We start from the raw sequence: 113183 nt of genomic DNA on the forward strand, positions 1-113183 counted from the left end.
GTCATCCTGGCGACGGGATCCGAGCCGGTCGAACTGCCCTTCCTGCCGTTCGGCGGCGACGTCATCTCCTCGACCGAGGCCCTGAGCCTGTCGGAGGTTCCCAAGAAGATGGTCGTCGTGGGCGGCGGCTATATCGGGCTGGAACTGGGCATCGCCTATCGCAAGCTGGGCGCCGAAGTAGCCATCGTCGAAATGGCCGACCGTATCCTGCCGCTCTACGACAAGGCTCTGACCGATCCGGTCGCCAAGTGGCTGGAGAAGCATGGCGTCGAGCTGCATCTGGGGGCGCGCGCCGGGGGCTTCGGCGACGGGAAGCTGTCGATCACGACCAAGGACGGCGAGCCGCTGCAACTGGACGCCGACAAGGTGCTGGTCACGGTCGGTCGGCGTCCGCGTACGCAAGGCTGGGGCCTGGAAAACATGGGCGTGGCCATGGCCGGGCCGTTCGTGACGATCGACCAGCGCTGCGCCACCAGCATGAAGAACGTCTGGGCGGTCGGCGACCTGACCGGCGAACCCATGCTGGCGCATAAGGGTTCGACCCAGGGCGAGGTGGTCGCCGAAATCATCGCCGGCCATGACCGTATCTTCGATCCCGTCACCATCGCCGCCGTCTGCTTCACCGAGCCGGAAATCGTCTCGGCCGGTCTGGGCCCGAACGAGGTCGCGGGCCGCGACGATGTGATTCAGTCAGTCTTCCCTTTCGCCGCGATCGGTCGCGCCCTGGCCATCGAGGCGGGCGAGGACGGCGGCTTCGTGCGGGTGATCGCGAACAAGGGCGATCATCGCATCCTGGGTATCCAGGCGGTGGGCCAGCATGTGTCGGAACTGTCCAACAGCTTCGCCCAGATGCTGGAGATGGGGGCGGTTCTGGAAGACGTCGCCGGGACGATTCACGTCCACCCGACGCTGGGCGAGGCCTTCCACGAGGCCAGCCTGCGCGCCCTCGGGCACGCCATCCACATCTGATCAGATCCGGTCCAGCCGCTTCGCATGGTTCGCCACCATGCGGAGCGCCAGGCCGTCGGGCAGAAAGCGGGCCAGTCCGGCCATGACGTTGTTCATGACGCCGGGGGTGACGCTGGCACGGTTGGCCTCGCAGGCGTCATAGCCGATGCGCGCCACGCGCGCGGCGTCCATCCACATCCAGGCCGGATAGGCGCTGGACACCTGCTCGCGCGAGCCGTTGACGTCGTGGAACTCGGTCAGGGTGTAGCCGGGGTTCAGCACCGTTACGTGAACGCCGGTCCTCTGCGTCTCAAGGTGCAGGCCCTGCGACGCCTTGATCAGAAAGCTCTTGATCGGCCCGTACAGGGTGTCGCCGCCGGTCGCGGGCATCTGGCCAGCCAGCGAGGCGACGTTCAGCACTCGGCCGAAGCCGCGCTGGATCATGCCGGGCAGCAACAGGCGCGACAGCTCGACCGGCGCGGTCAGCATGACCTGGATCATGGCGCGGTGGGCGCTCAGGTCGGTGTCCATAAAGCCGGTGACCCGGCTAAATCCGGCATTGTTGACCAGCCCGTCGACGGTCAGGCCGCGGGCTGCGATGGTCGCGACCAGCCGCTCGGGCGCCGCGGGGTCGGACAGGTCTTCGGGGATCACGGTCGCGGTCACGCCGTGGGCGGCGGTCAGTTCGTCAGCCAGAGCCTGCAGCGGGGCTTGGCGACGCGCTGTCAGGATCACATTCCAGCCCTCGGCCGCATAGGTCCGGGCCAGGGCCGCGCCGATGCCGGCCGAGGCGCCGGTGATCAGAACGGTTCGGCTCACAGATCGATCAGGCCGCGACGGGGCAGGACTTGTGCGGCGCAAAGGCCGCCAGCGCGATCGGATTGTCGGCCAGAAGGTCGGCGATGGTGATCTTGGACAGGGCTTCCGTCGCGGCCTCGTCGGCGGCGGTCAGGGCCTTGGCCACCTGGCGCGGGATATGTTCGCTGATCGGACAACCCTTGGCGCCGGCGGGGGGCGAGCCGATGTGGGCGCATCCGTTCACCGCCTTCAGCACCTGATCCAGCCGGATGTCCTCGGGCTGACGCAATAGCCAGGAGCCGCCGGTCGCGCCCGGTCGGGTGGCGATCAGCCCGGCCTTGGCCAGCAGTGCGGTCACGCGGCGCACCACGACGGGATTGGTCGGGATCGAGGACGCCAGCACGCCGCTGGGCATCGCCTGCGCAGGCCCGAACGCGCCCTTGTGGGCCATATAGGCCAGGGCGTGGGCGGCGACGGGAAAGCGTTGGCTGTCTGACATGGTTCTGTTCCTGATGCGAAAATAGGCGTTCAGGGGCCGAATCACAAATCGCGCCGCAGAACGCCGAAACCGAATCCGCTGCGGCGCGATTGAAGACCGCGTGGAATGAGCCTAAAGGCTCGCCGCTTTGAAGGGACCGACGCCGCGTCGGAGACCCGGAGGATACGCATGGCCGGGGACACTCCCCACGACGCGAGCGCTCCCTCGCCCGCGTCGAACACGCCGGACAAGCCCACCCACGCCACGGGTCCGGACTCCCACATTCCGGGCGGCCAGGCCGCCAAGCACGGCGGCTTCTGGGCCCTGACCATCGGCGCGATCGGCGTGGTGTTCGGGGACATCGGCACCAGCCCGCTCTACGCCCTGCGCGAGGCGATCGACCATGCGCGCTCCGGCGTCGGCGGCGACCTGGCCGTGATCGGCGTCGTCTCGCTGGCGTTTTGGGCGCTGATGGTCGTGGTGACGTTCAAATACGTCTTCTTCCTGATGCGCGCCGACAACAAGGGCGAGGGCGGCACCCTATCGCTGATGGCGCTGGCGCAGTTCGCGGTCGGTCGGCGCAGCGCCTGGATCTTCATACTCGGCGTCTGCGGGGCGGCCCTGTTCTATGGCGACGGCATCATCACGCCCGCCATCTCGGTCCTTTCCGCCGTCGAAGGCCTGCAGGACGCGCCGGGTCTGGCCGGGCGGCTGGACTCCTTCATCGTGCCGATCTCGGCCGGCATCCTGATCGCCTTGTTCCTGGTCCAGTCGCGCGGTACGGCCAGCCTGGCCAAGTATTTCGGCCCCATCACCGCCGTCTGGTTCCTGAGCTTGGGGGCGCTTGGCCTCTATCATATCTTCGACGACGTCAGCGTGCTGCGGGCCCTGTCGCCTCACTATGGCGTCATGCTTCTGCTCAACGACGGCTTCCTGGGCTTCGTGATCCTGGGCAGCGTCTTCCTGGCCGTCACGGGGGCCGAGGCCCTGTATGCCGACATGGGCCATTTCGGAAAGGCGCCGATCCGCATGGGCTGGCTGGCCTTCGTCCTGCCGTGCCTGACGCTGAACTATCTGGGCCAGGGCGCCCTGATCCTGGACAATCCGGCCGCGTCCGAGAACCCGTTCTGGAACATGGTGCCGCAGTTCGCCTATTGGCCGATGCTGATCCTGGCGACCGCCGCTACCGTCATCGCCTCGCAGGCGGTGATCACCGGCGCCTTCTCGGTGACGCAACAGGCGGTTCAGCTGGGCCTTCTGCCGCGCATCGACATCAAGAACACCTCAGAGACCCAGGCCGGCCAGATCTTCGTGCCGGCGGTCAACACCTTCCTGATGGTCGGGGTGCTGGTGCTGCTGGTCGTGTTCCAGAGCTCGCATAACCTGACCGCGGCCTATGGCGTGGCGGTGACGGGCACCATGCTGGTCAACACGCTGATGGCCTATTCGGTCATTCGCAAGGGCTGGAAGTGGCCGATGTGGGCGGTGGTCGGAACATTGCTTCCGTTCGCCTTCATCGACAGCGTCTTCCTGACGTCCAACCTGCTGAAGATTCCCGACGGCGCATGGATGCCGCTGGTGCTGGGCGCCCTGCTGGTCGTGGTGATGTGGACCTGGGTGCGGGGGACGCAGATTCTGACGGCCAAGACGCGCAAGGACAGCCTGCCGCTGAACGATCTGATCGAGATGCTTCAGGCCCGTCCGCCGCACCGTGCGCCGGGTATGGCCATCTTCCTGACCTCGGATCCCGACGTCGCGCCGGTCGCCCTGATGCACAATCTCAAGCACAACAAGGTGCTGCACGAGAAGAACGTCATCCTGACCGTGCGCACCTCCGAGCGCCCGCGCGTCAAGGAGGCTGACCGGGTGCGGATGGAGCCGATCAACGACGACTTCAAGAAGGTCACGGTCACCTACGGCTTCATGGAGACGCCGAACGTGCCGCGCGCTCTAGGCCTGTGCCGCAAGCAGGGTCTGAAGTTCGACATCATGTCGACCAGCTTCTTCCTGGGTCGCCGTTCGCTGATCCCGTCGGCGCGTCAAGGCATGCCGCTTTGGCAGGACAAGCTGTTCATCTTCCTGATGCGCAACGCCGCCAATCCGACCGACTTCTTCCACATCCCGCCCGGCCGCGTGGTCGAACTGGGCGCGCAGGTGGCGGTATGAGCACCGAGGGACGGGGCGGGCAGAGCTCGCAGGCGCGCGGCCGTCGCATGGCCACCAAGAGCCGCCCGCGCGCGGCCTCGGCCGAGGCCGCTCAAGATCCGTCGCAGGACGATATCGGCGTCGAAGCCCGCGTCGTCGCCGGCATCCTGCTGAACGCCGCGCTGGAGAAGCGCAACGGACTGGACGAAGCCCTGTCTCAGCCCGCCGCCCGCGCGCTGGAGCCGGTGGATCGCGCCTTTGCCCGCGCCGTCGCCATGGCGGCCCTGCGTCGTTTGGGCGAGATCGATCAGATCCTGGATCGCCGCCTGAAGAAGTCGCCGCCCGAGGCTGTGCGCACCCTGATGCGCATCGCTCTAGCTCAGACCCTGGTGCTGGAAACGCCTGCCTTCGCCGCCGTCTCGACGGCGGTTAAACTGGCCGAGCGCGATCCCAAGACCCGGCCCTATAAGAACCTGGTCAATGCGGTGCTGCGCGGAGTTGGGCGTGAAGGTCCCGGCCTGACGACGGCCGAGAGCAATCTGCCGGACTGGATCGCGGCGCGCTGGAAGGCGACCTATGGCGAAGCCGCCTTGGCGGGTCTGGCCCTGGCCGCGCGCGAAGAACCCGCGACCGATCTCAGCCTGAAGCCAGGCGTGGATCCTGCGGTCGTGGCTGCGGCTGTCGAGGGCGAAGCCTTGCCCGGGGGCACGGTTCGCACCGGCCGTCGCGGCGATGTTGCCGGCTGGCCCGGTTTCGAAGACGGCGACTGGTGGGTCCAGGACGCGGCCGCCGCCGTGCCCGGCCGGCTGCTGGATGTGAAACCGGGCGAGACGGCGCTCGACATGTGCGCCGCGCCTGGAGGCAAGACGCTGCAACTGGCGGCCGCCGGCGCCTCGGTCGTTGCGCTCGATCGTTCGGCCCCGCGTCTGAAACGCCTGACGCAAAACCTTGAGCGGACCGGCCTGACCGCCGAAGTCGTCGCCGTCCCGGCAGAGGACTGGGAGGACGCCCGCAACTTCGACGCGGTTCTGCTGGATGCCCCCTGCACTGCGACGGGCACCTTCCGCCGCAATCCGGAGGTCTTGCGCGCCACCAAACCGGCAGAGGTCGCCAAGCTGGCCGACGTCCAGCACCGCCTGCTCGACGCCGCCGCCGAGCGCGTGAAGCCGGGCGGCCGTCTAGTCTATTGCACCTGCTCGCTGGAGCGCGAGGAGGGCGAGACCCAGATCATCGCCTTCCTGCGTCGCAACCCCGTCTTCCGCACCGTCGCCGCCGATCCGGCCGCCGTCGGCGCCCCATCCGAGGCGCTGACGCCCGAAGGCTGGCTGCGCATCCTGCCTTCCATGTGGGCCGAACACGGCGGACTGGACGGCTTCTTCGCGGCCAGGCTGGAACGGGTGTCCTGATCGGGAGCGCCTTGCTCCTGCCCGCAACCCGCCTTATCCGGGAGGCCATGGCCGTTACCCCTCTGATCTGCCCGTCGATCCTCGCCAGCGATTTCGCGCGGCTGGGTGAAGAAGTCCGCGCGCTGGAGGCGGCGGGCGCCGACTGGATCCATGTCGATGTGATGGACGGGCATTTCGTGCCGAACATCACGCTTGGCCCCGACGTCGTGAAGGCGATCCGGCCGCACACGACCCTGCCCTTCGACGTGCACCTGATGGTCGCGCCGGTGGATCCTTGGCTGGAGGCGTTCCGCGAGGCGGGCGCCGACGTCCTGACCGTTCACCCGGAAAGCGGGCCGCACCTGCACCGGACCCTGGGTCGCATTCGCCAGCTGGGCGCCAAGGCCGGCGTCGTGTTCAATCCGGCGACGCCGCTGTCGATCCTGGAAGAGGTGGTCGATCTGGTCGATCTGGTGCTGATCATGTCGGTCAATCCGGGCTTCGGCGGTCAGAAGTTCATCGACAGTTCGCTGAAGAAGATTGCGGGCGCGCGGGCCATTCTCGACCGCGCCGGTTCGTCGGCTCACCTCCAGGTGGACGGCGGCGTGACCTCCGCCAACGCCGCAGCCTGCGTCGCCGCCGGCGCCGATGCTCTGGTCGCTGGGTCGTTCGTGTTCAAGGGCGATTATGCGACCAATATCGCCGCCCTGAAGGCTGCGCCGGCTGCTCAGAGCTTCGCGTGAGCCCGCTCGGCCCCTTCGCCCCGCGGGGCCAGGAAACGACGCTGGACGTCGCCTCGGGTCAGATCCCCGGCCTGCCTGGCGCGCCGGTGCGCACGCCGGTGCGGTCGGGCGACACGATCGCCGGACCCGGCCTGTGGCCCGCCATCGCCGGACGGCTGGCGACGCGGCAGCTGTGGATCGAGCTTTACGGCCTGCCCGGCTACGGCTTGACGCTGGGGTCGCCGTTGGGCGGGGGCAAGGTGACCGCATTCGCCGCTACGCCGCGCGACTTCCGCCCGCATGATCCGGCGCCGGGGCGCAATGTCCTGGCCGGGCGTTTCATGTTGGCCGGCGCCGCGATGGAGGTCGAACCCCCGTCCGATCCGTGGAACAGGCCCAGCCCCTCGCGGCCCTTTGCGGTCGAGCTTCATGCCTTCGCCTGGCTGCCGGGGCTGATGGCCCAAGCCGACCGTGGCGCGCGCGAGGCGCTGCGTCTGACCCTGGCCTGGGCCGACGCCTTCGCACGATGGTCGCCCTTCGCCTGGGGACCGGAAATCCTGGCGCGGCGGGTCGTCAATCTGGCGTGCGGCGCACGGCGGATGGGCGCGGTGGCGACGGAGGCCGAGCGGCTGAAACTGGCCGATAGTCTGGCGCGCCAGACCCGGCAACTGCTGCGTCCGCCCGGCGGTCTGGCCAGCCGGGCCGAGCGGTTGACGGCGGCGGCCATCGGCGGCTGCGTGCTGGCGGGGGCGCCAGGGCAGGCTTTGCGTCGCCGCGCGCTGTCGCGGCTGGACGGCGCCCTGAAGACGACGGTGCGGGCCGACGGCGGCCACGCCTCGCGCAGTCCCGAGGCGGCTCTCGAGCTGCTGCTCGACCTGCTGACGCTGGACGACGCCCTGTCACAACTGTCCGAACCGACGCCTGAGAGCGTCTCGGCCGCCATCGCCCGGCTGACGCAGGGCCTGCGCCTGCTGACCTTGCCCGACGGTCGTCTGGCCAGTTTCCAAGGCGGCGGCCCCTCCACCATTGAACGCGTCGCGGCCGCCCGCGCTCACGACGACGAAGCGGCGGCCAGGAGCGACGATGCGCCTCCAGCGACCGGTGCGGTCGCCGGCCTGACGCGCATCGCCAGCCCCCTGCTGACCATCATCGCCGACAACGCCCCGCCGGCTCGCGACGCCTGGGGGGCGGCCGCCTGCGCCCAGCCGCTGGCGCTGGAGATCGCCTGCGGCAAGGACCGTCTGGTGACCGGCTCAGGGTGGACGTCGGCCTCAACCGACCGCCAGGCGCTGCGCCTGACGCCGGCCCATTCGACCCTGACCCTGGGCGAACGGTCGCTGAACGAACCGCTGGGCGGCTGGAAGGGCGACCTATTGGGCCCGCGCTTGGTCGGACCGCCGATCCATGTGACCACCGACCTGCGCGACGGCGACGGCGCCGTCTGGCTGGCGATGGAACACGACGGCTGGAATGAGTTGTTCGGCCTGAACCATCAACGCCGGCTGTATCTGGACCAACGGCTGGACGAGCTGCGGGCCGAAGAAAAGCTGTTCCCCACGCCCGGCCGCAAGGAGATGGTGCGCCAGATCGCGGCCCCCTACGCCATCCGCTTCCATCTCGAGCCAGGGGTTCAGGCCTCTCTGGCGCGCGACCGGCGGTCGATCCTGCTGCGCGGCGCGTCGGGCCGGGGCTGGTGGTTCAGGACCGACGGACCGGACGTGGCCATCGAGCCCAGCGTCCATATCGACGCCGGCCTGACCCGCCGCTCCCTTCAGATCGTGGTGCGCGGCTCGGCCCGCACCGACAGCGAGACAAAGATTCGCTGGAAGCTAAGCCCGGCCGGCGCGAGCGGCGAACCGACCTGATGCAAGAGCCTGATTCACGGCGTCGATAAAATCGCGCTGCGATTTGATCTCTGCCGATCAGGCTCTGAAACCGTCCGTGGGGTGACGGCGAAGCGGTTTGGGTCTAGACGGCGCGCCATCCTCCCCTGCCATCACGGACGCCGCCCATGCCCGCCGCTCCCGACTTTCCGCCCGCCCCAGACCGGGTCAAGCCGCAACGCGCCCTGATCTCGCTGTCCGACAAGGCCGGGCTGGAGGACGCGGCCCGCGCCCTGCACGATCAGGGCGTCGAACTGGTCTCAACCGGCGGGACGCGGGCGGCGATCGAGAAGCTGGGCCTGCCGGTCAAGGACGTGGCTGACCTGACCAGCTTCCCCGAGATGATGGACGGCCGGGTCAAGACCCTGCACCCCATCGTTCACGGCGGCCTCTTGGGCGTGCGTGACGCGGCCGACCATGCCCAGGCCATGACCGATCACGGCATCGGCGCCATCGATATCGTCTGGATCGACCTTTATCCGTTCGAGAGCACCGTCGCGGCCGGCGGCGCGTTCGAGGCGGCGGTCGAGAACATCGACATCGGCGGCCCGGCCATGATCCGCTCGGGCTCCAAGAACCACGGCTATGTCGCCGTCGCCGTCGACGGCGAGAGCATCGGCCTGATCCTTGAGGCGCTGAAGGCCGAAGGCTCCACAGATCTGGCCCTGCGCAAGCGCTTGGCCGCCCGCGCCTTCGCCCGCACCGCCGCCTATGACGCCGCCGTCTCCGGCTGGTTCGCCCAGCAGGTCGAGGACGCCGCCCCGGCCCGCAAGTCCATCGCGGGCGCCCTGGCCCAGACCCTGCGCTACGGCGAGAACCCGCACCAGACGGGCGCCTTCTACCGCACCGGCGAGCGTCGCCCCGGCGTGGCCTATGCCGAACAGGTTCAGGGCAAGGAGCTGGGTTACAACAACATCGCGGACGCCGACGCCGCCTATGAACTGGTCGCGGAGTTCGAACAGCCGGCCGTGGTCATCGTCAAACACGCCAATCCGTGCGGCGTGGCGATCGGCAAGGACTTGTCAGAGGCCTACGCTCGCGCGCTGGAATGCGACGCCGTCTCGGCCTTCGGCGGCGTGATCGCGGTCAACCGCCCGCTTACGGCTGAGGACGCCCGCGCCATCACCGGCATCTTCACTGAGGTCGTCATCGCCCCCGGCGCCGACGACGAAGCCAAGGCCGTCTTCGCGGCCAAGAAGAATCTGCGTCTGCTGATCACCGACGGCCTGCCGGATCCGCAAGGGCCGGGCGAGGTCTTCCGCTCGGTCGCCGGCGGCTTCCTGGTCCAGAGCCGCGACCGGTCGCTGATCAAGCCGTCGGACCTGAAGATCGTGACGAAGCGCCAGCCGACGCCGACTGAGATCCAGGACATGCTGTTCGCCTTCACCGTGGCCAAACACGTCAAGTCCAACGCCATCGTCTACGCCAAGGACGGCCAGACCGCCGGCATCGGCGCCGGCCAGATGAACCGCCGCGACAGCGCCCGCATCGCCGCCATCCGCGCCAAGGAGGCTGGAGAGGCCAAGGGTCTGACCCAGTCGCTCGCCGAGGGTTCGGCCTGCGCCTCCGAAGCCTTCTTCCCCTTCGCCGATGGTCTCTTGGAAGCCGTCGCGGCCGGGGCCACGGCGGTGATCCAGCCGGGCGGCTCCATGCGCGACGCCGAAGTCATCGCCGCCGCCGACGAAAAGGGCATCGCCATGGCCTTCACCGGGGTGCGGGTCTTCAGGCATTGATGAAGGGAAGAAGGGCGCTAACGCGCGCGACGCGGTCGCTCGCTGCTTGAGCCCCCTTCTTCCCGTTTTGTAGCGCGCCTTATCGTGACTGGACGACTGCCGTCAGCCGTGATGCTCTGACGCCTTTCCCGCGTTGGAGCGTCCTATGACCGTGCTGATCCGCCCCGAAGGCCAGACTGCCGACGACCTGAAACTGAGCCGTCGAACTTTGGGTGCCTTGGGGGGCTTGCTGTTTTCCGGCTATGCGGTCGCGGCCCTGGCCAAGGAAGCCAAGCCCATCACGACCGACGCCGAGGGCCTCTCCACCGAGACCGTGACCTATGCCGCGCCGGATGGGTTCCAGCTTCCGGCCTATGTCGCCCGGCCGGCGGGCGGCGGCCCGTTCCCGGTCGTGGTGGTTGTGTCCGAAATCTTCGGCGTCCACGAATATATCCGCGACATCTGCCGCCGTCTGGCCAAGCAGGGATACGCCGCCATTGCGCCGGCCTTCTTCGTCCGGGTCGAGGATCCCGCGCCGCTGTCCGACATGCAGCGGATCATGCAGATCGTCGGGGCGGCGAGCTACGAACAGGTGATGGGTGACCTGTCGGCGACGCTGGAATGGGCCAGTCAGCAGTCGTGGTCCAAGGACGGCAAGGTCGGCATCACCGGCTACTGCTGGGGCGGCAAGGTGGTGTGGCAGGCGGCGGCGCGGTTCGCCGCCATCGGCGCGGGCGTGGCCTGGTACGGCCGCCTGGCCCCCGCCGCAGACGCCACGCCGGTTCAGACCTCATCGGGCCAACCCTGGCCGGTCGACATCGCCGACGATCTGAAGGCGCCCGTGCTCGGCCTGTATGGCGGGAAGGATCAGGGCATTCCATTGGCCAGCGTCGAACGGATGCGCGAAGCCTTGGCCCGCGCCGGCCAGACCGGCAGCCAGATCGTCGTCTATCCCGACGCCCAGCACGGCTTCCACGCCGACTACCGCGCCAGCTACGCGGAGGCTGACGCGAAGGACGGCTGGTCCAAGCTGCTGGCGACGTTCGATAAAGCGTTAAAGAATTAGGCCGTTACTGATGCCAAGGTTGCGGGAAGCAGCCTTGAGTGTGGGAGGGTTAGGGCGTGAACGGATTGCGACTTCGCGGGGCGATCGTCCTGGGTATCGGCCTGCTGTTTCTGCCTCTCGCAGCGTGCGGAGGCGGTGGTGGAGGCGGTGGCGGCGGCGGCACGATCACGCCCCCTGTTCCTCCGCCCCCACCGCCCCCGCCTCCTCCCCCCCCACCACCGCCTCCGCCGCCTCCGCCTCCCTCGGTCACGTCGAGCGAGTATCTGCGGAACTACGGCCTGGCCAATATGAAGGTCCAATCCGCCTGGCAGGCCGGGGCGACTGGAGCGGGCGTCACCGTCGCCGTCGTTGACTCCGGCATCGCCAATACCTTGCCCGAGTTGGAGGGGCGTATCTCCAGCGCCTCGACCGACGTCGTCGTGGGGCGCAATACGCCCTATGTGGCGTCAAGCAGCCACGGCACGCGCGTGTCGGGCGTGATCGCCTCGAACTTCAACGGGTTCGGTACGATCGGGGTGGCGTACAATTCGACCATCCTGTCGATCCGCACCGATATCTCTGACTGCACGGACAAGAATACCGAGGTCTGTTTCAGCAGTTCGGATCTGGTGCGGGCGCTGGACTACGCCGTCTCCAATGGCGTCAAGATCATCAACATGTCGCTGGGCGGCGATGGGCGGCTGGGCTCGGCGTTCGAGGCGGCGCTGTTGCGCGCCGTCAACTCGGGCGCCGTGATCGTGGCTTCGTCAGGCAACGACGGAAACGCCAATCCGGGCTGGCCCGCGCGTTACGCCATCGACCCCCGGTTCGCCGGCAGCGTCATCGCGGTCGGATCGCACGGCGCGACCGATGCGATGTCCAGCTTCTCGAACCGGGCAGGGGATACGGCGGCCGGGTATATTTCAGCGCCGGGCGAGGATGTGATCACTGGGTGCGAGGGCACGTCATGTTGGCGCGTCAACGGCACATCCTTCTCGGCGCCGCATGTCTCCGGCGCGCTCGCTTTGCTAATGCAGGCCTTCCCCAATCTGACGGCCCGTGCGGCTCTGGATGTCTTGCTGACGACCGCCCGCGACGCCGGCGATCCGGGCACTGACATCGTCTATGGGCGCGGCCTGCTGGACATGGCCCGCGCTTTCCGGCCGGCCGGCACGACCTCGACGCCGCTGGCTGATGGAAGCTCCATCGTCAGCATGAGTGAACCGGGCAGTTTCGTCGGCGCGGCGTTCGGGGACGCTTTCGGTCGGCAGACGGCGCTGAATACGGTGCTCTACGACGCTTACGATCGCATGTTCGCCGTCCAACTGGGGGGCGCCTATCCGACTGCGCCAAGCCGGTCCTATCAGGCGGCGCCGTTCGAGCAGAACACCACGGCGACAACGACCCTGGCCCTGCCGGGCGGCGGTCGATTGAACCTGATTGCGGCGCAACCCAGCGTGCGACCTGACCCGATTGCGCCTCGTCACGATCTGTATGATGCGCCTTGGATGGGGGACGAGCCGCGTCAGGAGGCGATGCTTGACGTCGCCACGGGCCGGATGAACTTCTCGGTCTGGCAAGGCAAGGGCGGGGCGACATCGCCGTTCAACGGCGCGGCGGGCGACGGTTTCGCCGCCCTGGCCCAGGCCGACCACGCCGTGCGCGGCGCCATGCGGTTCGGCGCGGTGACGGTTTCTGGCGAAAGCGGGGGCGGCGATCGCCGGATGCCGCTGCGTCGTGTCGAGCAGGATGCCTCGACCTATAGTCGCGCGGCGATTGGATGGCGCGGAGCGGACGGCGGTCTGTCGTTCAGCGTGGGCGCCTTGGATGAGCGTCTCGGGCCCTTGGGCGCCTTCCTGCCGGGCGGGTCCGACTTCGCCCTGCCGTCACGGACCAGCTTCTATGCGCTTGGCGGCGACTGGACCCTGCGGCCGGGCCTGCGCCTGATCGGCGAGGCGGGGATGGGGTCGACCCGGATCGAGGGCCGGTTCCTGTCGATGGATCAGGCGGCGATCAGTTCGAACTGGCGGCTGGGCTTGTTGACGGGCTGTTCGATGATCTGCGACCGGATCAGCTTCACCCTGGCTCAACCGCTCAGGATCGAGCGCGGAACCTTCTCGGCCATGCTGGCGGATGTTCCGGTTGAATATTTCGATCCGCTGACCTATTCGCGCCGCAGCTTCTCGGCGACGCCCAGCGGCCGCCAGATCGACTTCATCCTCGGTGGCGAACGTCGGCTGTGGGATGGGTCCAGCATGACGCTGCAAGCGGTCGCCAGCCGCGAGCCGCGCCATGTCGCAGACGCGCCGCCGGAGTTCGCCTTGATCGGAGCCTGGCGGCGTCAGTTCTGACCGACGCCGCCTGAAGACTGCGGATCAGGCCTTGCCGTCGAAGGCCTGACCGTCGGCGGCGGGGGCGGCGCCATAGGGGTTCGGAGCCTGGGCGCCGGATCCCTTGGCGGCGACGACCACCATGGCGGGGCGGACGGTGCGGCCGAACAGTTCGAAACCGGACTGCATGGTCTGGATCACCGACCCGCCGGGCACGGTCTCGGACGGCTGTTCCATCATCGCCTGATGCAGATGCGGGTTGAAGGCCTCGCCCGCCTCCGGCGCGACGCGCTTCAGGCCGTTGGCGTCGAAGGCTTGCAGCAAGGCCTTTTGCGTCAGTTCCAGCCCGGTCACCAGACCGGCCGTTGCGCCCTCGGCGTCCTTGGGCGCAGCCATCAGGGCGCGTTCAAGATTGTCGGCGACGCCCAGCAGGTCCTTGGCGAAGCGCTGGATCGCGAAGGCGCGCGCGTCGTTCTGCTGCGTCTCCGAACGGCGCTTCAGATTCTCCATCTCGGCGGCGACGCGTAGGGCGCGGTCCTTCCACTCGTCACGCTCCGCGATCACGGCGTCCAGCGGCGCCAGATCGTCGGACGGATGGGCGTCCAGCCCGTGTTCGGCATTGGTTTCGGCCATGTCGGCGTCCACGGCGTTCAGTTCGTCGTTAAGGGGCTTGTCGCTCACTTGTCGTTCCCGTCCAGCATCCGGCCCAGCACCCGGGCGGTATAGTCCACCAACGGAATGACACGGGCGTAGTTCAGTCTTGCGGGGCCTATGACGCCGATGGCGCCCAGAACCCGCTGTCGGCCGCTCATATAGGGCGCCGCGATCACGGCGGAACCCGAAAGTGAAAACAACCGTGTCTCGGCGCCGATGAAAATGCGTACGCCTTGGGCCGCATCGACGCCGTCCAGCAGGCCGATCAGCTGTTCCTTCTGCTCCAGATCATCGAACAAGACGCGGACCCGCTCCAGATCGGCCAGGCCTTCCCGGTCTTGAAGCAGGTTGGCGCGACCGCGGACGATCAGGGCGCGCTCCCGGTCGGCGCCGCCGGACCAGGCGGCGAATCCGTCCTCGACCAGGCGGGCGGCGGTCTGGTCCAGTTCGCGTCGCGCGATTTCCAGCTCTTGCGTCATCTCGCGCCGGGCGTCGGCGAACGGTCGGCCGCGCAGGCGGGCGTTCAGGAAGTTGGAGGCCTCGACCAGGGTCGACGGCGTGACGCCGGCCGACAGGGTCATGATGCGGTTCTCGACCGTGCCGTCATCAGCGACGATGACCGCCAGGGCCTGATCGCCGCCCAGGGCCACGAACTCGACATGTTTGACGCCGGAATCGCGCACCGGGCTGGAGACAACGCCTGCGCCGCCGGCCAGGCCCGACAGCAGGTTCGAGGCTTCATCCAGCGCCGCCTCGAAGTTCCGACCGCGCCCCGCCAGCCGCCCGTCGATCTCACGCCGTTCTTCCTTGGTCAGGTCGCCGACTTCCAGCAGGCCGTCCACGAACAGGCGCAGGCCCGCGTGGGTCGGGATCCGCCCGGCCGAGGTGTGTGGCGCGGCCAAGAGGCCCGCAAGGGTCAGATCCTGCATGGTGTTGCGGATCGAGGCGGGCGACAGGGCGACGCCGCCCAGCGACAGGGTCCGCGACCCGACCGGCTCGCCGGTCTCCAAATAGGATTCCACGATGCGACGGAAGATGTCGCGTGCCCGCGCATCCAGCCCCGCCAGACCCGCGAGGGCCAGATTCGGGGATGGGCCGGCGTCGAACGGCGGGTTTTTCGGGGCATACAGGCTCACGGTTTCAGGATAAGCACCGCCGCCACAGCTTCCAAGGTCAGACTTCCAAGGATCCCGCCCATGCGCCATTCGCAACGCACCGACGATCAACTGCGTCCCGTGACCATCGAGACCGGCGTCAACCGCTATGCCGAGGGCTCGTGCCTGATCAGTTTCGGCAACACCAAGGTGCTGGTGACCGCCTCGATCGAGGACAAGGTGCCGGGCTGGATGCGCAACTCGGGTCAGGGATGGGTAACCGCCGAATATGGCATGCTGCCCCGCGCCACCCACACGCGCGGGCGTCGTGAAGCCGCCGCCGGCAAACAGTCGGGCCGCACGCAAGAGATCCAGCGATTGATCGGCCGCTCCCTGCGCGCCGTGGTGGACCTGAAGGCGCTCGGCGAACGTCAGGTGCTGATCGACTGCGACGTCATCCAGGCCGACGGCGGCACGCGCACGGCGTCGATCACCGGCGCCTGGGTCGCCATGAGCCTGGCGCTGAACTATCTGCGCGACGAGGGTGTGTTGAAGGCCGACCCGATCACGGACCAGGTGGCGGCCGTGTCGTGCGGCGTCTGCGACGGCGTGCCGGTGCTGGACCTGGATTACGAAGAAGACTCCGAGGCCGAGGCGGATTCAAACTTCGTCCTGACCGGCTCGGGCCAGATCGTCGAAGTCCAGGCCACCGGCGAGAAGCGCGGCTTCTCGCGCGCCGAGTTCGACCGGCTCTTCTCGCTGGCCGAGACCGGCTGCACCGAACTGTTCGCCCTGCAGAAGGCGGCCTTGGCGGCGGTGAAGCGATAAGGGGGTTTCACCTCGGGGCTCGGACGGGCATCCTCGTTCGGTCAGTCCTGACCGGAGACAAGTCGATGCGTCGATCCCCCTGGCTTTCAATGGCCGCCTGCGTTCTGTTGATGGCTGGATGTCAGCGCGCTGATCCAGCCGATCAGCCTGCGTCCGGAGACATGGCGGCACGCAGCGACGTCATCGACGCGGTTCCATTGACGCCGGACGCTCCGCCGCCTGCCGCGCCCGCCAAGCCGGCGGTTGCGGAGAAGGAAGAGACCCTGCCGGCCGACGACCCTGAGGCCAAGATCCCCGAGGGTCCCGACATGCCCGCTCAGCCGGTGCCGATCAGCGAGGTCCCCTGCCGCGACGCCATCGGCGCCGCCGCCTCGGCCCGATTGGTCGAGCGCTGCATCCAGGTCAGCCCGGCGACCCGCCCGCCCTGCAACGCCGCCAACCCCTGCGACCTTATCCAAGGCGAGATCGACCGGTCCTGCAAGCTGTGGGAACGCGACGGCGACCCGCCGGCGGCGTGCAAGCCCTAGGCTGAGCGCACCGCGCCCGCCACATCGGCCACTACGCGTTTCACCAGCGCCTCGTCGTCGCCCTCGGCCATGACGCGGATCAGCTTTTCCGTGCCCGAGGGGCGCACCAGCAGCCGTCCCTGACCGCTCAGGGCCGCTTCGGCCTCGACGATGGCGGCCTTGACCGCGTCGGTCTCCAGCGGCTTGTCGGCGGTGAAGCGGACGTTCTCCAGCTTTTGCGGCACGGGCTCGAACTGACGGGCCAGTTCGCTCATCGGCTTGCCGGATTCGACCAGGACGGCCAGCACCTGCAGCGCCGCCATCAGGCCGTCGCCGGTGGTGGCATGGTCGTGCAGAATGATGTGGCCCGACTGCTCGCCGCCGATGTTGAAGCCGCCTTCGCGCATCCTTTCCATGACATAGCGGTCGCCGACCTTGGTCCGCTCCAGCGTCAGGCCTTCGGACTTCAGTTTACGCTCTAACCCCAGGTTGGACATGACGGTGGCCACCACGCCCCCGCCGGTCAGGAGGCCGCGCCTGGCCCAGTCCAGCCCGACCAGGGCCATGATCTGATCGCCGTCCACGACCCGACCCGTCTCGTCGCAGATGATCAGTCGGTCGGCGTCGCCGTCCAGGGCGATGCCGATGTCGGCGCGGTAGCGTTTGACCGCATCGGCCAGGGTCGCCGGATGGGTCGAGCCGCACTCGGCGTTGATGTTGGTGCCGTTGGGGGTCACGCCGACGGGGAAGACTTCGGCGCCCAGTTCGAACAGGGTGGTGGGCGCGACCTTGTATCCGGCGCCGTTGGCGCAATCGACGGCGATGCGCAGCCCTTGTAGCGTCAGCCGTTTGGGGAAGGCCTGTTTGGCGATCTCGATATAACGCGCCTGTGCGTCGTCGATGCGTTTGACCCGGCCCAGCTTGTTCGACGGCGCCAGACCCTGGTCCAGGCCCTGGTCCATCATGGCCTCGATCTTCAGTTCGATCTCGTCCGACAGCTTGTAGCCGTCCGGCCCGAACAGCTTGATCCCGTTGTCGGCATAGTCGTTGTGCGAGGCCGAGATCATCACGCCCAGATCGGCCCGCATCGAGCGGGTCAGCATGGCCACGCCCGGTGTCGGCACGGGCCCGAAGGTGCGCACGTCCATTCCGACCGAAGCAAACCCGGCGACCAGGGCCGGCTCGATCGTATAGCCCGACAGGCGGGTGTCCTTGCCGATCACCACCAGATGGCGGCGGTCGTCGTCGGTGCGGAACAGTTTCCCGGCCGCCAGACCCACACGCAGCGCGACCTCGGCCGTCATCGGATGGGTATTGGCGCAGCCGCGAATGCCGTCGGTGCCGAAGTATTTTCTGTCGCCCAAGGCCTGGTCCTTTGTTTCGGGTAACGTTCCGAAACCCCTTTTTTGATGCGGCCCGCCTTAAGATTGCATAGACGGCCGATGGGGCTTGATGTGTGGCTTAGCCCCGGATCGCCGCCAGTGCAAAGCGGCGCCCTTTTCCTGACTTCTCGGAGCCTTCGCTCATGTGCGGCATCATCGGCGTCACCGGCAATGGTCCTGTCGTTCCCCGGCTGATCGACAGCCTGAAACGGCTGGAGTATCGCGGCTATGATTCCGCCGGCGTCGCCGCCGTCGTGGACGGCTCGGTCGAGCGCCGCCGCGCCAAGGGCAAGATCCGCAATCTGGAGGCCGTCCTGGCCGAGGATCCGATGACGGCGACGGTCGGCATCGGCCATACGCGATGGGCGACCCACGGCGCGCCGACGACCGAGAACGCCCACCCGCACAAGGCCGGTCGTGTCACCCTGGTCCATAACGGCATCATCGAGAACTTCGCCGAGTTGAAGGCCGAACTGGCGGCCGAAGGCCATGTCTTCGAAAGCCAGACCGATACCGAGGTCATCGCCCACCTGCTGGACGCCGAACTGAACGCCGGGAGCGCGCCGCTTGACGCGTTCAAGATCACCCTCGACAGGCTGACCGGCGCCTATGCGCTGGCGGTGCTGATCGACGGGACGGACGACCTGATCCTGGGCGCCCGGCGCGGCAGCCCGTTGGTGGTCGGCTGGGGCGAGGACGAGATGTATCTGGGCTCGGACGCGCTGGCCGTCGGTCCGTTCACGCAGAAGATTTCCTATCTGGAAGAGGGCGATTATGTCGCCGTGACCAAGGCCGGCGCTCAGATGTTCGATGTGGCGGGCAAGCCGGTCGAACGCGCCATCGTTCAGGTCTCGGCCTCATCGGCCATGGTTGAGAAGGGCGAATATCGCCACTTCATGGAAAAGGAGATCCATGAACAGCCCGACAGCGTCCAGCACACCCTGTCGGAATATCTCGACCTGGTGACGGGCAAGGCCAAGATCAATCCCGTCGATTTCGCCGCCATCGACCGCATCCAGATCGTCGCCTGCGGCACCGCCTTCTACGCTGGCCAGATCGGCCGCTACGCGTTCGAGAAGCTGGCTGGCCTGCCCTGCGACGTCGAGATCGCATCCGAGTTCCGCTATCGCTCGCCCGCCGTGTCGAAATCGACCCTGGCCGTCGCCGTCAGCCAGTCGGGTGAGACGGCCGACACCCTAGCCAGCCTGACCTGGTGCAAGGCGCAAGGGTTGCAGACCGCCGCCGTCGTCAATGTTCACTCGTCCTCCATGGCGCGTGAGGCCGCCGTGCTGTGGCCCACCCATGCCGGGCCCGAGATCGGCGTCGCCTCGACCAAGGCCTTCACCGCCCAGGTCGCGGCCCTGCTGGCACTGGCCGTGGCGGCGGGCGTGGCGCGCGGCCGGATCGATGCGGCTCACGAGGCCGAGCTGGTCAAGGCTCTGTTCGAAAGCCCGCGCCTGATTGCCGAGGCCCTGACGATGGGCGACAGCATCCGCGCCGTGACCCACGACCTGTCAAAGGCCGACGATGTCCTGTTCCTGGGGCGCGGGGCCATGTTCCCGCTGGCGATGGAAGGCGCGCTGAAGCTGAAGGAGATCAGCTATATCCACGCCGAGGGCTATGCCGCCGGAGAGTTGAAACACGGCCCCATCGCCCTGATCGACGAAGAGACCCCGACCATCGCCCTGGCTCCGCTTGACGATGTGTTCGAAAAGACCGCGTCCAACCTGCAGGAGGTCGCCGCACGGGGCGGCCCGGTCGTCATGATCGCGCCGGAAAAGGCGCCCGATCCGCACGGCGCCGGTATTCGCCGCATCCACGCCCCCGACTGTCACCCGCTGATCGCGCCCCTGGTCTATGCCGTGCCGGTGCAACTGCTGGCCTATTACACCGCCGCTCAGAAGGGCACCGACGTCGATCAGCCCCGCAACCTGGCCAAATCCGTCACGGTCGAATAGGTCGCGTCTGTCATCCGCCGCAGGGCGTCTGCATCGGTGATCTGGATCGCGCCGCGCCGCAGCCGCACGGCGCCGGCGGCGCACAGTTCGGTGCAGGCGGTCGATATGCTGGCGCGTCGCACAGCCATCAGCTGCGACAGCTCGGTTTGACGAAGGGCCAGGACGGCGCCTCCCTTTCGGTCGTGAACGTCGAGCAATAGGGCGGCCAGGCGCTGACTGACTTTTAATGTGGCGTGGCGCGAAAGCTCAGCCTGAAGGGCGATGTTGCGACGGCGAAGATCAATCAGCGCCATCTCGACCAGACTGTCGCGATCGATCTTTTGCGCCAGCTTGCGAGCGGAGACGGTCAGGTATCGTCCGGCCGTCAACCAAACGGCCGACTCTGGCCCACCCCCGCCCAATACAGCGTCGAAGTTGATCACGTCGTCGCTGGACGCCAGCCCATGCGACAGAGCGCCGTCGAGCCTGATCCGCGCCAGGACGCCGGACAAGATCAGCGTGACGACCGCTTCGCCATTTTGTGTGGTTGAGGTTCTCGCACCGGCCTCGGCGAAGAAGGCGTCCCCTTCGTCCAGGCCCTGCACCGCAAGGGCGGACAATAGAGCGTGGGCGAGGTTTGACTGGGACATGCTCCGTCTAGACGGCCGATCGCCGTTCGGTGCGATAACATGCGTTAAGCGCTCAGACAGGCTCGCATTGCAGGCGCAGATAGGTGGGGTCGAACTCGGCGATCTCCGCCAGACGACGCCAGTCGAGGATATCGATCCGCCCGCCTGACCAGGCAACGACGCCCTCGCTGCGAAGCTCGGAAATCAGGCGGCTGACATGGACGGTCGATAGACCCAGCGCGTCACCCAGCGTCGTTTGCGTCAGCGGGAGTTCAAAGGTCAGATCGCCCGTCTGGCCGACGGCCTGAAGGCGCAGGTAAAGCTCGCATACCAGATGCGCCAGATGGCCCAGGCCGCTACGCCGTCCCATGGCCACCAGCCATTGTCGATGAATGGCGGCGTCAATGATGGTGTCCAGCCAAAGCAGTCGGCCCAGGTGTGGATGTCGTTCGGTGATGTCGATCAAGCCGCTGTGCGGCGCTTCTGCGATCACGCAATCGGTCAAGGCGACGACGCCGTGATCCATCTGCTTCATCAACAGGCTGTGCAGATCGATAAAGTCGCCCGACACATTGATTTCCGTGATCTGACGCGACCCGTCCTCCAGCGTGGAATACCGCGCGGAAAAGCCGGAAATCAGCAGCGTGCTGTGCAGCGGGCGGGTGTGCTCGCGCACGATATCGGATCCGGCGGAGACGGTTTTAGGCGCATCGAGTACAGCGCTCAACGCATCGATTTCTTCGGGATTGAGCCTGTCCCGAAGCGACAACTTATCGACCAGCGTGGTTATCTTTGAGACGCTGCCAGCCTTGGTCATCACGCGTCCCCCGTCAATGTCCAGCCCTCGGGCGCCTGATCGGACGCGGACGCCGTGACGCTGACGACCGTTTGCCCCTCGTCATCCGTGACGATGACGCTGAAGGCGCGGGTCGTCCAGAACGATGCGCCCCGATAGCGCAGGATTTCGCCCAGTACGGCGACCGCTTCCTCACGGGCCGCGTCAACGCTCCTCAGTTCCTCGCCCTGATCGTCGCGGATGCAATCTCCGTTCTGGGTATGGAAAAAGTAACGCGGCAATCTTCCCTCCTGGCCTCAGCCGAGAGGGAAGCGGTCACGAACGCGATTGGTTCAGTCCGCTGTGATCTTTCAGATTTCCTGATTGAAGGCGCCGATTTCGGGATAGGCGGCGAGGCGCGGCTTAATCTCCTTGCGGAACAGGTCGCGCATGTCGTCTTCGGAACGCATGCTCTCGACCACCACGACCAGTTCCGGCTTGTTGGACGAGGCGCGGACCAGGACCCATGAGCCGTCGTCCAGGTGCACGCGAACGCCGTTGACGGTGATAGCCTCGACGATCTTGCGGCCCAGGATTTCGCCGCCTGCTGCGGCCAGATCGGAATACTCCTTCACGATCCGCTCCAGCACGCCGTATTTCAGCTCGTCGTCGCAATGGGGCGACATGGTCAGGCTGGTCCAGGCGTCCGGCAGGGCAGTCTTCAGTTCACTGAGTTTCTTGTCCGGATTGCGATCCAGCATGGCCAACACTGCGCCGGCCGCGACCAGGCCGTCGTCGTAACCGTGGCCCAGATCGCCGGCCATGAAGAAGTGGCCCGACTTCTCGAACCCGGCCAAGGCGCCCAGTTCGGCGGTCTTGCGCTTGATGTATGAGTGGCCGGTCTTCCAGTACACGACCTCAGCGCCGTTCGCCTTCAGGATATCGTCGGTCTTGTAGAGGCCGGTCGATTTCACATCGACGACGAAGGTGCTGTCCGGATAGACCTTGGACAGGTCACGGGCCAGCATCAGGCCGATCTTGTCGGCGAAGATTTCCTCGCCGGTGTCGTCCACCACGCCGCAGCGGTCTCCGTCGCCGTCGAAGCCAAGGGCCAGATCGGCGCCCGTCTCACGCACCCGCTGGGCCATCTGCACCAGCATTGCGTGATCTTCCGGGTTTGGATTGTATTTCGGGAAGGTGTAGTCGAGGTCGGTGTCCATTTCGATCACCTCGACGCCCATCCGGCGCAGGGCGTCGGGGGCGAAGGCGCCGGCCGTGCCGTTGCCGCAGGCGCAGACGACCTTCAGCGGTCGCTTAATCTGCACCTTGGAGGCCACGTCGGCGACATAGGTTTCGCGGAAGTCTTCGACGCGCACTAGCTTGCCGCCGGGGCGGGCCACGCCCTCGCCGTTGAGAACGATTTCTTTCAGGCGGCCCATCTCGTCGGGGCCGAAGGTCAGGGGCTTGTTCGCCCCCATTTTCACCCCGGTCCAGCCGTTCTCATTGTGGCTCGCCGTGACCATGGCGACGCACGGCGCATCCAGTTCGAACTGACCGAAATAGGCCATCGGCGACAAGGCCAGGCCCACGTCCAGAACCTCCATCCCGCCTTCCAGCAGCCCCAGGATCAGGGCCTGTTTGACGCTGAGGCTGTAGCCACGAAAGTCATGGCCGGTGACGATCTTGGGCGCGACGCCGATTTCGTGGACGTAGGTGGCCAGGCCAAGGCCAAGAGCCTGAATGCCGAGAAGGTTGATCTCTTTTTCCAGGATCCAGCGCGCATCATATTCGCGAAAACCGGTCGGCTTGACCAAGGGCTGAGTTTCGTAAGCAGCCGTGTTCGGCTTCAGGTCCTGACGGGGTTTCATCATGGCTTGTCCTTGGGGCGGCTCGACGGGCCGATCGATCAGGCGGCGGCGCGTTTGCGGATGCGGGCGATGCGTCGCAGGCGACGCCAGAAGCGTCCACGCTCGGGTTCCGGATAGGGTTGCAGGTTCTCGACGAACTGCTCGGCCGAAGCGCGCCAGCTGAATTTTTCCGCATAGGCGCGCACAGCCTTGCGATCGAGATCAAGGCATTGCAGGCAGGCGGTCTTGAGGTCCTTGTCGATTGCGCCGGCGTTCGATCCTGGAATGATGTCGATCGGGCCGTGGGCCGGATAGGCCGCGACCGGCGTGCCGGCGGCCATGGCTTCCAGAATCACCAGACCGAAGGTGTCTGTCCAGCTGGGGAAAACGAAGACGTCGGCGTCGCGGAAACAGCGGGCCAGGTCGTCGCCGAACTTGGCGCCGAGGAACTTGGCCTCCGGATATTTTTCCTCGAGCTCGGCGCGGGCCGGGCCATCGCCCACGACAATCTTGGTGCCGGGCAGGTCCAGTTGAAGGAAGGCCTCAATGTTCTTCTCGACCGCCACACGGCCGACGTTGAGGAAGAAGGGCCGCGGCCAGTCCTTGCCGCCAAGCTCGTCGTAGATGCGCTCCAGATCGGGGTTGAACACCTCCGTGTCCACGCCCCGCGACCAAGGGGAGACGTTCTTGAATCCATGCTCGACCAGTTCGTCGCGCAGGGTCGGCGTCGCCACCATCAGCCGTCCCGACGGCTTGTGGAACCACTTCATATAGGCATAGCCGACCTGAACCGGGATCGGGAAACGAGCCGAGACGTATTCGGGGAATTTGGTGTGATAGCTGGTCGTAAACGGCAGCTTCCATTCCACGCAGATGCGGCGGGTGGCGATACCGATGGGGCCTTCGGTGGCGATATGGACGGCCTCGGGTTCGAAGGCGCGCAGCATCTCGCGGATCTCTTCTTCCGCTCCCAGCGCCAGCCGGATTTCCGGATAGGTGGGGCAGGGGATGGTCTTGAACAGACTGGGTTCGATGACCTCGACCTCATGGCCCATGCCGCGGCATTCCGCGACCGTGCGCGTCAGGGTGCGGACGACGCCGTTGACCTGAGGTTCCCAGGCGTCGGTGGCCAGAACGATGCGCATTGAGGCGGGCGGACCCTGAGCCGTTGAGTAAGGGCGGAACTTCTAGACGGTTCGCATGACGAAGGCGAGACGGATGTCGAGAGCTCTGATTACAGATCCAGCGAAGAGGCAAGATCAGGGCGCAGGGCGCCTAGCGTGGCCCTGACCTGACTGTAGGCGGCCATGATGTGGTAGAGAGAACTGGCAGGCGCTGGCTCGTCGATGAAATCGCCGCTCTCCAGCATTTTGTCGCGCCACAGACCGACGGGCGTCAGGTAACGCCAGAGGGCGCGCTGCGCTTTGGCGGCTTGCATCAGGCACAGATCGCGTCGACCGTCGTCTGAAGACGACGCCAGGATCAGGGCGGCCTTCAGCCATTCCGTCTGCGGCCACAGGCGCGCCCGCGCGCTTCGGATCGAGCCGTCGATATCCATCGCATCGATCGCCACCCCCCGCGAGGGATCGACACCGTTCAGGCCAGCCTCGAACAGTCGCCAAGCCACCTCGAGTGTCTCAGCGTCGGCGCGGGCTCTGGCGTAACGAGCCAGAAGCCAGGCCCATTCAAACTGATGGCCGGGCTCTATCAGCGAACCGTCGCCGCCGGCTGCCGGAGACCAGTCGGAAGAGAAGAATTCTCGGATCGTGCCGGTGTCGGCATCGATGAACCGTTTGCGCGCCAAGGCGACGATCCGATCCGAAAGCCCTGCCCAGCACGAGTCGCCTCCTGCGTCCTCCCACGCGAGCGCCGCTTCTAGCAGATGCATGTGCGCGTTAGCTTGATAGGGATGGTCGCCAGTTTCCACGACACCACCGTCAGCGTCCATGGAAGCCACCACCTGATCGCGGATTTGGGCCGCCTGATCCTCGACGGATGCCGCGGGCACGGCGATCGAAATGTCGGCCAGGGCGAAGAGAAGGAAGGCCTGATCATAGATGGTCGTCGTGTCGTCTTCGGGCGTGCCGGAGACAGACAGCCGGGTCCGCAGCCGCCCGTCAGCCTTCATGAGGCGCTGCTCAGTCCAGGCCAAGCCTGATGTGACCACACTGCTCCAAGGCCCTGGCCAGCCGAGACGACCTGCTGCAGAATAGACTTGGAGTTGGCGCGCCTGCACGACGGCGCGTCGTGAGGCCGGAAGTCGCCGCCCGTCCTGGGCCAGCAACTCCTCGAAGCCGCCCTCGGCGTTCTGGCCCAAGGTGCACCAGGTCGGCAGCGCCGTTTGCCGCACCCACGCCGCGAAGCGCGTCGCGCCCTGCTCAAGCGTTTCCTGGGGCGTCTGCGGGAAGTCGAGATGGCGCGGCGACAGCCCTTCCAATCGACTTACGATCTTTCGCACGTCCTGGCTTCGTGCCAGATCGGTAACCAATACCGCGTCCCGTTCGACCACGATGGCGAGATCGGACACGCCGACGGCGGCGACCAGGACGCCGTCGCAGGCCCGGACCAGGCAGTTCTCGGCGTCCTCGAACACATGCAGGCCGACGTCGCCCTCACCCGACCGGTGAACGGCGTCCCAGGCGCCGAGGTCCGACCAATCGAACGCAACTGGAAGGACGGCGGCGCGCCGAGTCGTTTCCATGACGGCGTAATCGATGGAGATCTTCGGCGCATCGCCGAACCTGCGGCCCAAGAGGATCGCGCCGCCGTCCGAGAGCGAAGAATCGAGCGCATCAGAAACGGCCTCGATCAGGCCTGCGGTGGCCTGGCGTAGCTCGTCTTGAAGCACATCGGCGCGGACGACAAAGTTGCCGCTGTTCCACAGATACCCCTCGGCGATGTAGCGTTCCGCGGTGACGAGGTCGGGCTTTTCGACGAAGGCCTTGACCTCCGCCAACCCCTCGCTGCGGGGGGCAATGTACCCATAGGCCGACGAGGGGCCGCAAGGCACGACGCCAAACGTGACGATGCGGCCGGTATGTGCGGCCTCGCTTGCCGTGAGAACTGCAGCGCGAAACGCGTCGCCGTCTGGGATGTGGTGATCGGACGCGACAAACAAATTCACCGCATCAGGATGCTGTCGTTTGGTCCAGATGGCGGCGGCGGCCATGGCGGCGGCGGACTCTCGCGCTTCGGGCTCCAAAAGGATGGTTGCGTCGCGCCCCAGCTCTTTCAACTGTTCGCAAATCGTCTGTCGATGCGCAGCGCCGCCAATGACGATCAGCCTGCCCTTCGAGCCGGCCAGGTCGATGACGCGCTCGACGGTCTCCTGAAACAGGGACCGATTGCCTGACAATGGAATGAACTGCTTTGGGCGCGACGGTCGCGACGCGGGCCACAAACGCGTGCCGGAACCGCCGCACATGATGACAGGGAAAATAACCGGCATTGGCGACGGCGTCGTACCTTGTTGTTGTGCGTGCAGGCATAGGGTAACTGAGAGCGTCCGTCACCTGCCGCAAAGCTTTAGGTAGATAGACCGCAATCAAAAGTATTCTTTAGCCTCCTTATAGAGGCAGCACCGTCGTCGATTTCACCTCTTCCAGCACCGCATAGGTTCGGGTTTCGCGGACGCCCGGCATCCGCACCAGCACGTCGCCGAGGAAGGCGCGGTAGGCGTCCATGTCGCCGACGCGGGCCTTGATCAGGTAGTCGAAGCCGCCGGCGACCATGTGGCACTCAAGCACCTCCGGCTGACTACGAACGGCGGCGGCGAAGGCTTCGAAGACGTCGCCGGTGGTGCGGTCCAGCAGGACCTCGACAAAGATCAGCAGGTCCCGGCCAACCTGAGCCGGGTCGATCATGGCGGCGTAGCCGGTGATGATCTTCTTTTCGCGCAGCCGTTTGACTCGTTCGAAACAGGCGGCGGGCGACAAATTGCAGCGCCGCGCCAGTTCGGCGTTGGAAATGCGGGCATCGGTCTGAAGCACACGCAGGATGCGGCGATCAACGGCGTCGATATCGATCATCGGAAATCACGGCCTCGCACCGAATGAACTTCGGTCCAGCCATGTATCATACGAAGCACCTTCAATGAACTCCGGCATATACGGCTGAAATCCACAGGATTTGTCGCCGATGACCACGCCCGCCTTCATGCCTTCGAGCCTGGCCGCCTGGGACGGTCTGGATACGCACAAGTTCCGCGACGAGCGTGAGGCCGTCGCCGCCAATCTGGCGCGCATGCCTCTGGATGCGAACGAACGCGCGGATGTCGTCGCGGAGGCCACCGCCCTGGTCGAACACGCCCGGCGCAGCCAGAAGAAGCAGGGGGTGGTCGAAAGCTTCCTTCAGCAATTCAGCCTGGGCACTCGCGAGGGCCTGGCCCTGATGTGTCTGGCCGAGGCCCTGCTGCGCGTGCCGGACGAGGAGACGCGCGATCGGCTGATCGCCGAGAAGATCGGTTCCGCCGACTGGGCTTCGCACCTGGGCCAGTCCGACAGCCTGTTCGTCAACGCCTCGACCTGGGGTCTGATGCTGACCGGCAAGCTGGTCGATGTGGACGACGAGGCGCGCACCGATCTGCCCGGCTTCCTCAAGCGGATCGCCGGCCGACTGGGCGAGCCGGTCATCCGCCAGGCGGTGGCCACCGCCGTCAAGATCATGGGCGAGCAGTTCGTGGTCGGCCGCACCATCCAGGCGGCGCTGAAGCGGTCGAACAAGGAAGGCTGGCTGTGCAGCTTCGACATGCTGGGCGAGGGCGCCCGGACCATGGCCGACGCCGACCGCTATGAGAAGATCTACGCCGACGCCATCGAGGCGGTGGGCAAGACATCCAAGGGTCAGGGACCGGAGCACGGCCACGGCGTTTCGGTGAAACTGTCGGCCCTGTCGCCCCGCTATGAGGCGACGCACGAGGATGACGTCTGGGCGACCCTGTATCCCCGCATCCTGCGCCTGGCCCAGATCGCGGCGAAATACGACATCAACTATACGATGGACGCCGAGGAAGCCGACCGTCTGGCCCTGTCGCTGAAACTGCTGGACCGGCTGGCGCACGAACCCAGCCTGGGCGGCTGGACCGGCCTGGGTCTGGCGGTTCAGGCCTATCAGAAGCGCGGCCTGGAGACGATCGAACGGGTCGCAGACCTGGCGCGTCGCTCGGGCCGCCGGCTGATGGTGCGCCTGGTCAAGGGCGCCTATTGGGACACCGAGATCAAGCGCGCCCAGGTCTTCGGCCGCACCGACTATCCGGTTTATACGACCAAGGCGGCGACCGACCTGAACTACCTCGTCTGCGCCAAGGCCATGATCGAGGCCGCGCCGGCGATTTACAGCCAGTTCGCCAGCCACAACGCCCACACCTTGGCCGCCGTCCGCCGCATGGCGCGTGATCACGGCGTTGTAGTCGAGCACCAGCGCCTGCACGGCATGGGCGAGGCCCTTTACGACGCTGCTCATGAAGCCTGGGCCGATGAGACCGTCATCGTCCGCGCATACGCCCCCGTCGGCGGGCATGAGGAACTTCTGCCCTATCTCGTGCGGCGCCTGCTGGAAAACGGCGCCAATTCCTCCTTCGTCCACGCCCTGCTGGATGAGCGCGTGCCCGCCTCGGCTGTCGCGGCCGATCCCATTTCCCTGGTCGAGCAGTCGCCTGACCGTCACCCCAAGATTCCGGTTCCGAAAGACATGTACGGCGATCGTCAGAACTCCCTCGGCCGCGATTACTCCCAGGCCGCCGACCGCGAAGCCCACGCCAAGGCGCTGGAACTGGTCGACCGCGAGAAGTTGACCAGCGGCCCGATCATCGGCGGCAAGCTGCGGGCCGGCATCGACGCCCAGGACGTGACCAATCCTTTCGATCGATCACAGGTGCTGGGCCACGTCTCCGAAGCCGAGCCGGCCGACATCGACTCCGCCGTCCAGGCGGCCGCCGAGGCTCAGGTCAAATGGGACCGCCAGGGCGGCGCCAAGCGCGCCATCGTCCTACGCGCCATGGCCGACGCGCTGGAGGGCGATCTGGATCGGCTGGTCGCCCTGCTCAGCCGCGAGGCGGGCAAGACCCCGAACGACGGCGTCGCCGAGGTGCGCGAGGCCGCCGACTTCTGCCGCTATTACGCCCTGCTGGCCGAGCGCGACTTCACCGCCGCGGAAACGCTCAAGGGCCCGACTGGCGAGACCAACCAACTGTTCCTGCACGGACGGGGCGTCTTCGCCTGCATCTCGCCGTGGAACTTCCCCCTGGCCATCTTCACCGGCCAGATCGCCGCGGCCCTCGCCGCCGGCAACGCCGTGCTGGCCAAGCCCGCCGAACAGACGCCGCTGATCGCCGCCGAGGCCGTACGCCTGTATCACAGCGCCGGTCTGAACCCCGTCCTGCTGGCCCTGGTCCCCGGGCGCGGCGAGACGGTCGGCGCAACGCTGGTCACCCATCCGGGCATCGACGGCGTCGCCTTCACCGGCGGCACCGACACAGCCGCCGCCATCAACCGCTCCATCGCCGCCCGGCCCGGCGCCATCATCCCCTTCATCGCCGAGACTGGCGGCCTAAACGGCATGTTCATCGACACCACGGCGTTGAAGGAACAGGTCATCGACGACGTGATCCAGTCGGCCTTCGGCTCGGCCGGCCAGCGCTGCTCGGCCCTTCGCGTTCTCTATGTGCCCAAGGATTCGGCCGACGCCCTGATCGAGGGCCTGAAGGGCGCCCTGGCGGTGCAGGCGGTGGGCGACCCCGCCGACCCGAAGACCGACATCGGCCCGGTGATCGATCCGGAATCGCGGCGCGCGCTGGAGGCCCATGTCGAGCGCCTGTCGCGCGAGGCCGAGATCGTCGCCCGCGCCGCCCTGCCGATGGGCTCGGAGAAGGGCGACCTGTTCGCCCCCACCATCGCGGAAATCCCGACCCCGGACTTCCTGGAGCGCGAGGTGTTCGGACCCGTGCTGCACGTCTATCGCTATGATCCGTCAGAGCTGAAGACGGTCGCGGGCAAGCTGGCCGCGCGTGGCTACGGCCTGACGCTGGGCGTGCACAGCCGCATCGAGGCCTTCGCCGACGAGGTCATGTCGCTGGTCCCGGCGGGCAACGTCTACGTCAACCGCTCGATCACCGGCGCGGTCGTCGGCGTCCAGCCATTCGGCGGCGAGGGCCTGTCGGGCACCGGCCCCAAGGCGGGCGGCCCGAACAGCCTGATCCGCTATGCAGCGGAAAAGGCTGTCAGCATCAATATCGCCGCGCAGGGTGGGGATCCGGCGTTATTGAGCCTCTAGCATGGGATGTTCGCTTGCCTCACCCAGGCACGACGTATATGCGCTTGATCGCTACGCCCGTCATTACACGAAGCCAAGGCTTTAATGATCTCCTCGATGCGCTATCACGGCCGTGTCATTGGCGCGCTTTTTATGCGTGAGACCATCACTCGCTACGGTCGAGAGGGATTGGGGTTCCTATGGCTGATTGGCGAACCCCTGATCTTCTGCCTCGGAGTGATGGGCTTATGGGCTGTCATGAAGCCTGAGTATGAGCACGGCGTACGAGTCGCGCCCTTCGTAATGACGGGGTATATGTGCTTGCTACTCTTCCGGCACATAGTTGGCTATAATCTTAATGCTCTTCAGGCAAACGTCGGCTTAATGCACCATCGCGCAGTCAAGCCGTTGCACATCTATGTATCGCGCGCGCTTATGGAGTTTTCTGGTGCGACCGTTGCATTCGCGATCGTTTACATCATCTTGCTCGTACTTGGCGCTGTTTCGCCTCCTCATGATGTCCTGCTTATGTATAGCGGTTGGTTGATCTTGTTCTGGTTTTCTACAGGGCTTTCGTTGACTTTCTCTGCCCTATCTATCCGCTTTGAGGTTATGGAGCGGATCGTGCCAGTTTTTATGTATCTCATGATCCCGCTGTCTGGAGCTTTCATTATGGTGGACTGGTTGCCGGACGCGTATCAGAGAATATATTTGCTTATTCCTATGCCTCATACAGTCGAAATGGTGCGGGCTGCAACTTTTGGTGAGTTTGTTCCAACCCATTACCATCCGTGGTATCCTATCGCTTGGTCTGCGGTGCTTACACTAGTTGGTCTTGCTCTTCTTGCGACTGCGAGGCGACGCGTGGATGTTGAGTAAATCTGCCTCGCTTTTGGGATCCTGCAAATGAGTAACTCGGAACTTCGTTACCTTGGTCCTCTCGACAACGAACGAGGGAGTTCCGCGCGACGTGATGGTGTTTTATCGACGTTGCGCCGAATCCCGGCGTCTTTCGTGCTGGCGGTGCTAGCGCCCACGTTGATTGCAGCTATTTATTTGCTGTTTATAGCGTCGCCTCGCTACGTTTCGGAGGCGCGTTTTATCGTCCGCTCGTCGGTCGAACAGCAGCCGTCTTCTCTGGGCATGGCATTACAGGGCGTAGGGCTGTCTTCCGCATCGACCGATAACTTCGCTGTTCAGGAGTACTTAAGTTCCCCCGCCGCGCTCCAGGAGCTGGGAAGCAAGTTTGATCTACGCAGTGCGTATGATCGCCCCGACGTGGACATACTTTCGCGCGTCCCGGGCGTACTGGGGGACGACTCTTTCGTATCGTTTCGTAAGGGTCTGAGCCGATATATGACCGTGGGATATGATTCCACGACAGGCATCAGCACACTGCGCGTGGAAGCATTTTCCGCTAAGGACGCCCAGCGCATCAATGCCCTTCTACTTGATGGCGGCGAGGCATTGGTGAATCGCCTCAATCGTCGATCCGCGACAGACGCTGTGCAGGAAGCTGAAGTCACGCTTCGGGAAGCCCGAGAGCGGCTTAATGCAGCACAGACGGCGCTAACCAGTTTCCGTACTCGTGAGCGCTTCATCGATCCTCAGAGCACAGCTCGAGAAGGAGCAAATCTCATCGGAGAGCTGGCTGTACAGTTGGCGACGCTGAGAGCCGAGCGCAACCAACTTGCGGCAACCGCGCCTCAGAGTCCGCAGCTTCAGGCGTTGGACAGCCGCATCGGGGCCTATCAAGCTCAGATTGCTGCGGAGCAGGGCAAGCTCGCAGGCGCAGCGGATTCTCTAGCGCCGAAGATCAGCACCTATGATTCATTGATGCTGGAACGCGAGTTCGCTGATAAGTTAGTCGCGTCGGCGACGGCCGCTCTTAATACCGCTCAGCTAGAAGCGCGGCGTAAGCAACTGTACCTTGATCAAATCGTCACACCAGACCTTCCGGACAAGCCGCAGGAGCCGAAACGGTGGTTAACTCTACTGGCGGTGCTCTCGTCGCTTTTGGTCGCGTACGGCATTGGCTGGATGCTTTGGGCGGGCGTCCGGGAGAGTAGGGCTCACGCATGACGACCCAGAACGGGATCGGACTGCTCGTCGAGAAACTCGGAAAGACGTATCTCACCGCCGGCGCTAAGCCGGTATTCACCGATCTGAGCTTCCAACTCGGACGCCAAGATCGTCTCGCAATCCTCGGCCGCAACGGGCAGGGTAAATCGACTCTAATTAAGATCTTGGGAGGCGTCCTATCGCCGTCGGAAGGAGCGGTGAGTTGGTCTATGACCTCGTCATGGCCGATCGGCTTTGGTGGCGGATTCCAAGGAAGTCTGAGCGGCGTTGACAACATTCGCTTCATTAGTCGGATATACGCGAAGCGCTACGAGGAAGTGTTCGACCGTGTCGAGACATTCGCGGAGCTGGGGAAGGCCTTAAATCAGCCGGTGAAGCACTACTCGTCAGGAATGCGTGCTCGCCTCGCGTTCGGCCTATCGCTTGCAATCGACTTTGAATGCTATCTGGTTGATGAGCTAGTCGCTGTCGGCGACGCGCGCTTTCAGGAAAAGTGCAACGAAGAGCTGTTTGAACGACGTGCTGATCGAGCATTTCTTTTAGCATCGCACAGCATGGATATGATCAAGCTTACTTGTCAGCGAGCGCTGATAATCGAAGGCGGAAAGGCCAGGATCTTCGACGATATCGATGAGGCGATTGACATCTATAATTGGCTCAGGTCATCATGATCGACCGTTCCGTTATTCGGATCGTACAGACTCCTTCACCCGTATCCGCGCTTTGGCGTGCGGCGATCGCTAGTGCTTGCCAGGAGCGAGGATGGGTCTACACCGAGTTCTGGGGAGGCGAGCCGCCAGTGCTCGACGAGACGAAGCGCCACGTTGTGTTAAGTTGGAGCGTGGATGACGCGTTGCCTGTCAGTCAGTGGGTGCTGATCGCTTGCGAACCTTCCGAAGCGATCAGTTCACTCGAAAGCCAGCATCAGCTCCCCGTCTCTGACGCACGGTATCATGCATCAGGAAGGTTCGCCGCAATGAGCATGTTGGCGATGAAAGGCGCACCAGTTTTTCAAGATTCCTGGGCTGAGTTGGATATTCCTGGACTTGGACGCGTCGAACTAGGTAGCCTTCCGACAAAGCGCGTACGCGACGTGAGTTGCCCGCTTTCCATGTATGACTCGCTCCCGCCTGCTATCGGGTGCACGGCGCTCTGGCCTCCTGAAATATTCAGCTACGATACCCCTCAATACGGCGATGGAGAGATTGCACTGCTCGGGCGGCGCAGACTCCTGTTCAACGGCCCAAACTTATCGCTATGCGCGGGAGTGTGGTCAGTGAACGCGCAGATCGACATTGACCCAGCGCCGCGCGCCGAACTCTTGGTGGAATGGGGCCATGGATACGAGACATCCAAGCTGGAACATGCATTCACGGAGCCAGGTCGCTTCGAGTTCCTGCTGCGGCATGAGTGGAACTTGGCCGCCCCCGCCGATTTCCGTATCAGTCTGATGTTGCCCGCCCTGGATGGTAGAATCGCCTTTCGTAGGCTCGCCGTGCGCCGAGAGGCTTGATCGAAGGGGCGTCAGTCACGCTGATAAATGGCGAACATGAAATCGTGCGCTAATACGCCAGCATGCGTCAATTCTCGTTCCATCGAAATTAACATATGAACAATCGCGCGGCTTTCCGGAGATCCGTCGTTGATGCGGTCTCCGTTCAGATAACCAAACAACGGATGCAAAAGCGCACCTCCTACGTCCCGGCGGTATGTCTCGCGGAAGTACAGGGGCAACAACAAGGGGATCAGCGCTGAACGGACGCCCTCCGTTGGGTCGTTCGCAATGATTGCTTCCATCCTCGGCAACTCCAGCCTCTCGCCAGCACCCATACGGAAAGTCAGTGGGAGGTGATCCAGGATGCGATTAACGATCTCGACCTGATGCTGTGAATAAAGTTGATAGCAAGGGCCGACATATTCATTCACAATCACGCTCCCGCCTGGGCGAAGAACGTGACGGACAGAGCTCAGCATGCCTTCGATGTCAGTGACGTGGTGCAGTGATCCGGAGAAGAAGACTGCATCGAACGAGGCTTCCCTTCCAGGATCGGATACGAAGTCCTCGAACAGTCGCACTTGGAAATCGATCGCCAATCCTTCTTCAACCGCTTGGCGAGATGCCATTTCGATGGCTACCGGCGAAGCGTCGAATGCAGTCACATGACGCGCAAAACCTCTGCGCCCTATGGCCAGTTCGTGACTTCCATCACCACAGCCAATCGACAGCAATCGGTCTACCGGGGAAATCCCTTTCGTGAAGAGCCATTCAAGCCAAAATCCGGGCTCACCCGTCATTCGCAAGTACAACTCTTCCGCGACTTGCGGATTTTGTGTCCAGGCAGAACGGGTCGCACTCTCGTACATCCGATCCCAATGCGCGCTGGCCTGCGCCGCGCCAACTGCCGCCGTCATGATCCCTCAACCTGATAGGGCGACGCCATTAGGCGACGCGGTGAGCGTGAGACCGCCGCTTCCCTGATCAGGACGGCGTAATGCTGGAGCATGTCTCTATAGCCCGGACGACTTTCAAGAACATCGCGACTGTGTGAGGCCATTCCATGGCGCCGTCTCGGATCATCCATAAGCTCTGCTATCCGACGGGACAATTCTTCTGCTTCCCCGGGTTCATAGAAGATCGCGTTGATATCCGCTTCAACGACTTCCGGAATGCCAAATACCGGCGTGGTGATGATGGGCAGTGAGAAGGCCATCGCCTCCACGATCACGCGCGGCGCACTTTCGACCCGAGACGTGCAGATACAAATATCCGCAGCAGCGTAGTACACGGTCATATCGGTCACGGTGCCGGTTATTTTGATACGCGATGCCAACTCGGCGGAGAGTCCCCGAACATGCTCATTCAGCAGGGCTGCATATTCTGCTTCCGCTAGAGCTCCGACGACAAACACCTTTAGAACGCTCGCACGAGATTCTAGCTGCGCTAGGGCTTGAAGTAGATCCAACTGCCCCTTTCGTCGACAAACGGTCCCCATCAGTATGAGGACGATCTCACCCTGTCCTACCTCTAAGTGACGTCGAGCCTCCTCCCGTGTCCAGCGTCCAATTTCCATCTCAATTCGCTCGGGCGGTACGCCGTGACGCACGACCTGCGCGTTGTCTCTGGTCTGCACGGCCGCCCATCCTCTCCGAGTCGCCTCGGCCACATAGGTGACGCGATAGGCCTGTCCAAACGCGGCATAGGCGTAAGCCTGAACCGCCAGCTGCTCGGCATCGAAGTATGTTTCCCAAGGTTCGCTCTCGTGCTGACACCAGATAGATCCGACACCCGCACGTTCTGCGGCGTTGACGGCAAAAAACATGGGAAGCGTGTTAGCGATCACAACGTTGGCGCCGAACTTGTCGTAGACATCGGCGAGTGCGGCTATCCTTTTCTCAAAGTTGCAGACATCTGTCCCAACATGTGGGCTCTCGAAAAAATGGACCGGAATGCCAGCATCCTCATAAGCCCCTCTCAATGGACCATCTGCGGGCGCAAGCACGACGACGTCAGCTTGGCCTGTCTGCTGCAGTCCTACTAAGAGGTCGAAGAGCGTATTGGGCGCGCCTTCGAAGTTCAGGTTGTGAGAGAAGGCGCATATCCGGATCGGGTCCTTCGAGTGCCCCGGCCGCCGCCGCGATGCCGGTTGGAAATGCTCGTTATCTAGGCTCAGATTCGGATTGTAGCTGGGATCGATGAAGTCACCGTAACGCCTGCGAAGGTTCACTACTTCTCGCGGATTGTCACGCTTTGCGCGCGATTTTCCCTCGAAATGAAAGAGCTCAGCTTCCGGACAGTAGATGCAGCGCCAGCCATTCTGTGTCAGTCGGTAGCCGTAGTCCACGTCGTTGTATGCGACGGCAAAGAGGTCCTCGTCAAAGCCACCATGTTTGTTGAACAAGGCGCGAGGCGTAAGCATGCAAGCGGCCGTGACAGCCGAGTACTCCCGCGCCGCCTTCACAAAACTTAGGTACCCCCAGTCATGGGGAGCAGCGCCTCTGAACGCATGACCAGCCAGTCCCTCATGATAGCCATGCACGATGCCGCCGTGCTGTAAGGTTCCATCAGCAAAATACAAACGCGCACCAACCGCACCCACGTCTTGCATGCGACCGTAGCCGACCATTTGGCTGAGCCAGCGTGGGGCGATCACCCGTGTATCGTTGTTCAAGAAGAGGACGAACTCAGTGTCTATATGTTGCACCGCCTCGTTCATCAGGGCCGCGTAGCTAAAGCCACCGGGCTGACGGGGAATGGTGATCACCCGGTGTCGCGACCGACGCGCAAGGGCATCAAGATAATCTAGTGTAGCTGCGTCGTCGCTTCCATTATCGACAATGAGCACTTCGTAGTTCGCATAGCTTGTCAGGGCGAGTGATTCTATACAGTCCTTGAGCAAACTGGCTTGATTGTAGGTCGGCACTACGATGGTTACATTCGGACCGCTGTCAGGAAAATCGATAGAAAACATTCCGATACGCGCGTCACGGGCCCACTGCGGATGCATGGCGCGACCCTCCACGCCACGCCGGTCAAGCGCTTGCTGGAGCGCCCGCAAGCCTGCATCGAAACTTTCGGGTTTGGCGTCTCCTGATTGAGCCGTAGACCCCACCGTAGCGCGCCAATGGTACAGCACGCGCGGTATGTGGCCGATATGGCGGGCTATCTCAGTAGCGCGAAGGGCAAAGTCATAGTCCTGCGCGCCATCAAAGGACGCCCTGACGCCGCCTAATTGTTCGAACAGCGAGCGCCGGACGCTCACGACGTGGCTCATGTACATAAAGGACATCAGCAGCGTCGGCGACCAATCCGGCTTGAACTGGGGCGCGAAGCGTCGCCCCTGATCATCGATCTTATCGTCGTCGCTGTAGACGAAATCTGCATCGGGTCGCTCCGCATAGTAGAGAGCGAGTTCAGCAAGTGCATCTGGTGTCAGCCGATCGTCATGATCAAGAAAGACGATAATCTCGCCTGTCGCCAACGCGGCGGCCGCATTTGTGGCTTCAGCTATGCCACTGTTCGATATCAATCTCCGGCACTTCACCTTGGGAGATGACGCTTCGATCTTAGAGAGAGCAGCTAGAGTGGCCGGCGCCGTACTACCATCATCGACGAGACATAACTCCCAACCATTGTATACTTGGGCTTCAACAGAGGAGAACATCTCCGCAAGGTGACAGGGCGGTGTATTGTATACTGGGGTGATGATGGAGATGGTGGGAAGGTCACTCCGTCTCTCCAACGCCTGACGCAGGTCGCGTTCCTGCGCACTGGTGAAGACGTTTGCCGCCAGCCAGGCGTCGTAGCCGTGAATTGACTTGAGATACGGTGCCAGATTGGGCGTTGCCGTTTTAGAAACGCGTTCCAGCTTTCCGGCACTATCCGAGTTTGGTAAGCAGTTCGATGAACGCGTTGGAGCCGTCGGCCAGAGGCCCATCGCCCTTAACCGCTTGCGCAGCACCCTTATCGGCCGTGGCAGGTTCCGCCTCGGCGCACGCAGTGCCAAGAGGTCGGTTGCCGGACCTGCGTTATTTATAGAACCGATGACATGCTTTAAGCTATTCATCTCGGATTTCGCGCTGCTGAGTTCTCGAGACAGCCGAGCTGCCTCCGACTCCAAATGGCTTACCCGCGCTAGGAGATTTTCTTCCGAACAGAACCGCGCTTCCGACATGCGTATTGTACTTCAAATCACCGGGAGGGGGGCGAGATCGCGAATGTCATACACGCTATATTACCCGCGTGTCGTTAGGGCTAGCAAGGTCCCGAGCTTCGCTGGAAGCCTGGCTTTATGCCAGAACATCTCCGGCATCTCGCGGGTGACCGGCACGCCCCTCCCTTTGCCCGAAAAGAACGAAATGCTCTAGGGGGCGCTCGACGAAAGTGAGATCCGCGTATATGGCGCGATACCAAGACGGATCAAACCGACGGCTTGGCTTCAGCCCCAGCGATTCTCCAACTTGGATATAGTGGGCGAGCAACGAGGTGTTGGCGATGTCCTCGGGGAGCTGTCGTTTGTAAAACGCGGGATCGAACAGCGGGTTCGGCGATAGTCCCATTGCGTCCCCTCTGCGGATATAATGCAGCACCGGTGATTGGTTGATGGTCAGTCCAGCGTGCCGCGCTTGGCGTAGGTAGAAAGCTGTGTCGAAGAGGGCGCAGGGTTCCAATCCGTTGTGGCTTCCAACGGTGAGGAAGTGCTTCATTAAATCGTCAGCGGCCGCTGCTTTGCCCGCCTGAAGTGCATAAAAGTTCGGATCGAAGAGGCTGCTGCCATCCAGGTCTATCAGGTCTTCCAGTCTGAGGTCGGCAATGGAATGTCGTGCCCAGTTATCCTCAATCAGATCAAGCAGAGCGATCTCGTGAGCCGCGCCAAGGGCTCCTCCTGATGGTGCGGTGGCTTCGCCGACCAGCTTCGCCAGTCGCTTCCAGAAGTGACGATGATCGCCTTCTGCGTATTGGGCCACAACTTCTGTTGCTCTGTCAGGCGTATGCTCGATGACCGATTGCGAAAGTTGTTCCATCGGGCGAGGTGTCACGCCGACATAACGGTAAGGATTGTCGGTGGCATACTGGAATATCTTTCGACCAGCGACAGCAGCATCGATCAATAAACTCGAAAGGGAAGATGCTACGGCATCAACTCCGCGCAGCACCCGGGGAGTATGATAGTCTGTCAAAATTGCCGTGTGATCATCGAAACAGACCACATTATCCCTAATTAACTCGGAGTAGTCGGCGGCGCTCTCCAGCGGATGAGGCTTAAGGATAAATAGCCACTCCCGATGTCTCGCCGCTAGCCGACCCAATACGTCGAGGGTCGACCCGGCTTCGGCATGGGCGCCCCAATGAAAGTTCGTGCCAACTAGAATGGTCTTTTCGAAATTAGCGCTCGGCACAGCCAGGCGAGCCTGGAGCGCGCCAGCACCAGGAGCGACGGCCTCGGCGAGGCGAGAGCCGCCCGTGACGATGAAGGCGTCAGGGGGATTGGCACCGTTCGATACCTCCAGTCCGAGATAATGCCTGCGATTATCCTCAAAGAAGGCGCGGTGCTCATCGCCCCATGTGAGGACGTAATCCGATCCGAAGGAAATCGGACTGCCGAACTGCTCGATCCAGACCCCGTGCTGAAGCAAGTAGGTCGGAAGTGCTCGCATGCGTGCAGCAGTTACCAGCTGGCGACTCAGTGCGTGCGATTCCGTGACGCCGGATTCCGACGCCGACAACATCACTGCGTCATTGAATCGATTCCAAGGGAGTTCCGCCACCCGCCGATAAAGGATGACCTCAATCCCAAGGGCGCGCAGAGCATGGCTGATCAAGACACGCTGAATCGGAGTGGTGCCAGCACACTCTCGCAAAAACGCTACGGATCCTGTGTTCTTACGATTTGTCAAATCCACGACGGGTCGAAGATGCAAGAAGTCTTGTAGATGGTGAATGTTGAGTATCACCGGTCGGCGGATTAGGTTCGACGGACTCCACTTCTCACGGATATAAGCTACGTCTAGTAACTCTTCTATATCGACCTGAAATTGCTTGAGGTCGCTCACAGTTCTCGACTTGGTCAGAACTAGTTGAAGGGGACCTCGATCTGCTGCGTCCCCAAAGGGGTCGCTTTGCTGCCAAAGGCGAGTTACGCAAGGCATAAAATGCCCTTGGTGTGACCGGTCGGCTGGATGGTGAATGCGCTGATGTAGGGTCTCTATGACGTCGAACCCCGCCATCGTCAGCAACTTCACTCAGGTTGGCTTCGGCAAGAGCGAGCCGCCCTCTTCACCCCGCGGTCGCGTTGAGATACTGACCAGGGCGCGATCCTTCGTGAGCTGCGCGAAGTTGAAAAGAACGGTCGCGATCTGCGTCAACGGAGCCTGTTCTAGAACTCCCAGCGCCACCGTGAACCAGTCGCTGGAGGTGCGCTCCAACTCCGCCCGCGATCGTCCGATCACCGACGGTCGCGGGTTTGGCGGCGCGGAAACGCCAACAGCTTCACCTGCCAACAAGATGACCGCGTAGCCTGCGGCTTCGCAAGCCTCTGTGAACTCACGCGAGGCGTGGCCAAGAACCAGCATCCGCTCGGCACCGAGTGCAATGCGATCAAGCTCTCTGACGAGTTGGTCGATAGATGGATCCAGTTCGACCTCCTGAATTCTGCGAGCAGTCCGTTTCCAGCCGGTCCGCTACGCTACGCGACAGGCAGACGGTCGGGGGGGAACGTGGCAGTTTGAAGACGCGGACCGATCAAGTCCAGGTGATCAATGGCGCATTGCGCATAGCTGAGGGGGGGGCGGATACTGGCGTAGAAGCGGTTCCACTGCTCTACGTCATTCCCTGCTTGCAGAAGCGTGGATCGCCAAGCCAGCGCATTGCCAGCGCTGACGTGAAGCCCGTCGACGCCATGGGTGATCTTTTCAGCCATTCCACCTATGTCAGAGCCGATCACAGGCCGGCCGTGAGCAAATGCTTCCTGGATCACCATAGGTGAATTTTCCCACCACACTGATGGAACGACCACCCAGTCGATGTTTTCCATGCGCGAAGACAGTTGGCTGGTCTCGTATGGCCCAATCCATTGCACCACACCTTCATCTTCGAGGGGGGCGCGTAGTTCATTCACCTCGTGCTGGAACGCGGCAGACTGATGTTCCAGATTAGCTCCATGAATCTCTAGGACGACCCGCTTTCGCTCCCGCTTCGACATCGAGGCCAACGCCTTCAGCAGAACCGACACCCCCTTGTACGGATTCACCTGTCCGAAGAAGGCGAAACGGTTACGAGTCTCGCTAACACCGAGCCGACGCGGCTCCAGCGGGGCGCGGTTGGTTTGGCCATTCTCGATGACGACGATCTTGTCGGCGGGGATGCCCCAATTAAGGTAGCGGTCTCTCAGAAAAGCCGAGGGGGCTATAAATTGGTCTACAAATTGGAAGAAATGCCGAAAGGTGTGGTTTCGAAGCCAGAAATCTTCCGGCGTACGCTCTGGAAAGCACCGGCTGCAGTCTTCCAGTCCAGACTCGTGACATAGGCGGAACGATCCTGTCTTGATCATTTGCCCGTTGTTATGACAGATGGCAATGTATTCGTGTAAAGTCAGTAAGATCTTTATTTCTGGATCAATTCTCTTGATTACTGATAGGAATTCCAGTCCCAAGTGGATGAAATGGTGTGCGTGAACAATAGTTGGCTTCAGCGTTTGGATTAGTTCGCTAAAGTATCCAAAAACCTCGAAACGATTGGCCGCTTTCATTGTGAAAACGTCGGGCGTTCCTTGCTCCCAGAGATATTCGTTCAGCCTCCGCTGTGTGATGCGGCCCGTCGGCCCTCTCCTACGATCCGCGCGCGCAAGAAACCAGGACGCCTCGACAGAAGGGTTAGCGGCATATGCCTTAAAAAGATTATATGCGGCAATCTCGCCGCCTCCTTTGGAAAAGTCAGGGTGTCCGTGCGATATGGACAGAATTCTGTGTAGGTCAGTCATCAGAGCGCCTTTGATATCGGAGATTCTAGAAATTGTTTCCAGCGAGCTTGATGACGCGCCGCGTTGGCCAGAGTGATCTTGGACCGAAAATCGCTCTCGCCCCACAGAGCAAACGATTGTCGCTCAAGATGAGTAAGTTCAATGGTCGGCAGGTATCCTACCGTCATTCCATCTTGCCTGACTTTAAAGCAGAGGTCAGAGTCTTCGAAATCCCCGATCAAGTACCCGACATCCCAACCCCCTAGTCGAACGAAATCATCACGTCGCATCAGGGCGCACGCTCCGGTAATCAGTTCCATTCGGGCCAGGGTGACGTGAGAATCCGCCGCTGGGTCAAAACCCATTTTCACGTGGTGGTTGATCCAGATGCCGAGACTTTCCAGCCGGCGGTTGATCATGCCTGCATGCTGAATGCCGCCTTCTGCAAACAGAAGGCGGGGGCCAATGATGCCGATATCGGGGTTGTTGTCGAGCGCGGCGACCAACTGCTCCAGCCATCCTGGCTCCTTTGGAAAGACGTCGCTGTTTAGGAAAAGCAACGCGTCAGCTCGCGCATGCGCTGCGCCAAGGTTATTCGCTCCGGAGAAGCCTCGGTTTATACTACCCCAAATCCAAGTGAAGGGCGTACCGTACAGAGTGAGCAGTTCTTGGGCAGAGCCCATCATCGAAGGGATAAGGCGCTCATCGTCCACCACGTACAATATCTCGCAGTGATCACGAATATAGGGATCCAAGCTGAAGCACATCAGTTGGTGCTCAACGAAATCCATCCGACCATATAGTGGGATAACCACTGAGACTTTGGGGCTTGCGCATCGAAATCCGACCGTACTGACTTCAACGGGTAGTTCCTGCAGTCGCTCCTGGTGTCGCTCAACTATAGGCCCTAGGATCGGCCAGTCGATCGCACTTACCCGATCTATGAAGTTGGCGGGTGGACTGGGAACTGCGAACAGTTCCGCGGCGGCTTTTTTGGGATCGGCGCTGAGAATCTTAGGCGCAGTAAATCTGGCCAGCAGGCTGACGCCTTGGCGGCTGGCTGCATAGAAAGCACCGCCATGGCGAGGGCGTAAGCCAGGGACACGCACCATGAAGCCGACTTTGGGGTCAGCCACGTTCATTTGGTCGAACATGTTCAGAACGTCTGGCCTCTCCCACCACTGAGCGTTTTCGAACGAGCAAAGCCCGCCATCGTCATCTTCAATCCAGAACGTCGCCGGCTCCTCGTGAAGCGCCCAACCGCTGATCGCGCCGCCCGCGGTGTCGGGACCAATCACGCAGAAATCCACGGCGCCCGCCACGATTGGTCTGTCTGACCGCTCCTTCGGAAACGCCGAGAGGACTTCCAGCCAAGCGGCAGAGCCAAAAGGCCGCGCGGCGAGCTCCTCCATGACAAGATCGCCGACGTGCTCAAACGCCTCCGTAGTCGCCTTGTGTTCAACTAAAAGTGGCGTGGACGAAAGAACGCCGCCTACGCGTGGCCGCCATTTGAGCGTCAACGCTGTGGGGGTCTCATTGTTCACGTCCCACTGTGCGCATATGACGAACCCGAGATACTCCGAGGCGGGTGTCTCTAGGAAGGCGGACACGTCTGGACGGGAAGCGCTCCGAACGCGGATTGCAAGCGGCGCTGAACCGCTTTGTAGCTCCAGAGCGGGATCTGGTTCGCTCGTCCAACCAAGAAGCAAGATTTTGCCACCGACCCGTAGGACGTGGTCGATCTTGATTGTAGCTTCTCCGCCGTCAAATAGGACGCGATGGTGATGGCGTTGAAAGTCTGCCGCATCCAAGGCCTTAGGTGGAGAAGGCTGCGCTTTACCGCGCAGGTGAGACCAGGCTTGTTCGCGCATCATCGTGAGTCCTAAATTCTAGATCGGCTGCTCTCGGGTTGGGCGCCGATCTGGCACTAGCCGATCAATCGTAGCTGGTAAATCGTGGAATGCCCGGCCTTGATCTCCATGCGGCCGAATTGCCGGCATCTGCTGCTTGCCCGTTTACCCGACACCCGTTACGGCGTCGCGCATCTAACGAAAGGACGGCATGGGCGTTCATCTGATCACGGGCGGAGCTGGTTTCATTGGTTGCAACCTCGCAGCCGCGCTTCTTAGGCGGGGCGCGCGCGTCATCGCTATGGATGACCTTTCTCGCGGCCGGCCCGATAACCTCAAGCAGGCGGCTGGCCTCGGCCGGCTAGACTTCTTCCAGATAGATTGTTCAGACGCCGAAGCTATGATGAAGGGCTTGGAAGGTGTCGATCACATTGACGCCGTTTGGCACTTGGCGGCCAACTCGGACATTCCGGCCGGCGTGGCTGATCCAAATGTCGATCTACGTCGAACGTTTCTTACGACATTTGCAGTTCTGGATGTCATGCGCAGGCGAGGCGTGGAAGCGCTCCATTTTGCGTCGAGCTCTGCAATCTACGGTGATCATGGGGAACGCACCATTTTTGAGGATATGGGTCCTCTCCAGCCTATTTCCAACTATGGGGCCATGAAGCTTGCATCGGAAGCGCAGATTCGGGCGGCGGTGGAAGCCTGGCTGCCACGCGCCAGCATTTTTCGCTTTCCCAATGTGATCGGAGTTCCAGCTACTCATGGCGTCATGCTGGATTTTTGTCGCAAGTTGAAAGCATCCCCGCATCTGCTGGAGGTTTTGGGCGACGGCAGGCAGCAAAAGTCATATCTTCACGTCGAAGATCTCGTGAGCGCTCTCCTACACATTGCCGGTTTGCCCGGACGCTATGAGGTATATAACGTCGGGCCTCACGACGAAGGCGTTTCCGTGAGATTCATCGCGGAGGCCGTCCGCGATATGGCCTTCCCCGCCGCCGATATCGTGTTTGGATGCGAACCTCGTGGCTGGATCGGGGATGTGCCCCAGGTGCGATACTCGACTGAACGCCTGGCGAAAACAGGATGGACGCCGAAAATGTCATCGATCCAAGCCGTGCGGCGCGCCGCCGCTGAGATCATCAGTCAGGAGGTGGCTTTATAATGCAAGCCGTGATCCTAGCTGGCGGTAAGGGCACGCGCCTGGCCCCGCGTCTGGACGGCCGGCCAAAACCGCTCGTAGATGTTTGTGGTAGGCCGCTTCTTGCCCGTCAGCTCGAGGCGCTCGAAGCCCATGGGGTCGAAGAAGTGCTACTTTTGGTAAGTCACAAAGCTGAAATGATAGCCGCCTTCGTCGAAGAGCGCGAAAATCTGGCACACATACAGCTGATCGATGATGGGGAAGGGCGAGGCACTGCTGGAGCTCTATTAGCCGTATATAGAAGGCTCAAAGAACGTTTCTTGGTTGTGTATGGTGATACACTTTTCGACATCGATATACACCATATGGTTGATCACCACCTGGCTACTGGAGCGGACGTTACCCTCTTGCTTCATCCTAACGACCACCCTGCTGACTCGGACTTAGTCGAGATGGATGGAAGGGGGTGGATATCCCGCTTTCATGCATATCCTCATCCTGAGGGCTCTGTGCTGGGCAATCTCGTGAACGGAGCATTTTATGTCTGCGAACGCGACGCTATAGAGAGCTGGCAGGACATGCAGGCTCCATGCGATCTCGCTAAAGACCTATTCCCTCAAATGTTGGCTGCTGGACGGCGGTTGAAAGGCTACAAAAGCCACGAGTACATAAAGGATTTGGGCACACCTGCACGCTTGGACAAGGCTGAGCGGCATCTACGAGGTGGCGTTGTGAGCCGTGCCAGTCGACGGCATCTTCAAAAAGCCGTTTTTTTAGACCGAGACGGCACCTTGAATGCGCTAAACGGCTATATCACGCATCCAGACTCCTTGGAGCTTTTCAGGGGTGCAGGCGCTACCGTGAAGCGGCTAAATGATGCCGAATACAGGGTGATTGTTGCCACTAACCAACCAGTCTTGGCACGAGGTGAATGTGATGATGAAACCTTGCAGCGTATTCATGCGAAAATAGAAACTGAATTGGGACGCGCTGGAGCATACTTGGACGACATCCGTGTTTGCCCCCATCACCCAGACGGGGGCTTCGCGGGCGAAGTTAAGGAGCTCAAGTGCTTGTGCGACTGTCGCAAGCCAGCCCCAGGGCTTTTGCTGCAGGCTGCTAGGGATATGCGGATTGATCTTAGGCGTTCATGGATGGTGGGCGACAGCTCCGTCGACTTGGCCTGTGCGCGCGAAGCGGGCGTATCATCCGTTCTCGTGCTAACGGGTGAAATGGGGCGCGACGGCCGCTGTAGCGCCGCGCCCGACTTCGTAGCGGCCGATATCGGAGCCGCGGTAAGCTTGATCCTTGATCAGGTTCCCGCTGCTGAGGCGGCCGCTTCCGCCTGGCTATCCGATCTTCCAGCGGGCGTTGTTTTAATTTTTAGTGGCGGCTCGGACCAGGCGCGTAGATCAGTACGCGCTTTGTTCCGGCGAATAGAAAATGTGAAGACGGAGGGCTTGTCGTCCAACTTTGAGTTCGGGGGGGGCGATCGAAAGCAGAGGCTAAACGTGGATGTGGCCTATTGGGCGGCGATGCTTTCATGATCATCAGCCAAACGCCACTCCGCATGAGCTTTGTCGGCGGTGGAAGCGATCTGGAAGCCTTTTACAGGGATGAGGTCGGCGCCGTCCTGAGTACCGCGATAGATAAGTACGTCTATGTTAGTGTGAATCCCAAGTTCGATGGAGGGATTCGCCTGGCATATTCCCGAACGGAGGAAGTCGAACGGCTCGATCAAGTGGAACATCGATTGTTCCGAGCTGCATTTGAAACGCTGGGGATCAGTGGGGGGGTGGAAGTGACCACCACGGCTGATATCCCCTCCCGTGGAACTGGGCTGGGATCTTCCAGCAGCTTCACGGTTGGCCTGCTGAAGGCGATGTACGCCTACTTAGGACGCAGCATCTCAGCGGCGCGGGTGGCAGAGATCGCCTGTCACGTGGAAATAAATCGCTGCGGCGAGCCAATCGGGAAGCAGGATCAGTACGCAGCCGCGTTTGGTGGCGTGAATCTGATCGAGTTCCTGCCTGATGGAACAGTAAGGGTCGATCCCGTCATCATGACGGCAAAGACGCGAAGGTGCTTCCAGCAGGAGTTGATGGTGTTCTACACAGGTAGGACGCGAAGCGCATCCGACATCCTTCGGGGGCAGTCCGAAGCGGTGATTGACAATGCGCAGGTTCGTAGGGCGCTTAGGCGCATGGTTCGCTTAGCGTACATAATGCGTGACGAGCTAAGCGCGGGAAATCTAGACGCGGTGGGTGAGATTCTCAAAGAAAATTGGGCACTGAAGAAAAGCTTGGCAACGGGGATCAGCGATCCGGAAATCGATGCGTGGCATGATGCTGCTCTGCTTGCAGGGGCCCACGGCGGCAAGCTGTTAGGCGCTGGCGCTGGTGGATTTCTAATGGTCAAGGCTCCTCTCGAACGTCACGGAGACATCCGCCGAGCTGTGGGCCTGCGTCAGGTTCCCGTTTCATTCGTCTCGGGCGGTAGCCGCATACTCTTCTATAATCCTCCTAGCGAGCTGTGACGCTTCATGTCCTTCTTCCCAAACCGGCCCTATCGCGACTGCACAGAGTTTGCCGACGCCTATTTTGAACAGCTGTGTCTTGCTTTCCAAACCGTATTGCCAGCCGCATTGTCAGACGCTGCCGCGCTGATCGAAAATGTAGTCCACAAAGATGGAAACTTGTTTTCTTGCGGTAATGGCGGATCTGCCGCGATTGCGAACCATTTGCTTTGCGACTGGTTGAAGGGCGCAGCTGTCGGCTCCGCGGTGCGGCCGCGGGTTCACACCCTATCTTCAGCTTCCGAGCTAATAACCGCCTTGGCTAACGACGTGGGGGTGGAGGAAATCTTCGCCCACCCGTTGCGCTCTTTGGCGCGCACTGGTGACCTATTGATTGCCATCAGCTCTTCTGGTGCTTCAGCGAACATCGTCCGCGCCATCGAAACAGCCCAAGCCACTGGCATGTCAGTTATTGCCTTAACTGGCTTTGATGGTGGTCCAGCGGCTCGGCTGGCCGATGTCTCCCTCCATGTGTCTTCATACAACTATGGAGTTGTGGAGGATGTGCATCAGAGCCTCATGCACATCCTTGCGCAATACCTCCGACAGTCTAACCTACAACACCCTGACACGCTGGGAAAGATTACTTTTTAAGAGATCAACGAAGATCGTCCAGTCGGCGGGTTAAATAAACCCCATAGTCGCTCTTGCCCGATCGCGATGCCAGTTCTTCGAGCCTTGCTCCATCAATGAAGCCTTTCTCGAAGGCGATCTCTTCGGGGCATGCAATCTTGAAACCTTGGCGTTTTTCGAGAACGCGCACGAACTCTCCGGCTTCGAGCAGACTGTCAGGTGTACCAGTGTCCAACCAAGCATAGCCGCGCCCCATTATTTCGACCGACAGACGGTTTTGTTCTAAGTAAAAGCGATTGACGTCGGTGATCTCTAGTTCGCCACGAGCAGACGGTTTCAGCTCCCGGGCGATTTTCACGACATCAGAGTCGTAAAAGTATAGGCCCGTCACAGCCCAGTTTGACTTAGGCTGCATCGGCTTTTCTTCAATGGAAAGAGCACGCATTCGCTCATCGAAATCGACCACGCCGTACCGTTCCGGATCATTGACGTGATAGGCAAACACCGTCGCCCCATCCGGACGCCCCATCGCCGAGGTGAACAGATCGGTGATGCCATGCCCGTAATATATATTGTCGCCTAGGATCAGGGCTGAGGGATTGTCGCCGACGAAGTCCGCGCCGATGACATAGGCTTGGGCCAGGCCGTCTGGGCTGGGTTGGACCGCATATTGGATCTCCATGCCCCATTGCGAGCCATCGCCGAGCAGGGCCTGGAAGCTGGGAACGTCGCGCGGGGTGGAAATGATCAGCACCTCGCGGATGCCGGCCAACATTAGCGTCGACAGCGGGTAATAGATCATCGGCTTGTCGTAGACCGGCATCAGTTGCTTGGAGATGACCAGGGTCATCGGATGCAGGCGGGTGCCCGATCCTCCGGCCAGGATGATGCCCTTCATGAGAGGGTCCTTTCGGAGTGCAGTTCGTGAATGATCTCGTCGACGGCTGCCTGCCAGGGGCGAGGCGCGACGCCATAGTCACGGGTCAGTTTGGCGGTGGACAGTCGCGAGTTTGTCGGACGCTTGGCCGGCGTTGAGTATTCCAACGCGGGAATAGCCTCGACTGCGGCGGTCGGGCCGCCGGTCCCCGCGCTGCGAACGAAGATTTCTCTAGCCAGCCCTGCCCAAGTGGTCTGGCCGGCGTTGACGAACTGATAGATGCCTGTCGGGGCGTCGGCATCTACGATCATCTTAAGGGCAATAGTCTTGAGTGTTTGCGCGATGTCGCGAGCTGAGGTGGGGCAGCCGTGCTGATCGCCAACTACGCGCAGTCCTGGCCTGTCGGCAGCGAGACGCAGCATCGTCTTGAGGAAGTTGGCGCGGTGTATGCTCAGCACCCAGGCCGTCCTCAGTATGACAGACCGCGGATTGCCAGCCCGCACCGCTAGTTCGCCGGCCAGTTTGGAGGCGCCGTAGACGCCCAGTGGCCCTACTGGATCGGTTTCGACATAGAGACCGTCTTTGGATCCGTCGAACACGTAGTCGGTTGAGACCTGGATCAAGGGGATCCCAGCCTCGCGTGTCGCGTCGGCCAGAACTGCCGGCCCCATGGCGTTGGCGGCGAAGGCGGCGGCGACCTCGGTTTCGGCCTTGTCTACCGCCGTATAGGCACCGCAGTTGACTACGGCGGCGAAGGGGGTAGCGGCGAAGGCGGCTCGGATTGAGGCGGCGTCGCCCAGGTCCAGCTCCGCCCGCGTCGGCACGTGCAGCACAACCTCTTTGGGCCAGGCGGCGGCCCGGAGCTCCAACCCCACCTGACCAGCCCCGCCCGTGATCAGGATGCGCACGGGATCAGCCATTGGCCACGCCGAGACGCTGGGTCGAATAGCGGGCATTCAGAATGTCCTGCCACCAGGACTGGTTCTCCAGGTACCAGGCCACCGTCTTTTCGATGCCTTCTTCGAAGGTCACCGAGGGTGTCCAGCCCAGATCAGAGCGGATTTTGGAGGCGTCGATGGCGTAGCGATGATCGTGGCCCGGCCGGTCGGTCACATAGGTGATCTGATCGGCGTATTTACCTTCGGCCTTGGGCCGCAGCCGGTCCAGGATCGAACAGATTGCGGTGACAACCTCGATGTTTTTCCGCTCGGCATTGCCGCCGACGTTGTAAGTTTCGCCCGGCGTGCCGGTCTCGAACACTGCTTGAAGCGCCCGGGCGTGATCGTCAACGAACAGCCAGTCGCGCACGTTCAATCCGTCGCCGTAGACCGGCAGGGGTTCGCCATTCAGCGCCCGGATGATGATGAGCGGAATTAGCTTCTCGGGGAAATGATAGGGGCCATAGTTGTTGGAGCAGTTCGTCACCAGCACCGGTAGGCCATAGGTATGGCCCCAGGCCCGCACCAAATGATCCGATCCCGCCTTGGACGCCGAATAGGGGGAGCGAGGATCATAGGGAGTGGTCTCGGTGAAGAAGCCGTCCTCGCCTAGCGAGCCAAATACCTCGTCGGTCGAAATATGATGGAAGCGGAACGCCGCCTTGGCGTCCTCATTCAGGCTGCGCCAGTAACTCAGCGCTTGGTTCAGCATGACAAAAGTCCCGACCATGTTGGTCTGGATGAACTCGCCAGGGCCATCGATCGAGCGGTCCACATGGCTCTCGGCCGCCAGGTGCGCGACCACGTCAGGCTTAAACGTGTCCAAAGCAGTGGATACGGCTTCATGATCGCAAATGTCAGCTTGAATAAGGCTATACCGATTGCTCGATGTCGCCGGCTCCAACGAACTGAGCATGCCAGCATACGTCAGTTTGTCGAAGACTAAAACCTCGTGGTTTGTGTGCTCAATCAGGCGTCGGGCCAAGGCGGAGCCGATAAAACCCGCGCCTCCTGTGATGAGGATACGCATCAAAGATCGCTCCTTCCGAAAGCAGCTAAGGGCATAAGCGGCTCACCGTCGTATTCGAAAGGACAGTCGAACTCGGCAAGGGTCGGAAGGGCCGCGTCCTTGTCAGACAAAATCGGTCCTGAAGCCGGTAGCGGCCATTCAATACCAATGGTGGAATCGTTCCACAAGATGCCACCGTCGCACTCCGGCGCATACACGTCGGACACCTTGTACGCGATTTCGACATCCGACTCGAGCGTAACGAAGCCATGCGCGAACCCGATCGGGATGTACAGCTGCTCGCCGCCCTCAGAGGTCAGCTTAGCAGAAACATAATGCCCGTACGTTGGTGAGCCCCGGCGCAAATCGACCGCATAGTCCATAACTGACCCGCGCACGCAGCGCACAAGCTTGGCTTGCGCATGAGGCGGGCGCTGGAAGTGCAAGCCTCTCAAGGTGCCTTCACCAGCTGAGAACGATTGGTTGTCTTGTACGAATCGAGCGCCAATACCAGCCGTGGCGGCGCTTGATTCCGAAAAGGTTTCCATAAACCAGCCGCGCGCGTCGCCAATTCGTCGAGGTTTCATAAGGATTGGAAGGGTGCCTGGCATGGCGTACATCTCCGATAGGCGTGATCCTGCTTCTCTACTGGTATAGTCTTGTCCATGCAAAGACAGCTATGGTTGGGGCGTATGACGTAGAGGTTTGGATCGTGTTCAATGGCATATGGCGAGCGATTGCCTTTCGAAGGGAGCGCCGCTTGCAGCGAGACAGAGCTCGGTTTGGCGCGATGGCGGCCGATCTAGCTCGCGTCAATAACCAATGGCAGCTGGCTGCCGAGGGTTATCAGGCTTATTTAGATCGTAGGCCTCGCGACAACGCAGTGGCGCTGCGGCTGGCTGTCGTGCGTCTGGAGGCAGGTGAGCTTGTTGAAGCAGAGTTCGTCGTAAGGGGGGTGTTGAAGGTCTCCCCTAACCGAAGCCGAGCGCATTGGTTGCTGGGACGGATACTTGAGGAAAGGGGGTGCATCGATGAAGCTCAAGATGCGTATTTGAATGCAGTCGCCATCGATCGACACGGCGAGGCCATCGCCGCGTTGCGACGCTTGTGGCGCGGTGACGAAGAAACTCAGAGGTCCGTTGTTGCGCCTGCAGCTCCTGACGGCTGCTACCTTGCTGCCAAATGGGACTTCATCGTCAACGCAAAGCAGGCTTCGTCCGCGCTCGTTAGGGCGACATTACTTTCGATCTTGGCCCTAGAGGTTTCTGAGAAGCGGATTTGGTTGATCGACTGCGATGTAGAAGAGGATGAGGCGATCGCAAGCCTAGCAATCACTGAACCCCAAATCCAGTTCGTGCATCTTGGCGATCAATCGTGGGCCAATGGCATGGAGTGCGCGGTATCGACCACCGCAGGTGCGGTGCTAGACAAAGGTGGAATGGAGTGGCTGTTCTGGGCCTATCACCAGAAGCCCGGGCTGGTCTATGGCGATCATGACCATGATTGCCGGTCCGAGAAAGGTGGCTTGACGAAGCTATCTCCAGTGTTCTTTCCAGCCGTGGATGCAGAAGATCTTAAATACACACCCGAGCCGCCTGTCGTGCTTGTCGGCCCAGCATCCATAATGCTGGCTGAACATCAAAGTGGTAGCGACATGCATCGTGCGGTGCTGTCAGCGGGCTTGTCTGAGGTTCCTGTCGCCCATGTTCCAGTCACTGTTGCGTCCATGCTTGCTGCGGGGGATGGGAGCCGTCCGAAGTCAACAAAATTAATTTCTAGTCCGTCTCGTTTTGTCGCCGGAGATATTCTCGTGGTTGTGCCCACGCGGGATATGGGAAACTTAACTTCGACGATGATTGAAAGTCTTTGGAGAAGAGCCAGGCGACCAGAGGCGCTCAATGTAATATTGATTGACAACCGCTCGAAGGACCCGAGCTCGCTTGCTCGTTTTTCTGACCTGCAGCGTCGCCGTCTCTGCGAAACATTGCAGATCGACGAGCCCTTCAACTGGGCGCGCTTCAACAATATTGCTGTCCAAAAAAATCCACGCCCGATCCTAGTTTTTGCAAACAACGATATGGAAATGATTACTCAGGGTTGGGACGAGCGAGTGCGAGAGGGTTTGGGGCTAGACGGCGTTGGATTAATCGGCGCTCGGCTACTCTTTCCGCACGGTGGAGTCCAGCACGCCGGGATCGCCCTCGACGCGAAAGACGGAGAGCCGCTGCATGAAGGACTCGGCGCTGCAGCATCGGATACTGGACCGGCCGCGCGCTGGATACGGAGGCGTCCAGCGGCCGCTGTCACTGGTGCATTCATGGCCGTTTCATATGACGTGTTTGTCGCTGCCGGGGGGTTCGACGAGTTACACTTTCCGGTTTCTTGCAACGATATCGATTTCTGCCTCCGCATCCAACGACTCGGGTTGCGCGTTTTTTACGATGGACAATTGGAGCTGATCCACCACGAGTCACTAACGCGCGGACGTTCTGAGGAGATCGGCAAACGCGCTCTGGTAGAGGCTGAAATGGCTAATCTTATGTCGCTTTGGCCTGAAGCGGCGCGGCGGGATGAGAGCCGTAGTCCCAGATGGCAGCGCCGGGGGTTACGGTTGTTCGCAGGAGAGAAAGCGCTAAGCGCCGAGCAGATTCAGGATTGGGTTGACCGCACGCGTCATGAGCCGGCTCAACAAGCCTCAGCAGACCCGTGCGTAAAGTTGTTGTAAGCGCGAACGATAAGCTGAAGGGCTGAAGACCTCTGCCCTCTCGCGCCCTCGCGATGAAAGTTCGGCGCAAAGGTCGTCATCGGCATCCAAGGCGCGAATACTCTGTGTTAAGTCGCCCACATCGTGCGGCGAAGCGGTCAAGGCCGCCTCGCCGGCCACTTCCGGTAGCGCCCCCTCTGTGGAAGTAAGTACCGGGGTCCCCAATGCCATAGACTCTAATACAGGAAGTCCGAAGCCTTCATAAAGAGAGGGGAATAAGGTCGCTCTTGCACCACGAAGTAGGCCGATCAACATACGCTGCGACATGTATTCATAAAAGCGAATCTGCTCGGCGCGCGGCCCACCTTCGCGATGTAACTGCCGCATAAGCGCGAGCTCGGGGTCGCTCAACCAGCCCTGGCCGCCGATCACAACCAACGGCCGGCTGACGCCGGCTGCTAGGTATGCCTCGACCACTTGGCCTAAGTTCTTTTTGGGCTCCACCGCTCCAAAGTGAATGAAGTATCCCTTCCAGTCTAAATTAAAGGTGCTTGCTAGCATGCGGGCGACATTCTCAGTTGGGATGGTCGTTAGCGCATCTGGAAGCGTCATGGTCTGATAGGTTACGCTCACCCGCTCCGCGTCGACCCCAAGAAGGCGGATCACATCCTGGCGAGTTGACTCAGACACGACTGCGATATGGTCAGCTTTGCCTATGATTCGGCGATGTAAATGCAGAAAAGCCCGTCGATCATGGAGGGTGCTGTGCGGAAGACGTAGGGGAATCAGGTCGTGGATTGTGTAAATATTAGGGATATGTCTTGCGTAGAGCGGCAGGGGCAATGTCCAATGCATCACGCTAGGATTTGCGGCCTCTTTAAACACGACAGGGGTCATGCCTCTATGGTCGCGGAAAGCGCGATGAGCTCTTGAAAAAAGCCTTTCTGCCGCCCAAAAGTTATCCGCATCTATCGGTGGTTGTGGCCAGATTACTTCTCCTGAGCGCCTTACTGGCTTCGCCGCGCGGCCTAGAATGCCACTCAGCGCCTGGGCACGTGCGACAGCTCGGCCTCTCAACAATGGGCTTTTCAGTTGCCTGTTAGGCTCTACTAGAGCCGCCTCGTTAAGGATGTTCTCTTTGGTGAGAGATGACGAAGGGCCATAAAGGACTTGGGTCTCGAAGCCTATTTGTCGAGCATTCTCTAGTAGGCTGCGAGCATAAGTAGCAATACCTGTTCCTCGCCGCAGCGCAAGATTAAGTCCGTCGATGCATATACTTGCCATCACTAACCTCGGGTCTATTGCATCGGCCTCGTACTAACTAAAGTGGTTCATTGTTGCCAAAGGCTGCTGCCACGGGGGCGGCCCTTGTCGCCTCCGCGGCGTGCCAATGCCAAGCGCTTCTAACAATAGCTTCCAGATCCAGAGTCGGCTTCCAACCGAGAATTTCGCGTGCCCGGGAATTGTCTGCCACCAAGCAAGCCGAGTCTCCGGGACGACGCTCCACCACCTCTACGGGGAAGCCCCGATTGGTAATGCGCTGGATCGTCTCAACCAACTCTTTTACCGTCGTGCCAGTACCAGTGCCCAGATTAATTGCTGTGGTTGCGCCTCCTTCCAGCAGATAGCGCAGGGCCCGCACATGGGCGTCGGCTAAGTCCAAAACATGCACGTAGTCACGCACCGCCGTTCCGTCACGCGTCTTGTAGTCGTTGCCGAACAGCTTGAAGCCTTTCCGAACACCCAACGCAGTTTGGAGTGCTAGCGGAACGGCATGGGTCTCCGGATGGTGGCGCTCACCAATCCGACCTTGCTCGTCAGCACCCGCTGCATTGAAGTAACGCAAAGACACAGAGCGGAAATTAGCGTACGTCGAATAGTCAACCAATGCCTGTTCGACCATCAGCTTTGAGCGACCGTAGGGATTCAGCGGCACCTGCGGGTGCGTTTCGTCCATCGGAAGGTGAACTGGAGCGCCATACGTAGCGCAGGTCGAGGAAAATACCATAGCCTCTATCCCACTCCGCAGCGCTGCCTCAATCAGGGTTATAGTTCCTGCCACATTATTTTCGTAGAAACGGCCAGGTTGCTTGATAGATTGGTTTACCTCGATGAGGGCGGCGAAGTGCAGTACCGCAATTGGGCGGTGATGCCGAATCACCTGATCCAGACGCGCAAAGTCGCTTATGTCGCCATGCTCCAACTCGCCCCATTGCACAAAGGCGGCATGGCCGTTCGACAGGTTGTCGTACACCACCGGCCGAAACCCAGCCTGCGAAAGTGCCAAACACACGTGGGAGCCGACATAGCCGGCACCGCCAGCCACCAGAACCGATCTACTCATTCGACATTCCTTGTCAATCTCTTCGCCGCTACCCTAGATTCATAACTCAGGCCAGGGTGCAAAATTCTTTCGCAGTACATACCTGTGCGTGACACCGCCCCCATCCCCCGCTATCTCGCGCGCGTGATGAACGAAACAGAACGCCAGTCCGAGGAACGCAGCTGGGAGACGGCGAAGACGCTCGCCGAGGCCTTGCCGTATATTCAGGTGTATGACCGCGAGACCGTGGTCATCAAATACGGCGGTCACGCCATGGGCGAGAGCGCCGTGGCGCGTCAGTTTGCGGCCGATGTGGTGCTGCTGAAGCTGATGGGCGTGAACCCGGTGGTGGTGCACGGCGGCGGGCCGCAGATCAGCGCCATGCTGGACAAGGCCGGGGTGAAGTCCAGCTTCGTCGACGGACTGCGGGTCACCGATCCGGCGACGATGGAGGTCGCCGAGATGGTGCTGTCGGGCGCGGTGAACAAAGAGATCGCGCACTGGATCACCATGGCCGGCAAGGAGGCGGACGTGCGCGGCGTCGGCCTGTCGGGCAAGGACGCCGGTCTGCTGACGGTCGAGAAGACGCGCCGGACCAAGCGCGACCCCGACAGCATGATCGAGCACGAGGTCGATCTGGGGTATGTCGGCGAACCGACCAAGGTGGACCCCAAGCTGATCGCCGGCCTGATCGCATCCGAGACGGAGGACTGGGTGCCGGTCATCGCCCCGATCGGCGTGGCCGAGGACGGTCAGACCTACAACGTCAACGCCGACACAGTGGCCGGCGCCGTGGCGGGTTCGCTGAACGCCAAGCGGATGCTGCTGCTGACCGACGTGCCGGGGGTCAAGGGCGCGGACGGCGACATCATCCGTCAGATGACGCTAGACGAGGCGCAAAACCTGATCGACACGGGCGTCGCCACCGGCGGCATGATCCCCAAGCTGGAGACGGCCATGGCCGCCGTTCGCGCGGGCGTCGAGGCGGTGGTCATTCTGGACGGGCGTCGGCCGCACGCCATGCTGGTCGAGTTGTTCACCGAGTTCGGCGCCGGCACCCTGGTGAAGGCGTCTTGATCGACCCCCATTCCACATCTCTTGGGCATGTGCGCGCCTGGGTGTTCGACATGGACGACACCCTGTATCCGCGCGAGCAGGGTCTGATGCGGCTGGTCCAGGCGCGCATCAACGCCTTCGTGGTCGAGGCCGTCGGGCTGGAGCCCAAGGCTGCGGCCGCGATGCAGCGCCAGTTCCTGGATGAGCACGGCACGACCCTGGCCGGACTGATGGCCAACTATGCCGTCGATACCGAACGGTTCCTGCGCGAGGTGCACGACGTGCCTCTGGATGGGGTCGAGCCCAATCCGCGTCTGGCCGAGCGGCTGAAAGCTCTGCCCGGTTGTTGCTTTGTCTTCACCAACGGCGCGCGTGAATACGCCCATCGTGTCCTTGAGCGGATCGGCGTCGCCGACTGCTTCGAAGGCGTTTTCGCCATCGAGGATGGGGATCTCACGCCCAAGCCCAATCCCGCGACCTTCCGCCGGATGCTGGAGCAGTTCGGCATCGATCCGCACCGATCCGCCTTCTTCGAGGACACGCCCAAGAACCTGGAACCGGCCAAGGCGCTGGGCATGGCGACGGTCCTGATCGGCGACGGCCATGGCAAGCCGATCGGGCCGCACATCGACCATGTGGCCCCGGACCTTCTCGACTTCCTCTCAGACCTGACCTTCAAGGACGCCGCATGACCGATCTGTCGCATCTCGAATCCGTCGTCGAGGCCGCCTGGGAACAGCGCGTCGAGGTGTCCGCCGCCACGCATGGCGAGGTGCGCGACGCCGTCGAGACCGCCCTGGCCCTGCTGGATTCCGGGCAGGCGCGCGTCGCCTCGCGCGGCGCGGATGGCGTCTGGACCACCCATCAGTGGCTGAAGAAGGCGGTGCTGCTGTTCTTCCGTCTGAACGACAACCAGATCATGCGGGCGGGCGCGCCGTCCGTCATGCCGCTGTCGGTGGATCATCCCGTCGCCATCGGTCCCTTCTGGGACAAGGTGCCCAATAAGTTCGGCGACTGGACCGCATCGGATTATCAGTCGGCCGGCTTCCGCTCGGTGCCCGGCGCCATCGTCCGTCACGGCGCGCATATCGCCAGGAACGTCGTGCTGATGCCGTCGTTCGTGAACATCGGCGCCTTCGTTGACGAGGGCTCGATGGTCGACGCCTGGGCCACGGTCGGCTCCTGCGCCCAGATCGGCAAGAATGTGCACCTGTCGGGCGGCGCGGGCATCGGCGGCGTGCTGGAGCCGCTACAGGCCAATCCGACCATCATCGAGGACGGCTGCTTCATCGGCGCCCGCGCCGAGGTGGCCGAGGGCGTGATCGTGCGCGAGGGCGCGGTCCTGGCCATGGGCGTCTACCTGTCGGGCTCGACCAAGATCGTGGACCGGGCGACCGGCGAAGTGTTCCGGGGCGAGGTGCCGGCCTATTCGGTGGTCGTGCCGGGTTCGCTGCGGGATCCCAATGGCGGGCCGTCGCTCTACTGCGCTGTCATCGTCAAGCGCGTGGACGCGCAGACGCGGGCCAAGACCGGCGTCAACGAACTGCTGCGCGACTGATCAGGCGGCGACGCGGACAGGCTGCGTCGCAGGCGTGTCGAACGTCGCGTGAAGCGTGAAGGTCGATCCCTGACCGGGGGCCGACGTCACCGTGATCTCGCCGTCCATCAGGGCGGCCAGGCGTTGACAGATGCTGAGCCCCAGGCCGGTGCCGCCGAACTTGCGGGTGGACGACCCGTCCACCTGAGAGAAGGGCTGGAACAGGCGCGTCAGATCGTCGGCGGCAATGCCGATGCCGGAATCGACCACACCAAGTCGTAAGGTCGTGCGACCCTCGCCTGCCGGCTCGCTGTCGATAATCAGGCGAACCTCGCCCTGCGGCGTGAACTTGATGGCGTTGGCCAGCAGATTATGCGTCACCTGGGCCAGACGCAGCGGGTCCATTCTGAGAAGCGGCGGTAACGGGCCGCGGATGTCGGTCGCGAAGGTCAGTCCGCGCGCCTCGGCCTGGGCCTTGAACGGACCCGTCAACCGGGCGGCGAGGGTCTCGGCTTCGACATCGACGAAGTCCAACTCCATCTTGCCGGATTCGATCTTGGTAATGTCGAGGATGTCGTTCAGCAGCACCATAAGCCCTTCGCCGGAGTCGCGGATCACCCCGACGAACTCCTTTTGGCGGTCGCTGAGCTCGGACATCTGCAACAGTTGCGCGGCCCCCAGAACCCCGTTCATCGGCGTGCGAAGCTCATGAGAGATGACGCCCAGGAAGTTGGACTTGGCGGCGCTGGCGGCGTTGGCGCTATCGCGCGCGGTTTCGAGTTCGGCGATCAGTTCGGCCTGGCGACGGTTGACGGCTTCCAGATCGCTGTCCTTCATCTGGGTGATGGCCACTTTGATCAGCAAGGCCAGCGCCAGAACCGGGATCATGCTGACGACCACCCAAAAGCCGGGCGTGCCCCACAGTTGTGCGAACAGCAGAACTACGACCACCGAATAGGGCGCCGACACGATCAGTGCCTCACGGGGCGCGGCGCGCATCTGGGTGAAGACCAGCACATAGCCGGCCATGAGAAGGGCGACGCCCAACGGCACGCCATAGGCGCCGCCGTAGATGAATGCGAGCAGCGGCGCCGCTGACCAGGCGATGCAGGAAATGGTAGCGGCCATCAGCTTGATTCGGCTGTGAAGCCCCTGATCCGGCAATACCAGCACACGTTCGGCGAACGTCCGAAGCAGACCTGACGCGGTCGCGGCTGCAAACCACAACACTGCGGTCGCCCAATCCGTGACGGTGAACAGGGCAACCGCCCAACTGGCGATGATCAGATACCGCATGTGACCGTCTGCAATCAGATGCTGGAGCAGGGAACGGCCGGGGTGGGTCTTGAACGTCGTCATCTTCGGATCTCGCAGGGCTGGGACGCAGCCTGGCCCGGCCTCCGCTAAGATACGATGAACGCTGACTTTTCTTTATCGAAGTGTCCGGGATCGAACATGGAACCGAACCAGGGCCGTTGGAGGCGGCCGTCAGCCGCCTCCAATCCATCAACCGGCGCGCTTCAGATCCGGCGGAGTCGCTTCGTCGGTCAGGATGCGGATGGCTTCCTCGACCGTGACCACGGTCTGGGCCTGGGAGCCAAGGCGGCGGATGGCGACCATGCCGTCTTCCGCCTCCTTGCGGCCGACGACGGCGATGACCGGGACCTTGCCGACCGAGTGTTCGCGGACCTTGTAGCCGACCTTTTCGTTGCGCAGATCGATCTCGGTGCGCAGGCCGGCGGCCTTGAACCTGGCCATCACGTCGCGGGCGTAGTCGTCGGCGTCCGAGGTGATGGTGGCCACCACAGCCTGCGTCGGGGCCAGCCACAGCGGGAAGGCGCCGGCGTAGTTCTCGATCATGATGCCGATGAAGCGTTCGAACGAGCCCAGGATCGCGCGGTGCAGCATGACCGGGCGGTGCTTCTGGCCGTCCTCGGCGATATAGGTGGCGTTCAGACGTTCGGGCAGGACGTAATCCAGCTGGATCGTGCCGCAGGTCCATTCGCGGCCGATGGCGTCCTTGACGATGAAGTCCAGCTTGGGCGCATAGAAGGCGCCGTCGCCCTCGGTGACGACCGGCTCGGCGCCGGCGGCGCGGGCGGCCTCGGCCATCAGGGTCTCGGCCTTGTCCCAGAACTCGTCCGTGCCGGCGCGGTTCTCGGGGCGTGTGCCCAGGCTGATATAGGCCGTCTCCATGCCCAGGTCGGCGTGGACGCTGCGGGCCAGTTTGATGAACTCGGCCGTCTCCTCGACGATCTGGTCCTCGCGGCAGAAGATGTGGGCGTCGTCCTGGGTGAAGCCGCGCACCCGCATCAGGCCGTGCAGCGATCCCGACGGCTCATAGCGGTGGCAGGCGCCGAACTCGGCCATGCGCAGCGGCAGTTCGCGGTACGACCGCTGGCCCTGGTCGAATATCTGGACGTGGCCCGGACAGTTCATCGGCTTGAGCGAAAGCTCTTCGCCCTCGACGGTCTCGCAGACGAACATATTGGGTCGGTACTTGTCCCAGTGGCCGCTCTGTTCCCAGAACTTCCGGTCCAGGACCTGGGGCGTCTTGACCTCGACATAGCCGGCGGCGTCCAGGCGGCGGCGCATATAGGCCTCCAGCACACGCCACAGGACCCAGCCCTTCGGGTGCCAGAAGACCATGCCCCGGCCCTCTTCCTGCATGTGGAAGAGCTCCATGGCCTTGCCGACCTTGCGGTGGTCGCGCTTCTCGGCCTCTTCCAGACGTTGCAGATGGGCGTCCAAGTCTTCCTTGGTCGCCCAGGCGGTGCCGTAGATGCGTTGCAGCTGCTCGCGCTTGGAGTCGCCCCGCCAATAAGCGCCGGCCAGCTTGGTCAGTTTGAACGCCTTGCCGACGTGGCGCGTCGAGGGGAAGTGCGGGCCCCGGCACAGGTCGATCCAGTCCCCCTGTTTGTACAGGGTGATGGTCTCGGTCCCGGGCAGGTCGCGGATCAGCTCGGCCTTGAACTTCTCGCCGCGCGCCTCGAAGAATTGGATCGCCGCGTCCCGCTCCCAGACCTCGCGCTCGAACCTGGCGTCGCGATCCACGATCCGGCCCATCTCCTTTTCGATGGCGGCGAAGTCGTCGGTCGAGAAGGGCTCTTCGCGGTAGAAGTCGTAGTAGAAGCCGTCCTCGATCGCCGGGCCGATCGTGACCTGGGTGCCGGGGAACAGGGTCTGAACCGCCTCGGCCAAGACGTGGGCGGTGTCGTGGCGGATCGTATAGAGAGCGGCGGGGTCGTCGCGCATGATCAGGCGGAAGTCGCCGCCCGTCTCCAGCACCCGGCCCATGTCGCGCTGCTCGCCGTTCAGTTCGGCCAGCACGGCCTTCTTGGCCAGCGACGGCGAGATCGAGGTCGCGACGTCGCGCGCCGTGGAGCCGGCCGGGTATTGGCGCACCGCGCCGTCGGGGAATTTCAGGTCGATCATGTGTCAGTCTTCAACTGGCGGGACCGGGTCGTATCCCGATCCCCCGAAGGGATGGCATTTACAGAGGCGGCGCACGGTGAGCCACCCCCCCTTTACCGGGCCGTGCTGGATCAGGGCGTCGCGCCCGTAATCCGAACAGGTCGGCAGGAATCGGCACTGCTGGCCGATCAGAGGAGACAGCGTCAGCTTGTAGCCCCGATGGGCCGCGCGCACGCTGCGTTCATAGAGAGACATATGTCCCTTTGCCGGGGTTGATGGGGCCGGGGGCTTGAGAGGTTCGCCGCGCTTATCCCCTGTCATCGCAGGGGGATCAACCGGTCGTGCCCGTCAGGCCGCGCCGGCGAGGCGAGTTCGGGCGGCCAAGGCATTGTTCACCGCCTCCAGCGTCGCTTCGATGGAGACGAGGGTGGAGGCGTGCCGGGCGGGGTAGTCGGCGACCTGTTTCAGCAGGCGCAAGTCCTCGAACCGGCCGACGGGGCCCTTGCCGCCGGATTTCAGCATGGCGATCATGGCGTCGCGGGCGTCCTTGAGATCATCGACCGACGCGCCGATCACAGACTGACCCAGCGCCCCGGCGGCGGCCTGGCCGAGGGCGCAGGCTTTTACGTCCTGGGCGAAGTCGGCGATGCGGCCCGCTTCGTCCAGGGTGACATCGACCGTCGCGCGCGACCCGCACAGTTTCGCCACCCGTTCCCCGGTGCCCTGCGGCGCCGGCAGACGCCCCGCATGCGGCAGGTTCGCCGCCAGCGACAGGATGCGCGCGCTGTAGAGGTCGTCGATCATGGGGCGAAGATAGGCGCTCAATCCTCCCCCGTGAAGCGCAGCCTGATGGGGGGATTACAGCGTCAGGACGAGACGCCCATCGGATCGGACTTCTAAAGTCGCATCCGCATAGTCCGCCAGAGTGGGATGATCGGTCTCCAGCGGATGGGTCCAGGCGGCGGTGACGACCAGCACATCGGCGCCGGCCGCTTCGCCCGCCTTGATGCCGGCCTCGGCGTCCTCGAAGACCAGGCAGTCGGCGATGTCGAAGCCCAGGGTCGCTGCGGCCTTCAGATAGCCCGCGGGGTCGGGCTTGCCGCGTTCGACGTCCTCGGCAGTGATCACCACGGCGGGCGGGGTCACGCCTGCGGCCCTAAGACGGGCGCGCGCCAAGGGGACCGAGGCGGAGGTGACCACGGCCCAGCGGTCGGGCGGCAGGCGTTTGACGAAGTCGACGGCACCGGGGATGGGGGCGACGCCGTCCACGTCCTCGATCTCGCCGCGTTCGACCCAGGCGACCTCGGCGTCCAGGTCGATATCGGGCAGGTTCTGGCGACGAATGGTGTCGATGGCGCGCACGCCGTGGATGGTGGGAACGAAGGCGGCGACATCCAGCCCATGGCGCTCGGCCCAGCGGGTCCAGACGCGCTCGGCGGCCAGGGTCGAGGTAATCAGGGTGCCGTCCATGTCGAACAGGAAGGCCTGATAGGCGCGGGACGGGGGGAGGGCGGTCATGGCCTCATCCACCATGCGGGCGGTCAGACCGCAACGGGCGGATCAGCCGCCTTGCAGGGAGTTCCAGGTGCGGGCGGTGTCGGTCGCAGGTGACGCGGTCGCCGCGCCGTTGCCGGACGTCGTCGCGCCGCCCGTGCTGCGCGAACGCAGCCATTGCAGGTTCTGCTCGGCCTGTTCGGGCGGCAGTTCGCGTCGAAGGATCTGTTCGGCCTCGCCCATCTTGCCCTGAAGGCCCAGCACCATGGCCAGGTTCTGGCGCACCTTGGCCGAGGCGGTCGGCTGAGCCACGGCGCGGCGCAGCAGGGTCTCGGCGCCCGGCGCATCGCCATGCGTCAGGGCGGCGGTGGCCGCATTGGTCAGGACATCGGGGTTGTCGGGCGACAGAGCCAGGGCCTGGTTCCAGGCGGCGCGGGCGTCGTCGGTGCGACGCACCTGCTCATAGGCTACGCCCAGCAGGGAGTAGGGTCGCCAATCGCGCGGCGCCAGGTCGCGCGCCTGCTCCAGCGGCGCGACGCCGTAAAAGGCCTGGCCGCGCGCGATGTGGGCGCGGCCCAGCTCCAGCAGGGCGTCCAGATTGTTGGGCTGGATCGTCAATGTCGCCTGGGCGGCCTCGGCTGCCTGATCGTATCGACCCAGCTCACGCAGGGCCTGGGCCAGTTTCACGCCCGCCACGGCGTCGGTCGGATCGGCCTGCTGCTCCGAGGCCCAGAAGACCGAGCGCGAGAGGGCGTCCATCCGGTCATAGGTGGCGCGCACCGCAGCGGACGACGGCGCGCGAGCCTGGGCCGCGGTCGCCGCCGTCGGATCGGCCGCCAGCGTCGGCGTGCCGGACAGGGCGATCAGGGCGACGGTTGCGAGAAGGGCGGGCATGCGCGACATGGGTCAGGTCCAGACGGTCCTAGAGGTCTCACCCCTAGAATCGCCGGTTCGCGTCAACCGATGGTTAACTTCGTTTCGAGGGCCTCATGTCCGTCTCGCATCCTCTGTTGGTTTCCGCCCAAGACGGCGACGGCGCCATCCCGATCCGCTTCGTTCAGGCGGGCGGCGTGCTGGAGGGTGCGGCCCGCCGCTGGGGCGCCTTGCACGGGTTCGAAGGCAAGCCGGGCCAACTGTTGGTCGTGCCGGACGCGGACGGCGAGATCGGCCAAGTGGTCATTGGCGCGGGCGCGACCTTCGATCCGATGAGCGTACGGGGACTGTCAGCGCGGCTGCCGGGCGGCCTGTATCGGCTTGAGGTCGCGGCGCAGGACGCGGAACTGGCGACCCTGGCCTTCCTGCTGGGGGCCTATGTCTTCGACCGTTACAAGGCCCGGCCGGACCGGACGCCCGTGCAACTGGTCGCGCCGGACGGCGTGGATGTCGCCGAAATCTCTCGCATCGCCGCCGCCTGCGCCCTGGCGCGCGAAATGGTCGATACGCCCGCCGCCGACATGGGGCCGTTGCAGATCGAGACCATCGCCCGCGAGATCGCAGAGAGCGCGGGCGCCGAGATCACCGTCACCACCGGCGACGCCCTGCTGGAAGACAACTATCCGGCCGTCCACGCCGTCGGGCGCGCCGCCGCCCCGCACCGTGCGCCGCGCCTGATTGAGATCGGCTGGAAGCTGGACCGGACCGACCTGCCGCTGGTCGCCCTGGTCGGCAAGGGGGTGGTGTTCGACACCGGCGGTCTGGACCTGAAGCCCGCCGCCGGCATGCGCAATATGAAGAAGGATATGGGCGGCTCGGCCCATGCCCTGGCCCTGGGGCGTCTGGTGATGCAGGCCGACCTGCCGGTGCGGCTGGTGGTTATCGTCGCGGCGGTCGAGAACGCCGTGTCGGCCGACGCCTTCCGGCCCGGCGACATCCTGAACAGCCGCAAAGGTCTGACCATCGAGATCGGCAATACGGACGCCGAAGGCCGGCTGATCCTGGCTGACGCCCTGACACGGGCGGGCGAGCATCAACCCGATCTGACGCTGGACTTCGCCACCCTGACCGGCGCCGCGCGGATCGCCCTGGGGCCCGAGCTGCCGCCTCTTTATACAGACGACGAAGCCCTGGCCGCCGGGCTGCTTGCTGCGGCAAGTCAGGTGCGCGATCCCCTGTGGCGGATGCCGCTGTGGCCCGGCTATCGCGGCGCGCTGGACGCCGAGATCGCGGACCTGCGGAACGACCCGGCCGGCTGGGCCCAGGCCGGATCGGTGACGGCCGCCCTGTTCCTGCAGAAGTTCGCCCCGACCACAGGGGCCTGGGCGCACATGGACATCTTCGCCTGGAACCCCCGCGCCCGCCCCGGCTATCCGGAAGGCGGCGAGGCCCAGGCGCTGAGAGCCTGCTTCCAATATCTCAGAACGCGGTTCTGTTGATTTTCTTTCGCAAAAGCGTCTCGCGTTAACGGCCCCTAAGCCATCGGGGGATAAGGCTGTGGGTTCAGCAATGCGAGTTCACGTTGACCGACGTCCTCGACCCTCTTCCGCCCGGCGACCGCCTCGTTCGCCCTGACCTCGCCGAACAGGCTCTGGAAGGGCTGGTGCGCGCAGACGCCTATCGGGCGACCGAAGCCATGCATTGCCGCGTCGCCGTGGCGGACATTTTGTCGGACGTTGACGGTCGGATCGACCAGCTGCTGCACGGCGAGATTTTCGACGTTCTGGATCGGGCGAACGGCCGGGTCTGGGGCCGGGCGCGGCGCGACGGCGTCGTCGGCTGGGTCGTGCTGGACAGTCTGTCGGCCGGCGCGCCGTTGGCGACGCACTGGATCGCCGCCGTGGATGCCGCCCTGCCGCTGAACGCTCTGGTGGTCGAGGCAGCGGATGTGGCGGAGGCTGACCTGAAGCCGATCGGCGCATTCGAGGCGGATCTGGTCGCGGTGGCCGAGCGGTTGCTCGGGCGGCCGCATGAACTTGGCGCGCGGTCCTCGATCTCCACCGACTGTTCCGGCCTGGTGCAGCAGGCCCTGCTGGCCTGCGGCCTGCCCGGTCCACGCCGTTCGGACGCGCAGGCCCGGTTGGGTCGAGCCGCGTCTTCATCGGACCTTCAGCGCGGCGACATCGTCGTCTGGCTGGCGCCGAACGACGATCACGACTGGACGGGTCATTCGGCGCTGATGCTGGATGGCGAACGCATCATCCACGCGACAGGCGGCAAGGGCGTCGTGATCGAGACCCTGGCCGAGGTCGAGGCGCGTCTGGTCGCCGAGGGTTTCGCGACCGCCGTCTTCCGCCGGCTCTAGTCCCTTAAGGTCCGCATCGCGCCCAGCCGGGCGAAGGCCAGGGTCAGCGCCTTGCGGCGGGCGGGCGCCAAGCCGATCACCGGCGCGTCTCGCACGACCGCCCCGCCGAAACCGTCTGCAACGATCAGGCCCGGTTCGTCGGGCAGGATGGCTTGCGGAAACTCGGGCGCGACGGCGAAGAAGAAGGCGTCGCAGAATGGTCCGTACTCGTGCCATTTGCGGTCGACGCGATAGTCCTCGACGCTCGACTTGACCTCGCAGATGACGATGTCGCCCTTGCGCCCGATCGCCATGACATCGGCGCGGCGACCGTTGGGCAGGCAGACTTCCAAGAGCGGCGCATAGCCCATGTCCATCATCAGCCGCGCCGCGCCGCGCGTGACCGAAAGCGTGGTCTCGGGACGGCTGAAGACGAGTTCGAGATGGGCGACGGCGGACATGCCGATAGCTTATGTTCCGCCTACGTTCCTACCGCAAGCGGCGCCTTAGACGCCGGTGTGGACCAGGCGGCTGGTGCTGAAGCCCAGCGCTCGGACGCGGCTCAGAATGCGGTCGCGCTCAGCCTGCGTCGCATTCTGGTTGCGGTGCCAGATCCACCAGTTCGATTTGTCCGGCAGACCCATGATGGCCCAGCTGTAGTCCGGCGAATGGTCGTAGACCCAGTAGTTCTGGCCCGCCAGACCGCCGAAGCTAAGCAGGCCGGTCAGACTGAATCGGAACTTCGCATTGGTCGTGGTGTCGGTGACGCGGGCATTGGCGCGCAGCGTCTCGACCTTGCCATCGGCGCGCCGGGTGCAGGTGACGGTGATGGCGTAGCGGTCGGCCGCGCCCTGCGGCGTAAAGTCGATCTGCGCCCGGCTGCAGTCCTTCTGAACGTTGTTGTGATTGCGCTCGATCTCGAACCACCGGCCGTCAAAGCGGTTCAGGTCGACGTTCGACGCCTGGGCGAAGGCCAATGACGGCAGGGCGGCGACGGCGGCGACGGCGGCGATCAGGCTGGCGCGGAACATGGGTGTATCCTCGTTTGGTTTGGAAGGGATACGATGCGCCGACGCCTTCGGTTGTGATCAGCCCTTCAGGCGCGCCCGATTGATCGCCCATTCGTCGCGGGTCTGGCCCCACAGATCGATGGCGATGTCCTTGAGGGGTTCGGGCAGGAGGCCCGGCCCGCGATTGCGCGAACCCAACCGTGTCGCGACCGCCGCCGAGGGCAGGTTCTCGGGCGCGATGCAGTGGATCACGTCGTCCCACCCCAGCACGTCGAAGGCATAGTCCATCGTGGCTGCGGCCGCTTCGACTGCATAACCCTTGCCGGTGGCGTCGCGATGCAGGCTCCAGCCCACCTCGCGGCCGGGCCAGCCATAGGGGTGCAGCGGCCCGATGCGGCCGATCCACTGGCCCGTCTTCTTTTCCAGGATGGAGAACATCCCTTCGCCCGTCAGGGCCCACATGCCCGCGACGGTGCAGATCAGGCGCCAGACCTGGGGCGCGGGCTGGACCCCGCCGATGAAGCGGGCGGTCTCGGGATCGGCCATGAACTCAGCCCAGCGCGGAAAGTCCTCAACCGCCGGCGGACGCAGGATCAGCCGCTCCGTCTCCAGCGTCGGCCCCAAGGTCACATGGGGCGGCACGGCGTATGCGGCAGCGTTCACAGCAGATACTCCCGCTCCAGTTCGTAGTGGCTGCCGCTGTCGGTCAGGACGCTGGAATACAGGCCGAAGCGGTCGATGCGGATCGGCGGCGAATGCAACAGATTGTGCCCTGACACCCAGGCGCCGAGACGGTCGGGATTGGTCTGGGTTTTCAGATAGGCCAGGGTCACATGCGGTTTGTAGGCGCGCGCCTCCATGCCGATCCCGGCCCGTTCCCCCGCGGCCTTGCAGCGCCCGGCGAGAACCGACAGGCGCTCGTTGGGCGTTTCGACCCCAGCCCACAGCGTATGGCTGCGATGGTCGTCGCCGAAACAGCCGACGCCCTTCAGCGCGATCTCGAACGGACCGCCCGTCACGCGCGTCAGTTCCGACGCCAAATCGTCGGCGCGGCGTTCGTCGGTCTCGCCATAGAAGGCGAGCGTGACGTGCAGGGCGTCCAGCGGCCGCCACCGTGCGCCGGGCAGCCCTGATTGCCGTCGCTTGAGCGTCTCTGCGACGTCGGGCGGCAGGGTCAGGGCGGTGAACAGACGAAGCATGCGACCGAAAGTAGCGGCCGGAACACAAGGCTCCAAGTCCGGTTTTCCTTGCAGCGCGGGCCTCGGCTCACGATATTCAAAGCCTGTGACCGGAGAAGCCTCTCCGGCCAATCGGAGAAAGTTCGTCGCCATGAGCGATTTCAACAACGGCTACGCCCGTCCTCTGCCGCAGACGGCCGACATGTCGGTCGACGCCGGCCTGCGCAGCTTCATGCTGGGCGTCTACAACAAGCTGGCCCTTGGCCTCGTGGTCGCCGGCGCCCTGGCCTACGTCACCGGCAATGTTTACGAAGTGCAGCGCCTGCTGTTCGTCCAGACGGCGGACGGCCGGATCGGCCTGACGATCTTGGGAATGGTCGTCCAGTTTTCGCCGCTCGTGATGCTGTTCGGCTCGATGTTCTTCATGAAGAACCCGACGGCCAAGGGCGTGAACATGCTCTACTGGGCCGTGGTCGCCACGATCGGCGCGGGCTTGGGCGTCCTGTTCCTGCGTTACACGCAGGGTTCGTTGGCGTCCACCTTCTTCGTCACGGCGGCGGCCTTCGGCGGTCTTAGCCTGGTGGGCTACACGACCAAGAAGGACCTGACCGGCATGGGCACCTTCCTGATCATGGGCGTGATCGGCCTGATCATCGCCTCGATCGTGAACATGTTCCTGCAGTCCGGGACCTTCTACCTGATCATCTCGGGCCTGGGCGTGCTGATCTTCTCGGGTCTGATCGCCTACGACACCCAGCGTCTGAAGATGACCTACTACGCCCTGGGTGGCGACCAGAACGCGATGGGCGTGGCCACCGGCTTCGGCGCTCTGAGCCTGTTCATCAACTTCGTGAACCTGTTCCAATTCCTGCTGGCCTTCATGGGCGGCAACCGGAACTGAGATCAGTCGAAAGACGGATACGGAAAGGGCCCCTCGCGGGCCCTTTCTTTTTGCGCGCCGCTTGGTGATCCTGTGGGTGGGTTTGGGAGATGATCCGTGAAGGGATTTACGAAAGTCGTCGTCGCTCTGGCGGTTACAATGCCTCTGACGAGTTGCCTGACTTTAGCGGCCTATCAAAGAGCGGCCGAAGAGCGGGCGTCCGATCGTTTCGGTGAGCCCGGAGCGGCGGAGAAGACCTGGTTCGAAGCCGAGGGATTTCCTGTTTCCGGCACGCTCTCGCTGACCACGCACCTGACTCGTCCCGTTACTGGCGGTATGGGCTATGGTGCGAAGGAAACGCTGACCTGCGAGGGACGAGCCATCCGGTTGATTCCCGACACGCCTCGCAATCGCTGGCTGTTGTCGGAACGTCTTGGATGGCCTCTCAAGGCGGAAGGGGTTTGGCGCATAGGCTTTATGGCGCATTGGAATTGGCCGGAGTCGACGACCTTTATTCGAGAAGGAACGTGCGGCGCAGGCGGCGCCTTCCACTTCGATCAGGCACCCGATGGTCGCTACTTCGTCATGGCGAAGATTTCACAGCCAGCCTACGAAACGGCTGACGTGAACATGGTCTATGACGTCGTTCTCAAGCCGATCATCGTCGTCGGCGGACCTGCCCGTCCTCAGGTCGACGTCGTCTTGGACGGTGATTCCTGGCTATCGCCCGTCTTGCGGGAGCAGTGAGACGATCACTCGACCACCTGGAACTTGCGGCCATCGAAGACGCGCAGCACCTGGGCCAGGTCGCGGCCGCGTTTCAGGATCTGGCCGCCTTCGCCGATGACGGCCCACTGGCCCTGGCGGGTCTGGAGGGCGGGGCGCTTTTCGATGCGGTAGAGCGGGGCGTCGCCGCTGCGGCGAAAGACGGCGAACTCGGCGAAGTCCTTGTGTCCGACCATGGCGTAGTCGCGCCATTCGCCCTGCGCGACCATGCGTCCATAGACTCTGAGGATCGGGTCCAGTTCGCGACGGTCGAAGAAGACGGGGCCGGGCGCCGGCGTCGTGTCGTGAGGGTTCAGGCTCATGGTTTCAACTTAGGCCGCTGGAGGCCCGATGCCAGAGGCGGCCAGGAAATCGACGCAGACACGAAATGGCCCCGTTTCGGTCCTTCGCCCGCCCGTATGCGCAACGAAATATCGATCATCGGCTCGTCGGAGTTCGGAAGCGTCCCGGATCCTGAACAGCCCCCCCAGCCCCCCTGGATGTTTCCAGTTTACGGGCTCCGGCGGCCGATGCTTCCTCCAAGCGAGCGCCCGCCCTGCCTTTCCCCTCCCCCTCCCCGGCAAGGCGGGCGTTTCGCTGTCTGGAGCCCGCCAGACAGCGCCACGTCGGCGTCTGACCCCGCCTTAGAGCGATAGGGTCAGGTTCAGGGTCTCTCCGTTTCTGAGCACGGTCGCCTCAACCGATCCCGAGGCGCCCTGCAGGGCGGTCGCGGCCGCGCGAGCGTCGGCGACGGGCGCGCCGGCGATGGCGGTGATCACATCGCCGGCCGTCAGTTCGGCCTGGGCGGGGGGCGAGCCGGCAGCGACGGCCGTGACCTGGGCGCCGCCGTCCTGGTCTCGCAGGGTCGCCCCATAGGCCAGTACAGACTGTGCGCCGACGATCACGGGCTGATCAGCAGGCGTCTCGACCGCCAGCGACGTGGTCGCCTCGCGGCCGCCGCGCAGATAGGAGACGCTAAGGTCCGAGCCCGGCGCGGCGATGCCGATGGTGGCGTTGACCGAGCCGGCGTTGGCGACGGGGCGGCCCTGGATGCGGGTGATGACGTCGTTGTGGCGCAGGCCGGCGCGTTCGGCGGGCGATCCCGGCGCGACATCGGCGACGACGGCCCCGCGCACAATGCCCAGATGCAGGTCGCGCGCTCGCTCGGCGTTCAGCGAGCCGAAGATGGCGCCGGTCGCGCCGCGCTTGACCTCGCCGTTCTTCTTCAACTGATCGGCGACGTAGAGCATGATCCGCGTCGGCACGGCGAAGGCGATGCCGTCGTTGCCGCCGCCCAGACCGCCTGAGAGGATCGAGGTGTTGATGCCGATCAGCCGGCCCCGGCTGTCCAGCAGCGGCCCGCCGGAGTTGCCCGAGTTCACGGCCGCGTCGGTCTGGATATAGTCCTCGACCGCGTCGCCTAGCCCTGAGCGGTTCAGGCCCGAGATGACGCCCATGGTCAGGGTCTGGTCCAGACCCAGCGGATAGCCGACCGCAAAGGCCAGATCGCCGGTGCGCAGGGTGTCGGAATCCACCGTCTGGACCTGTTTCAGGTTCAGCGGCCGACCGTCGGGCGTGATGCGCAGCACGGCGATGTCGGTCGCCTTGTCCGCCCCCACCAGCACAGCGTCGAACAGCCGGCCGTCCGTCAGATCGACGGTGAACTTTCGCCCGCCCTCGACAACGTGATTGTTGGTGATCACCAACCCCTCGGCCGCATCGACGATGACGCCGGAGCCGGAGGCATAGGGTTTGGGATCGGCCGCGTCCGAACTGGGGCCACGCGACTGGCCCAGGGTCGTGACCTGAACCACCGCCGGAAGCGAGCCCTCCAGCCCCGACGAGAAGCTGAAGACCCCGCGCCGGGCGTCATAGGGCAGGCCTGCCGCGCCCGATTGCGCCAGCGCCGGCGTCGCTGAGGCCAGCAGGGCCAGGGCGGCGGCCATGGAGGAGGCGGGCGAAAGGCGGATCGGCATGGGCATTTCCTTGATCGAACGCCGACCCTAGACCGAGTTTTCGCTTCTGACGATGGGGCGAACGGCCGGAATGAACAGATCGCGAGAGGGGTTGCGTCCGGCTCCGTCAGACGTGACCATAGGTGCGTCGAAGCAGGGAACACGCGCCATGAGCCAGACGATGATCGACCGGCCTCGTTCAGGCTCCACTCCCTTCGCCCGGCTGTTCCGCGATCATCCCCGCGAAGTGGGCGAGACCTATTTCGAACATATGGCCGCCTCGGCCGGCTTCGGCTTCAAGCTGCTGGGTCTGGCGGGCGCCGCCTTTGCTCACGCGATCGTGCCGGGCGTGCACAAGGCCACCGTCTCGACCGCGATCCGCAGCATGGCCAAGGACATGGGCGGTCGGGCCGAGGAGGCGCGCGAGACCCGGATGCGCGACGCCGGCGTCTGGGACGTGGGCCTCTAGGGCGGTCGAATCCGCCCCGGCCATGCAATCGCCGGGATCCGTGCTATATAGGCCGGCTCAACCTCACGCAGGATCGCCGCCTTGAGCATCACGCTCGATCTTTCGCGCGTCTCTAACGCGCCCGCCGTCAAGGCGCCCGTCAACCTCAGCGGTCTGACGCGCGCCGGCCTGCGCCAGGCCCTGATCGACGCGAACGTCTGTCCGCCCGAGAAGGCCAAGATGCGCGCCAGCCAGGTCTGGAGCTGGATCCACCACTATGGCGTGACCGAGTTTTCGGCCATGAGCAATGTCGCCAAGGACATGCAGGCCAAGCTGGCCGAGCACTTCACCCTGGCCCGCCCCGAGGTCGTCGAGCGCCAGGTGTCCAAGGACGGTACGCGCAAATGGCTGATCCGCACCGCGCCGGGCATCGAGATCGAGACGGTCTACATCCCCGACGTGGGCCGGGCCGGCGCCCTGTGCGTGTCCAGCCAGGTCGGCTGCACCCTGAACTGCACCTTCTGCCACACCGGCACGCAGAAGCTGGTGCGCAATCTGACCGCCGCCGAGATCGTGGCCCAGGTCCAGGTGGCGCGCGACGATCTGGAGGAATGGCCGTCGCCCAAGGAAGATCGGCGCCTGTCCAACATCGTCTTCATGGGCATGGGCGAGCCGCTCTACAATCTGGACCACGTCGCCGACGCCATCGACATCATCTCGGACAATGAGGGCATCGCCCTGTCGCGCCGTCGGATCACGGTCTCGACCTCGGGCGTGGTGCCGCAGCTTCAGGCCTTGGGCGACCGGACGGCGGCCATGCTGGCCATCAGCCTGCACGCCACCAACGACGCCCTGCGCGACGTGCTGGTGCCGCTGAACAAGAAGTATCCGCTGGACCAGCTGATGGCGGCGATCCGGGCCTATCCGGGCCTGTCGAACGCGCGGCGGGTGACGTTCGAATACGTCATGCTGAAGGGCGTCAACGACAGCCCGGAAGAGGCGCGGGCGCTGCTGAAGCTGATCGAGGGCATTCCAGCCAAGATCAATCTGATCCCGTTCAACCCGTGGCCTGGCGTCGAGTATGAATGCTCGGACTGGAAGACGATCGAGCGCTTCGCCGCCATCCTGAACAAGGCCGGCTACGCCTCGCCCATCCGCACCCCCCGCGGCCGCGACATCCTGGCCGCCTGCGGCCAGTTGAAGTCCGAAAGCGAGAAGGTCAGGGCGTCGGCGCTCCGGAAAGCGGAACAGGCGGCGGCCTGATCCTCGTGTCCTCTCTTGATGAGAGGGCACAACCTTTGGATACATATTGTCACGCAGTGTGTCCCCGGCGCGCTTGCGGATTGGGGCGACAATCGGGCAAGGCGTCTGGGCATGGACCCCTCCTTGTCGAACGTCCTTTCCAGCGCCGAGGTGCAGGCTTTCGCCTCGGGCTTCCCGGTCATGGTGATGCACCTGATCGTGACCCTGCTGCTGCTTGCGGCGGGGGCGACGGTCTATGCCCTGCTGACGCCGTGGAAGGAGGTCGCCCTGATCCGTCAGGGCAATGTCGCCGCCGCCATCGCCTTCGCGGGCATTCTGGTGGGGTTGGCGGTGCCGCTGGCGGTGTCGCTGGCGGTGTCGACCTCGGTGCGCGACATCGCCATCTGGGGCGTGGCGACCGTGGTGCTGCAGCTTCTGGCCTTCCGGGTCGTGGACCTGTTGCTGACGGGCCTGCCGGAGCGGATCCGCCACGGCGAGATTTCGGCGGCTGTGGTGCTGCTGGGCGCCAAGCTGGCGACGGCCGTCATCCTGTCCGCCGCGCTGACCGGCTGATTGGCCGGAGCGATGCAGTTTCCCCGCCTGCCGGACTGGGCCATCTACTCAGCGGTGGCGGCCGTGTTTCTGGCGGTGTCCCTGGGGCGACGCGAGAACGCCGATGCGCCGCCGGTCGCGCAGGCCGACGCCGATGTGGCCGAGGGCGCGCTGTTGGGCCCCATCACCCCCTTTGACGCCGCCGTAACCGTCGATGCGGGCGAGGCGCCGTTCAAGCCGTCGTCAGGCACGGCCTTCTCCATCGCAGGAAGGGGGCGCTGGGTGACGGCGCGCCATGTCGTCGAGGGGTGCCGCAAACCGGCGTTGGTGGTCGGCGAGGGACGAGCGGTCGCGGCCGACGTCCGTCTGGCGCCGCGCGCCGACGTCGCCTTGCTGATCACCGACGGCGGTCCCGCCGCGCTGCCGGTCGCGGTCGAGGCGCCGCTGCGCAAGGGCCAGCGCGCCTTCCATCCGGGCTTTCCTCAGGGGCGTCCCGGCGAGGTGACGTCACGCCTGCTGGGGCGCGAGACCTTGAAGGTCTTCGGGCGCGGCGCGCGCGACGAGCCGGTGCTGTCCTGGGCAGAGGTCGGGCGCACCAACGGGCTTGAGGGCACACTGTCGGGCCTGTCCGGCGCGCCGGCCCTGGATGCGCAGGGCCGCGTCGTGGGCGTCACCATCGCCGAGGCGCCGAGGCGGGGAAGGATCTATACGACGGCGCCCGAAACCTTCGGGCCGGCCATCCGCGGCGAACAGACGCCAGCCGACGACGCGCGCGGTCAGACCATCACGACCGAGGATTACGGCCAGGTGTCCAACCGCCTGAGACGCGACCTGCGCGTGGCCCAGGTTGTGTGTCTGTCGGTCTAGCGGGCGGAAATTGCACGCGGCGAAAAAGGTGCAACGGCGTGCAATTCGGCGCGAAGAGGCGGAAATCTCAGGGATAAATCTGCGCGCGAATTGAACGCGTGCAATTGTCGAGGCCGGTCGGACCCGACCTTGAGAGTCAAGGACTCGGCGTGGGGATCGCGATGTCAAAGATCGGGGATGGATCATATCCCCGTTCGACGCCTGTATGGGTGATTGTCGACGGCGGCCCGAAAGTCCCTGAAAAGAGACGACTTCGGTTCTGAAAATAGGACGGTTGGCGGCCGATCCCCCTCCTTCGCCGCAAGGGAAGGAGGGGGCTTGCCGATCCGGCCTTACTTCAGCGATCCGCTGTTCAGGTTCAGGGCGCCGGCCTCGATGACTTCGAGGTTGGGGTGTTTGGCGCGCAGATCGTCCAGGAACTTCGAGCCGTCGCCGACGATGACCAGGCTGGCGCGGTTGACCGGCAGGTGTTCGGCGAAGGCGGCCTCGACCTGTTCCGGCGTGACGGCGCGGACCCGGCCGGCGTAGTCGGCCAGATCGCTCATCGGCAGATCATAGAGCGCCAGGTTGGCGACCAAAGCGCCCAGGCCGTCCACCGTCTCCAGCGAACGGCCGAAGCCGCCGATCAGGGTGGCGCGACGCGGGGCCAGATCGGCCTGGGTCGGGGTCTCGGTTCCCAGCTTGGCGATCTCGGCCAGGATCAGATCGGCGACCTCGTCGGCGGTCTCGTTCTTGGTCTGGGTCGAGGCGGTGAACAGGCCCGCATCCGCCCGTGCGCCCAGCGACGACGAGGCGCCGTAGGACAGACCGCGCTTGATGCGGATTTCCTGGTTCAGGCGCGACGAGAAGCCGCCGCCCAGCAGGGTGTTGCCGACCGTCAGCGGGAAGAAGTCCGCATCGGTGCGCGACACGCCGCGAACGGCGGCGACGACCGCGGCCTGACCGGCGCCGGGCTGGTTCACCACGACGATGCGCGGCGCCAGGGGCTGGCCGGCCGGATTGGTCGCAGCGGCCGGGGCCGCGCCAGCCGGGCGCCAGTCGCCGAACGCCTGTTGCGCCAGGGCGCGGGCGGCGGCCGGCGTGATGTCGCCCGAGAAGACCAGGGTCGCGTCCGACGGCCGGTAGCGGGCGGCGTGGAAGGCGGCGACGTCGGCCGCCGTGATGGCCGGGACCGTCTGCTGGGTGATCGTTGCGCCATAGGGGGCGTCGCCGTAGATGACGCGGCCGACCGTCATGCCGGCGATGGACGCCGGCTGGCTGAGGGCGACGCGCAGGCCGTCCAGGGTCTGGGCCTGCTGACGTTCAAGCTCTTCGCCGGCAAAGGTCGGGTTCTTCACCAAATCCGCCATTAGTGCGACGGTCGCCGGGAAGGCGTTCGACGGCGCGTTGGCGTAGACGTTGGAGAAGTCGACCCCGGCCGATGCGCCCACGCTGGCGCCCAGCTGTTCGATCTGGGTGGCGATCTCGGGCGCGGTCCTGGTCTTGGTGCCCTGGGTCAGAAGCGCGGCGGTCATGGCGGCGACGCCGGCCTTGCCCGTCGGATCATCGGACGAACCGGCGTCGAAGCTGAGGCGGGCCGAGACCAGCGGCACGCCGTCGGTCGGGGCGACCAGGACGCGCAGGCCGTTATCCAGGCGGAAGTCGGCGACGGTCGGCGTCACGGGCGCGACCTCGGCGCCCGGCTGGGGCAGGGGCTTGCGCTCCGCCTCGGGCAGCAGGACGGCGGGCGGCCCGGCGGGGGCCAGGTCGGCGACCTTCACGGGGGCGTCCACGTTCATCTTCTGGACCGAGGCGGGATTCTGGTCGTCGGCGGCCAGGAAGGTGATCGTCGACTGGCGCTGCGGCGTCAGATATTTGCGGGCGACGCGCTGAATGTCGGCGACGGTGACGGCCTGGATCTGGGCGACCTCTTCGTCGGCTGCGGCGGCCGAGCCGGTGTTGATCAGCGAGAAGCCCAGGGCGGTCGCGCGGTCGTCGACCGTTTCGCGGCTGCGCAGCGTATTGGCGACGATCTCGTTCTTGGCCTCGGCCAGTTCAGCGGCGCTGACAGGCGTGTCGCGCAGCTTGGCGATCTCTTCGTTCAGGGCGGCGATGCCTTCCTCGGCCGTATGGCCTTGGGCCATAATGGCCAGGGCGGACAGATTGCCGGCCTGCTGCGAGAAGTCGGGCGTCGAGCCGATCTGGGCTGCGATCTGCTTGTCATAGACTAGCGAGCGGTACAGGCGGCTGGACTCGCCGGTGGACAGGATGCCGTCCAGAACGGTCAGGGCGGCGCGGTCGGCGTCGGCGTATTTCACCGTCGGCCAGGCGACGACGGCGGCCGGCAGCGGCACGTTCGGCGCATAGTAGGTGACGTTGCGCGGACCCGTCGGCTCGGGCTCGACGACATTATTGGTCGGGATCGGCGTGGTCGGATTCTTCAGCGGGCCGAAATACTGATCGACCCAGCGGTCCAGTTGAGCCTGGTCGAAGTTGCCGGCCACGATCAGATAGGCGGCGTCAGGACGATAGTAGGTGGCGTGGAAGCGGCGAACGTCCTCCAGCGACGAGGCCTCCAGCTCCTCGATCGAGCCGATGCCCGGACGGCGATAGGGGCTGTCCTGATAGATCGTCTCGGGCACGAACAGGCCGAACAGGCGGCCGTAGGGGTTGGCCAGGATCCGCTGACGGTATTCCTCCTTCACCACGTCGCGCTCGGCGACGAAGGTCGGCTCGTCCACGACCAGCGAACCCATGCGGTCGGCCTCGGCGAACAGCATCCGCTCCAGATGGTTGGCGGGCACGGTCTCGAAATAGGCGGTGGTGTCGTCGGCGGTGAAGGCGTTGTTGGAGCCGCCCACGTCCTCGGTCAGCCGGTCGAAGGTCTCGGGCGGCAGGTTGGTGGTCGACTTGAACATCAGGTGTTCGAACAGGTGGGCGAAGCCCGAACGGCCGGCCGGGTCATCCTTGGAGCCGACCTTGTACCAGACCTGGACCGTGACGTTCGAGGTGTCGGCGTCACGCGCCGAATAGACCTCCAGCCCGTTCGCCAGAACGCGTTTGGTGAAGCCCAGCGGGGGCACGGTCACGCCCTGCGGCGCCTGCCCCGTCGATTGAGCGGCGGCAGCGGCGGGCGCGGCGCCCTGTGCGAAGGCGGGGGCGGCGAGGCCGAGGAGGAGGGCCGAGGCGGCGGCTGTGGCGATCAGGCGGGATTTCATGAGAGGCTCCGAAGCCCGGAACGCCGGGCGCCGGGACCGTATCAGCGATTGGGCGTCTTGCACCTTACCGAGATGTAATGAACCGGATTAGGCGCGGGTCGTTGATGGACAAACCCCCGACGGCGCTCTATTCGCCAATAGGTCGCATCCCAGCGACCACCCAAGCCGAGGACGCGTGCCGAGACGAGCGAAAGCGACTTCTGTCTCCGACGAAAAGATCGCGGTCTGGGCCTTCGTCCTGCAAAATATGGTTACTCCGCCCGCCGTTCTCTACGGTAGCTGGGCGGCCGCCGGACTGATCCTGGCGGCCCTTGGGCAGCCGTGGGTGGGGCTGGGGTTCGCCCTCGTCGGCATGGCGTTCGACGTATGGGCGCAAGGGCGGGTCAAGCGATACCAGAAGACCGAGGCGCCCGTCGCGGGCTGGCCCCCGCTGCTGATGGCCATCGTGGCGATCCGGTTCGCCCTGGGGGTGTCCGGGCCGCTGATCGCCTGGCTGATGAACCCTCGCGCCGATGTGATGCTGGTGGTGGTGTTGATCCAGATCTGGTCGATCGGCGTGGCCTTCGTTCAGTTCAGCGCGGCGCCTCGGCTATTGGCGCTGGCGGCGGCGCCGATCTGCGCGACCGTGCTGGTCGTGATCTATCCCTTGCTAATCGGGCCGCACGGTCTGGCGGTGGCGGCGGCCTTCGTGATGCTGGCGACGATCCTGTTCATCATCTCGCGCGCGACCCACGCCCTGTGGTGCGACCTGTTCGCGGCGGATCAGCGCAACAAGGCGTTGCTGATGGACGTGCAGGCGGCGCATGAGGCGGCCGTGCTGGACCGCGACGCCGCCCGATGCGCGCGTCAGGAGGCGGACGAGGCCAATGCCGCCAAGTCCCGCTTCCTGGCCAATATGAGCCATGAGATTCGCACCCCTCTGAATGGCGTCATCGGCATGGCGCAGATCATGGCGGGCGACGCGCTGGAGGATCGGCAGAAGGCGCGACTGGAGATCCTGGACCGGTCGGCCCACACCCTGCTGGACCTGATCAACCAGATTCTGGACCTGTCGCGGATCGAGGAGGGGCGGCTGGAGATCGTGCCGCAGTCCATCGATGCGGACGCCCTGGTCCACGAGGTCACAGAGACTCTGAGGCCCTTGGCCGAAAGCAAGGGCCTGGCCTTCCACGTCGTGTCGCCGGGCCTGGGCTGGGTCAGCGCCGATCCGGTCCGGATGCGCCAAATCCTGTTCAACCTGCTGTCCAACGCCATCAAGTTCACGGCCGAGGGGCAGGTGGCGCTGGAGGTCGCGCTGACCGACGCCGGGGCGGTGTTCCGCGTGTCGGACACGGGGCGGGGCATACCGGCGGACCAGATCGGTCAACTCTTCACGCGCTTCGCCCAGATCGAGGCGGCGGCCGTCGACCGGCGCGACGGGGCCGGGCTGGGCCTTTCGATCGTGGCGACCCTGGTGGAGATGATGGGCGGCCGGATCGTGGTGGAGAGCGAGGCGGGCGAAGGGGCGACCTTCGTCGTCACGCTGCCGCTGACGCCAGCGCAGCCCGTACAGGCCGGCGAGGATGCGCCGGACGCCGAGCCGGAGCGGGCGCTGCGGGTGCTGGTCGCCGAGGACCACCCGGTCAATCAGCAGGTGATCCGAGGCCTTCTGGGCCAAGTCGGGATCGAGGTCGAGATTGTCGATGATGGTCTTCAGGCGGTCGAAGCGACGCAAACGCGCGACTGGGACCTGATCCTGATGGATGTGCAGATGCCGAACATGGATGGTCCGACGGCGACCCGGACGATCCGGCAGCGTGAGACCGACCAGGGGCTGGTGCGCACGCCGATCATCGCCCTGACGGCCAATGCGATGGTGGAGCAGGTCGAGAGCTATCTGGCGGCGGGCATGGATGCCGTGGTCAGCAAGCCTGTCGACCTGAAGGTGCTGCTGACCACCATTTCCGAAGTGATGTCCGCCAAGATCTAGTCGCGGAAGACCTGGACGCCGATCTCGCCGGCGGGCGTCAGCCAGGCGTGTTTCATGCCCTGGCTGTTGAAGGGGGCGGCGATGTTTCCGGCGGCGTCCAGGGCGATCATGCCGCCATCGCCGCCCATCTGGCCGATCTCGTCGATGACGGCCTGGGTCGCCTCGGCCAGCGACTGACCGGCGGCGACGCGCCAGGCGACCTGGGCGGAGGCGGCGACGCGGATGAAATATTCGCCCTGGCCGGTGCAGGAGGTCGCGGCGTGGGCGTCGGCCCAGGTTCCGGCGGCGGGGATCGGCGTGTCGCCCACGCGGCCCGGCATCTTGCCGAAGACGCCTGCGGTCGAGGTGGCGGCGGCGAGACGGCCCTGGCTGTCCAGCACGCAGGCGCCGACAGTGCCGTGGCTGAGCGTGCCGGGTGGATGGTTGTCCTCGCCCTTGCCCGCGCCGGTGAACCAGGCGGCCTCGTCAGCGATGGGCTCCAGCCCCTGGTCGTGGGCGAACAGGCCAGCGCCTTCGCCCGCCAGCATGATATGCGGCGTCTTCTCCATCACTGCGCGCGCGGCGACGACGGGATTGCGGAAGCCCTGGAGTGCGGCGACGGCGCCGGCGCGTTTCGTCGATCCGTCCATGATGCTGGCGTCCAGCTCATAGGCGCCGGCGAGATTGGGCGAGGCGCCCTTGCCCGCGACATAGAGGCCCGAATCCTCCAGCATGACGACGGCGGCGACAGCCACATCCAAGGCGCTGTCGCCCGCGTCCAGCCGGACCTTCATGGCCTCGACCACCTCGCGCATGTGCACGATCTCGGCGTCGTAGTTGCGTTCGCGCCGGGCGCCGGCGCCGCCGTGGAGGATGAGGGCGGTCATGTCGTCTTCCTGAGCCTTGTCCTTATCGCCTCTTTCAAACGGGCGTGGCGCTCTTTAGCGTCGCGATGAAGGCCGCGCCATGACGGTCGCAACCCAATTACGAAACGGCCTCAAGTAGCGCGAAGCGCGGTAGGCCCAAGGAGGAATGATGCGCGCTGTTCTGTCCAAAACGCCTGGCGGCCCCGAAACCCTGGTCGTGGAAGACGTGCTCGACCCGACGCCCAAGGCGGGCGAGGTGATCATCGAGGTCAAGGCGGTGGGGATCAACTATCCCGACACCCTGATCATCGAGGACAAATACCAGTTCCGGCCCGAGCGGCCCTTCTCGCCGGGCGCTGAGGTCGCCGGCGTGGTCGAAGCGGTGGGCGAAGGGGTCAAGGGCGTGCGCAAGGGCGACCGGGTCATCGCCGTGCCGGGCTGGGGCGGGCTGGTCGAACGGCTGGCGGTGCGGGCCGAGACGGTCATCCCCATCCCCGACGCCATGAGCTTCGAGGAGGCGGCGGCCCTGATCATGACCTACGGCACCAGCTACTATGCGCTGAAGGACCGGGCGCAGCTGAAGGCGGGCGAAACCCTCTTGGTGCTGGGTGCGGCCGGGGGCGTCGGCGCCGCCGCCGTCGAACTGGGCAAGGCTATGGGGGCCAAGGTGGTCGCCGCCGCCTCGACCAACGACAAGGTCGAGTTCGCGCTTGAACTGGGCGCCGATAACGGACTGATTTATCCGTCGGGCCCGATGGACAAGGCCGCGCAGAAGGCGTTGTCCGGCGAGTTCAAGCTGGCCACCGGCCGCGACGGCGCGGACGTCGTTTATGACGCGGTCGGCGGCGACTATGCCGATCCGGCGTTGCGGGCCATGGACTGGAACGGGCGTTATCTGGTGGTCGGCTTTCCGGCGGGCATTCCGTCCCTGCCGCTGAACCTGACGCTGCTGAAGTCGGTGTCGGTGATCGGCGTCTTCTGGGGCGCGGCGGTGATGCGCAATCCCAAGGCCCACGCCGCCAACATGACCGATCTGATGCAGATGTACGCCGAGGGCAAGATCAGGCCGCGGGTCTCAAAGACCTTCCCGCTGGAAAAGGCCAGCGAAGCGATCAAGGCCCTGGGCGACCGTCAGGCGCTGGGCAAGATCGTGGTGACGGTCGAGAGCTAAGTTATTTCGCCTTCAGCCGCTGCACCGCGTCCTCGGCCTGGTCGCGGTGGCGGCGTTTGATGTTGGCGCCGACCAGGGCCAGCAGGGCGGTGATGACGGCGGCGTCGTCGGTATAGCCGATGCCCGCGAAGATATCGGGAATGGCGTCCACCGGCATGACGAAATAGGCCAGGCCCGCGAAGATCATGCCCTTGGCCGCCATCGGCGTCTGCGGATCGCGCGCGGCGTACCAGGCGGCCAGGGCCTGGTCCGCAAAGGGGATGCGGGCGGCCGTGCGCTGGATCTTGGGCCAGAAGCCCTTGGTCACGCGGGCCTCGTTGATCTTCACCACCGACGGCACGAGCGCCTTTTTCGGGTCCAGGACATCCGACGGATCGGCGGGTTTGGCTTTGGCGGTCATGGCCGCTAAATCCTCAATCGAAACTCAGGTTCACGACAATATAGGAACGATCAGGATGAAACTCGACAACACCATCGCCGCAGTGGTCACCGGCGGCGCCTCGGGCCTGGGCGAAGGCACCGCGCGCGCCATCGCGGCGACGGGGGCCAAGGTCGCCCTGTTCGACCTGAACGCCGAAAAGGGCGAGGCCATCGCGGCCGAGATCGGCGGCGTCTTCTGCCAGGTGGACGTGACCGACGACGCCTCGGTCGCCGCCGCCTTCGAAAAGGCCCGCGCCGCCCATGGACAGGAACGTCTGACCGTCAACTGCGCCGGCATCGCCACGGGCCAGAAGACCGTCTCGCGCAAGAAGGACACCGGCGAGATCAAAGCCCACGACATAGCCCAGTTCGAGCGCACCGTGCGGGTCAACCTGTTCGGCACCTTCCGCGTCCTGTCGCAGTCGGCGGCGGGCATGGTGACCCTGGAGCCCATGGCGGACGGCGAGCGCGGCCTGATCGTCAACACCGCCTCCGTCGCGGCTCAGGACGGCCAGATCGGCCAGGCGGCCTATTCGGCGTCCAAGGGCGGCGTCTATGCCATGACCCTGCCGATCGCGCGCGATCTGGCTCAGGAAGGGGTGCGCTGCAACACCATCCTGCCCGGCATCATGTGGACGCCGATGATGGCCGGCATGGACCAGAAGATCCAGGACGCCCTGGCCGCCGCCATCCCCTTCCCCAGCCGCCTGGGCACGCCGGCCGACTATGCTTCGCTGGTGCTAGAGCTGGCGCGAAACGTCTACATCAACGGCGAATGCATCCGTCTGGACGGCGGGATTCGTCTGGCGCCGCGCTGACGCGCGAAAGGGCGCTACGCTCGCGACGCGGTCGCTCGCTGCTTGAGCGCAAAAGCGCTTAGGCGGCGAGCAGCAAAGCGTTTCAGCGGCGACCGTAAAGGCAAATATCGGGCTCAAGCAGCGCGAACCGCGATAGCCCGAAAAAACCTCTTGCAGGACCGATCAACCCTCCGCTATACGCCCCCTCCTCGACGGGGAGCGCACCTAGCTCCTACGGAGTGCGGGCGTAGCTCAGTGGTAGAGCACAACCTTGCCAAGGTTGGGGTCGAGAGTTCGAATCTCTTCGCCCGCTCCAAGTCGAGACGAGTAAAATCAGGGGCCTGTCGGTTGCGGCAGGCCCCGATTTTTTATCCGCTGCCTGAGATATTTTCAGATCAGCCCGGCGATGAGCGTCAGCACGCCCAGACCGATCGACAGCGGCGCGCGCAGCACGAGCCAGCCCTCTGGCGTCAGACCGGCCGCCTTCAGCTTCAGATCGACCAGGACGCTGGCGGCGATGAAGACGCCCAGCACGACCAGCGACACGGCCGGATCGGAGCCCGCCGCCCAGACGACGCTGGTCGCCAGCGCGAGAAGCGAGGGCGCCACAGAGGCGATCCAGACCCATTTGGGCGCCTTCAGGCCCGTCGCAGCCGCCAGTCCCCACCAGACGCCGCCAAGGAAGCTGAAGATCAGGGCGGCGTAGGCGTAGGCCAGGCCGAGGGCGGCGGTCTGCTGGTCCGCGTCGCCTGCAACAAGGACGGCGACCGCCGCCGCCTGGGGCAGCAGGCCGGCGAAACCCAGGATGCGGGCGAGCGGCGGCAAGCGATGTCGGCCGGTGGGTTCAATCGTCATCGGACACCTGTCGAGGCGGGTTGCGATCCAGACTGTAGAGGACGCCCGTATAGGATGGCGAGCCCGTTCGCCGTCGCCGAGAGCCTTCGACCGTCATGACACCCTTGCTCGTCTGGTATGATGGCGGCTGTCCCCTGTGCCGACGCGAGATCGCCCTGATGCGTCGGCTGGATCGACGCGGCGCGATCCGATTCGTCGATGTGTCGGACGGTCAGACAAGCTGCCCGCTGGATCGCGAGACGCTGCTGGCGCGATTCCACGCAACGGAGAATGGAAAACTGCTGTCGGGCGCGGCGGCGTTCGCGGCGATGTGGCGGGCCATACCGCTGTTGCGCCCGATAGGCCTGGCCGCACGCATCCCCTGGGTCCTTGCGGCGTTGGAGAGGGCGTACCGGGTATTTCTGCGCCTGCGTCCTCGACTTCAGTCTCTCGCTCGCTAATGGGCCCGGTGATGGAAATAACGCATGTCCGTGCTTAGGCTGGTGCTGGGCGATCAGTTGTCGGACGACCTGTCGGCGCTGAAGGATCTGAACCCGGACGTCGACACGGTTCTGATGGCCGAGGTTCGCGACGAGGCGACCTATGTCCGGCATCACAAGCAGAAGCTGGCCCTGGTCTTCGCCGCCATGCGCAATCACGCCGAGCGGCTGAAGGGGCGGGGCGTCAATGTGCGCTATGTGCGCATCGACGACGCGGACAACAGCGGGTCAATCACCGGCGAACTGGCCCGGGCGCTGGACGACGGCGCTTATGAAACGGTGGTGATGACCGAATGCGGCGAGTGGCGGCTGGCCGAGCATCTGGCCGCCTTTGCGGAAGGGGCGGGGTTGCCGGTCGAGATTCGCGAGGATCGCCGCTTCATCAGCAGCCACGACCGTTTTCGCCGCTGGGTCTCGGGCAAGTCGCAGCTGCGCATGGAGTTCTTCTATCGCGAGATGCGCCGCGCGACGGGCATACTGATGGACAGCGATCAGCCGGAGGGCGGGCGCTGGAACTATGACGCCGAGAACCGCAAGAAGCTGGCCAAGGGCGTGACGCCGCCCAATCGCCTGCGCATCCGGCCCAACGCCGTGGCGCGCGAGGCGATGGCGGATGTCGAGCGACTGTTCGGCGACCATTTCGGATCGCTGGACGGATTCGGCTGGGCCACGACGGCGGAGGAGGCGGAAGCCTCGCTGAAGCATTTCCTGAAGGACGTCCTGCCGTCGTTCGGGGACTGGCAGGACGCGATGGCGGAGGGGCAGCCGTGGATGTGGCATGGGCTGATCTCGACCTCGATCAACCTGGGCCTGCTGGATCCTCTGGACGTCTGCAAGCGCGCCGAGGCGGTGTATCGGGCGGGCAAGGCCCCGCTGAACGCGGTCGAAGGCTTCATCCGGCAAATCCTGGGATGGCGCGAGTTCGTGCGCGGCATCTACTGGCTGAAGGCGCCGGAGTATCGGGCGCGCAACTTCCTGGATGCGGACCGAAAGCTGCCCTGGTTCTACTGGTCCGGTGAGACCGACATGGCCTGTGTCGCCGACGTGGTGAAGACCACGCGCGACAACGCCTACGCCCACCATATCCAGCGGCTGATGGTGACGGGTAATCTGGCCTTGCTGCTGGGCGTGCATCCCGATCAGGTCGACGACTGGTACATGTGTGTCTATGCCGACGCCTATGAATGGGTCGAGATGCCCAATACGCGCGGCATGGCCCTGTTCGCCGATGGCGGCATCGTAGGGTCCAAGCCCTATGCAGCCTCGGGGGCCTATATCGACCGGATGAGCGACTACTGCGGGGCGTGTCGCTATGACGTGAAGAGCAAGAGCGGCGATGCCGCCTGCCCGTTCAACCGGCTGTACTGGGGCTTTCTGGAGCGCAATCGCGGCCGGCTGCGGGACAATGTGCGGCTGGCCATGCCCTACCGCACGCTGGAGAAGTTCGGGGAAGCCAAGCGCAAGGCCCTGGCGGCCGAGGCGGAAACATGCCGGACTCAGCTAGGCGCGACGCCGATCGATTGATGGTGGAACCTCAGGCCCAGCGCGACCATTTGCCTTGCTGTTTCGTCCTGCTCGAAGAGGCCGCCCCCGTGATCCTGCCCCGCCGCTCCGCCCTTGTCCTGGCCGCCGCCGTCGCGGCCTCGGCCCTGTCCGCCTGCGCCTATAACGAAGCCCTGGGCCGTAATCAGCTGCTTCTGGTGGACAACGCCGCCCTGTCCCAGCAATCGACCGCGGCCTGGCGAGAGGCTATCGCCAAGCCAGGCGTGATGACGACCGGCGCCCAGGTCGACCGGATCCGGCGCGTCGGCGACCGTCTGGTCCAGGCGGCGGGTCTGGGCGGTCGGACCTGGGACTATGCGGTGTTCACGGAGGCCAGCCCCAACGCCTTCGTTCTACCGTCCGGCCAGATCGGCGTGACGACCAGCCTGTTGGCCCTGGTTCAGAACGACGACCAGCTGGCCAGCGTGATCGGTCACGAAATCGGGCACGTCGTCGCCAACCATGCGGCCGAGCGCGCCTCGAACCAGACGGTGACCAGCGTCGGTCTGGCGGCTGTCGGCGGGGCGGCGGGTCGTTATGGAGATGCGGTCAACGCCTATGGCGGTCTGGCTGCCCAATACGGGCTTCTGCTGCCCTATTCGCGGCGCGACGAGCTGGAGGCCGACCGTCTGGGCGTGGACTATATGGCCGGGGCTGGTTTCAAGCCGTCGCAGGCGGTGGCGCTATGGCGACTGATGGCGGCTCAGCGTCAGACCCAGACGCCGCAGTTCGCCTCGACCCACCCGTCGGACGCGACCCGGATCGAGGCGTTGCAGCAGTATATCGCCAGCCGCGGCTGGAACTGATCAGACCCGGATGTCGAGGTAGGAGCCGGGGCGCATGATCCGCGGCTCCTCGCGCCGGGCCGGGGCGGGGGGCGCCTCGACCGGCCGGGCCGGGTTGGCGGTTCGGATCGTGGACATGACGGCGGCGGCCGGGACCGGCGGCTTGGGCGTCGCAGTCTGCTCCACCGCATTCTGATTCAGGGCGGCGCGGAAGAAGGCCGCCTGGGCGCTGCGGGCGCTCGGCAGATCAAGGCCCTGGGCGGGCGTGTTCAGCGGCAGGCCGGGACGAATCGCGCTCATGCCGACATGGTTAACGCAAACCCTCGAAAAAGGGTTAACGCCGCCTCACCGCTTTGTCGGCGCCGGACGGGGCGGGGCCTGCATGGAGGCGACCAGTCGGTCGATGTCGGCGTCGTTCAGCAAGGGGCCGGACTGTTTGGCGGTGATGCGCCCCATGGCGTCGACGGCGAAGGTCTCGGGCACGCCGGAGAGGCCGAGGTCGAGGCCCGCACGACCCTCGCGGTCCACCAGCACCATCGAATAGGGATCGCCCAGTTCGTCGAGGAAGGCGCGAGTGGCGACCGGCTCGTCCTTGTAGGCGATGCCGACCACGGCGACGCCGCGCGCCTTCAGAGCCAGCAGCTTGGGATGTTCGATCCGGCACGGCGCGCACCAGGAGGCGAACACATTGACCAGCATGGGCCGACCGACGCCGGCGGTCTTCAGGTCCAGATTGCCCGGGCCCGCTTGGTCGCCAGACAGCAGGGGCAGGACCGTCTCGGGGATCGTCTGGCCGACCAGGGCGTCGGGCTTGAACGCCGGGTCGCGCTTCAGCGACCAGCCGACGAACAGGGCCGCCAGCGCCGCGAGGACCGCCAGCGGGATCAGGGCCAGCCAGCGGTTCATTTTCGTTGTCCTAACGCGCTTCGCGCTGCTTGAGGACGGTTGGAATCCGCCGCTTCTGACGAGAGAGCTTGGTCTGCTTCCAGCCGTGTCAGTTCGCGCTTCCATTTGCGGGAGGCGACGACGGCGCGGATGGTCAGGACGATCAGCACCAGGGCGCTGACGCCCCAGGCGGGCCAGACGAAGGCGGCGTAGGGGGTCATGTCGAGGTCGAGCATGGCGTCAGGCCTCCTGAGCCAGACGGGCGCGCAGGGTCGTGACGCGGCGGCGGCGGATTTCGGTGCGGATGGCGGTCAACCACAGGGCCGCGAACAGCACGCCGTAGGCCGCCAGCATGGTCAGGAAGGGCGGCAGATAGACGGGGTCCAGCCCCGACGATCCGGGGGTCAGGAAGCTGGCGGGCTGGTGCAGGGTGTTCCACCAGTCGACCGAGAATTTCACGATCGGCAGGTTGATCAGACCGACCAGACCCAGGACGGCGGCGGCGCGCCCGGCCTTCTGCTCGTCGTCGATCGAGGCTCTCAGCGCCATATAGCCGAGGTAGAAGAGAAACAGCACCAGCACGCTGGTCAGGCGCGCGTCCCACACCCACCAGGTCCCCCACATCGGCTGGCCCCACAGCGAGCCGGTGAACAGGGCCAGGGCCGTGAAGGCGGCGCCCGGCAGGGCGGCGGCGCGGGCGGCGGCGTCGGCCAGGGCGTGACGGAAGACCAGCGCAAAAAAGCTGGATACGCCCAGCGCGGCATAGGCGCCCAGGCCCAGGGTGGCGGCAGGCACATGGACGAACATGATCCGCACCGTGTCGCCCTGCTGATAATCGGCCGGAACGGTGAAGCTGAGCCAGGCGCCGACGGCCAGCAGCACGGCGGCGAGCCCCCACAGAACGGGCGTCAACGGGCCGGTGAAGGCCATGAAGCGCTGCGGATTGGACAGGCCAAACATCGGTTCAGCGCTTACGCGGCGAAGGGGCGGCGGGCAAGCTCACCCTTGCGCGTTGCGAACGGCGGCGGCCCCGGCGAAGGGCGCGACGACGGCGGCGAACAGGACGTAGGCGCACAGCAAGGCCAACGCCGGGCCGACCGGCTGGCCCGATCCAGCGCGCTCCAGGGCGCCGGCGCCGAAGACGACCGGCGGAATGAACAGCGGCAGGACGACGACGGCGATCAGCAGCCCGCCACGCTTGGCGCCCAGCGCGAGAGCGGCGCCCAGCGCTCCGGTGAAGGCGAAGCCCGCGCCGCCGATCAGGGCCGTCAGGGCGACCAGCGGCGTCAGCGACGCGGGCAGGCCAAGCGCCAGGGCGGCGACGGGGGCGGTCAGGGCGAGCGGCAGACCGACGGCGATCCACTGGGCCAAGGCCTTGATCAGGACGACCTGCTCCAGCGCCAGATGGCCGAGGGCCAGCAGATCCAGCGCCCCGTCCTCCATGTCACGCTCGAACAGCCGCTCCAGCGACAGCAGGGACGCCAGGGCGAGCGCCAACCACGCGACGCCGCCGGCGACAGGGCCGAGCGTGCGCGGATCGCCGCCGGCCGCCAGCGGCAGTATGGCGGTCAGACAGGCGAAGAAGCCGCAGGCCAGCAACGGGCCGCCGCCCCCGCCCCAGGCCAGATCCAGCTCGCGCTCCAGCAGCACGCGCGTCGCGCCGCGCAGGCCAGGCGGACGGGGTTCCTGATCGACATCGCGGCGGCTCACTTGAGCGCCCCCAGATCGAGAGCGCGGGTCGGCAGCGGCAGGGGGTCGTGGACGGCGGCGACGATCAGGCCGTCGGCGTCCAGATGACGCTGCATCTGCTCGGCGAAGGCTTCGCGCCAGCGCGTGTCCAGCGGCGCCATCGGCTCGTCCAGCAGCCACAGGGCGCGCGGCGATCCGACCAGCCGGCCCATGGCCAGGCGACGGCGCTGACCGGCCGAAAGACGCCGGACCTCCAGGTCCAGCAGCGGCTTCAGGCCGAAGGCCTCGACGGCGTGGTCGACGCCGTACTGGGTGTGGCCCAACCAATCGCACTGAAACCCCAGCTCCTCGCGCGCGGTTCGGCCGCCCTTCAGCCCTTCCAGATGGCCGAGAAAATGGGTTTCGCGTCCACGCGCCTGTCGTTCGTCCAGCCGATTGCCGTCGCCGTCCTTAAAGGCGACCGTCCCGGCGTCTGGCCGCAACAGGCCCGCGATCGCACGCAGCAGGCTGGTCTTGCCCGCCCCGTTTGCGCCCGTCAGGGCCAGCACCTCGCCGGCGCGCAAGGTCAGGTCCAGGCCGTCGAACAATAGCCGCTCGCCGCGCGAGACGGTCAGGCCGGAGAGGGCGAGGGTGTGGATCATCGCGTTTCACCCGCCGCGCCAAATCTGCGAACCCTTCTCAATGTCCACGTCAGGGGTGTGGACACATGGACGGTGCGGCGTGGCGGGGCTATAGGCACGGTCGCCGCAGCAGGCTTTCGCCGCGCGCGCAGGGGCCCTGTGAGCCGCTGCGTCTGCCGCGCGAAGGCGCAACCGGATTGTCGGGCGGCGCTGACCAGAGGAACTCTCCATGCCGTCGATCGACAGCTTCAAGACCCGCCAGGACCTTTCCGTCGGGCGTAAGAAATACGCCTATTACAGCCTTCCCGCCGCCGAGGAAGCCGGTCTGACCGGGATTTCCCGCCTGCCCCGCTCGATGAAGGTGCTGCTGGAAAACCTGCTGCGCAATGAGGACGGCGTTTCCGTCACCGAAGACGACCTGAAGGCCGTCGCCGCCTGGGTCGAGAACAAGGGCTCGGTCGAGCACGAGATCGCCTTCCGTCCGGCCCGCGTGCTGATGCAGGACTTCACCGGCGTGCCCGCCGTGGTCGATCTGGCCGCCATGCGCGACGCCATGAGCGCCCTGGGCGCCGACGCCGCCAAGATCAACCCGCTGGTGCCGGTCGATCTGGTCATCGACCACTCGGTCATGGTCGACAACTTCGGCACGTCGAAAGCCTTCGGCCAGAACGTCGAGCGTGAATACGAGCGCAACATCGAACGCTACAACTTCCTGCGCTGGGGTTCGTCGGCCTTCAACAACTTCCGCGTCGTGCCGCCCGGCACCGGCATCTGCCACCAGGTGAACCTGGAGAACCTGGCCCAGACCGTCTGGACCCTGGACGAAGGCAAGAAGACGGTCGCCTATCCCGACACCGTCGTCGGCACCGACAGCCACACCACCATGATCAACGGCCTGGCCGTCCTGGGTTGGGGCGTGGGCGGCATCGAGGCCGAGGCGGCCATGCTGGGCCAGCCGATCCCCATGCTGATCCCCGAGGTCATCGGCTTCAAACTGACCGGCCGTCTGCCGGAAGGCGCCACCGCCACCGACCTGGTGCTGACCGTCACCCAGATGCTGCGCAAGAAGGGCGTGGTCGGCAAGTTCGTCGAATTCTTCGGCGACGCCCTGCCCAACATGACCATCGAGGACCAGGCGACCATCGCCAACATGGCCCCGGAATACGGCGCCACCTGCGGCTTCTTCCCCGTCTCGGCCGCCACCATCGGCTATCTGACCGCCACGGGCCGCGACAAGGCGCGCGTCGCCCTGGTCGAAGCCTACGCCAAGGCGCAAGGCCTGTGGATCGACGAGAATTCGGAAGATCCGGTCTTCACCGACGTGCTGGAACTGGACATCTCGACCGTAGTGCCGTCGCTGGCGGGCCCGAAGCGTCCGCAGGACCGCGTCGAACTGACCACCGCCGCCCCGGCCTTTGAAACCGCCCTGACCGACGTCTTCGCGCGCCCGGCCGACGCCCCGCGCGCCGAGGTCGAGGGTGAGAAGTTCACCGTCGGCGACGGCGACGTGGTCATCGCGGCCATCACTTCCTGCACCAACACCTCCAACCCGTCGGTGCTGATCGCCGCCGGTCTGGTGGCGCGCAAGGCCAATGCGCTGGGTCTGAAGGCCAAGCCCTGGGTCAAAACCTCGCTGGCCCCCGGATCGCAGGTCGTGACCGACTATCTGACCGACGCCGGCCTGCAAAAGGACCTGGATGCCCTGGGCTTCAACCTGGTCGGCTATGGCTGCACCACCTGCATCGGCAACTCGGGCCCGCTGGACCCGGCCATCTCCAAGGCGATCAACGACAACGCCCTGGTCGCGACCTCGGTCCTGTCGGGCAACCGCAACTTCGAAGGTCGCGTGAACCCCGACGTCCAGGCCAACTATCTGGCCTCGCCGCCGCTGGTCGTGGCCTACGCCATCGCCGGCTCGATGCGGATTGACATCACCAAGGATCCGATCGGTCAGGACAAGAAGGGCAACGACGTCTTCCTGAAGGACGTCTGGCCGACCACGCAGGAAATCGCCGACATCCAGCGCAAGTCCGTCACCCCGGCCATGTTCGCCAAACGCTACAAGGACGTGTTCAAGGGCGACAAGCACTGGCAGGCCATCAAGGTCACCGGCGGTCAGACCTATGAGTGGGACGACAGCTCGACCTACGTCGCCAACCCGCCCTATTTCGACGGCCTGTCGATGGACCTGACCCCGGTTCAGGACGTGGTCGAGGCGCGCGTTCTGGCCATCTTCGGCGACTCGATCACCACCGACCACATCAGCCCGGCCGGTTCGATCAAGAAGACCTCGCCCGCCGGCGTCTATCTGACCAACCACGGCGTCGAGGCGGCCGAGTTCAACAGCTACGGCGCCCGTCGCGGCAACCACGAAGTCATGATGCGCGGCACCTTCGCCAACATCCGCATCAAGAACCGCATCACGCCCGAGATCGAAGGCGGCGTGACCAAGCACTTCCCGTCGGGCGACACCATGTCGATCTATGACGCGGCCATGCGGTATCAGTCGGAAGGCCGCCCGCTGGTCGTCTTCGCCGGCAAGGAATACGGCACCGGCTCGTCGCGCGACTGGGCGGCGAAGGGCACGCGTCTGCTGGGCGTTCGCGCGGTCATCGCCGAGAGCTTCGAGCGCATCCACCGCTCCAACCTGGTCGGGATGGGTGTCGTGCCGCTGCAGTTCAAGCAGGACGGCTGGTTGAAGCTGGGCCTGACGGGCGAAGAGATCGTCACGATCCGCGGCCTGTCGGACGCCAACATCGGCAAGCTGAAGCCGCGTCAGGACCTGTGGGTCGAGTTGTTCCGCCCGTCGGACGGCAAGATGGCCCGCTTCCCGGTCCGCTGCCGCATCGATAACCAGACCGAGCTGGACTATCTGCTGGCCGGCGGCGTCATGCCTTATGTGCTGCGCAACCTGGCGCGCGGCCCGGAAACCGAGGCGCCGATCGCCGCCGAATAGGTCGCGGTTCGTCCAGACAAGAAAGAGGGCCGGCGGAGCGATCCGCCGGCCCTTTTCCGTTTGCCGAAAGGCGGTGGTCAGTCGGCGCTGACGACCACCAGCTTGCGGTTCACGAACTCCTTGATGCCGACATCGCCCAGCTCGCGGCCGAAGCCCGAGCGTTTGACGCCGCCGAACGGCAGTTCGGGCATGGATGTCGTGGTGGTGTTGATGAAGACCATGCCGGTCTCGATGCGCGAGGCCAGTTTGCGGGCGCGGTCGGTGTCGCCCGAGAAGATCGAGCCGCCCAGGCCGAAGTGGGAATCGTTGGCCAGAGCCACGACCGCATCGTCGTCCTCGACCACGAAGACCTGGGCCACCGGGCCGAAGAACTCCTGATAGAAGGCCGGGTTGTCGCGCGCGACGTCGGTCAGGACGGTCGGCTCGTAGAAGAAGCCGGTGCGGTCGGCGGGCTTGCCGCCGGTCACCGCCTTGGCGCCGTGCTGGATCGCCTCCTCGACCTGTTTGGTCAGGGTCTTCAGCGCATCCTCGGACGACAGCGGACCCAGGTCGGTGGCCTCGTCCAGCGGGTCGCCCATGACGGCGGTCTTCATGCCTTCAACGAAACCGGTGATGAAGGCGTCGGAGACCGACTTCTGGACTATGAAGCGTTTGGAGCCGGTGCAGACCTGTCCGGCGTTGGACAGGCGGCCTTCGACGCCCGCCGCGACCGCCTTTTCGACGTCGGCGTCGTCCAGCACCACGAAGACGTCGCTGCCGCCCAGTTCCAGCGTGGACTTCTTCAGCATTTCCGAGGCGCGGGCCGAGACCTTGGCGCCGGCGCCCTCCGATGCGGTCAGGGCCACGCCCTGGATGCGGTCGTCGCCGATCAGTTCGGCGACCTTGTCCGAGGAGATGTAGAGGTTGGCGACGAAGCCTTCGGGCGCGCCGGCCTCGCGCACCAGTTCGGCGAACCGGGCGGCGCAGCGGGGCACGATGCCCGCGTGCTTGTAGAGCACGGGATTGCCGACCGCGATGGCGGGAGCCACCACGCGGATCAGCTGATAGATCGGGAAGTTCCACGGCTCCACCGCCAGCAGCACGCCGATCGGGTGAAACTCGACCCAGGCCTCGCCCAGTTCGCTGTCGATCTTTTCGGGCTTGAGGAAGTCGGCGGCCTTCTCGGCATAGTAGGCGGCGATGCCGGCGCACAGATCGATCTCGCCCTGTCCCTGAGCCAGGGGCTTGCCCATCTCCTCGGCCATTGTGCGGGCCAGGTCGTCGCGGTTTTCGGTCAGAAGGCCCGACAGGGATTTCAGCACGGCGAGGCGCGGCTGGATGTCACCCTTCGACCAATCCGAATGGAAGAGGCTGTCAGCCTTGGCCAAGGCGGCCTCGACGGCGTCGTCGGTGTGTTCGGGATAGTCCTCGACCAGTTGTTCGGTGAAGGGATTGAGGGTGCGATAGGCCATGGGGCGTCCTGGGGCTTCGGTCGGACGCCCGGGGCGGCGCCGATCCGTTGTCAGGATGCCAACGCCTGCTGTGTGGGGCGGTTCAATCCATTTTCTACTCTAGCTTCACTCTAGCTTCAGGGCCTCGGCCAGCAGCCGGGCCTCGGGGGCGCGGCTGGAGCCGGCGCGCCAGGCGACGACGATCTCGCGGTGGGGCGGGGCGCCGTCGGCCTGGTTCTCGAAGGCGCGAATGGCGACGGAGGGGGTGTCGGCCAGTCCGGCCTGAACCGCCATCTTGGGCAGGAAGGAGACGCCGAGGCCCGAGCCGACCATTTGAACCAAGGTATGCAGGCTGGTGGCCGCAAAGAAGTCGTCGCCGCGCGGGGCCTCGATGTCCAGCGCCGCCAGAGCGTGGTCGCGCAGGCAATGGCCGTCCTCCAGCAGGATCAGATCCTCGGCCCGCAGCGAGCCGGGACGGATGGGGCCGGGCGCGGCCAGGGCATGGTCGGCGGGGGCGGCGGCCATGATCTCGTCATCGCCAATGCGGGCGTGGGCGATGCCCGGCGCATCATAGGGCAGGGCGATGACCGCCGCGTCGATCTGACCCGCCTTCAGCGCCGCGATCAGTCGGGGCGTCAGATCCTCGCGGATAAACAGCTTCAGGCTGGGATAGGCGGCCTTCACCGACGGTAGCTTGGCGGGCAGCAGGAAGGGGGCGACGGTGGGGATGACGCCCAGGCGGAAGCGGCCAGACAGCAGGCGGCCAGCGTTCTTGGCCGCCTCGACCAGATCCTCGGTGCGGGCCAGGACGTCCTCGGCGCGGCGAACGGCCTCCGCTCCGACGGCGGTCATGATCACGGCGCCGCGCGCGCGTTCGACCACCGGCGCGCCCAGGATGCGCTCAAGCTCCTGCACTCCGGCGCTGAGGGCGGGCTGGCTGACGTGGGCGGCCTCGGCGGCGCGCGAGAAGCTGCCGTGTTCGGCCAGGAGCTTGAGATACTGGAGCTGACGCAGGGTGGGGAGCATGGAAGCGAAATAGGCCCGTCCTATGCTGACGCCAAGGATAATCGATTGGCTTTATCTGTTTGACCTGTGTCGTATGACCCCATCATCTACAGGGCGATGAAAAATCGCTCGCCGTCGCGCGCCAGAGCAGCAGGGAGAAAACAGCATGACCGACGAAGCCAAATGCCCCTTTTCCGGCCGGACGCCCCGATCGGTCGCAGGCGGCGGCGTTCAGAACCGCGATTGGTGGCCCAACCAGCTGCGGGTCGATCTGCTGAACCAGCATTCGGCCAAGTCCGATCCGCTCGGCGAGTCGTTCGACTACCGCGAGGCCTTCTCCAAGCTGGACTACGAGGCACTGAAGGCGGATCTGCGCGCGCTGATGACGGACTCCAAGGACTGGTGGCCGGCCGACTTCGGCCATTACGGCCCGCAGTTCATCCGCATGGCCTGGCACAGCGCCGGCACCTATCGCGTCGGCGATGGTCGGGGCGGCGGCGGGCGGGGCCAGCAGCGGTTCGCCCCGCTGAACTCCTGGCCCGACAACGTAAATATCGACAAGTCGCGCCGCCTGCTGTGGCGGATTAAGCAGAAGTACGGCCAGGCCATCTCGTGGGCCGACCTGATGATCCTGACCGGGAACGTCGCGCTGGAGACGATGGGTTTCCGCACCTTCGGCTTCTCCGGCGGCCGCGCCGATACCTGGGAGCCGGATCAGGACGTCTACTGGGGTCGCGAGACAACCTGGCTGGGCGGCGACGAACGCTATGCCCACGGCTCGGACGGGGTGGTGAAGCCGGGCGACGAGGCTGTGCTGGTTTCGGACGATGACGCCGACGGCGACGAGCATACGCGCGATCTGGAGAACCCGCTGGCGGCCGTGCAGATGGGCCTGATCTACGTCAACCCGGAGGGCCCCGACGGCAACCCCGATCCGATCGCGGCAGCGCGCGACATCCGCGACACCTTCGCCCGGATGGCGATGAACGATGAGGAGACGGTCGCCCTGATCGCGGGCGGCCACACCTTCGGCAAGACGCACGGCGCGGGCCCGGCCGACCACGTCGGCGCAGAGCCGGAAGGCGACGGCCTGGAGGCGCAAGGCCTGGGTTGGACCTCCAGCTTCGGCACGGGGCACGGCGCCGACGCCATCACCAGCGGCCTGGAAGTCACCTGGACCCAGACCCCGGCCCAGTGGAGCAACTTCTATTTCGAGAACCTGTTCGGCTTCGAATGGGAGCTGGAGAAGTCCCCGGCGGGCGCGCATCAGTGGGTGGCCAAGGACGCGGGCGAGATCATCCCCGACGCCCACGATCCGGCCAAGAAGAAGCGGCCGACCATGCTGACGACCGACCTGTCGATGCGGTTCGACCCGGAATACGAGAAGATCTCGCGCCGGTTCCTGAATGATCCGGAAGCGTTCGCCGACGCCTTTGCGCGGGCCTGGTTCAAGCTGACGCACCGCGATCTGGGGCCGCGTTCGCGCTACGTCGGGCCGGAAGTCCCGAGCGAAGTCCTGTTGTGGCAGGATCCGGTGCCGGAGGTCGATCACCCGCTGATCGACGCGACGGACGCGGCGGCTCTGAAGGCCAAGGTGCTGGACTCGGGGCTGAGCACCGCCGAACTGGTGGGCACGGCCTGGGCCTCGGCCTCGACCTTCCGCGGCGGGGACAAGCGGGGCGGGGCCAACGGCGCCCGCATTCGCCTGGCGCCACAGAAGGATTGGGCCGTCAACCAGCCCGAACAGCTGCACCGGGTGTTGGAGACGCTGGAGCGCATCCAGACCGAGTTCAACCAGGCGCAGACGGGCGGCAAGAAGGTGTCACTGGCCGACCTGATCGTGCTGGCCGGCAATGCGGGCGTCGAGCAGGCGGCCAAGGCGGCGGGCCACGACGCCAGCGTGCCGTTCACGCCCGGCCGGACGGACGCCAGCCAGGCGGACACGGATGTCGAATCCTTCGGCTATCTGGAACCAGTCGCCGACGGCTTCCGCAACTTCCAGAAGGCGCGCTATGCCGTGCCGGCCGAGTCGCTGCTGATCGATCAGGCGCAGCGGCTGACGCTGACGGCGCCGGAGATGACGGTGCTGATCGGCGGCCTGCGAGCGATCAACATCAATACGGGCGGCGCGACGCATGGCGTGCTGACCGAGCGGCCCGGCGTGCTGTCCAACGATGTCTTCGTCAATCTGCTGGACATGGACGTGAAGTGGGCGGCGACCTCGGAGGCCAAGGACGTCTTCGAAGGCCGCGATCGCAAGACGGGCGAAGCCAAGTGGACCGGCACGCGTGTCGATCTGGTGTTCGGCTCCAACGCCGTGCTGCGCGCGCTGGCCGAGGTCTATGCCGGAGCCGACGCCGAAGGGAAGTTCGTCACGGACTTCGTGGCGGCCTGGACCAAGGTCATGGAGCTGGACCGGTTCGACCTGCACGGCTGAGTCGGGCAGAGACTGAAAAAGAAGAGGGCCGGGCGCGTCGCAGCGTCCGGCCTTTTCTTCGTGCGGATCAGCGCAGCTTGATCTCGAACAGCTGCGGCCAGCGTTTGCCGGTGACGAACAGGCGTTTGCCCGCCGCGTCCCAGGCGATGCCGTTCAGGACGTCGTCGTTGGGGTCGAGGTTCTCGCCCTTGGGGACCAGGGCGGTCAGATCGATGAAGGCCTTGACCACGCCGGTCTCGGGATCGATGCGCGCGATGCGGTTGTCCTGCCAGATATTGGCGAAGACCTCGCCGTCGATCCATTCCAGCTCGTTGATCTGATCCAGCGGCCGGCCGTCGGCGGTGACGGAGACGCGGCCGGTCTCGGCCAGGGTCTCGGGATCGAGGAAGCGCAGCTGATCGGTGCCGTCGCTCATGATCAGACGGCGGCCGTCGGTGGTCAGGGCCCAGCCCTCGCCCGGATAGGAAAAGCCGCCCAGAGGCGAGAAATCGTCCAGCTTCCAGATGAAGCCGATGTGGTTGCGCCAGGTCAGGCTGTAGAGCTTGCCGTTCAGCGTGGTCATGCCCTCGCCGAAATAGATGGTCGGCAGGTCGCGCTGACGCTCTACGCGGCCGGTCTCCAGATCGACCTTGCGGATGAAGGACGGGTAAAGGCCCGTGCTCTCGTAAAGGCCGCCGTCATGGAAGAAGAGGCCTTCGGTGAAGGCCCCCGTGTCGTGCGGATAGGCCCGCACGACCTCATAAGTTTGGACCGGGACTTCGGCCCCGACCGGCAGGGCGACGCCTGTCGTCAGCAGCAGGCCGGCGACGAGGCCGGCGAGCCGGGACGACAGGCCCGTCATGAGGCTCAGCCCCGCTCGGCGGCGGCTTCGGCCTCGGCCTTTTGGGCGCGGGCCTCTGCGGCGTTCGCCTCGCTGCGGGCCAGTTCGGCCTTTTCCTTCTTGGATGCGGATCGACGACCCAGCATGTTCAACGCCTCAACACCGGCCGAGAAGGCCATGGCCGCATAGATATAGCCCTTGGGCACATGATAGCCGAAGCCGTCGGCGATCAACACCATGCCGATCATCAGCAGGAAGCCGAGCGCCAGCATGACGACGCTGGGGTTCTTGTTGATGAAGTTGGCCAAGGGGTCGGCGGCCAGCAGCATGACGGTCACGGCGACCAGGACGGCGACGACCATGATCGGCAGGTGCTCGGTCATGCCGACGGCGGTCAGGATCGAGTCGATCGAGAAGACGATGTCCAACAGGATGATCTGGAAGATGGCCGCGCCGGCGTTGGCGATGACCACGTCCTTCTTGTCCATGACATCGTGGCTGGGCGTGGGATCGACCGTGTGGTGGATCTCCTTGGTCGCCTTCCAGACCAGGAACAGACCGCCCGCGATCAGGATCAGGTCCTTCCAGGAAAACTCATTGCCCATGACGGTGAAGACCGGCTGCACCAGGCCGACTAGCCAGGCGATGATCGACAGCAGGGCCAAGCGCATGATCAAAGCCAGGCCGATACCGATGCGCCGCACCTTCTGGCGCTGATGCTCGGGCAGTTTGTTCGACAGGATCGAGATGAAGATCAGGTTGTCGATGCCGAGCACGACCTCCATCACGATGAGGGTCACCAATGCGGCCCAGGCGGCCGGATCGGAGAGCAGGGGGGTTATGCTGTCGAGCATCGGGGTTCCTGGTGGAGGATAAAGCTTGAGCGGAAATCGCTAGGGCCGACGCAGGTTCCGATCAAGCGATGGGGTGCGGCGTCATGGTCGCACCCCCCTTTGGCGCAGTCGCCCTTCCTAGGCTGTGTGGAAGGAAACGGCGGCGCGCTCTCGCCCTGCGGCATCGGCGCGCCTTCACGCAATGTTGCGAGCGGCGAAACCCCGTGCTATCAGGCGCCCGGCTTGAAGGGGGCGTATTTACGGATACGGCCTCCGTCGTGCTTTCCGTAAGCATTTCAAGCTTTTGACCGTTGCGAGCCTCGCAGTCGGTTGCGACCCTGACACAACGACCTCGGACCCTAATCAGTGGCTGATGATTTCAGAACGACGGAAGTCGGCGATCGCTACGCACAGGCGCTGTTCGACCTGGCGCTGGAAACCGGCCGCCTGGACGCCGTCCGCGCCGACCTGAAGTCGCTGAAGGCGGCCTGGACCGAAAGCGCCGACCTGCGTCGCCTGGCCACATCGCCCGTCATCGCCGCGCCCGATCAGGCCAAGGGTCTGGTCGCCATCGCCGCCAAGGCCAAGTTCGAGCAGACCACGACCAACTTCCTGGGCCTGCTGTCGCAGAACGGCCGCGCCAGGGACCTGCCGGCCGTGATCGCCGGGTTTGAGGCCCGCTACGCCAAACACGCCGGCGTCGTCGCCGCCGAGGTCGTCTCGGCCCAGCCGCTGGACGCCAAACAGGTCGCCGCCATCACCGCCGCCCTGTCCAAGAGCCTGGGCAAGGCGCCGGAACTGACCGCACGCGTCGATCCGTCGATCCTGGGCGGCCTGAAGGTCAAGGTGGGCTCGAAACTGTTCGACGCCTCGCTGAAGACCAAGCTCGACCAGATGAAGTTCGCCCTGAAACGAGCCTAGACGCGTTTCAGAAACCAAAATGTTGCGCGCCTAAACGCGCTCCCGCCACCCAGAATGCGCGCCTGAACGGCGCACCCGCAGAAGACTGAAGAACAGAGAGCCCGTCATGGACATCCGCGCCGCTGAAATCTCGGCCATCCTCAAGTCGCAGATCGCCAACTTCGGCGTCGAAGCCGATGTCTCCGACGTCGGCAGCGTGCTGTCGGTCGGCGACGGCATCGCCCGCATCCATGGTCTGGACAACGTCCAGGCCGGTGAAATGGTCGAGTTCACCAAGGCCGGCGTGAAGGGCATGGCCCTGAACCTGGAACGCGACAACGTGGGCGCCGTGATCTTCGGCGCCGACGCCGCCATCGCCGAGGGCGACGACGTGCGCCGCCTGGGCGAGATCGTGGACGTGCCGGTCGGCCGTGGCCTGCTGGGCCGCGTCGTCAACCCGCTGGGCGAGCCGATCGACGGCAAGGGCCCGATCGAGTTCACCCAGCGCCGCCGCGTGGACGTCAAGGCGCCCGGCATCATCCCGCGCAAGTCGGTTCACGAGCCGATGCAGACCGGCCTGAAGGCCATCGACACCCTGATCCCCGTCGGCCGCGGCCAGCGCGAGCTGATCATCGGCGACCGTCAGGTCGGCAAGACCGCCGTCGCCATCGACACCATCCTGAACCAGAACAGCGTCAACAAGACCGACGACGAGAGCGCCAAGCTCTACTGCATCTACGTCGCCATCGGTCAGAAGCGTTCGACGGTCGCTCAGATCGTCAAGACCCTCGAAGAGTCGGGCGCGCTGGAATACACGATCGTCGTGGCCTGCACCGCCTCGGAGCCCGCCCCGCTGCAGTTCCTGGCCCCGTTCGCCGGCACCGCCATGGGCGAGTTCTTCCGCGACAACGGCATGCACGCCCTGATCGTCTATGACGACCTGTCGAAACAGGCCGTCGCCTATCGCCAGATGTCGCTGCTGCTGCGCCGTCCGCCCGGCCGTGAAGCCTATCCGGGCGACGTCTTCTACCTGCACAGCCGCCTGCTGGAGCGCTCGGCCAAGCTGAACGAGGATTACGGTTCGGGCTCGATGACCGCCCTGCCGATCATCGAAACCCAGGCCAATGACGTTTCGGCCTACATCCCCACCAACGTGATCTCGATCACCGACGGCCAGATCTTCCTGGAGTCGGACCTGTTCTATCAGGGCATCCGTCCGGCCGTGAACGTCGGCATCTCGGTGTCGCGCGTAGGCTCCTCGGCCCAGACCAAGGCGATGAAGAAGGTCGCCGGTTCGATCAAGGGCGAGCTGGCCCAGTATCGCGAGATGGCCGCCTTCGCCAAGTTCGGCTCGGACCTGGACGCCTCGACCCAGAAGCTGCTGGCGCGCGGCGCCCGCCTGACGGAACTGCTGAAGCAGCCGCAGTATTCGCCGCTGGCGATGGAAGAGCAGGTCGTCTCGGTCTACGCCGGCACGCGCGGCTATATCGACGGCATCGCGGTCGGCGACGTCGGCCGCTTCGAGAAGGAGCTGCTGGCGCGCATCCATGCGAACCACGCGTCGCTGCTGGAAGGCATCCGCACCAAGAAGGACCTGACCTCGGACCTCGAAGCCGAGCTGAAGGACATCCTGGCCGCCTTCGTCAAGACCTTCGCCTGAGCCCCTCCGGACAGCTGAGAGAGTAGCGCCGGATGGCCAGCCTTAAGGAAATGCGCAATCGGATCGGAAGCGTGAAAGCCACGCAGAAGATCACGAAAGCCATGCAGATGGTCGCCGCGGCCAAGCTGAAGCGCGCCCAGGATCAGGCCGAGAGCGCCCGGCCCTATGCGCAGAAGATGGCCTCGGTCATCGCCAATCTGGCCGCCGGCGTCTCGGGCGCCGACGCGCCCAAGATGCTGTCGGGCACGGGCCAGGACCAGCGTCACCTGATCGTGGTGGCGACGGCGGACAAGGGTCTGGCGGGCGGTTTTTCGACCAACGTCATCCGCGCCGCGCGCGAGCGGATCAACAGCCTGATCAACGCCGGCAAGGACGTGAAGATCATCGCCGTCGGCAAGAAGTCGCGCGATCAGCTGGCGCGTCTGTACGGCGACAAGGTGGTTCACACCTTCGAACTGTCGGACCACAAGACGATCGGCCTGCCGTCCGCCCAGCCGGTCGCCGAAATGATCGCCACGGCGTTCGAAGAGGGCCAGGCCGATGTGGTCACCCTGTTCTACAGCCAGTTCAAGTCGGTGATCCAACAGGTCCCGACGGCCAAGCAGCTCATCCCGGCCGTGGTCGAGGGCGATGCCGCGCCGATCGACCTGAACGGCGCGGTCTATGAGTACGAGCCTTCGGAAGAGGAAATCCTGGAAACCCTGTTGCCGCGTGCGCTGACGACCCAGATCCTGGCCGCGCTGTACGAGAACCAGGCCGGCTTCTTCGGCTCGCAGATGGCGGCGATGGACAACGCGACGCGCAATGCGGGCGACCTCATCAACGCCCTGACGCTGCAGTACAACCGCAAGCGTCAAGCCCAGATCACCACCGAGCTGATCGAGATCATCGCTGGCGCCGAAGCCCTCTGATCCCGACCGAACAGACATTCCGATACGGACCCCAACCATGACCGACACCGTCGCCCCCCCCGCCGCCAAGAAACCCGCCGCCCGCAAGCCCGCCGCCGCCAAGGCCGCTGCGGCCGCCGCGCCCGTCAACGTCTCCGGCACGGGCAAGATCGCCCAGGTCATCGGCGCCGTCGTCGACGTCGAGTTCGACGGCCACCTGCCGGCGATCCTGAACGCCCTGCACACCCAGAACGTCGACCAGAAGACGGGCGAGCCCTTCACCCTGGTGCTGGAAGTCGCCCAGCACCTGGGTGAGAACATGGTCCGCGCCATCTCGATGGACACGACCGAAGGCCTGACGCGCGGCCAGCCCGTGACCGACACCGGTTCGTCGATCCAGGCCCCCGTCGGCCCCGGCACCCTGGGCCGCATCATGAACGTCGTCGGCCAGCCGATCGACGAAGCCGGCCCGATCGCCACCACCGAATACCGCCCGATCCACAAGGAAGCGCCCAGCTTCGAAGAGCAGTCGACCTCGTCGGAAATCCTGGTCACGGGCATTAAGGTCATCGACCTGATGTGCCCCTACACCAAGGGCGGCAAGATCGGCCTGTTCGGCGGCGCCGGCGTGGGCAAGACCGTGACCATGCAGGAGCTGATCAACAACATCGCCAAGGCGTACGGCGGTTATTCGGTTCTGGCCGGCGTGGGCGAGCGCACCCGCGAAGGCAACGACCTGTATCACGAGATGATCGAGTCCAACGTGAACGTGGACCCGTCCAAGAACGGCGGCTCAACCGAGGGCTCCAAGTGCGCCCTGGTCTACGGCCAGATGAACGAGCCCCCCGGCGCCCGCGCCCGCGTCGCCCTGACCGGCCTGTCGATCGCGGAATACTTCCGTGACGAGGAAGGCAAGGACGTGCTGCTGTTCGTCGACAACATCTTCCGCTTCACCCAAGCCGGTTCGGAAGTGTCGGCTCTGCTGGGCCGCATCCCCTCGGCCGTGGGCTATCAGCCGACGCTGGCCACCGAGATGGGCAACCTGCAAGAGCGCATCACCTCGACCAAGAAGGGTTCGATCACCTCGGTCCAGGCCATCTACGTGCCCGCCGACGACCTGACCGACCCGGCGCCCGCCGCCTCGTTCGCCCACCTAGACGCCACGACGGTTCTGAGCCGCGACATCGCCGCCCAGGCCATCTTCCCGGCCGTCGATCCGCTGGACTCGACCTCGCGGATCATGGACCCGCTGGTCATCGGTGACGAACACTACAACGTCGCCCGTTCGGTTCAGGAAGTGCTGCAGCAGTACAAGGGACTGAAGGACATCATCGCCATCCTGGGCATGGACGAGCTGTCGGAAGAGGACAAGCTGGTCGTGTCCCGCGCCCGCAAGATCCAACGCTTCCTGTCTCAGCCCTTCTTCGTGGCCGAACAGTTCACCAACTCGCCCGGCAAGTTCGTCGAGCTGGCCGACACGATCCGCTCGTTCAAGGGCATCGTCGCCGGTGAATACGACCACCTGCCGGAAGCCGCCTTCTACATGGTCGGCTCCATCGAAGAGGCCGTCGCCAAGGCCGAGAAGATGGCGTCGGAAGCCTGATCATGGCCGGCAAGCTGAACTTCTCCCTCGTCTCGCCGGAACGCGAGGTCTTCTCGGGCCTCGTGGACCAGGTCGATGCACCGGGCGTCGAGGGCGACTTCGGCGTTCTGCCGGACCACGCGCCCTTCATGACCGCCCTGCGCGAGGGTCTGGTGACCGTCTATAACAACGGCTCAAAGACCCAGTACGACGTCCACGGCGGTTTCGCCGACGTGAACGGCGAAGGCCTCACCATCCTGGCCGAACAGGCTACCGAGGTCGTCGCGGCCTGATCTTGGCTAAGGATCGAACGATTTGAGGCCTCCCGTTTCGGCGGGAGGCCTTTTTCGTGGGCGGCGGGCGCGCTAGGACCTGCCCATGACCGATCTCATCGACATCCACGGCGTCTGCGCAGCCGGTTTCGAGACCGTGCGCGAGGCGTTCGCCGCCAACTTCACCGCCGCGCCCGAGGGGCTGAACGAGCAGGCGGCGCGGTTCAGCGTGCTGGTCGAGGGCGAGACGGTCGTCGATCTGTGGGCGGGCCATGCGGATACGGCCAGGACCACGCCGTTCACCGACACCACCCTGACCTCGGTGTTTTCGACCGGCAAGGCGGTGATGGCCATCCTGATGGCGAGCGCGGTCGAGGCCGGGCAGATCGACTATGACCAGACGGTCGCCTCGCTGTGGCCCGAGTTCGGGGCGGCGGGCAAGGCGGAGGTCACCGTGGCCCAGCTGATGAGCCACCAGTCGGGGCTGCCGGGCTTTTCAGAGGCGGTCGATCCGACGATCTGGTTCGACGTGTCCGCAGTTCTGTCGCGTCTGGCGGCCCAGGCGCCGATGTGGGCGCCGGGTTCAGCGTCGGGCTACCACCCGATCACCGTCGGCTATCTGGCCAATGAGGTCTATCGCCGCGCGACCGGACGGACGATGGGCCAGGCGCTGCGCCAGGACTTCCCGGAGCTGGACCTGTGGATCGGCCTGCCCGAAAGCGAACACGGGAGGGTGGCGCAGATGCGCAAACCCACGGCGGCCCCCAGCCTGGGGACCATCGATCCGATCAAACAGGCGGCCTTCCTGGATCGCGGCTCGGCGCCGGGCGGGCGCGGCTCGGCGGCCTGGCGCGAGATGGAGATCCCGTCGGCCAATCTGCACGGCACGGCCCTGGGGCTGGCGAAGATGCTGGGCGTGGTCGCCAATGGCGGCGTGCTGGACGGCCGGTCGGTGCTGTCGGCGGGAACGCTGGATCAGCTGACGCGCGAGCGTATCCACGGGCCGGACAAGGTGCTGCCCTATACGATCAGCTGGGCGGCGGGGCTGATGCGCAATGACGGGCTGAAGGTCTTCGGGTCCAACGAAGCCTTCGGCCATTACGGCTGGGGCGGGTCGATGGCCATGGCCGATCCGTCGCGGAAGCTGTCGGCGGCCTATGTGATGACGCGCCAGTCGCCGCACCTGATCGGCGATCCTCGGGCGAGGCGTCTGCTGGAGGCGCTCTACGCCGCCGTCTAGACCGTCTTGGACAGGGCGACGGCGCGCTTGGCGGCGCGGCTGCGATTGAAGGCGGCCAGGGCGAAGACGCCGGCGCCGGCCCAGATGAAGACGAAGGAGACGATCCGCAGCAGGGTCAGCGGCTCGCCGGTCGCGACGCCGCAGGCGAACTGCAGCGTCGGGGCCAGGAACTGGATGAAGCCGACCGTGGACAGGGGCAGACGCCGCGCCGACCAGGCGAACAGCGCCAGCGGGATCACGGTCGCCGGGCCGTTCACCAGCGCCCAGATCAGACCGGACGGCGAGGCGAACCCGACCGCCTGACCGTGGGTGGTCAACCAGGCCAGGAAGACCGCACCGATGGGCAGCAGCACCAGACATTCCACGAACAGCCCGGTCTGGGCCGAGGCGGGCACGCGCTTACGGATCACCGCATAGGCGCAGAAGGTAACGGCCAGGGTCAGGCCGATGATCGGCACATGCCCGAGGGCGATCGTCTGGATCACGACCCCGATGGCGGCCAGACCGATGGCCAGCGCGCTCCAGCGGTCGATCTTCTCGCGGAACAGCACGGCGCCGGCCGCCATGTTCAGCAGGGGATTGATATAGTAGCCGAGGCTGGCCTCCAGCGTCGCATGATGGGTGGTGGCGAAGACGTAGAGGCTCCAGTTGGTGCCGATCAACAGCGCGGACAGGGCCAGCCAGGCCAGGGTGCGCGGCGTGGCCAGCACCCGGCGCGCCTCGCCCCATTGCCCGGCCAGCAGCAGGACCAGGCCCGCCACGAAGACCGACCAGACCGCCCGGTGCGCCAGGATTTCTGGCGCGCCGAAGCCGTGCGCCGACATCGCCATGAACAACAGCGGCAGCAACCCCCACAGGGTGTAGCAGGCGATAGCCGTGCCGACGGCGCGCGGGTCGTTGGGAGAGGGGGAGGCGGTCATGGGGTCCTTCATCCCCGCCATCATCCTCGGGTTTGACCCGAGGATCGGGCGCGGCGGGCGCCTGTGCGTCGCTCGTTCGCACCAGCGGCGGAGCATCCGGTCCTCGGGTCAAGCCCGAGGATGACGGGGTGGAGCGTCAGACCGTGATCGAACGATATCCCGACGACGACTTGATCACGCCCGTCTCGTCCAGAAGCTGGGCGATCTGGACGGCGTTCAAGGCGGCGCCCTTGCGCAGGTTGTCGGACACGACCCAAAGGTTCAGGCCGTTCTCGACGGTCGGGTCCTTGCGGATGCGGCTGACATAGACGGCGTGTTCGCTGGCGGCGTCGACGGGGGTGATGTAGCCGTCGTGCTCCTGCTTATCGATGACCAGCACGCCGGGCGCCTCGCGCAGGATGGCGCGGGCCTCGTCGGGTTCGATGGGGCGGTCGAACTGGACGTTCACGGCCTCGGAGTGACCCACGAAGACCGGCACGCGCACGCAGGTGACGGTGACCTGGATGTCGGGGTCCAGCATCTTGTGCGTCTCGTCCGACATCTTCTTCTCCTCGTCGGTGGAGCCGTCCTCGAGGAAGGAACCGATGTAGGGGATGACGTTGAAGGCGATCTGTTTGGGGAACTTCTTGGGCGTGGCGTCGCCCAGGCCGTAGATGGCCTTGGTCTGGTTCCACAGCTCGTCCATGCCTTCCTTGCCGGCGCCGGACACCGACTGATAGGTCGAGACGACCACCCGCTTGATCTTGGCCGCATCGTGCAGCGGCTTCAGCGCCGTCACCAGCTGAATGGTCGAGCAGTTGGGGTTGGCGATGATGTTCTTCTTGGTCGCGTCCTTGATGGCGTCCGGGTTCACCTCGGGCACGATCAGCGGCACGTCGGGGTCCTTGCGGAAGGCCGAGGAGTTGTCGATCACGATGGGGCCGGCCTTGCCGATCTTCTCGGACCATTCCTTGGACACCGCGCCGCCGGCGGACATCAGGACGATATCGACCTTTGAGAAGTCGAACTGCTCGATGTCCTGGCATTTGACGGTCTTGTCGCCGAAGGAGACCTCGACGCCCTTGGACTTGCGCGAGGCGATGGCGTGGATTTCATCGACGGGGAATTCCAGCTCCTCGAGGATGTTCAGCATTTCGCGGCCCACATTGCCCGTGGCCCCGACGATGGCGACGCGATAACCCATGTTTCTTGTCCTTCGGACGCGCTACCGCTCCGCCCACGGGGCCTCGCTGCTTGAGCGCATTGTAGTGATGGCCTTGCAAATAGGCGTTCAGGGCCGTGAAGCAATCGCTTTTCGCTGGAGGGAGCGTTAAGCACCGCTCCCATGACCTCCCGTATCCGCAACGCCTACGACATCCGCGTGGAAGAGGGCGTGCTGACGCCCGATCCGGCGCAGGATAGCGTGATCACGGCGCTGGAGCGCCTGGAGGTCGATCTGGCCAAACGCGGCCTGTTCGGCAAGGCGCCGGAGGTGCGGGGCGTCTATCTCTACGGCCCGCCCGGACGCGGCAAGTCGATGCTGATGGACCTGTTCTATTCGGCGACGCCGGAGCCGCGAAAGACGCGCGCGCACTTTCACGCCTTCATGGCCCGTATCCACGACCTGGTGAAACAGTGGCGCGAAGGGGATGCGAAGACCCGCAAGGCCGTGTTCGGAACCCACAGGGGCGACGATCCTATCCCGCCGATCGCGAAGCTGATCGCGTCGGAAGCCCGGCTGCTGTGTTTCGACGAACTGCAGGTCACCGACATCGCCGACGCCATGATCCTGGGCCGGCTGTTCGAAGCCCTGTTCGAGGATCGGGTGGTGCTGGCCATCACTTCGAACCGCGCGCCGGAGGACCTCTACAAGAACGGCATCAACCGCCAGCTCTTCCTGCCCTTCATCGACATCATCCGCGAGCGTTGCATGGTCGTGGAGACGGCCGGGGCGCGGGACTGGCGGTTGGACCGGATGACCTCGGCCCAGGTCTGGCACACGCCGGACGACCGCGCGGCGTTCGAGGCGTTATGGCGCGAGCTGAAGGGGGGCGAACCGGAGGAGCCGGCGCACCTGAGCGTGTTGGGCCGCGATGTGGTGGTGCAGCGCACCGTGGGATCGATGGCGCGGGCGACGTTTGCCGAGCTGTGCGCCAGGCCGCTGGGGCCGCAGGACTATCTGGCCATCGCCCAGCGGTTCCACACCCTGTTCCTGGAAGACGTGCCGATCCTGAGCTCGGCCAACCACCACGAAGCGCGGCGTCTGGTGACCCTGGTGGACGCCCTCTATGAGGCCAAGACCAAGCTGATTGTGCTGGCGGCGGCCAAGCCGGAGGCCCTCTATACCGAAGGGGTGGGGGCGTTCGAGTTCGAGCGCACCGTGTCGCGCTTCAACGAAATGCAGAGCAAGGACTGGCTGGCGCACGTCCGCGAGTGATGGCTAGGGTGTCGGCTGACCTTCGGAGTGTTTTCATGCGCCGTCTCGCCCTCGCCGCCGCCCTTGCTTTGACCTTATCGCCGCTGACGGCGGCAGGAGCGTTCGCCCAGACGGCGCCGGCTGCGGCCAGTCGCGGGCTGACGCCGGCCGAGGTTGCGACTTGGATCACCGGGTTGGGCGGGCGGGTCGGGCCTGTGCAGACCGAGAACGGCCTGACCTTCTTCACCGTGACCAATGCGGGCCTGACCTGGGCGGTCTTCTTCTATGGCTGCGAGGCGTCTGGCTGCGGCGAGGTTCAGTTCAGCGCCGTTGTGCCGGGCGCCGGCGCGACGCTGGATGCGGTCAACGCCTGGAACCGCGACAACCGCTATCTGAAAGCCTTCCACACCGCCGCCGAAACGCCGACGGCGACGGTGCAGTACGATGTCGTCGTGCTGTCGGGCGAAGGCGTGGCGCAACTGGCGGACCCGCTGACGGTCTGGCTGCAACTGCTGCCCAAGTTTGCGGCAGGCATGGGCTACGTCGCGCCGCGATGAGCTGCCTCCCCCAATGGGAGAAGGAAAAGAAAAAGGGCCTGCGGATCGCTCCGCAGGCCCTTCGTCATTCGATGGTCGCGCGGCTTACGCCAGCGAGGCGTCGATGTCCTTGCAGGCTTGAAGCAGGCCCTGGACCGAGGCGACGGACTTTTCGAACATGGCCTTTTCTTCGTCGTTGGTGGTGAACTCGACGATCTTCTCAACGCCGCCGGCGCCGATCAGGGCGGGAACGCCGACGTAGAGGTCCGACAGGCCGTATTCGCCCGACAGCCAGACGGCGCAGGGCAGGACGCGCTTCTGGTCCAGCAGATAGGACTTGGCCATCGCAATCGCGCTTTCAGCCGGGGCGTAGAAGGCCGAGCCGGTCTTCAGCAGGGCCACGATCTCGCCGCCGCCCTTGCGGGTGCGCTCGACGATGGCGTCCAGTTCGTCCTGCGACAGGAAGCCGGCGGCGACGGCGTCCGGCAGGGGCAGGCCGCCGACGGTCGAGTGGCGCACCATCGGCACCATGTCGTCGCCGTGACCGCCCAGGGTCCAGGCGTGGATGTCCTGAACCGACACGCCGGTCTTTTCAGCCAGGAAGTAGGCGAAGCGGGCCGAGTCCAGCACGCCGGCCATGCCGACGACCTTCTCCTTGGGCAGGCCCGAGAACTTCTGCAGGGCCCAGACCATGGCGTCGAGCGGGTTGGTGATGCAGATGACGAAGGCGTTGGGGGCGTGGGCCTTGATGCCCTCGCCGACGGCCTTCATGACCTTCAGATTGATGCCGATCAGGTCGTCGCGGCTCATGCCCGGCTTGCGCGGCACGCCGGCGGTGACGATGCAGACGTCGGCGCCCGCGATGTCGGCATAGTCGTTGGCGCCCTTCAGGGCCACGTCCTGGCCGAAGACGGCCGAGGCCTCGGCGATGTCCAGCGCCTTGCCCTGCGGGGTGCCTTCGGCGATGTCGAACAGGATCACGTCGCCCAGGGCTTCGCGCGCGGCCACGTGGGCCAGGGTTCCGCCGATCATGCCGGCGCCGATAAGGGCGATCTTCGCGCGAGCCATGGATGTCTCCGTTTATTGCGTGTGCGAAAGGGGATTAATCGTGCGGGCGGTCTAGACCCCTCGCGCGGCTGTCGCAAGAACCTCGCTTTACGGCCTTGGTCAGGCTTGCGAAGGTCCGGCGACAACCGGAGGATTTTGATGCGCCGTTCATTCGCTTTCGCCCTGCTGCTGGCCTCGGTCGCCACGCCGGTGCTGGCCCAGACGCCGCCCGCGACGATCGGCGACCGCTATATCCCCGCACCCTGGTGGATGCGCGATCCGGTGATCGCGTCGCTCGGCCAGGTCCGGGTCGAGATCCAGGCCAACCGCGCCTTCGTCTCGGCCAGCTTCCAGTCGGTGGACCGCAGCGTCGCCGAGGCCTCGCGCGCCGCCGCCGATCAGGTGCGGGCGCTGAGCCAGGCCTTGTCGGCCTATGGCGCGGACAAGGTGCGGGTCGAGACCAGCGTCACCACGCGCCCGCTCTATGACCAGTACCGCGACGAAAACGGGGTGATGCGCGACAATACCCGCGCCGACCGCGTAGCCCGCTATCAGGCCGACGCCTCGGTCAATGTGACGGTACGCGACGTGCGCCTGATCGAGCGGGTCTATGCGACCATCGTGGCTTCGCGTCCGACCTCGATCGGACAGGTGAACTTCAACCTGGAGCCCGACAACAGCTGGAAGGCCAATCTGCAGGCCGAGGCGATGAAGGATGCGCGCCGCCGGGCCGAGGCGGCGGCGACCAATGCGGGCGCGACCCTGGGCCGGGTCAAGATCATCGATCCGTCGGGCCGGGTCTGTCAGACGGACGTGCTGGCGGGCTGGCCTTCGTACGCCGCAGGCGGCGGGCAGGAGACGACGGTGGACGACATCGTCGTGACGGGGTCGCGCATGGCCTATGCACCCCCGCCTCCGCCGCCACCGCCGCCGCCGCCCCCGCCTCCAGCGCCCGGAGGCGGGGCGCCCAGCGAGGCTCAGATCGAGGCGGCGCGGCTGGCGCTGCAACCCCCGTTGCAGGTGATGACCGACAGCGCCTGCGTCATTTACGGACTGAACTGATGGGGTTTGAGGTTGCGCCCGCCTTCGAGGCGGGATCGGTCGCCGTCGCCGAATGGCCGCTGTGCCATGTGCGGCTTCAGGACGACGCCCGCTTTCCCTGGCTGATCCTGATTCCGCGCGTCGAGGGCGCGGTGGAGCTGGAAGACCTCAGCGTCGAACAGCGGGCCACATTGATGGAGGAGACGGTGCGGGCCGGAGCGCTGGTTCGACGACTGGGTGCGGTCGAAAAGCTGAACGTCGGCGCCATCGGCAATCTGACGGCGCAACTGCATGTCCATGTGGTCGGGCGCCGCCGCGACGACGGTCTTTGGCCCGATCCGGTCTGGGGTCGCGGACCAGTTGTTCCGTATACAGACGATGAGCGGGCGCGGTTGTTGGAGGTCGCGAAGGGCGGGTGAGTTTCCGCCGTCTCATTGGTCCGTCATCCTCGCCCTTGTGGCGAGGACCTATACT

103 protein-coding genes and 1 tRNA gene (1 of these 104 only partly in view) are annotated in these 113183 nt (G+C 64.8%); 51 read left to right on the forward strand and 53 right to left on the reverse strand.

Annotation, left to right across the window (positions count from 1 at the left end; genetic code table 11):
• A protein-coding gene (gene lpdA, locus E7T10_RS02135) for a dihydrolipoyl dehydrogenase (protein ID WP_137720523.1) crosses the window boundary here: on the forward strand, window positions 1–969 show its 3' portion. Its footprint begins 429 nt before the window's first position; 969 of the gene's 1398 nt are visible here — the last part of the coding sequence; its start codon lies off the left edge, out of view; it ends in the stop codon at window positions 967–969.
• Here the strand turns inward: lpdA and E7T10_RS02140 are convergent, their stop codons facing one another.
• Both E7T10_RS02140 and E7T10_RS02145 read right to left on the reverse strand, forming a co-directional pair.
• Window positions 970–1767, reverse strand: coding sequence for an SDR family oxidoreductase (locus tag E7T10_RS02140; RefSeq protein ID WP_137720524.1), 798 nt, complete (start codon window positions 1765–1767; stop codon window positions 970–972).
• A 7-nt stretch (window positions 1768–1774) separates the two neighbouring features.
• Window positions 1775–2245: an Rrf2 family transcriptional regulator gene (locus tag E7T10_RS02145; RefSeq protein WP_055807840.1), complete on the reverse strand. Its 471-nt coding sequence runs from the start codon at window positions 2243–2245 to the stop codon at window positions 1775–1777.
• 168 nt (window positions 2246–2413) lie between these two features.
• Here E7T10_RS02145 and E7T10_RS02150 point away from each other — a divergent pair, with 168 nt between their 5' ends.
• The 7 genes from E7T10_RS02150 (at window position 2414) to E7T10_RS02185 (ending at window position 13467) form a co-directional block, all read left to right on the forward strand.
• Window positions 2414–4390, forward strand: a complete 1977-nt coding sequence (locus E7T10_RS02150; protein WP_045811086.1) for a potassium transporter Kup — start codon at window positions 2414–2416, stop codon at window positions 4388–4390.
• Window positions 4387–5775 carry an RsmB/NOP family class I SAM-dependent RNA methyltransferase gene (locus tag E7T10_RS02155; protein ID WP_137720525.1) on the forward strand — a complete coding sequence of 463 codons (1389 nt, stop codon included), beginning with the start codon at window positions 4387–4389 and terminating at the stop codon, window positions 5773–5775. The genes E7T10_RS02150 and E7T10_RS02155 overlap by 4 nt, the downstream gene beginning before the upstream one ends.
• 47 nt (window positions 5776–5822) lie before the next feature.
• Entirely contained in the window at window positions 5823–6497 is a 675-nt protein-coding gene (rpe, locus tag E7T10_RS02160; RefSeq protein WP_137720526.1) for a ribulose-phosphate 3-epimerase, read from the forward strand.
• Window positions 6494–8341 carry a heparinase II/III family protein gene (locus tag E7T10_RS02165; protein WP_137720527.1) on the forward strand — a complete coding sequence of 616 codons (1848 nt, stop codon included), beginning with the start codon at window positions 6494–6496 and terminating at the stop codon, window positions 8339–8341. The genes rpe and E7T10_RS02165 overlap by 4 nt, the downstream gene beginning before the upstream one ends.
• 146 nt (window positions 8342–8487) lie before the next feature.
• Window positions 8488–10092 (forward strand): bifunctional phosphoribosylaminoimidazolecarboxamide formyltransferase/IMP cyclohydrolase, encoded by a 1605-nt coding sequence (gene purH / locus E7T10_RS02170; RefSeq protein ID WP_137720528.1) that lies wholly within the window; start codon window positions 8488–8490, stop codon window positions 10090–10092.
• 145 nt (window positions 10093–10237) lie between these two features.
• Window positions 10238–11137, forward strand: a complete 900-nt coding sequence (locus tag E7T10_RS02175; RefSeq protein WP_137720529.1) for a dienelactone hydrolase family protein — start codon at window positions 10238–10240, stop codon at window positions 11135–11137.
• A 287-nt stretch (window positions 11138–11424) separates the two neighbouring features.
• Window positions 11425–13467, forward strand: a complete 2043-nt coding sequence (locus E7T10_RS02185) for a S8 family peptidase (RefSeq protein WP_137720531.1) — start codon at window positions 11425–11427, stop codon at window positions 13465–13467.
• Between the two features lie 24 nt (window positions 13468–13491).
• On the opposite strand, the gene grpE is transcribed toward E7T10_RS02185, so the two are convergent.
• Together grpE and hrcA are read right to left on the reverse strand one after the other, a co-directional pair.
• On the reverse strand, window positions 13492–14079 hold the full coding sequence (gene grpE / locus E7T10_RS02190) for a nucleotide exchange factor GrpE (protein WP_199059366.1): 588 nt from the start codon (window positions 14077–14079) through the stop codon (window positions 13492–13494).
• Window positions 14080–14123: 44 nt separating this feature from the next.
• Window positions 14124–15182, reverse strand: coding sequence for a heat-inducible transcriptional repressor HrcA (gene hrcA, locus E7T10_RS02195; RefSeq protein ID WP_137722531.1), 1059 nt, complete (start codon window positions 15180–15182; stop codon window positions 14124–14126).
• A 114-nt stretch (window positions 15183–15296) separates the two neighbouring features.
• On the opposite strand from hrcA, the gene rph reads away from it, so the two are divergent.
• A complete protein-coding gene (gene rph / locus E7T10_RS02200) occupies window positions 15297–16022 on the forward strand; it encodes a ribonuclease PH (protein WP_112863132.1) in 726 nt (241 codons plus the stop codon).
• A gap of 161 nt (window positions 16023–16183) precedes the next feature.
• On the forward strand, window positions 16184–16549 hold the full coding sequence (locus E7T10_RS02205; protein WP_137720533.1) for a hypothetical protein: 366 nt from the start codon (window positions 16184–16186) through the stop codon (window positions 16547–16549).
• Here the strand turns inward: E7T10_RS02205 and glmM are convergent.
• The gene (gene glmM, locus E7T10_RS02210) at window positions 16546–17892 is read right to left on the reverse strand and encodes a phosphoglucosamine mutase (RefSeq protein WP_137720534.1); all 1347 of its coding nucleotides are present in this window, start codon (window positions 17890–17892) and stop codon (window positions 16546–16548) included. The genes E7T10_RS02205 and glmM overlap by 4 nt on opposite strands.
• Window positions 17893–18053: 161 nt before the next feature.
• Here glmM and glmS point away from each other — a divergent pair, with 161 nt between their 5' ends.
• Window positions 18054–19868, forward strand: a complete 1815-nt coding sequence (gene glmS / locus E7T10_RS02215) for a glutamine--fructose-6-phosphate transaminase (isomerizing) (protein ID WP_137720535.1) — start codon at window positions 18054–18056, stop codon at window positions 19866–19868.
• Here the strand turns inward: glmS and E7T10_RS02220 are convergent.
• The 7 genes from E7T10_RS02220 to E7T10_RS02250 all read right to left on the reverse strand — a co-directional run bounded on the left by E7T10_RS02220 (window position 19829) and on the right by E7T10_RS02250 (window position 27126).
• Window positions 19829–20497 carry a Crp/Fnr family transcriptional regulator gene (locus E7T10_RS02220; protein ID WP_137720536.1) on the reverse strand — a complete coding sequence of 223 codons (669 nt, stop codon included), beginning with the start codon at window positions 20495–20497 and terminating at the stop codon, window positions 19829–19831. The genes glmS and E7T10_RS02220 overlap by 40 nt on opposite strands.
• 52 nt (window positions 20498–20549) lie before the next feature.
• A complete protein-coding gene (locus tag E7T10_RS02225; RefSeq protein ID WP_137720537.1) occupies window positions 20550–21293 on the reverse strand; it encodes a Crp/Fnr family transcriptional regulator in 744 nt (247 codons plus the stop codon).
• Window positions 21293–21553 carry a hypothetical protein gene (locus E7T10_RS02230; protein WP_137720538.1) on the reverse strand — a complete coding sequence of 87 codons (261 nt, stop codon included), beginning with the start codon at window positions 21551–21553 and terminating at the stop codon, window positions 21293–21295. The genes E7T10_RS02225 and E7T10_RS02230 overlap by 1 nt, the downstream gene beginning before the upstream one ends.
• A 69-nt stretch (window positions 21554–21622) precedes the next feature.
• Window positions 21623–23122 carry a phosphomannomutase/phosphoglucomutase gene (locus E7T10_RS02235; protein WP_137720539.1) on the reverse strand — a complete coding sequence of 500 codons (1500 nt, stop codon included), beginning with the start codon at window positions 23120–23122 and terminating at the stop codon, window positions 21623–21625.
• Between the two features lie 35 nt (window positions 23123–23157).
• Entirely contained in the window at window positions 23158–24243 is a 1086-nt protein-coding gene (locus E7T10_RS02240) for a glycosyltransferase family 1 protein (protein ID WP_137720540.1), read from the reverse strand.
• 89 nt (window positions 24244–24332) lie between these two features.
• Window positions 24333–26546 carry an AGE family epimerase/isomerase gene (locus E7T10_RS02245; protein WP_246846077.1) on the reverse strand — a complete coding sequence of 738 codons (2214 nt, stop codon included), beginning with the start codon at window positions 26544–26546 and terminating at the stop codon, window positions 24333–24335.
• Between the two features lie 118 nt (window positions 26547–26664).
• On the reverse strand, window positions 26665–27126 hold the full coding sequence (locus tag E7T10_RS02250; RefSeq protein ID WP_039243792.1) for an Lrp/AsnC ligand binding domain-containing protein: 462 nt from the start codon (window positions 27124–27126) through the stop codon (window positions 26665–26667).
• A 109-nt stretch (window positions 27127–27235) separates the two neighbouring features.
• Between E7T10_RS02250 and putA the strand changes: the two genes are divergently transcribed.
• From putA to E7T10_RS02275, 5 genes are all read left to right on the forward strand, one after another.
• On the forward strand, window positions 27236–30367 hold the full coding sequence (gene putA / locus E7T10_RS02255) for a bifunctional proline dehydrogenase/L-glutamate gamma-semialdehyde dehydrogenase PutA (RefSeq protein WP_137720541.1): 3132 nt from the start codon (window positions 27236–27238) through the stop codon (window positions 30365–30367).
• 96 nt (window positions 30368–30463) lie between these two features.
• Entirely contained in the window at window positions 30464–31225 is a 762-nt protein-coding gene (locus E7T10_RS02260) for an ABC transporter permease (protein WP_246846078.1), read from the forward strand.
• Between the two features lie 27 nt (window positions 31226–31252).
• The gene (locus E7T10_RS02265; RefSeq protein WP_137720543.1) at window positions 31253–32428 is read left to right on the forward strand and encodes a chain-length determining protein; all 1176 of its coding nucleotides are present in this window, start codon (window positions 31253–31255) and stop codon (window positions 32426–32428) included.
• Window positions 32425–33099, forward strand: coding sequence for an ABC transporter ATP-binding protein (locus tag E7T10_RS02270; protein ID WP_137720544.1), 675 nt, complete (start codon window positions 32425–32427; stop codon window positions 33097–33099). The genes E7T10_RS02265 and E7T10_RS02270 overlap by 4 nt, the downstream gene beginning before the upstream one ends.
• Window positions 33081–33941 carry a hypothetical protein gene (locus E7T10_RS02275; RefSeq protein WP_137720545.1) on the forward strand — a complete coding sequence of 287 codons (861 nt, stop codon included), beginning with the start codon at window positions 33081–33083 and terminating at the stop codon, window positions 33939–33941. Before E7T10_RS02270 ends, E7T10_RS02275 begins: the two co-directional genes overlap by 19 nt.
• A gap of 11 nt (window positions 33942–33952) precedes the next feature.
• Here the strand turns inward: E7T10_RS02275 and E7T10_RS02280 are convergent, their stop codons facing one another.
• The 6 genes from E7T10_RS02280 to E7T10_RS02305 form a co-directional block, all read right to left on the reverse strand.
• Window positions 33953–34840 (reverse strand): class I SAM-dependent methyltransferase, encoded by an 888-nt coding sequence (locus tag E7T10_RS02280; RefSeq protein WP_137720546.1) that lies wholly within the window; start codon window positions 34838–34840, stop codon window positions 33953–33955.
• On the reverse strand, window positions 34837–38100 hold the full coding sequence (locus E7T10_RS02285) for a glycosyltransferase (protein WP_137720547.1): 3264 nt from the start codon (window positions 38098–38100) through the stop codon (window positions 34837–34839). Before E7T10_RS02285 ends, E7T10_RS02280 begins: the two co-directional genes overlap by 4 nt.
• Before the next feature lie 115 nt (window positions 38101–38215).
• Window positions 38216–39979 carry a hypothetical protein gene (locus E7T10_RS02290; RefSeq protein WP_137720548.1) on the reverse strand — a complete coding sequence of 588 codons (1764 nt, stop codon included), beginning with the start codon at window positions 39977–39979 and terminating at the stop codon, window positions 38216–38218.
• 189 nt (window positions 39980–40168) lie between these two features.
• A complete protein-coding gene (locus tag E7T10_RS02295; protein WP_137720549.1) occupies window positions 40169–40498 on the reverse strand; it encodes a hypothetical protein in 330 nt (109 codons plus the stop codon).
• A 113-nt stretch (window positions 40499–40611) separates the two neighbouring features.
• Window positions 40612–41904 (reverse strand): glycosyltransferase family 4 protein, encoded by a 1293-nt coding sequence (locus tag E7T10_RS02300; protein WP_137720550.1) that lies wholly within the window; start codon window positions 41902–41904, stop codon window positions 40612–40614.
• Window positions 41904–43754, reverse strand: coding sequence for a glycosyltransferase family 2 protein (locus E7T10_RS02305; protein ID WP_168189870.1), 1851 nt, complete (start codon window positions 43752–43754; stop codon window positions 41904–41906). Before E7T10_RS02305 ends, E7T10_RS02300 begins: the two co-directional genes overlap by 1 nt.
• Window positions 43755–43944: 190 nt before the next feature.
• Between E7T10_RS02305 and E7T10_RS02310 the strand changes: the two genes are divergently transcribed.
• From E7T10_RS02310 to E7T10_RS02325, 4 genes are read left to right on the forward strand one after another with little or no spacing between them, the layout of a single operon-like run.
• Window positions 43945–44901 (forward strand): SDR family NAD(P)-dependent oxidoreductase, encoded by a 957-nt coding sequence (locus E7T10_RS02310; protein WP_137720552.1) that lies wholly within the window; start codon window positions 43945–43947, stop codon window positions 44899–44901.
• A complete protein-coding gene (locus tag E7T10_RS02315) occupies window positions 44901–46424 on the forward strand; it encodes an HAD-IIIA family hydrolase (protein ID WP_137720553.1) in 1524 nt (507 codons plus the stop codon). The genes E7T10_RS02310 and E7T10_RS02315 overlap by 1 nt, the downstream gene beginning before the upstream one ends.
• A complete protein-coding gene (locus E7T10_RS02320) occupies window positions 46421–47413 on the forward strand; it encodes a GHMP kinase (protein ID WP_137720554.1) in 993 nt (330 codons plus the stop codon). The genes E7T10_RS02315 and E7T10_RS02320 overlap by 4 nt, the downstream gene beginning before the upstream one ends.
• Before the next feature lie 6 nt (window positions 47414–47419).
• Window positions 47420–48046: an SIS domain-containing protein gene (locus tag E7T10_RS02325; protein WP_137720555.1), complete on the forward strand. Its 627-nt coding sequence runs from the start codon at window positions 47420–47422 to the stop codon at window positions 48044–48046.
• 4 nt (window positions 48047–48050) lie between these two features.
• On the opposite strand, the gene rfbA is transcribed toward E7T10_RS02325, so the two are convergent.
• From rfbA to rfbC, 4 genes are read right to left on the reverse strand one after another with little or no spacing between them, the layout of a single operon-like run.
• Window positions 48051–48923 carry a glucose-1-phosphate thymidylyltransferase RfbA gene (gene rfbA, locus E7T10_RS02330; RefSeq protein ID WP_137720556.1) on the reverse strand — a complete coding sequence of 291 codons (873 nt, stop codon included), beginning with the start codon at window positions 48921–48923 and terminating at the stop codon, window positions 48051–48053.
• A complete protein-coding gene (gene rfbD / locus E7T10_RS02335) occupies window positions 48920–49822 on the reverse strand; it encodes a dTDP-4-dehydrorhamnose reductase (RefSeq protein ID WP_137720557.1) in 903 nt (300 codons plus the stop codon). Before rfbD ends, rfbA begins: the two co-directional genes overlap by 4 nt.
• Complete coding sequence (rfbB, locus tag E7T10_RS02340; RefSeq protein ID WP_137720558.1) at window positions 49815–50870, reverse strand: dTDP-glucose 4,6-dehydratase; 1056 nt, start codon at window positions 50868–50870, stop codon at window positions 49815–49817. The genes rfbD and rfbB overlap by 8 nt, the downstream gene beginning before the upstream one ends.
• The gene (rfbC, locus tag E7T10_RS02345; protein ID WP_137720559.1) at window positions 50870–51460 is read right to left on the reverse strand and encodes a dTDP-4-dehydrorhamnose 3,5-epimerase; all 591 of its coding nucleotides are present in this window, start codon (window positions 51458–51460) and stop codon (window positions 50870–50872) included. The genes rfbB and rfbC overlap by 1 nt, the downstream gene beginning before the upstream one ends.
• Window positions 51461–51480: 20 nt before the next feature.
• Here rfbC and E7T10_RS02350 point away from each other — a divergent pair, with 20 nt between their 5' ends.
• Complete coding sequence (locus E7T10_RS02350) at window positions 51481–53574, forward strand: hypothetical protein (RefSeq protein ID WP_137720560.1); 2094 nt, start codon at window positions 51481–51483, stop codon at window positions 53572–53574.
• Here the strand turns inward: E7T10_RS02350 and E7T10_RS02355 are convergent.
• Window positions 53545–54837, reverse strand: coding sequence for a glycosyltransferase family 1 protein (locus E7T10_RS02355; protein WP_246846134.1), 1293 nt, complete (start codon window positions 54835–54837; stop codon window positions 53545–53547). The genes E7T10_RS02350 and E7T10_RS02355 overlap by 30 nt on opposite strands.
• A 37-nt stretch (window positions 54838–54874) precedes the next feature.
• Complete coding sequence (gene galE / locus E7T10_RS02360; RefSeq protein WP_137720562.1) at window positions 54875–55897, reverse strand: UDP-glucose 4-epimerase GalE; 1023 nt, start codon at window positions 55895–55897, stop codon at window positions 54875–54877.
• 126 nt (window positions 55898–56023) lie between these two features.
• Between galE and argB the strand changes: the two genes are divergently transcribed.
• Genes argB through dapD form a run of 3 tightly spaced genes read left to right on the forward strand, consistent with a single transcriptional unit; the run spans window position 56024 to window position 58490 of the window.
• Window positions 56024–56953: an acetylglutamate kinase gene (argB, locus tag E7T10_RS02365; protein WP_017506718.1), complete on the forward strand. Its 930-nt coding sequence runs from the start codon at window positions 56024–56026 to the stop codon at window positions 56951–56953.
• Window positions 56950–57624 (forward strand): pyrimidine 5'-nucleotidase, encoded by a 675-nt coding sequence (locus tag E7T10_RS02370; protein WP_246846080.1) that lies wholly within the window; start codon window positions 56950–56952, stop codon window positions 57622–57624. The genes argB and E7T10_RS02370 overlap by 4 nt, the downstream gene beginning before the upstream one ends.
• Entirely contained in the window at window positions 57621–58490 is an 870-nt protein-coding gene (gene dapD, locus E7T10_RS02375; protein WP_137720563.1) for a 2,3,4,5-tetrahydropyridine-2,6-dicarboxylate N-succinyltransferase, read from the forward strand. The genes E7T10_RS02370 and dapD overlap by 4 nt, the downstream gene beginning before the upstream one ends.
• Here the strand turns inward: dapD and E7T10_RS02380 are convergent, their stop codons facing one another.
• From E7T10_RS02380 to E7T10_RS02405, 6 genes are all read right to left on the reverse strand, one after another.
• Window positions 58491–59828, reverse strand: a complete 1338-nt coding sequence (locus E7T10_RS02380; RefSeq protein WP_137720564.1) for a HAMP domain-containing sensor histidine kinase — start codon at window positions 59826–59828, stop codon at window positions 58491–58493.
• Window positions 59829–59975: 147 nt separating this feature from the next.
• A complete protein-coding gene (thrS, locus tag E7T10_RS02385; RefSeq protein ID WP_137720565.1) occupies window positions 59976–61904 on the reverse strand; it encodes a threonine--tRNA ligase in 1929 nt (642 codons plus the stop codon).
• A 3-nt stretch (window positions 61905–61907) separates the two neighbouring features.
• The gene (gene yidD, locus E7T10_RS02390) at window positions 61908–62138 is read right to left on the reverse strand and encodes a membrane protein insertion efficiency factor YidD (protein WP_137720566.1); all 231 of its coding nucleotides are present in this window, start codon (window positions 62136–62138) and stop codon (window positions 61908–61910) included.
• A gap of 93 nt (window positions 62139–62231) precedes the next feature.
• Window positions 62232–62687: an iron-sulfur cluster assembly scaffold protein gene (locus E7T10_RS02395; protein ID WP_137722534.1), complete on the reverse strand. Its 456-nt coding sequence runs from the start codon at window positions 62685–62687 to the stop codon at window positions 62232–62234.
• A gap of 54 nt (window positions 62688–62741) precedes the next feature.
• A complete protein-coding gene (locus tag E7T10_RS02400) occupies window positions 62742–63401 on the reverse strand; it encodes an HAD-IA family hydrolase (protein WP_210416137.1) in 660 nt (219 codons plus the stop codon).
• Between the two features lie 42 nt (window positions 63402–63443).
• Window positions 63444–64280 carry a tetratricopeptide repeat protein gene (locus E7T10_RS02405; RefSeq protein WP_137720568.1) on the reverse strand — a complete coding sequence of 279 codons (837 nt, stop codon included), beginning with the start codon at window positions 64278–64280 and terminating at the stop codon, window positions 63444–63446.
• An 86-nt stretch (window positions 64281–64366) separates the two neighbouring features.
• Between E7T10_RS02405 and E7T10_RS02410 the strand changes: the two genes are divergently transcribed.
• Window positions 64367–65749, forward strand: a complete 1383-nt coding sequence (locus tag E7T10_RS02410) for a M17 family metallopeptidase (RefSeq protein WP_137720569.1) — start codon at window positions 64367–64369, stop codon at window positions 65747–65749.
• Between the two features lie 83 nt (window positions 65750–65832).
• On the forward strand, window positions 65833–66615 hold the full coding sequence (locus tag E7T10_RS02415; RefSeq protein WP_137720570.1) for a C40 family peptidase: 783 nt from the start codon (window positions 65833–65835) through the stop codon (window positions 66613–66615).
• On the opposite strand, the gene mmcB is transcribed toward E7T10_RS02415, so the two are convergent.
• Genes mmcB through thpR form a run of 4 tightly spaced genes read right to left on the reverse strand, consistent with a single transcriptional unit; the run spans window position 66612 to window position 68803 of the window.
• A complete protein-coding gene (gene mmcB, locus E7T10_RS02420) occupies window positions 66612–67055 on the reverse strand; it encodes a DNA repair putative endonuclease MmcB (RefSeq protein WP_137720571.1) in 444 nt (147 codons plus the stop codon). The two genes, E7T10_RS02415 and mmcB, sit on opposite strands and share 4 nt — an antisense overlap.
• Window positions 67056–67100: 45 nt before the next feature.
• Window positions 67101–67625, reverse strand: coding sequence for a lipocalin family protein (locus E7T10_RS02425; RefSeq protein ID WP_137720572.1), 525 nt, complete (start codon window positions 67623–67625; stop codon window positions 67101–67103).
• A gap of 57 nt (window positions 67626–67682) precedes the next feature.
• Window positions 67683–68267, reverse strand: coding sequence for a GNAT family N-acetyltransferase (locus E7T10_RS02430; protein WP_137720573.1), 585 nt, complete (start codon window positions 68265–68267; stop codon window positions 67683–67685).
• Window positions 68264–68803 carry an RNA 2',3'-cyclic phosphodiesterase gene (thpR, locus tag E7T10_RS02435; protein ID WP_137720574.1) on the reverse strand — a complete coding sequence of 180 codons (540 nt, stop codon included), beginning with the start codon at window positions 68801–68803 and terminating at the stop codon, window positions 68264–68266. The genes E7T10_RS02430 and thpR overlap by 4 nt, the downstream gene beginning before the upstream one ends.
• Window positions 68804–68933: 130 nt before the next feature.
• Here thpR and E7T10_RS02440 point away from each other — a divergent pair, with 130 nt between their 5' ends.
• Window positions 68934–69683 (forward strand): Bax inhibitor-1/YccA family protein, encoded by a 750-nt coding sequence (locus E7T10_RS02440; RefSeq protein WP_137720575.1) that lies wholly within the window; start codon window positions 68934–68936, stop codon window positions 69681–69683.
• Between the two features lie 96 nt (window positions 69684–69779).
• A complete protein-coding gene (locus E7T10_RS02445) occupies window positions 69780–70409 on the forward strand; it encodes a hypothetical protein (protein ID WP_137720576.1) in 630 nt (209 codons plus the stop codon).
• Between the two features lie 5 nt (window positions 70410–70414).
• On the opposite strand, the gene E7T10_RS02450 is transcribed toward E7T10_RS02445, so the two are convergent.
• Together E7T10_RS02450 and E7T10_RS02455 are read right to left on the reverse strand one after the other, a co-directional pair.
• Complete coding sequence (locus E7T10_RS02450; RefSeq protein ID WP_055807234.1) at window positions 70415–70750, reverse strand: DUF2794 domain-containing protein; 336 nt, start codon at window positions 70748–70750, stop codon at window positions 70415–70417.
• A 321-nt stretch (window positions 70751–71071) separates the two neighbouring features.
• On the reverse strand, window positions 71072–72403 hold the full coding sequence (locus E7T10_RS02455; protein ID WP_210416138.1) for a trypsin-like peptidase domain-containing protein: 1332 nt from the start codon (window positions 72401–72403) through the stop codon (window positions 71072–71074).
• Between the two features lie 148 nt (window positions 72404–72551).
• Here E7T10_RS02455 and E7T10_RS02460 point away from each other — a divergent pair, with 148 nt between their 5' ends.
• From E7T10_RS02460 to E7T10_RS02475, 4 genes are all read left to right on the forward strand, one after another.
• On the forward strand, window positions 72552–72851 hold the full coding sequence (locus tag E7T10_RS02460; protein ID WP_137720578.1) for a DUF6356 family protein: 300 nt from the start codon (window positions 72552–72554) through the stop codon (window positions 72849–72851).
• Between the two features lie 81 nt (window positions 72852–72932).
• Window positions 72933–74093, forward strand: a complete 1161-nt coding sequence (gene rlmN / locus E7T10_RS02465; RefSeq protein WP_066553234.1) for a 23S rRNA (adenine(2503)-C(2))-methyltransferase RlmN — start codon at window positions 72933–72935, stop codon at window positions 74091–74093.
• 111 nt (window positions 74094–74204) lie between these two features.
• Window positions 74205–74645, forward strand: coding sequence for a DUF350 domain-containing protein (locus tag E7T10_RS02470; protein WP_091751531.1), 441 nt, complete (start codon window positions 74205–74207; stop codon window positions 74643–74645).
• A gap of 12 nt (window positions 74646–74657) precedes the next feature.
• Window positions 74658–75491 carry a serine protease gene (locus tag E7T10_RS02475; protein ID WP_137720579.1) on the forward strand — a complete coding sequence of 278 codons (834 nt, stop codon included), beginning with the start codon at window positions 74658–74660 and terminating at the stop codon, window positions 75489–75491.
• Window positions 75492–75823: 332 nt separating this feature from the next.
• Here E7T10_RS02475 and E7T10_RS02480 read toward each other — a convergent pair whose 3' ends face one another.
• A complete protein-coding gene (locus tag E7T10_RS02480) occupies window positions 75824–78688 on the reverse strand; it encodes a pitrilysin family protein (protein ID WP_137720580.1) in 2865 nt (954 codons plus the stop codon).
• Window positions 78689–78935: 247 nt separating this feature from the next.
• Between E7T10_RS02480 and E7T10_RS02485 the strand changes: the two genes are divergently transcribed.
• Complete coding sequence (locus tag E7T10_RS02485; protein WP_137720581.1) at window positions 78936–80657, forward strand: ATP-binding protein; 1722 nt, start codon at window positions 78936–78938, stop codon at window positions 80655–80657.
• On the opposite strand, the gene E7T10_RS02490 is transcribed toward E7T10_RS02485, so the two are convergent.
• Window positions 80654–81523: an isoaspartyl peptidase/L-asparaginase family protein gene (locus E7T10_RS02490; RefSeq protein WP_137720582.1), complete on the reverse strand. Its 870-nt coding sequence runs from the start codon at window positions 81521–81523 to the stop codon at window positions 80654–80656. The genes E7T10_RS02485 and E7T10_RS02490 overlap by 4 nt on opposite strands.
• A gap of 148 nt (window positions 81524–81671) precedes the next feature.
• Here E7T10_RS02490 and E7T10_RS02495 point away from each other — a divergent pair, with 148 nt between their 5' ends.
• Window positions 81672–82673, forward strand: a complete 1002-nt coding sequence (locus tag E7T10_RS02495) for an NADPH:quinone oxidoreductase family protein (protein WP_137720583.1) — start codon at window positions 81672–81674, stop codon at window positions 82671–82673.
• Between the two features lies 1 nt (window position 82674).
• Here the strand turns inward: E7T10_RS02495 and E7T10_RS02500 are convergent, their stop codons facing one another.
• The gene (locus E7T10_RS02500; RefSeq protein ID WP_045809996.1) at window positions 82675–83073 is read right to left on the reverse strand and encodes a YkvA family protein; all 399 of its coding nucleotides are present in this window, start codon (window positions 83071–83073) and stop codon (window positions 82675–82677) included.
• Window positions 83074–83128: 55 nt separating this feature from the next.
• Between E7T10_RS02500 and E7T10_RS02505 the strand changes: the two genes are divergently transcribed.
• Both E7T10_RS02505 and E7T10_RS02510 read left to right on the forward strand, forming a co-directional pair.
• Window positions 83129–83911, forward strand: coding sequence for an SDR family oxidoreductase (locus tag E7T10_RS02505; RefSeq protein ID WP_137720584.1), 783 nt, complete (start codon window positions 83129–83131; stop codon window positions 83909–83911).
• Window positions 83912–84131: 220 nt separating this feature from the next.
• Window positions 84132–84206 (forward strand) — tRNA-Gly (locus E7T10_RS02510).
• A gap of 74 nt (window positions 84207–84280) precedes the next feature.
• On the opposite strand, the gene E7T10_RS02515 is transcribed toward E7T10_RS02510, so the two are convergent.
• Window positions 84281–84745: a DUF3429 domain-containing protein gene (locus E7T10_RS02515; RefSeq protein WP_137720585.1), complete on the reverse strand. Its 465-nt coding sequence runs from the start codon at window positions 84743–84745 to the stop codon at window positions 84281–84283.
• Window positions 84746–84840: 95 nt separating this feature from the next.
• Here E7T10_RS02515 and E7T10_RS02520 point away from each other — a divergent pair, with 95 nt between their 5' ends.
• From E7T10_RS02520 to E7T10_RS02530, 3 genes are read left to right on the forward strand one after another with little or no spacing between them, the layout of a single operon-like run.
• The gene (locus E7T10_RS02520) at window positions 84841–85185 is read left to right on the forward strand and encodes a thiol-disulfide oxidoreductase DCC family protein (protein ID WP_137720586.1); all 345 of its coding nucleotides are present in this window, start codon (window positions 84841–84843) and stop codon (window positions 85183–85185) included.
• Window positions 85186–85209: 24 nt separating this feature from the next.
• Window positions 85210–86748: a cryptochrome/photolyase family protein gene (locus E7T10_RS02525; RefSeq protein ID WP_137720587.1), complete on the forward strand. Its 1539-nt coding sequence runs from the start codon at window positions 85210–85212 to the stop codon at window positions 86746–86748.
• Entirely contained in the window at window positions 86748–87572 is an 825-nt protein-coding gene (locus E7T10_RS02530; protein ID WP_246846081.1) for a M48 family metallopeptidase, read from the forward strand. The genes E7T10_RS02525 and E7T10_RS02530 overlap by 1 nt, the downstream gene beginning before the upstream one ends.
• On the opposite strand, the gene E7T10_RS02535 is transcribed toward E7T10_RS02530, so the two are convergent.
• Genes E7T10_RS02535 through ccmA form a run of 6 tightly spaced genes read right to left on the reverse strand, consistent with a single transcriptional unit; the run spans window position 87573 to window position 90766 of the window.
• Window positions 87573–87851: a hypothetical protein gene (locus E7T10_RS02535; RefSeq protein WP_137720588.1), complete on the reverse strand. Its 279-nt coding sequence runs from the start codon at window positions 87849–87851 to the stop codon at window positions 87573–87575.
• Window positions 87852–87896: 45 nt separating this feature from the next.
• Window positions 87897–88457 (reverse strand): DsbE family thiol:disulfide interchange protein, encoded by a 561-nt coding sequence (locus E7T10_RS02540; protein WP_137720589.1) that lies wholly within the window; start codon window positions 88455–88457, stop codon window positions 87897–87899.
• Complete coding sequence (ccmD, locus tag E7T10_RS02545; protein ID WP_137720590.1) at window positions 88454–88672, reverse strand: heme exporter protein CcmD; 219 nt, start codon at window positions 88670–88672, stop codon at window positions 88454–88456. Before ccmD ends, E7T10_RS02540 begins: the two co-directional genes overlap by 4 nt.
• Window positions 88673–88676: 4 nt before the next feature.
• On the reverse strand, window positions 88677–89396 hold the full coding sequence (locus E7T10_RS02550; RefSeq protein ID WP_137720591.1) for a heme ABC transporter permease: 720 nt from the start codon (window positions 89394–89396) through the stop codon (window positions 88677–88679).
• A gap of 39 nt (window positions 89397–89435) precedes the next feature.
• Window positions 89436–90146, reverse strand: a complete 711-nt coding sequence (ccmB, locus tag E7T10_RS02555) for a heme exporter protein CcmB (RefSeq protein WP_137720592.1) — start codon at window positions 90144–90146, stop codon at window positions 89436–89438.
• Window positions 90143–90766 (reverse strand): heme ABC exporter ATP-binding protein CcmA, encoded by a 624-nt coding sequence (gene ccmA, locus E7T10_RS02560; protein ID WP_137720593.1) that lies wholly within the window; start codon window positions 90764–90766, stop codon window positions 90143–90145. Before ccmA ends, ccmB begins: the two co-directional genes overlap by 4 nt.
• A gap of 208 nt (window positions 90767–90974) precedes the next feature.
• On the opposite strand from ccmA, the gene acnA reads away from it, so the two are divergent.
• Window positions 90975–93701, forward strand: coding sequence for an aconitate hydratase AcnA (gene acnA / locus E7T10_RS02565; protein WP_137720594.1), 2727 nt, complete (start codon window positions 90975–90977; stop codon window positions 93699–93701).
• A 77-nt stretch (window positions 93702–93778) separates the two neighbouring features.
• Here the strand turns inward: acnA and E7T10_RS02570 are convergent, their stop codons facing one another.
• Together E7T10_RS02570 and E7T10_RS02575 are read right to left on the reverse strand one after the other, a co-directional pair.
• A complete protein-coding gene (locus E7T10_RS02570) occupies window positions 93779–95152 on the reverse strand; it encodes an NAD-dependent succinate-semialdehyde dehydrogenase (protein ID WP_137720595.1) in 1374 nt (457 codons plus the stop codon).
• A 105-nt stretch (window positions 95153–95257) separates the two neighbouring features.
• Complete coding sequence (locus E7T10_RS02575; protein ID WP_137720596.1) at window positions 95258–96157, reverse strand: hydrogen peroxide-inducible genes activator; 900 nt, start codon at window positions 96155–96157, stop codon at window positions 95258–95260.
• 145 nt (window positions 96158–96302) lie between these two features.
• Here E7T10_RS02575 and katG point away from each other — a divergent pair, with 145 nt between their 5' ends.
• The gene (gene katG / locus E7T10_RS02580; protein WP_137720597.1) at window positions 96303–98573 is read left to right on the forward strand and encodes a catalase/peroxidase HPI; all 2271 of its coding nucleotides are present in this window, start codon (window positions 96303–96305) and stop codon (window positions 98571–98573) included.
• A 67-nt stretch (window positions 98574–98640) separates the two neighbouring features.
• On the opposite strand, the gene E7T10_RS02585 is transcribed toward katG, so the two are convergent.
• Together E7T10_RS02585 and E7T10_RS02590 are read right to left on the reverse strand one after the other, a co-directional pair.
• Window positions 98641–99414, reverse strand: coding sequence for a glutaminyl-peptide cyclotransferase (locus E7T10_RS02585; RefSeq protein WP_137720598.1), 774 nt, complete (start codon window positions 99412–99414; stop codon window positions 98641–98643).
• A 5-nt stretch (window positions 99415–99419) separates the two neighbouring features.
• Window positions 99420–100247, reverse strand: a complete 828-nt coding sequence (locus E7T10_RS02590) for a TerC family protein (RefSeq protein WP_137720599.1) — start codon at window positions 100245–100247, stop codon at window positions 99420–99422.
• A gap of 345 nt (window positions 100248–100592) precedes the next feature.
• Here E7T10_RS02590 and E7T10_RS02595 point away from each other — a divergent pair, with 345 nt between their 5' ends.
• From E7T10_RS02595 to E7T10_RS02620, 6 genes are all read left to right on the forward strand, one after another.
• Complete coding sequence (locus E7T10_RS02595) at window positions 100593–101147, forward strand: F0F1 ATP synthase subunit delta (protein WP_137720600.1); 555 nt, start codon at window positions 100593–100595, stop codon at window positions 101145–101147.
• A gap of 106 nt (window positions 101148–101253) precedes the next feature.
• Entirely contained in the window at window positions 101254–102786 is a 1533-nt protein-coding gene (gene atpA / locus E7T10_RS02600; protein WP_137720601.1) for a F0F1 ATP synthase subunit alpha, read from the forward strand.
• A 32-nt stretch (window positions 102787–102818) separates the two neighbouring features.
• Window positions 102819–103697, forward strand: coding sequence for a F0F1 ATP synthase subunit gamma (locus E7T10_RS02605; RefSeq protein WP_045809980.1), 879 nt, complete (start codon window positions 102819–102821; stop codon window positions 103695–103697).
• A gap of 37 nt (window positions 103698–103734) precedes the next feature.
• Window positions 103735–105279 carry a F0F1 ATP synthase subunit beta gene (gene atpD, locus E7T10_RS02610; protein WP_137720602.1) on the forward strand — a complete coding sequence of 515 codons (1545 nt, stop codon included), beginning with the start codon at window positions 103735–103737 and terminating at the stop codon, window positions 105277–105279.
• 2 nt (window positions 105280–105281) lie between these two features.
• Window positions 105282–105551, forward strand: coding sequence for an ATP synthase F1 subunit epsilon (locus E7T10_RS02615; protein ID WP_039243854.1), 270 nt, complete (start codon window positions 105282–105284; stop codon window positions 105549–105551).
• Window positions 105552–105636: 85 nt separating this feature from the next.
• A complete protein-coding gene (locus tag E7T10_RS02620) occupies window positions 105637–106770 on the forward strand; it encodes a serine hydrolase domain-containing protein (RefSeq protein WP_137720603.1) in 1134 nt (377 codons plus the stop codon).
• Here the strand turns inward: E7T10_RS02620 and rarD are convergent.
• A complete protein-coding gene (gene rarD, locus E7T10_RS02625; RefSeq protein WP_210416139.1) occupies window positions 106767–107690 on the reverse strand; it encodes an EamA family transporter RarD in 924 nt (307 codons plus the stop codon). The two genes, E7T10_RS02620 and rarD, sit on opposite strands and share 4 nt — an antisense overlap.
• Before the next feature lie 136 nt (window positions 107691–107826).
• Complete coding sequence (locus tag E7T10_RS02630; RefSeq protein ID WP_137720605.1) at window positions 107827–108873, reverse strand: aspartate-semialdehyde dehydrogenase; 1047 nt, start codon at window positions 108871–108873, stop codon at window positions 107827–107829.
• Between the two features lie 141 nt (window positions 108874–109014).
• Here E7T10_RS02630 and zapE point away from each other — a divergent pair, with 141 nt between their 5' ends.
• Both zapE and E7T10_RS02640 read left to right on the forward strand, forming a co-directional pair.
• Window positions 109015–110106, forward strand: coding sequence for a cell division protein ZapE (zapE, locus tag E7T10_RS02635; RefSeq protein WP_137720606.1), 1092 nt, complete (start codon window positions 109015–109017; stop codon window positions 110104–110106).
• Window positions 110107–110141: 35 nt separating this feature from the next.
• A complete protein-coding gene (locus tag E7T10_RS02640; protein ID WP_168189871.1) occupies window positions 110142–110642 on the forward strand; it encodes a YbjN domain-containing protein in 501 nt (166 codons plus the stop codon).
• Between the two features lie 84 nt (window positions 110643–110726).
• On the opposite strand, the gene mdh is transcribed toward E7T10_RS02640, so the two are convergent.
• Window positions 110727–111689, reverse strand: a complete 963-nt coding sequence (gene mdh / locus E7T10_RS02645) for a malate dehydrogenase (protein ID WP_137720608.1) — start codon at window positions 111687–111689, stop codon at window positions 110727–110729.
• A 138-nt stretch (window positions 111690–111827) separates the two neighbouring features.
• Here mdh and E7T10_RS02650 point away from each other — a divergent pair, with 138 nt between their 5' ends.
• Entirely contained in the window at window positions 111828–112730 is a 903-nt protein-coding gene (locus E7T10_RS02650; protein ID WP_137720609.1) for an SIMPL domain-containing protein, read from the forward strand.
• A complete protein-coding gene (locus E7T10_RS02655; protein WP_210416199.1) occupies window positions 112727–113128 on the forward strand; it encodes an HIT domain-containing protein in 402 nt (133 codons plus the stop codon). The genes E7T10_RS02650 and E7T10_RS02655 overlap by 4 nt, the downstream gene beginning before the upstream one ends.
• Window positions 113129–113183: the final 55 nt, after the last annotated feature.

The sequence above is a fragment of the Brevundimonas sp. SGAir0440 genome, assembly GCF_005484585.1.
Lineage (GTDB): Bacteria > Pseudomonadota > Alphaproteobacteria > Caulobacterales > Caulobacteraceae > Brevundimonas.

Bases quoted from the DNA above. Each gene is read 5' to 3' on its own strand.
- E7T10_RS02145 (WP_055807840.1), bottom strand. From the start codon at position 2,245: ATGTCAGACAGCCAACGCTTTCCCGTCGCCGCCCACGCCCTGGCCTAT.
- E7T10_RS02150 (WP_045811086.1), top strand. From the start codon at position 2,414: ATGGCCGGGGACACTCCCCACGACGCGAGCGCTCCCTCGCCCGCGTCG.
- E7T10_RS02155 (WP_137720525.1), top strand. From the start codon at position 4,387: ATGAGCACCGAGGGACGGGGCGGGCAGAGCTCGCAGGCGCGCGGCCGT.
- rpe (WP_137720526.1), top strand. From the start codon at position 5,823: ATGGCCGTTACCCCTCTGATCTGCCCGTCGATCCTCGCCAGCGATTTC.
- purH (WP_137720528.1), top strand. From the start codon at position 8,488: ATGCCCGCCGCTCCCGACTTTCCGCCCGCCCCAGACCGGGTCAAGCCG.
- E7T10_RS02175 (WP_137720529.1), top strand. From the start codon at position 10,238: ATGACCGTGCTGATCCGCCCCGAAGGCCAGACTGCCGACGACCTGAAA.
- E7T10_RS02185 (WP_137720531.1), top strand. From the start codon at position 11,425: ATGAAGGTCCAATCCGCCTGGCAGGCCGGGGCGACTGGAGCGGGCGTC.
- grpE (WP_199059366.1), bottom strand. From the start codon at position 14,079: ATGGCCGAAACCAATGCCGAACACGGGCTGGACGCCCATCCGTCCGAC.
- rph (WP_112863132.1), top strand. From the start codon at position 15,297: ATGCGCCATTCGCAACGCACCGACGATCAACTGCGTCCCGTGACCATC.
- E7T10_RS02205 (WP_137720533.1), top strand. From the start codon at position 16,184: ATGGCGGCACGCAGCGACGTCATCGACGCGGTTCCATTGACGCCGGAC.
- glmS (WP_137720535.1), top strand. From the start codon at position 18,054: ATGTGCGGCATCATCGGCGTCACCGGCAATGGTCCTGTCGTTCCCCGG.
- E7T10_RS02220 (WP_137720536.1), bottom strand. From the start codon at position 20,497: ATGTCCCAGTCAAACCTCGCCCACGCTCTATTGTCCGCCCTTGCGGTG.
- E7T10_RS02225 (WP_137720537.1), bottom strand. From the start codon at position 21,293: ATGACCAAGGCTGGCAGCGTCTCAAAGATAACCACGCTGGTCGATAAG.
- E7T10_RS02235 (WP_137720539.1), bottom strand. From the start codon at position 23,122: ATGATGAAACCCCGTCAGGACCTGAAGCCGAACACGGCTGCTTACGAA.
- E7T10_RS02240 (WP_137720540.1), bottom strand. From the start codon at position 24,243: ATGCGCATCGTTCTGGCCACCGACGCCTGGGAACCTCAGGTCAACGGC.
- E7T10_RS02245 (WP_246846077.1), bottom strand. From the start codon at position 26,546: ATGCCGGTTATTTTCCCTGTCATCATGTGCGGCGGTTCCGGCACGCGT.
- E7T10_RS02250 (WP_039243792.1), bottom strand. From the start codon at position 27,126: ATGATCGATATCGACGCCGTTGATCGCCGCATCCTGCGTGTGCTTCAG.
- putA (WP_137720541.1), top strand. From the start codon at position 27,236: ATGACCACGCCCGCCTTCATGCCTTCGAGCCTGGCCGCCTGGGACGGT.
- E7T10_RS02260 (WP_246846078.1), top strand. From the start codon at position 30,464: ATGCGCTATCACGGCCGTGTCATTGGCGCGCTTTTTATGCGTGAGACC.
- E7T10_RS02265 (WP_137720543.1), top strand. From the start codon at position 31,253: ATGAGTAACTCGGAACTTCGTTACCTTGGTCCTCTCGACAACGAACGA.
- E7T10_RS02270 (WP_137720544.1), top strand. From the start codon at position 32,425: ATGACGACCCAGAACGGGATCGGACTGCTCGTCGAGAAACTCGGAAAG.
- E7T10_RS02280 (WP_137720546.1), bottom strand. From the start codon at position 34,840: ATGACGGCGGCAGTTGGCGCGGCGCAGGCCAGCGCGCATTGGGATCGG.
- E7T10_RS02285 (WP_137720547.1), bottom strand. From the start codon at position 38,100: ATGTCGGAAGCGCGGTTCTGTTCGGAAGAAAATCTCCTAGCGCGGGTA.
- E7T10_RS02295 (WP_137720549.1), bottom strand. From the start codon at position 40,498: ATGCTGGTTCTTGGCCACGCCTCGCGTGAGTTCACAGAGGCTTGCGAA.
- E7T10_RS02300 (WP_137720550.1), bottom strand. From the start codon at position 41,904: ATGACTGACCTACACAGAATTCTGTCCATATCGCACGGACACCCTGAC.
- E7T10_RS02305 (WP_168189870.1), bottom strand. From the start codon at position 43,754: ATGCGCGAACAAGCCTGGTCTCACCTGCGCGGTAAAGCGCAGCCTTCT.
- E7T10_RS02310 (WP_137720552.1), top strand. From the start codon at position 43,945: ATGGGCGTTCATCTGATCACGGGCGGAGCTGGTTTCATTGGTTGCAAC.
- E7T10_RS02315 (WP_137720553.1), top strand. From the start codon at position 44,901: ATGCAAGCCGTGATCCTAGCTGGCGGTAAGGGCACGCGCCTGGCCCCG.
- E7T10_RS02320 (WP_137720554.1), top strand. From the start codon at position 46,421: ATGATCATCAGCCAAACGCCACTCCGCATGAGCTTTGTCGGCGGTGGA.
- E7T10_RS02325 (WP_137720555.1), top strand. From the start codon at position 47,420: ATGTCCTTCTTCCCAAACCGGCCCTATCGCGACTGCACAGAGTTTGCC.
- rfbA (WP_137720556.1), bottom strand. From the start codon at position 48,923: ATGAAGGGCATCATCCTGGCCGGAGGATCGGGCACCCGCCTGCATCCG.
- rfbD (WP_137720557.1), bottom strand. From the start codon at position 49,822: ATGGCTGATCCCGTGCGCATCCTGATCACGGGCGGGGCTGGTCAGGTG.
- rfbB (WP_137720558.1), bottom strand. From the start codon at position 50,870: ATGCGTATCCTCATCACAGGAGGCGCGGGTTTTATCGGCTCCGCCTTG.
- rfbC (WP_137720559.1), bottom strand. From the start codon at position 51,460: ATGCCAGGCACCCTTCCAATCCTTATGAAACCTCGACGAATTGGCGAC.
- E7T10_RS02355 (WP_246846134.1), bottom strand. From the start codon at position 54,837: ATGGCAAGTATATGCATCGACGGACTTAATCTTGCGCTGCGGCGAGGA.
- galE (WP_137720562.1), bottom strand. From the start codon at position 55,897: ATGAGTAGATCGGTTCTGGTGGCTGGCGGTGCCGGCTATGTCGGCTCC.
- argB (WP_017506718.1), top strand. From the start codon at position 56,024: ATGAACGAAACAGAACGCCAGTCCGAGGAACGCAGCTGGGAGACGGCG.
- dapD (WP_137720563.1), top strand. From the start codon at position 57,621: ATGACCGATCTGTCGCATCTCGAATCCGTCGTCGAGGCCGCCTGGGAA.
- E7T10_RS02380 (WP_137720564.1), bottom strand. From the start codon at position 59,828: ATGACGACGTTCAAGACCCACCCCGGCCGTTCCCTGCTCCAGCATCTG.
- thrS (WP_137720565.1), bottom strand. From the start codon at position 61,904: ATGATCGACCTGAAATTCCCCGACGGCGCGGTGCGCCAATACCCGGCC.
- yidD (WP_137720566.1), bottom strand. From the start codon at position 62,138: ATGTCTCTCTATGAACGCAGCGTGCGCGCGGCCCATCGGGGCTACAAG.
- E7T10_RS02395 (WP_137722534.1), bottom strand. From the start codon at position 62,687: ATGATCGACGACCTCTACAGCGCGCGCATCCTGTCGCTGGCGGCGAAC.
- E7T10_RS02400 (WP_210416137.1), bottom strand. From the start codon at position 63,401: ATGACCGCCCTCCCCCCGTCCCGCGCCTATCAGGCCTTCCTGTTCGAC.
- E7T10_RS02405 (WP_137720568.1), bottom strand. From the start codon at position 64,280: ATGTCGCGCATGCCCGCCCTTCTCGCAACCGTCGCCCTGATCGCCCTG.
- E7T10_RS02410 (WP_137720569.1), top strand. From the start codon at position 64,367: ATGTCCGTCTCGCATCCTCTGTTGGTTTCCGCCCAAGACGGCGACGGC.
- mmcB (WP_137720571.1), bottom strand. From the start codon at position 67,055: ATGTCCGCCGTCGCCCATCTCGAACTCGTCTTCAGCCGTCCCGAGACC.
- E7T10_RS02425 (WP_137720572.1), bottom strand. From the start codon at position 67,625: ATGTTCCGCGCCAGCCTGATCGCCGCCGTCGCCGCCGTCGCCGCCCTG.
- thpR (WP_137720574.1), bottom strand. From the start codon at position 68,803: ATGCTTCGTCTGTTCACCGCCCTGACCCTGCCGCCCGACGTCGCAGAG.
- E7T10_RS02440 (WP_137720575.1), top strand. From the start codon at position 68,934: ATGAGCGATTTCAACAACGGCTACGCCCGTCCTCTGCCGCAGACGGCC.
- E7T10_RS02450 (WP_055807234.1), bottom strand. From the start codon at position 70,750: ATGAGCCTGAACCCTCACGACACGACGCCGGCGCCCGGCCCCGTCTTC.
- E7T10_RS02455 (WP_210416138.1), bottom strand. From the start codon at position 72,403: ATGCCGATCCGCCTTTCGCCCGCCTCCTCCATGGCCGCCGCCCTGGCC.
- E7T10_RS02460 (WP_137720578.1), top strand. From the start codon at position 72,552: ATGAGCCAGACGATGATCGACCGGCCTCGTTCAGGCTCCACTCCCTTC.
- E7T10_RS02470 (WP_091751531.1), top strand. From the start codon at position 74,205: ATGGACCCCTCCTTGTCGAACGTCCTTTCCAGCGCCGAGGTGCAGGCT.
- E7T10_RS02475 (WP_137720579.1), top strand. From the start codon at position 74,658: ATGCAGTTTCCCCGCCTGCCGGACTGGGCCATCTACTCAGCGGTGGCG.
- E7T10_RS02480 (WP_137720580.1), bottom strand. From the start codon at position 78,688: ATGAAATCCCGCCTGATCGCCACAGCCGCCGCCTCGGCCCTCCTCCTC.
- E7T10_RS02485 (WP_137720581.1), top strand. From the start codon at position 78,936: ATGGTTACTCCGCCCGCCGTTCTCTACGGTAGCTGGGCGGCCGCCGGA.
- E7T10_RS02490 (WP_137720582.1), bottom strand. From the start codon at position 81,523: ATGACCGCCCTCATCCTCCACGGCGGCGCCGGCGCCCGGCGCGAACGC.
- E7T10_RS02495 (WP_137720583.1), top strand. From the start codon at position 81,672: ATGCGCGCTGTTCTGTCCAAAACGCCTGGCGGCCCCGAAACCCTGGTC.
- E7T10_RS02500 (WP_045809996.1), bottom strand. From the start codon at position 83,073: ATGACCGCCAAAGCCAAACCCGCCGATCCGTCGGATGTCCTGGACCCG.
- E7T10_RS02505 (WP_137720584.1), top strand. From the start codon at position 83,129: ATGAAACTCGACAACACCATCGCCGCAGTGGTCACCGGCGGCGCCTCG.
- E7T10_RS02515 (WP_137720585.1), bottom strand. From the start codon at position 84,745: ATGACGATTGAACCCACCGGCCGACATCGCTTGCCGCCGCTCGCCCGC.
- E7T10_RS02520 (WP_137720586.1), top strand. From the start codon at position 84,841: ATGACACCCTTGCTCGTCTGGTATGATGGCGGCTGTCCCCTGTGCCGA.
- E7T10_RS02525 (WP_137720587.1), top strand. From the start codon at position 85,210: ATGTCCGTGCTTAGGCTGGTGCTGGGCGATCAGTTGTCGGACGACCTG.
- E7T10_RS02530 (WP_246846081.1), top strand. From the start codon at position 86,748: ATGGTGGAACCTCAGGCCCAGCGCGACCATTTGCCTTGCTGTTTCGTC.
- E7T10_RS02535 (WP_137720588.1), bottom strand. From the start codon at position 87,851: ATGAGCGCGATTCGTCCCGGCCTGCCGCTGAACACGCCCGCCCAGGGC.
- E7T10_RS02540 (WP_137720589.1), bottom strand. From the start codon at position 88,457: ATGAACCGCTGGCTGGCCCTGATCCCGCTGGCGGTCCTCGCGGCGCTG.
- ccmD (WP_137720590.1), bottom strand. From the start codon at position 88,672: ATGCTCGACCTCGACATGACCCCCTACGCCGCCTTCGTCTGGCCCGCC.
- E7T10_RS02550 (WP_137720591.1), bottom strand. From the start codon at position 89,396: ATGTTTGGCCTGTCCAATCCGCAGCGCTTCATGGCCTTCACCGGCCCG.
- ccmA (WP_137720593.1), bottom strand. From the start codon at position 90,766: ATGATCCACACCCTCGCCCTCTCCGGCCTGACCGTCTCGCGCGGCGAG.
- acnA (WP_137720594.1), top strand. From the start codon at position 90,975: ATGCCGTCGATCGACAGCTTCAAGACCCGCCAGGACCTTTCCGTCGGG.
- E7T10_RS02570 (WP_137720595.1), bottom strand. From the start codon at position 95,152: ATGGCCTATCGCACCCTCAATCCCTTCACCGAACAACTGGTCGAGGAC.
- E7T10_RS02575 (WP_137720596.1), bottom strand. From the start codon at position 96,157: ATGCTCCCCACCCTGCGTCAGCTCCAGTATCTCAAGCTCCTGGCCGAA.
- katG (WP_137720597.1), top strand. From the start codon at position 96,303: ATGACCGACGAAGCCAAATGCCCCTTTTCCGGCCGGACGCCCCGATCG.
- E7T10_RS02585 (WP_137720598.1), bottom strand. From the start codon at position 99,414: ATGACGGGCCTGTCGTCCCGGCTCGCCGGCCTCGTCGCCGGCCTGCTG.
- E7T10_RS02590 (WP_137720599.1), bottom strand. From the start codon at position 100,247: ATGCTCGACAGCATAACCCCCCTGCTCTCCGATCCGGCCGCCTGGGCC.
- atpA (WP_137720601.1), top strand. From the start codon at position 101,254: ATGGACATCCGCGCCGCTGAAATCTCGGCCATCCTCAAGTCGCAGATC.
- E7T10_RS02605 (WP_045809980.1), top strand. From the start codon at position 102,819: ATGGCCAGCCTTAAGGAAATGCGCAATCGGATCGGAAGCGTGAAAGCC.
- atpD (WP_137720602.1), top strand. From the start codon at position 103,735: ATGACCGACACCGTCGCCCCCCCCGCCGCCAAGAAACCCGCCGCCCGC.
- E7T10_RS02615 (WP_039243854.1), top strand. From the start codon at position 105,282: ATGGCCGGCAAGCTGAACTTCTCCCTCGTCTCGCCGGAACGCGAGGTC.
- E7T10_RS02620 (WP_137720603.1), top strand. From the start codon at position 105,637: ATGACCGATCTCATCGACATCCACGGCGTCTGCGCAGCCGGTTTCGAG.
- rarD (WP_210416139.1), bottom strand. From the start codon at position 107,690: ATGACCGCCTCCCCCTCTCCCAACGACCCGCGCGCCGTCGGCACGGCT.
- E7T10_RS02630 (WP_137720605.1), bottom strand. From the start codon at position 108,873: ATGGGTTATCGCGTCGCCATCGTCGGGGCCACGGGCAATGTGGGCCGC.
- zapE (WP_137720606.1), top strand. From the start codon at position 109,015: ATGACCTCCCGTATCCGCAACGCCTACGACATCCGCGTGGAAGAGGGC.
- E7T10_RS02640 (WP_168189871.1), top strand. From the start codon at position 110,142: ATGCGCCGTCTCGCCCTCGCCGCCGCCCTTGCTTTGACCTTATCGCCG.
- mdh (WP_137720608.1), bottom strand. From the start codon at position 111,689: ATGGCTCGCGCGAAGATCGCCCTTATCGGCGCCGGCATGATCGGCGGA.
- E7T10_RS02650 (WP_137720609.1), top strand. From the start codon at position 111,828: ATGCGCCGTTCATTCGCTTTCGCCCTGCTGCTGGCCTCGGTCGCCACG.